Source organism: Paenibacillus sp. SRL342 (assembly GCF_984798905.1).
This window is the reverse complement of the sequence record NZ_OZ481790.1, coordinates 346030-461372: the sequence shown is the minus strand read 5'-3', so window position 1 is coordinate 461372 and position 115343 is coordinate 346030. Positions and strand designations below refer to the sequence as shown.

Sequence of the window (115343 nt, the reverse complement as noted above, 5' to 3'; positions counted from 1 at the left end):
AAATTTATTTGATTGAAGGAGAGGTTGAGAACGTATGACAGGAAAAGATCGTTACGAAAATATTGAAATCCCTGCTCAACTTACTGATGTTATTCATCATGCCCAGAAAAGAGCCGCTGCTCGCAAGAGTTCATCTCGAATGATTCGTTATGCTTCAGTCATAGCGGCATGTGCTGCTTTTCTCTTCGTAGTGAACATCCCTTCCGTAGCAAACGCCATGTCCAAAATACCTGTGGTCGGAACGATTGTTCAGGTACTTCAATTCGGCGATGGCGGCAAGATTACCGATGGAGTAACTGTGGGATCGGAAGCAACCGAAAATACGCTTAAAATCAATTTTAGCACCGACGAGCAAGATCAGACTAATGATGCACCCCATTATAATGTGGTACACAAAGAAGCACCGAATCGTATCCTCTTCACTTTTAGCGGTGCACGTTACATGGATATAGAGAAAGTCAAAGCCGACTTCATGACCCAGCCTTTAGTGAAAGATGTTTATGGTTCCATGATTTTAGACGACTCTTCCGTCGGATTCGTAGTTGTACTAAAAGAAGGGGTACAGTATGCCGTAACGGAATTCAAGAACCCTGGATACCTGGAAGTGAAACTGACTTCCGACGGCAAACCGGTCACACCTCGGAAGGTATACTCTCTCCGTACAGAATCAATGCCTTTTGGAGAATCGATGGGTATAATTAAAGAATCCTATCCGGATGAGGACATCTCTTTCCTCAAAACGCCCACTGGTGAGTTTACAGCAGTTATTGGAGAATATCTTACCGCTGAAGAAGCTGAACAGAAGCTTAAAGAACTCGCTCAGCAACCGGATTATCATGAGGAGTTTTATGTGGACAGCTGGATGAGTAACGAGAATCCCAAGTGATCAGTTATTGCCAAAAGTGATGCTTATTCAAAAGGGAATGATCTATCCCTGAACTGGGTACAGACCTTAGCATACTTAATACGCGCAATCCAAAAAAATCCCGATTCGGATGCCTATGCACCTGGATCGGGATTTCGTGATAAAAGTTATACTTAGCCTTTGGATACCAGCTTGAAATCATCAAAGTGGAAACCTGGCGCTACTACGCAAGTTACCAGTACAGGCTCATCGCCCAGCGGACGTGCTGTCTGCCATACGCCGGCAGGAACGAGCACCTGTGGTGATTGCCCCGCAGCAATATCCATCCCCAGAACAAGAACTTCCTCGTTCTCCGGGTTCTCCCCGTTGCCGCCCAGCTTCAGTTCAACCGGACTGCCGCTGTGCCACAGCCAAAGTTCATCGGACAGAACCGTATGCCACTCGGAGATTTCATGTGCATGCAGCAGGAAATATGTGGAACTTGCCGAGAATCGTGGGCCGGAGTATGTATCCGGCAGAACGGACTGTGGAATCTGATAAGATGCCTTCCATTCTTCCTTATACCAACCGCCTTCAACGTGAGGCTGCATATTGAGCGCAGCAACCAATGGCGATAATTCATGTGTCGTCATAACCTGTTTCCTTCCTTCCAAATCATATTGGAGACACTCCTTAACCAGAGTTTCGCCTCTCTCTCCCTACTCTAAAACATCATTCAAGTTTTGTCACCTTGACAGCACATAAGTGCCTTGCCGAATTCGTTCTCTCGGTATTTAACGATAGGATTAAAGAAATATTTCATTTCCAATGATAGCGTTTACAAAAAGATGGATGTTCCGTTATGATATGGATATCGTTGTTAATCCGTGAAGCAGAGGGGAGCTGTACCATGAGTCTCATAGAGGACCGGATTGGACCCAAATACCGAATCGGTGAACATTCATTTACCATTGAACATATGCGCAGACATGATGGGAATGGTATGCCACAACCTCACGCTCATCCATTCTACGAACTGTATTACTTACTTGAAGGTGAACGAGTGTATTCCATGAATGGTCAGATTCTGTCCGCCCGCAAGGGTGATTTCATTCTGATTAATCCACACGATGTACATACCACCTCCAAAGGAAGTATTCCCGGCTTCGAACGGATATTAATCGGTTTTTCGCCTGCTTTTGCAACGGGGATGGAACTTGGCATATGTGGTCTGCTGCCTTTTAATTGTTCAAGACTCCTTCGCCTGCCTGAAGCGGAACAGCCCGAGATGGAGCGTATATTGTGGCAGATGCTGCAAGAATGCAAAGAGCGACGCCCTCACTATGAGATCGCCGTAAGAAGTCTGCTTGCCCAACTTTTGATCCGTATTCATCGGGTAGAGGAGAACATCCGGCAGTCATGCCCCGGCCCCTTGCATCCGATGCAGGACAAAATCAGTGAAATCGTCACTTATGTGAATAAAAACTATACCGAACCACTTACGCTGGAGGGTGCAGCCAATCGTTTTTATATCAGCCCATCCTATCTGAGCCGGATGTTCAGCCGATTTACGGGGTTTCGATTCAGCGAATACTTGCGTGTTGTCCGCGTCCGAGAGGCACAGCGAAGACTGCTTTCCACACAAGAGCGTGTACAAATGATCGCAGAGAAGGTAGGATTTGAGCATACGGCTCATTTTAACAAAACATTCAAACAGGTTACCGGTACAACACCGCTGCGCTATCGCAAGGAACACCGGTAGATCATCCGATAACTTCATATAAAAGCCGAGTGGGTGGCCTTGCTCCAGAGATTACGCATCCCTTATATCGTGAAGCACCACGATTACTGGATCTATGGCTACGCCACTGCGGCTGAGTTTGACCAACTTGTATAAACCTTATTACATAACTTTTACCTGCGAATGATCACACCACTTCGTACCTCGGGACCAACAGAGATCTGGCGACCTTCTGTGTCGGCATCACCTTCTCGGCAGACAATGCCTGCGGATTCGTGTCCTGTCACCATCAGAAGTCGGCCATCTGCGCCTTTGCCCTGAATGCTCTCTAATTCTGCCCCTTTACACTGGTGCAAATGAACCAGCGGACCTTCGGTGATCTGCGCCTGCAATTCAGCGATATGCAGATGTTTCGCATGAGCACATTGGATACCACTGCGGGCTTGCACGCTGTAACGCTGGATGATCACCCCATCCAAAGGCAGTTCCGGCAATCCACTCACAAGCAACGCAGTGTCGGCACCAGCACAGACCACATCCGATATTCGAATATCCCGGAACACTGGCGTCTCTTCGCTAATCTCCTGAGACAGATCACTGCCCCGGGCAGAGCCCTCCTGATTCGCATAGAAAAAGGAAAACGAGATGGCTTCCATAATGATATCTTTCATATATATACGCTCAATCTGAATGTCCTCAACCACTCCGCCGCGCCCACGTGCGCTTTTGAAGCGAAGTCCAATGTCCGTTCCGATAAACGTACAATCCGATACTCGCACATGCCGCACACCACCGGACATTTCACTGCCAATGACAAACCCGCCATGACCGTGATACACCGTGCAATCCCGAATGGTGATGTACTCCGATGGCAGGCCAAGCTCACGGCCTTCGGCGTCCTTGCCTGATTTTAGACAGATCGCATCATCACCGACATCGAATATACTCTTCTCCACCACCACATGACGACAGGATTCAATGTCCAGCCCATCTCCATTCTGAGAAAACCACGGATTCCGCACACTCACGTTACGAATGGTGACATGCTCAGATGCCCAGGGGTGCAGATTCCATGCAGGTGAGTTCTGGAACGTTGGACCGTCCAGCAATACCCGTTTGCATCTCCGTAAACTGACCATGTTGGGACGCAAAAAGTCTCTAACTTCTTCATAGGCAGTGGTATCACTTACCTGCTCCTGATGCAATCGATTCGCAATGGTGCCGCCTTCAAGTGCAGCTGTGGTAGGCCACCAGATTTCTTCATCCCCACCGGATTGCTCTACAACACCACCGGAAGCGACTAATTTTTTCCATTGTGAAGTGGTCATTTTGGAGCGTTTCACCGGACGCCACGCTTCCCCGCCACCATCCCATATCCCCTCACCAGTAATCGCAATATCCTCCAGTTGATCACCATCGATCGGGGATTGGCAACGTACCACCTGCCAGCCTTCGAAGCTTGATGCAATTAATGGGTATTGATCGAAATCTCGGCTAAATGTAACCAGTGCCCCTGCTTCCACATGTAGCTCGATCCGGCTGCGCATTACAATCGGACCTGTGAGCCATACCCCGGCAGGAATAACGATTCTCCCACCTCCTGCTTCAGCACATGAAGCGATGGCAAGTCGGAACATCTCCGTATTATCTGTTACTCCGTCTCCAACAGCTCCATAGTCTGTAAGCTGAAAATCCTGAGCAGGAATGACAGGCAAATTGGCTTCATAAGCTCGAACATCGAACTGGGCACTTGCTCCTGTCGACATTGGGGAGTGATATGTATTCATCGTGCAGAATCATCCTCTCTACATGTAATGGAATTGTTATGGGATCAATGATCAATATATCGCTTTTACTTTCTTTACTTACGTTCAAACGGACACTCTCTCACTCCATCATATCAATGGCATGACGTGTAGGGTTGAGCTTTCTTGCCATGTACACGTGGAACTTGATGCTATTTGTTTTGTTAATCAGAGTCATAAATCAAACATCACTTCTAGTATACTCTATACAACTATTCCAAAGGTTGGAAAACAACTAGGAGAATAGATTCATTTTTCTGTCAGGATTCGTCACAAGGGAGTTAATAACATGACAGATATATAACATATTTTCTGGCTATAGCCCTAGGTTACCCATTACTTATGTCATGTTTTATCACAAACCAATTGCCATAAGCAGGATGACTATGTATGATTAAATAACTAGTTTCAATTTATTCCTTATTATCCCTTTTACACACAGACGTTGCAGAAAGGATGGGGTGTACTCTTGATTGAATTTAGGGGTGTCCAGAAGCATTTCGGTCATTTTCATGTCCTCAAGGATATCCATCTTCACATTGAAGAAGGAGAGGTCGTCGTCATTATCGGACCTTCCGGCTCCGGCAAAAGCACATTACTCCGCTGTATTAACCGCCTGGAGACCATTACCGAAGGTGAACTTGTCGTCAGTGGGATTCCTCTACATCAGAAAAAGGTGGACATTAACCTCTTCCGCCGTGACATCGGCATGGTATTTCAACACTTCAATCTGTATCCTCACAAAAAAGTCATCGATAACATTACCCTTGCACCCATGAAGGTGCGCAAACAACCCAAAGAACAAGCAGCCGCAACAGCAATGAAGTATCTGACCCGAGTGGGCATTGCCGACAAAGCAGACAGTTATCCCTCCCAGTTGTCCGGTGGACAGCAACAAAGGGTAGCCATCGCCAGAGGACTCGCCATGGAGCCCAAAATCATGCTTTTTGATGAACCTACCTCCGCACTCGATCCCGAGATGATCGGGGAAGTCCTCGATGTTATGCGTTCCCTTGCCCATAATGGCATGACCATGGTCGTCGTTACCCATGAGATGGGATTCGCCCGCGAAGTTGCGGACCGGGTCATCTTCATGGACGAAGGCCGAATTGTTGAAGAGGCCAACGCTGCTGAATTTTTTGACAACCCCAGAGAAGAACGAGCACAGCAATTCCTGAGCCGTCTGATTCATCATTGAGAATAATCCAATATTCCATTTTGAAAGGGGTCTTTATTCATGAAGAAATTATTGAAATGGCCATCATTTATGCTTGTCCTCATTCTCTCCCTTGTATTGTCAGGTTGTAGTACAGGTACAGATACACCTTCAGCGAGCGGTGGTGGTGACGCCGAGGCGAAAGGCACAATTGAGCGGATTAAGGAACGCGGCAAGCTCATTGCCGGTGTGAAATACGATACGAAGTTGTTTGGCTTGAAAGATCCCGCAAGTGGCAACGTTGAAGGGTTCGATATTGATATCGCCAAGGCACTCGCCAAACAGATCCTTGGAGATGAGACAAAGGTCGAACTGAAAGAGGTCACTTCCAAGACGCGTATTCCCATGCTGCAAAATGGAGACATCGACATCATCATCGCCACAATGACGATTACGGATGAGCGTAAGGAACAGGTAGATTTCAGTGATGTTTATTTTGAAGCAGGGCAGTCCCTGCTGGTGAAAAACGACAGTGCAATTACCGGCTTGGAAAGCCTCAGCGGGGTGAAAGTACTCGCGGTGAAAGGTTCCACATCTGCTCAGAATATTCGCGAGAAAGCCCCGGATGCTGAGGTGCTTGAATTCGATAACTATCAGGATGCATTCACTGCTCTCAAAGCAGGTAAAGGCGAAGCGCTGACCACAGATAACATCATCCTCATCGGCATGCAACAGACGGATAACAGCTTCCAATTGGTTGGTGGTAATTTCACAAGCGAACCTTATGGTATGGCCATTCGCAAAGGCGACACTGCCTTCGTGGAGGAAGTCAACACGCTGCTCAAAAGCATGAAAGACAGCGGGGAATATGACACATTACATGAGAAATGGCTGGGTTCCAAGCCCGAGTAACCCGAATTAAGATAGGTAAGCGGCGAATTCGTCTGCTGGATGCGAAGCATGAGCAGACGTAATCGCCGTTTCTACATCTGGAGAACGGAGGCTTCGCCTATATGGGCACATTGGATTTCAGCGTACTAATGCGACACTCGGATCGTTTTCTGGAAGGGTTCCTGAATACCATTCAAGTGAGCATTATGGCTCTCATTGGCAGCTTTATCCTTGGCGGTATCCTGGCTATCTTTCGGATATCCCCTGTGAAACCGCTGAACTGGATCGGCACGGCTTTTGTGGAATTTATCCGAAACATCCCATTGCTGCTGGTTGTGTTTTTCTTCTATCTTGGACTGCCTGCACTAGGCATCTCGCTGGATGGGTTTGTCTCCGGCACTCTGGGTCTGACCATCTACACCGCCGCTTTCATTGCCGAAGCGATCCGAGCGGGCATTCAGACGGTGCCGCGTGGACAACTGGAAGCAGCAAGGTCCTCCGGCTTGTCCTATGTACAGGCCATGAACCTGATCATTCTGCCCCAGGCCATCAAAATTGTGTTGCCGTCCATTGGCAACCAGTTCATCAATTTGGTCAAAAACTCATCCATTCTTGCCGTTGTTGCCGGTATGGATCTTATGTATTTTGCCGACCTGGTTAACTCGGATACATTCCAGCCGCTAAGTGTGTACACCATTGTTGCGCTGTTCTATCTGGTGCTGACACTACCACTCAGCTTTCTGGTGCATTATATGGAGCGCAGGTTTGGACAGAGCGATGCAGAAGCGCGCAGCACCAAAGGCAAACCGAAAAAGAACAAACCGGCAGGTCAGGTCACCATGTAGCAGATTGACTTGTACCTGCGCAGATTTTCAGGGAAATATATCGACTTGTCCATGCCCCATCTATTGATCTTCGATATTCCATTCCTGCATACAGAAGGAGGCTAATAAAATATGGACTTTAGCGGGGCCTATGCGTGGCCCAACCTTCGTTTCCTGCTTCAAGGATTCCTGATTACCCTGCAGGTAGCAGGGCTATCCATTATATTCAGCTTTGTGCTTGGCACTGTGCTGGGTACGATCCGGTATACCCGTATCCCTGTTCTGTCACAGATCGTGGCAGTGATCGTGGATACGATCCGGAATCTGCCGCTGTTGCTCATCATTTTCTTCATTCACATGGTACTTCCGCAGCTCGGGATTAAAATGTCCGTCTTCTGGTCCACGGTCGTTGGACTGAGTCTGTTTGAAGGCGCGATGATTGCCGAGATCGTCCGTAGCGGTCTGAAGTCCGTTGAGCGCGGTCAGGTGGAAGCTGCCCGCTCCTCGGGCCTCAGCTACATGCAGACCCTCGGTGGCATCATCATGCCACAGGCGCTACGCCGCATGTCCCCGCCGATGGTCAGCCAGTTCATCTCACTCCTGAAGGATACTTCACTGGCGATCATCATCTCTCTGCCGGAGTTGATGCACAACGTGCAGATCCTTGGTGGTCAAAGTTTCGATTACATTATCCCGGCCCTGCTGCTCGCAGCCGTACTGTATTTTGCCATCAACTACGCGCTGTCCATTGTCGCAAGGCGACTTGAGGCACGGATGAATTGATAATCAGAGGGAGTAACGCATGAGAACGCCCCAAAAACTCTAAATTCACCTATGCTATGCAGTGGATTTGGAGTCTTTGGGGCTACAATTATGCTCATCATTCAATTCACGAGCCTCCCACCAATTTCTAACGAACTGAGGGAAGCTTATTTAGCTATTTGTGGGATAGTTTCTAATCTAACGAATCGTAGACGCTCTATTCTTCCGATTCACCCCGCTTTTACCCCCTATTACAGGGTTTTGAGTAAAATAACTTCACTGAGATTCGTTACATTTTTCATTTCAGCTTATATTCCTGAATTAGACGTCTCAGGTTCGTTAAAACGTACGCCACCGCGAATTAAATAAACACCCACTCCCACTATTAATGATTCACCCGATCGCCCAATTCGTCCACAATCAGCTCATCCGCTAGATCGCCGCTCCGTTGTGACGTAATTCCGCCTGTAACAGCTCGATCGGCAGTTCCACCGGGTCCAGCTTCATCTTCACTGTGAGTGCAGCAGCTGTTCCTGCGGCCTCCCCGGTAGCCATACAGCTTGGAGTCAACCTTGTCGTTGCATGCGCCTCATGTGTGGTAGAGATGCAACGTCCTGCCGCCAGCAGATTGCGGATATTGCGAGAGACCAGACAGCGATACGGAATATCGTACGCCCCATCTCCTTCTATAAAGGCAGCCACAACACCTTGACCCGAAGGGTCATGAATATCAATCGGATAACCACTTCTGGCAATTACATCGTCAAATTTTCGTCCTGCAACTACATCCGTCCGGGTCAATGCGTAACGACCTATAATTCGTCTGGATTCACGGATACCAATCTGCGGCGCTACTGCCGAGATCGAAGCCCGTTCGAAGCCAGGCACATCACGCTGCAAAAACTCAGCAATCATCAGCACCTGCTTCCGACCTTCCTGTTCCGCAGAGGTCAGATCCTCGGCATCTGTCGCATCAAATCCCTGCACTCGGGTACAATTAATCAGCACTTCATCTTCTGCCGGTCCGGTAAAAAATAACACCTGGTCGCGATTAATCGGCACACCTGCTTTTTTCCACTGGGAATAGAAACCACTCACCCCGGTTAACGGAATGCTGTCCAGTTCAGCAAAGGGAGTTTTCACATAGAAATCCTCCGGGTGCTCCAGCATATATCGTTTCACTCGTCCAAGATCGACACCACGCATGCGGAATTTCATGGTCATCGGCTGTGACTGATAATCCCCGTCTCGTCCTTTTGCCACAGAAGCACCCGCAAGATAAGCCAGATCCGCATCCCCGCTTGTATCCACAAATACATTCGCATGGAACTCTTTTTGTCCAGACTTGTTGGTCACTCGAACCGCTTCCACCCGATCATCAACAACAACCACCTCGTCCACAAAGCTGTGCAACAGAAGCCGGACACCTGCCTCCTGTAACATCTCTGCCGCAACCACCTGAAAGATGGCTGGATGGTACGGCGTGACGGTATGCACAAACCCAACCGTATCGCGCAGATGCCCCGGGGAGCCACCACGTGCCTGCAAACGATCCACAATCTCCTGCGCAATACCTTTAATAACCTGCTCACCGCGCTCCGTATGGAAAGTCATCCAGGGATAGACCATAGCGGCAGTTGACATCCCGCCCACGAATCCATATCGCTCCACCAGCACTGTTCGTATCCCCTGTCGTCCAGCCGCAATGGCTGCCGCTATACCTGCAGGGCCCCCTCCCACAATAACGACATCTGCTTCTTCCTTTTTCATGCTCATCCGTTCACGCAAATGTTGTCCCTCCTTCCGTTCTATTGCACGTATTACAAGGCTTACTCTTTCAATCCCGTCATGGCAACCCCCTCAATGAAGCGCCGCTGTGCCAGGAAAAAAACAATAAGCAGTGGCAAGGTTGCCATGACGGTGGCACTCATCAGATATTGCCAGGCTGTACCCACTTCATCTGTAAACAGGGATAATCCAAGCGGCAGCGTCATTAGATCACGCGAGTTAATGAAGATTAACGGATCAAAAAACTCATTCCAGATCGTCACAAACGTGAAGATCGTCAGCGTAGCCATACCCGGCTTGGCAATGGGCAGCATAATTCGCGCATATATCCGGAATCGGTTGCAACCATCAATCATCGCCGCTTCTTCCAGTTCCGTTGGCACCGTAATGAAGAACTGCCGCATCACAAAGATGCCAAACACACCACCCGCGCCAAAGATCGGCAATAATATCAGCGGAAGATGGGTATCAATCCACCCCAGCTGCCGCATGAACAGAAACATCGGTATCGCTGTCACCTCATGGGGAATCATCATCGCACTTAGCAGAATGAGAAATACCACATTACGTCCCTTAAACGGAATTTTGGCGAATGCATAGCCGGCGAGAGAGGCAAAGAATACTGTTCCTATCACAACCAACGCAGAAATGTAGATACTGTTCCAATAAAAACGGTGAAACGGAATCAATCGAAAGACATCGATGTAGTTCTGAAATCGGAATGGTTCCGGTATCCACTGCGGTGGATAGATGAATATACTCTGAGGCTCCTTGAATGACGTCGATATCATCCAGATAAATGGCACAATCATAATGAGCGAAATCAGAGTCAGCAACAAATACGTCCCCAGAGTACTTCCTATCTTCCGCCCCGAAGGACTAGGCATCGCCTTCATTGAATACCCACCTCTTTCGGAGCTGCCATTGCAGCAGCGTCAGAATTAGCACGATAAAGAACAGTACATATGCGAGAGCAGAAGCATAGCCAAACTGAAATAATTTGAATGCTTTTTCCCAGATATAATAAACCAATACCTTGGTGCTGTTGCTCGGCCCGCCCTGTGTCATCACATAGATCTGCCCGAATACTTTGAGTGAACCAATCACGGTCATGACTACAGTCAGAAACACCGTTGGCGTGATCATGGGCAGCGTGACGTGAAAGAAGGTTCCCCTTTTGCCCGCCCCGTCTAATGTTGCTGCTTCGTACAGTGAACGCGGTACCTGCTGAATGGCTGCAATGAACAGCACCATATTCAGACCAACATTTTTCAGCACACTTGTCACGATAACCGCTGGCATTGCCAAATCTTCATTGTAAAGCCAGGCCGGACCCTTGATGCCGGCCATCAACAGAAGCTGATTAATCAATCCCGACTCTGTCGCATACATCAGCTTCCACACGATGGCCCATACGATCAACGAGGTCATGACCGGAACAAAGATGGCGGTTCGGAAAATTCCGATGCCCCGCAGATTTCTGGACAATAACAACGCGAGTAGCAAGGCGAGCACAATATTAAGCGGCACCAGCCCCGCTGTGAAATAAACCGTATTGGCAAGCACTTTCCAGAACATGGCGTCTGTCATAATATTCTGGTAATTCTCCAATCCAATAAAATGATGATCCCCCAGCAGCGGCCAATCGGTCAGGCTCATGTATAACGCGAGACCCATGGGAAATAACAGCAGCAGGGTAAACCCAAGCACCATCGGCGATACAAACAGCCAACCTGCGATCTGGGCCTCTCTGGCGAGCGGCCCCCCTCTTTTGCGCATGCGTGAATGGGTCAATTAGGCCTCCCCCTTTTAAACAAATTTCCTCCGAAGCTGAACTCTGCGACGATTCTATATAAGGTGAACTATACATTTACACAAGAACGTAGAGGGCAGAAAAAACCTGAAGAAGCGAAGTGGTCGCCTTTATCCCCGGATTTCCCCTTTATATATGGGATTCAAAAAAAATCTGGGGATAACAGCGATCGGAAGGTTGTTCTGGCATCGGAGTGGCAAGTGTAAATATTCTTTAGTTCAACTTATATAATCCGGACGGTTCAGACTGTCCACCGCATTGCGGAACCCGTTTACGGCCCTTCGCAGCTGTTCCATCGTGTTGCCAGTCACGACCGCCCCAAGCATAATTGCCTTTACCCCGGTATCGCGCAGCACCCGAACATCCTCCGGCACCAGCTTTCGCTGGGAAGGAACCAATACCGGTACCTGGGCTTGCAAGACCAGACGGCGATACTTAAGCACATCCGTGAAGCTGAGCGGTGTACCATATTCTTTTCCAGGTACAATGGATGCCTCCAGAGCGGTAAAGCCGAAGTGCGCTGCTGATGTTACGAGGGAAGCCTCATATTCTTCATTGATCGCAAACGTTGGGTCCAGCCCCAAGTCATTCAACATGAAGGAAGGCAAGTGATGTGCATAGATGGAATAGAAATCAAAACCCAGCACGGAAAGTCCCTCCACATCCTCCCTTTGTGCTCCATCAATACTGCCAGAAGGTACGACCCCAAGGGGACCACCAAACTCACTGCGGATCGCCCGAAACACCTCGGCATACATGTCCAATGGACCAAAATGATTCCCGCTGGCGCGATGACCGACATTATAATGCATCTTCAGTGCATCAGCGCCCTCTTCCATGGCTGCCCGGGCCAAAGATAGATCGTTCTCAGGCAGGCTGACCACCAGCGACAGCGGTTTCCGCTCAAGTAATTCTTTGAATTTGCCCATCGTTCTCACCTCCGGTTTCGATCGAATGATTTAGGGTTGCAGCACACTTTGGATCTCTTCCTGCATTTGTTTCAGGTTATCCTCAGCTGTCGCTGTCTTTGCAAACAGTCGGTCAAATCCCTGCAATACCGCATTGTCGATATCCTGCCAACGGATATGACCGGGAATTAAGCGCGCTTTTGGCATTTCATCAATGACCGCATGCACGATATGCTCTTTGCTTGGGTTATTCGGCTGAAGAATGAATGCATCTGAGTTCAGAACAGAGGTACGCGGAGGCACAAAGTAGGTGGCTGTCGCCTGAATCCCCTGCTCACTGGCAAAATACTTCAACAGTTTCTTCGTCTCCTCTGGATGTTTGCTGTCGTTGAACATGGCATATCCGGCCTGCCCCAGCATCGGTACACTGCCTTGAGAGCCGGAAGGCATAGGAGCGATGCTCCATTCAAAATCCGTAATCTCCCTTGCTTTGGAAACATAGCTGTAATTATCAAAGAACATGCCCACATTACCCGCATCAAAGCTGACTTGCTCACCCGCCTTCGGGTGTGATTCATCGGTGAACATCATACGTTCCAACAATTCAAAAGTCTGTACGCCATAGGCATCGTTCCAGGTGAACGTTGTCATGCCTTCGTCGAATGGACCGCTTCCATTGGACCAGGAGTAGGAGGAAAGCACCGCCCAGGTCTTCCAGTCGCGAAAAAAGTTGGCACCATAGATTCGGTTGGTCGCATCCTTGATGGTAATGGCTTTGGCGGACTCTTCGAACTGTTCCCATGTCCATTGTCCTTGGGTGGCAAGTGTGTTTGGATCAGTCAGGCCAGCTTGGTCAAACAGCGATTTATTGTAAAACATGACCACCGGAGGTGTAGAAAAAGGTAATCCCAGCAGTTGATCACCATCACGGAACAAATCCAATGTACTTGGAATATAATCATCCAGCTTAAACTGTGTATCACCCTTGAACTCGGATACATCGGCCAGAATGTGGTTGGACTTGAATTGTGGCACCATTCGCTCCGATACCCAGGCGAGATCGGGAAGAGAGCCTCCGGCGGCAAGCACCGAAATTTTTTGCTGGTATTCTGCGAAAGGTACGGATTCCATCGTTACTTTGATGCCTGGATTTTCCTTTGTGAAGTCATCGATCAACTTGTTGTATACATCCATATGCGCCTGATTGCCCCACATCATGAACTTCAGCTCGACCTCACCATTCTCCCCGCCCGTACTGTCAGGTTCACTGCTGGAATTGGAACCTGTGCACGCGATTGAAGCCATCATCATGAATATAAACACCAGTATCAGTCCTGCTTTTTTCATGGAGATCCCCCTTATGGACGTCGTGGTATACATGTGCAACCAAAGTATAACGAAAGCATCGTTCCCCCTTAAATCACGTCAACTACAGAAATGGTATGGTTTTTCAAGAGATACTGAATCGGTCTCGATATTCTCCCGCAGTCCATCCCACCTGCTGCTTGAACACCAGCATGAAGTGTTTGGGGCTCTGATGCCCGGATAACCGTGCCACATCATAGATTTTGAGACCCGTGTTGATCAGCAACCACTTGGCCCGCTCCATACGTGCCTCCGTGATGTATTCGGAATAATTGATGCCTATTTCATTCTTGAACAACTGGCTTAAATAAGTAGGGTTCAAGTTAACAAGATCTGCTATCGTCTGAAGTCGCAGATCTCCATCGGGATGTTGCTTGATGTGCTCCTTCACATCTCGGATAATCTTCCGTGTATCTCCGCCAGCGTGTTCTGTTTTCCCAGATGGCTCAGGGATAGAAAGAGTTGTTATACCGTATCTGCGATCCAGCAGCAATTGAATCTTTTGTATGGATAATGCCAGTTCATAACGATCGATTGGCTTCAACAGGTAGTTCAACACTCCAAACTCCATCGCTCTGCGTGCATATTCAAACTCACCGTAGCCGCTAATGATGAGCATTAGCAATTCAGGGTACATATCTCTTGCTTTGCTTACCAAAGTTAGTCCGTCCATTTCACGCATGCGGATATCCGTGATTAACACATCCGGCACCTCACATCTCAGAAAATCCAGCGCCTCGGTACCGTTCGACGCTTCACCCGTTACCTGAAACTGAGAAGACACTTGTACGATCAGCTCCCTCAGTCCCTGACGGATGACCGTCTCATCCTCTACAAGCAATACTTTATACATGCGCTTCAATCCCCTTTCGGTAGAAGTTGAATGGATATCGTGACCACCAGACCCTGCCCTGGACTTCCATCAATGCTTAGGCTGCCGCCTTCTCCATATATAAGGCGAAGCCTCTGGGCGATATTGTTAAGCCCCAAACTGTTACCGGCATGGCAACGTAATGCCTCATTGGAAGGCTGTTTTGATATGGACTCATTTAACTCGTCAATCTTTGCCTGAGCCATGCCCTTACCGTTGTCTCGTACACTAATCAGCAGTTCGTGGTCGAATTTCAAGGCAGATACCCAGATTACTCCTCCATTTTCCTGCCCTTCAATGCCATGGTAGACTGCATTCTCCACCAGCGGTTGCAGTACCAGCTTGGGAATCAAATACTCCGTTATTGCTTCTTCAATGTCATAGATAATCTCTAACTTGCCGTCGTAACGTACCTGCTGAATGCGTACATAGGATTGTACAAAAGCAAGTTCTTCCCCAAGTGGGACCATCCGGTCCACCTTATCAATCGTATAGCGCAGCAACTTGCCAAGCGCCGTCACCATGTCCGATACCTCAGCATGCTTCTGGCGAATGGCCATCATGTTAATGGACTCCAGCGTGTTGTATATAAAATGGGGATTCATCTGGCTTTGCAACGCTGACAACTCTGCCTCCCGCTCTTGAATGCCCAGCAGAAACACCTCATTGAACAGTCGATGAATCTCTTCCATCATTCGGTTAAAACCCCGGCTAATCTGTCCGAATTCATCACTGCTGAAGTGTGCTACACGCTGGCTAAAATCTCCCTGCTCCACCCGAATCATGTGGTGCTTCAGTCGAATCAGCGGCCGGGTGATACGATAGGATAACAGAACCGCCAGAATCGCTATACCCGCCATACATAACACTGCGAACCATATTGTAAAGGTGAGCATCTCACCCGACTCCTTTTGAATCACGGCAATAGGTGTAAGACTGATCACCGAAAGCCCAGAATAGCTGGAATGGTGTTGTACATAGAGATAGGGCTGCCCATCCAGAACAACTTTTTGGTTTCCTGCATAGCTTTGAAGCTGTCCCTGCATTAGCAACTGGTCGTACGCAGACATTCCTCCGGTCGAGGTCCGTTCGAACAGCAGACGCTGTTTGCTGTCTACAATCATCAGGCTTGCATCTTGCTCATAATTCAGATTGGATAACAGTTGACCGAAGGCCTCCAGACGGATATCAATCAGAATGTAACCCAATCGCTGGAGCGTGCCCGGATCTCGAAGCACTCTGCCCACCGATATATACGATTCTTGCTGACCACCCGTGTAATAGCCGGGTTCATGCGGAGGAAGCAGGCGCCATGTCCCTTCCGAGTCTTCAAGCTCTGCAAACCAGTCATCCTGCCTGCTGTCCCATACTGGCTTGACCGCCAGCGAATCGAGATTGGAGAACAAAATGCCGCTATTGCTGATCAGATGTATTCCCCGAATCTCGGGCCGGTCATAAGCTTGACCCGATGTGTAAAGTTTCATTTTCAGATAATCCTCAGACCTCGCCCATATACCCGACCCCATTGAAGCGTTGTATTCCCCTAGGATGCCAAGCACCATCTGATCGTAAAGCGGCAAGAGCGACAACCGCTCAAAGTCCTTCAGCAGCCGATTCAGATTGGCGTTAATCTGGCGAACCAGTTCAATGGTGAATTGCTCGGTCTTGCGATCCATCGTCTGCGAGAAATGCTTGTAGTTCATCAATCCCTGCAAACTTAGCGGCAGCAACGTCAGCGCCAGGAACAACAGGAGCAACTTGGTGCGCAGGTTTACATTTTTTCCGAAAAAAATGCGTACCTTGTCCATCATTTCCGTTCATCCCTCCCTCTCCCGATCATTGTATGAGCCCCCTTCACAGATCAATCTGGATATAACTGGGGTCATCATATCCAGTTTTAATGATCATTCGCTATCCTGCCAATCCTGGAATTGGTACGGAATTTCAAGTTATCCGCATTGGTTTCAGGTGAACGCAAAAAAAAGCCGACTGTATCGCTACAGTCGACTACGCTATTTCTATAGAACACTAATTAGACAAAAAAACCGACTGCATTATGCAATCGGTTGTCTGTTCCTGAGATGGCTTTTATATTTGAATCGATTATATTCATTAATAAGCTCGTCCAGTACCATGGACTGTCGGAGGACTTGGTTGTCCTGCATGCCATGATTCTCCGCCAAACGACTTAACTCTTGCCTGTTCCGTTCGATTTTATCTGTGATCTGTACCGGTTCACTCACAGCATGCACCCCCTCTTTGTATAACATTTTAGGATACATTGCCAAAAAATTCATATTATATTCCTTTGCAAAACGAAATGATTGTTTGCATAGCTTTTCAAAAGGTTGAACCCATCTATAAAGGTAGAAAATTTTTTAGGTTTAATTTATTTCGAAGCATTATTTTCTTAATAATTACAAATTTAATGTTTTGCAAAAAAAATTAAGATTCAACAAAGGAGGTTTTAATTACCTATTATCCTAAAAAAAGAGAAGAGGGCGTGGTCTTATTAGAAAAGTCTCACATTAAAGTGAAAAAACATAGATCTAAAACTGCAATAATAATTTATTCAATAAATATTGAAAGGGGATATTAATCAATGAAATTTAAAATATTAGCACCTTTGTTGTCTTTATCGATTATTGTAGGAGGCGCATTCTTCTCAAATACATCTACCATTCACGCAACAGAGGATCCAAAGGGAACTGCAAAACTGGTTGTTCAAGAGTTTTTCGATGCTATGTCGGAGGAAAAATTCGCAGAAGCTACAGAATTAGTATTAGACCTAAGGTATCCTAATAAAGAAAAACAGATTGCAAAATACGAGCACTATAACTCAGTAAGTGACTTTGAATCGATGAAGATTCTTGATGCTAGCTTAAAGGATGACACAACGGTTGTAGTTACGTTTGAAGGTAACGTTTCAGGAGTTGAGTCAGAAAATGAGATCTATGTTAAAGAAGTGGATGATGAGTGGAAATTGATTCTAGGTGACGATGATCCTGCTACTATCGCCGCGTTGAACGCTCCAGAAATTTCTGCCCGAGCTATGGTCGATTATTATTCCTTCACAGGATATAATTACGGTAGAGCCCATTACACCATTAATTCTTTCTCTACATCCGGTAACGCCGTTAATCTGATAGGTTGGCAATATGCAAGCACGCAATTCCATGCAGATGTGACTTATCAAGTAGCCCAAGATTCATTTATTGGATGGAAAACTTTGGGTAACTCACAATCTGTTTATGGAAATTATACTTCTTCACCAGGTGATAGATTTACGATTTCTTTAACTGGCGTTCCTGCTGGGAGCGACTATCATATTCGAATAGTGAATTGGGCAACTGTATCTGTTGATGGTGCCGGGAATGTGTATACTAATTAGTATACAATAATTTAATACATCCAAAATTAATGTGACTCAAAACCCTAAATTTTAAAGGGCTTTGGGTCATTTTTATCGCACATCTTAAACAACACACAAAGGCTTTCATCAATATTCGAAATATTCATCTTCTTTGTGCTTGATTTATTTTCAAATTTCTGTTAATTTTACTACATAGAATTACATAGTAGGAGGTGTATAAGTTGAAGAATGAAATGATCAAAGGATATATCGATGGTATTGTACTCTCTATTTTGAGCCAAAGAGATGCGTATGGTTATGAAATATCTCAATATATAAATGAAGTAACCTATGGGGAATTCCAACTTAAAGAAGGTACCCTATACCCTGCATTAAAAAGATTAGAAGCTAATAATTATATTGAAGGATATTGGGGAGAACAATTAGGTGGACCCAGACGAAGATACTACCGAATTTTAGAAGAAGGACGAAATCGACTTGAATCAATTAAAACTTCATGGATAAAAAATACACATATTATTAATACTTTTTTGGGAGGTATAACTAATGGACATTCAATCTTATTTAAAACAAGTATTTAGAAATTCACTCTTGTCCAAAAGAGAACGAACCGATTGGACAGAAGAAATGGCTGCTCATTTAAATTCTTCTAAAGAGCGTTTTATTAATGAAGGTTATTCTATTGATCAAGCAACGAAAAAAGCCTTTGAATCCTTTGGCAACCCCATTAGTATAAGAAATAAGATGACTAAAGAAACCTTCGGCTTATCGAGTAAAGTTATTCTTTGGTTAATCTTCACAACTGGATTTTTGTATATAAGCTCTTTGATCTTAGGATTAGTTGCATATCATTATGATGTTCATAATAGAGTAATTGAACTTTTCCCAGTTTTATTCATTACACTATGCGCCATAATGAGTGCTTTATTGGTCACTCGTAAAAATGTAGATAGATGGTGCTTAGTATCTGTTCCCATTTTGTTTGGACTAGGTTACTTACAGACATACTTTGGCCTTTTTAAAAATATGCTCAGTGGAATCGATTCATTTATCCTTTTCGAGAATCTTTTTTTTAGTGGTGCATATGATTTTCCAGAGCGTAGTAGTTTTATGCTTATTGGCGGTTTGATCCTGACTGTCCAAACAATAATCTTATTTGTTTTCAGCAAAAACATATATATTTCAATCATGCCCTTCTTATTTTCTATTCTATACACAGTATCTCACATGCTTATCTTCGGTTCTTATTATATGTTCTATGCAGATAACTTTAGTTCTTCGGTCACTAATGGATACAACTTATTTGTCACTGGTAATATTCAACGTCTTACAGATATCGGTTTAAAATTAGGTATGTGTATGATATTGTTTTTCATTTTGAGTTCAATCAAGAAAGTTATCCTTAGTCGAACGCCTCAGACTAGCTAGGTAAATAATTTAGTATTGCCAAAAGAATTCACTGATTACATTTTTGGATAACATATCATTTTACTTTTTCACATTAATTGCTGAGATATATCGATTATATTCATTAATCATTTCATCCAATGCTTTGGACTGCTGAAGCACTTCAACATTAGGAATCCCATGTTTCTCCACCAAACGACACAATTCTCGCCGACCTTGCTCTATTTGGTCTATTAAGATGGTCAGTTCTCTCATGGCATGCACCTCTTTAAGGACATTTCTAGAATACATTTTAATCTGAGTATAATCAGCTCTCTAAATGTAGGATATTTTTCTCGTTAGTTCCTAGGTGCTTTCAAGAACATAATATGTTTTGCATAGTTTTATAAAAAATATTCTTTAGAAAACATCATGTCTTTTTTAAATTATGAACATAAAACAGCCTACTGCTTAGGCAGTAGGCTGTTTTAAACTTAACTATAAACTCGCATCTTGACGAATACCTTCTAATATTTTTTGGTATTTGTCGTGAACTTGCTCAGTTAAATGTTCCTTAAACTGTCCATAAAGATCTACAGACTTTGATATCAACGCATCATCTTTAACAAATATAGATAACTCTAAACTTATTAATAGTGAATTAGCCCCAAACTCATACATTTTTCTATTTAAGTAATAAATGGCAAGCTCATAAAGTAGCACAACTCTTCTAGAGTGCCAACTTTGTTCAGTATAACTTCCTTTTAAATGAACATCATTAAATTGAGTATCAATCTGACTTTTAAACTTAATCAATAAGTTATCTATATCATAATGGTATCTATTCGCAGATTGAAGAACTTTGACCATTGCCGGAAGAATTTCTTCTTCACTTTTTTCAATATATTTAATGTATTTAGGTAAAAACTCTTTTCGTCCCATCATAATTTGATACAAATACTTATTAAGTTTAGCCCACTCTCTAAATTTATGAATGACTCTATACTCTTCATAACCATTTGCTCCATTATCAATGATTCTCTCATAGAAATCAGTGTACCGTAGGGCTTCTCTGTAATTTTTAGTATAATCATAATAATTTGCAATAAGCAAATTGGAGTAGGCTTTATATATAAAGAAGGGGTATTGGGCTTTAGATATGCGTTTTCTAGTTTGTTTCATAGCTAGGTCAACTCGTTTTTCAAGTTCGTGGGATAAATCTTTCACTCTATCCCACTCATATAACCCCCAGTAGGCATTCGCCAAATCCTTAATTGCATCTAATTGATAGTCCTGATCTAGTCGCTCTACAAAAGGCTCAAATTGTGAAATTGATCTTCTGTTTGCTTTTTGGTCGAGTCCAATATTAATTAGAAAAATACGATATTGACACATGGCCAGCCTTTCCGAGTGTTGGTATTTCTCACATTCTGCAACACACTCATACAAAATAAGTGCTGCTTGTTTCATCCCTTTGTTATAGAAATCCTCAGCTAATCCAAATAGTTCTTCAATATATGAGCGATCATCTGTTACTTGAGTAACAACCCTTCTAATGCACTCCAACTTGTTAAATTCTGCACAGCGGTATAGAAACGGTTCTAAACGCCTCCAATGGGGTGCCACTTCTACAAAACATTCCACACTATACATCTCATAAAAGTAACTCTTCTCCAAACCCATTGCAGAAGTGATCTGATCCAGTTGGTTCATTGAGATAAGTCTTTTACCATTAACAATGGCACTTAATGTTCCCACGTTGATTCCACTTAAATCTGAAAATTGCTGTAGTTTGTATTCTTTTTCTCTTAAGTGTTTCTCAATATATAATCCTATATTAGGTTTAGTCTTCACGTCTCTCCCTCCAAAATTTTTTACATTCCATATGTGTTCACTCCTAAACTCTCTAGTAGGATATTGTACTGCTCATTCTGAACATCATTGGCTTGTTCTCTATATTTTCCATACAGTTCAATACATTTAATCGACATCATATCATCTTGACTGGAAGAAGAAATGTTCAAACTAGTAAGCAATGCTTCAATTCCAAGTGTATAGCTTTGTTGGTGGAGTCTGTATCTTGCAATTTCATAATAAAAAACTTTATATCCGTGATTTAGCATTTGCTCATTATAGGTTCCTTTACTATGCACATCAGTATCAAAAGATTTAATATAGGAATCAAATCTTTTCAATGCAAAATCAATATCGAATAGATACTGATTAGCTGCTTGTAGAATATTCAAAAATGCCGTTAATATTTCTTCAGGATTCTCTTCAATATAGTCTAAATACGAATTTATAACTCCTTCATTACCTAGCATTAATTGAAATAAATATTGATTTCCTTGCCCCCACTTCTGGAATAAATTTATTATTATTTTATCTTCTTGTGTAGGACTTTCAATATCAATAACTTTCATATATATTTTTGTATGTTTCAAAGCTCTATCATATTTCTTGCGTGCATCAAATACACTTGACTTCAATAAATTTGCATAAGCTTTGTACGTAAAAATAGGGTAGTTTGAGAGTCTTATTTTATTTTTGCGCCTACGAGATTGAGTTTCAAGTTGAAAATCAGCTTTTCGCTCCAATTCTTCCGCCAAATCATAGACTTTATCCCAACAAGGTATTGTATTGTAGATATTGGCCAAATCCTTGATTGCATCCAACTGTATCTCTTCTTCTAGTTTATCAATATAAGGCTCAAATTTAACCGCAGCATTTATATTATCCAATTTACTCAATGTTTTATGAAGTAAAAAAATACGGTACTGGCATACTGCCAACCGTTCCGAGTGCTGATACTTTTCACTGTCTGCCACACATTCATATAGAATAAGCGCGGCTTCACTCATTCCTTTGTCACAAAGATCTTCTGCCATTTCAAACAATTCTGAAATATAGGATCGATTATCTGTTACCTGAATAACAATCTTCTCAATACAATCCAGTTTATTAAGTTCAGCACAACCATACAGAAATGGTTCCAATCGTCTCCAATGTGGTGCAGAATCAATAAAGCACTCTACACCATACCTTTCATAAAAATGGCCCTTTTCAACTCCCATTGCTGAAGTTATCTGATCTAGTTGATTCATAGACATTGTTCTGTTACCTTTGAGGATGGCACTTAATGTCCCAACGTTGATACCGGTAATATCGGAAAATTGTTGTAGTTTTAATCCCCGTTCTCTCACGTATTCCCCAATGTACGTGCTTATCATAGGTGTAATTTCCAATTCTACCCCCTCCATTAACTAAAATAACTCAATAACCCCAATAAGTTATAATATATGTAATTTTAGTCCTGTATTTTACAGTGGTCAATCAATAAATAAACAAAAATGAGCGTCCCACTTCCAAATCGGAAATAGAACGCTCACACAATAACGTATTTAAATTTTTAACACTTACTTATAAAATTTTCTAATATCCTCCTGCACCATGATTGAATACCAGATTCATAATATGGTTTATACCACCAGTAATACTAGAAAATATAATGAAAGAGCTAAACAGCGTTAATGCCAACTTTGCTTTTTTTCTCATATCGACCATAAACCTCCTTGATGATACTTTTATATTGAGACTCTATTAATTCAGAAGCCTGTGTTCTGTATTCCTCAAATAAACTCACACAATAAATTATGGTGGAGTCATCCTTGATTTTGTTAGCAGAACTTAAACAAGTAAGCAGATCCTTGAATCCTTCCTGATGCCTGGCTTTAGACAACTGGTAGAATGCCAATTCAGCCCAAAATTTAGTGTATCGATCATCTTTTATCTGAGTAGTATAACTACTCTCATAGTTAGGATCATTAACTAACAAACGGATAAACAAATCAAATCTTTTGAGAACGTGGTCAACATTCAGTTGATACTGATTAGCCGCTTCCATAACTTTCACAAGTCCAAGAAGAGTTTCATTTTCATTCTCTTCTATAAAGTCGAGATAGGAGTTAAGCGCATCATAGTCACCCGTCATCAACTTATATAAATAGGTGTTAACTTCAGCCCAACCTTTAAATCGTTTTATAAAGAGTTGATCTTCTGTAGTAGGGTCTTCAATAACAATATTTGAATAGAAAGAAGTATACTCTAGTGCCTTTTCATACTCTTTACGTTCTCCCCATACTGTTGCTATTAATAAGTAAGCATAAAATTTATAAGTAAATAACGGGTGTTTGGAGGCTCTAATAAACTCCAATCCCTTTTTTTTATTTTTGTATTGTTCCAAAAATTTGACCCGTTGTAACAGTTCATCAGCTAACTGGAATACTTTATCCCAATGACATAACCCATTGTATGTATTCGCCAGCTCCCTAATCGCATCCAACTGCCGTTCCTCATCCAGCCGATTAATATATGGCTCAAAGTGCACAGCGGCCCGCAGGTTATCATGTTGATTCTGACCAAGCGAGAGGGTGAAGATGCGATACTGGCACAGAGCCAGACGTTCCGAATGTTGGTATTTCTCGCACTCCGCCACACATTCGTACAACATCCGTGCAGCCTTCGTCTGTCCACGTTCAAGCATGCCTTCCGCCATCTCGAACAACTCCGAGATATACGAGCGATCATCCGTCACTTCCTGGATAACCTTATGAATACATTCCAGCTTGTCCAATTCAGCACAGCGTTGCAGGAATGGTTCCAGTCTCCTCCAATGAGGTGCCGATTCCACGAAACATTCAGCCCCATAAATCTCGTAGAAATACCCCTCTTCCAGCTTCATGCCTTGAGTAATCAGATCCAGTTGCGCCATAGCGATGGGCCGAGTCCCCTTAATAATTGCGCTAAGCGTTCCAGCGTTAACTCCCGATATATCGGCAAAATACTGTAGGGTGTACCCCTGTTTCCTGATGTAGTCCTCAATATATGAGCGTATCGTAGTTGTAGGTTCCATGTATCCCACCTCCACAATGAAAATCCATAATTTTGAATTTATATGATAAGCACAATTTTAATCCTAAATTTTACAGCGGTCAATAAAAATCGTGGCAATTTCCTTCACATTTATGCAAGGAGGCTTTGCTGTTCCTGCTTATAGAAAAAATCCATTAGAAGAATCCGTGAGAACGTGATACATTTAATCCAACTTACATATCCTACTATTTCAATAGGATTATACGACACAGATACTATCAATTCAGTTCGAGGAGAAGGTCAGATGAAATTTGCCTTGTTTAGTCTCATGATGAATCTGCCTAATGCCGTTACCGGGGAAGCTCTGACAACTCAGCAGAAATTCCACAATATATTAGAGCAGGCAAAGCTGGCTGAACGACTGGGTTTCGATGCCTATGGAATCGGTGAACGACACGGTGCGCCTTTTCTATCTTCCTCTCCACCTGTCGTATTAACCGCAATAGCCGCAGCAACCACACGCATTCGGTTACTAACCACCGTCACTGTTCTTAGTATACTTGATCCAGTCCGGGTTGCCGAGGATTATGCCACGTTGGATCAATTATCGGGCGGACGGCTGGAGATGATCATCGGGAAAGGCAATGACCCTCGGCACTATCCGCTGTTTGGCATAAGCGAAGAGGAACAATGGGACTCACTCGATGAACGCTACCATCTGCTAAAACGGCTGTGGTCTGAAGAAAATGTAACCTGGCAGGGAACGTATCGCCCTCCGCTTGAGGGAGTGACCACGTGGCCCAGGCCGCTTCAGCAATCCATCCCGATCTGGCATGGTAGCGCGTCCAGCACGGTCTCGACCGAACTCGCTGCCAAATATGGCGAGCCGCTCTTTACGTCGAATTCTTTTCACCCGCAAGCCAAATATAAAGCGTTAATTGATCATTATCGGGAGCGCCTCGATTATTATGGTCATGATTCGCAGCAAGCAGTGATTGGCTCTGGTGCCGGCAGCCTCTATCTTGCGGATACGGGTGAAGAAGCCATTCGCCGCTATAAGCCATATTATGAAGCGTTCCATGCCACCGCTGCCGCACAACATAACCAGTCGCCCTTTACCAATCTGGAAGATAACATTGAACGAGGTCCCGCGTTAATCGGCAGTTCGGAGCAGGTCATTGAGAAAATTCTGGACTATCATGCCGCTTACGGACATCAGGTGCTGAGTATCAGCGTAGATGGACTGACGCATAGCGAGCAGTTGGAGCAAGTAGAGCGTTTTGCCAAGGAAGTTGCCCCTGTATTACGCCGCGAACTGCCCAGTTCGGTATGGAATGAACCCCCGCTCTTGAACCAGTCTCTTCCCACTTCCACATCGCATTCTCCTGATTCATGGCCCCCAGCCATCTCACCGATCTTCCAGGTGTAGTTCTCAATTCTCCACACATTCTCCATTCATCCACAAGCCTTTTGCACCCACACCCAGGGCGATACTTGCGAATCGCCCTCTCCCTCCCCCAAGATGTCCTTCTCTATGATCAAGATTTAATACCTTCAAACAAGGAAACCAACGAACGCTGCACGAATTCAGTATCTAACGATTCGCCAGTTACCAACATGCGATAGAACATCGCTCCATAGACGAGGTCTATGCACAGTCCGATGTCACAATCCTTTTTCAACTCTCCCCGTTCTACACCTTTTTCAAAAATTCCCCACGCTTCACGCCGACGAGGTTGGATGTATCTGGTTCGGTATTCTTCTGCTAGACCTGGATCAGACTGACCCTCTCCAACAATTTGTGTGATCACTTTTCCTTCCCGGCTGATCAAAAAATCAACCAGATTGCTCGCATGAATGCGCACATCCTCAAATACCGATCCTGTATCCGGTACAGGCAATCTTGCGGTTGCCGCAGACATGTACCCATCCATAATGACAGCTCCTTTATTGGGCCACCATTTATATATCGTTGCTTTACTCACCTTAGCACGTTCAGCAATTTTTTCGATCGTAACCGCTCCGAAGCCGTGTTCCAATAATAATTCATAGGAAGCTGCAAGAATTGCATTCTGGGTTTCCACATTACGGGGACGCCCTCTTTTGGCTGTCATCATAAGCCCTCCTTGGTGTAACAAATGCATCTCTAATTCATAAAAACTGTACGTTCATTATACTAAAACACCGATACATTAAACAATTTCGTTCTTACCTTACTTCGACATACAAAAAATTCCTATCGCCTATTTACAATACTGAACGTTTAGTTTATTATATGTCTGTAATTAGTAAACGAAGCGTTTAGTAATTAGTGAATCCATAAAAGTACCGCAAAGGTTTGGACGCCTGATCGGTCATGATTTGAGTGGAACCATTAGGGCACTAAGGATCATTAACATAAAAATTGGAGGATGATAATCATGCATTTGCAAAACGATGTGAAGACAACCCCGGTTCCAAGCTGGTTGATTTTACTTTTGGCCGCGGCATGCGGGCTACTTGCGGCAAACTTGTACTATGCTCAGACGGTTATAGGACCGATCAGCATGACAACAGGGCTTTCCTCTGCTGCTGCCGGACTGATTGTGACGTTAACACAGATCGGTTACGTGATTGGCCTGCTGTTCATCGTACCGCTCAGTGACATTCTGGAGAATAAGCGGCTGATCACTTTTTTCCTCATCATTCTGGTCGTTGCATTGATTGCCGCCGCCTTCTCTCCCAATGCCATATTATTTCTGGCTGCTTCCCTCTTCATCGGTATTGGTTCCGTCGTTGCACAGATTCTGGTTCCCTACGCCACCTACCTCACTTCGGAGGAGCAACGCGGACGGGTGGTCGGTAATGTGATGAGTGGCCTGCTGCTGGGCATTATGCTGGCTCGCCCTGTCGCAAGTTTTATTACGAGTCTGCTCGGTTACGAGTCTGCTCGGTTGGCAAGCGGTCTTTGTCTTCTCCGCAATCATTATCGTATTGTTAACCTTGCTCCTGTCACGCGCACTTCCTGCACGTCAGCCCCAACCGGCGATGAAGTATGGACAATTAATCCTGTCATTGGGTTCCCTGTTAAAAACATTCCCCATGCTCCGCCGCCGAGCCCTCTATCAGGCCAGCCTGTTTGGCGCCTTCAGCTTGTTCTGGACTACAGTTCCCATGCAGCTCGCCAATGAGTATGGCATGTCCCAGCAAGGAATTGCATGGTTTGCATTGGCTGGCGTCGGAGGCGCCGTTGCAGCACCGATTGCCGGAAGATGGGCGGATAAAGGCTTTACCCGCATATTAACCGGACTCGCCATGGTTATCGCGGCTGGTTCTTTTGGGCTCGCCTATCTGTTCCAGGGTCACTCTACCGCTACCCTTGTACTTCTTGTGATCGTTGCCATCACGCTCGACATGGCGGTCTCGGGTAATCTGGTGCTGGGGCAGCGTATTATCTATTCATTAAGTGAAGCAAGAGGACGGGTAAACGGGATCTTCATGTCGATCTTTTTTATCGGAGGCGCGATTGGATCATCACTTGGCAGCTGGTCTTATGCGCATGGGGGTTGGAGTCTCACCACTCTGATTGGTCTGGTGATGCCTTTGCTGGCACTCGTATACTACTTAACCGAAAAGAAAGCTGCCGTTATCAGCAATCATCTATAAGTGCGTGTTCAAAAAGATCGGTTTTCAGTACCTTGAACAATCTCTATAACGATTCTTTCATATGTAAAGAAGGGCAGAGTGATCTCTAAGATCCGCTTCTGCCCTTTTCCCTTATTTCATGACACTGAATTTTTTGGTCGCTGCCCTAACTTGATCATCCTCGCCCCACACGATGACACCTACCACTTTGGTAGCTTCCAATTCCATCGAAGCAATCTCAACTGCATATTGTTCAAAGGCATTGTTGAGCGACTGGCCTGTCTGTGAAAAAACAACATGGCTCAGTCCCCCGCTGTCATCTGAGCAGAGTTTGGCCAGATTGATCAGTTGATTCTCCCCGGCCTTCAGAATGACAGTGCTATATCGGATGCCCGCATGCTGAACGCCGCTATGATCCAGCACAGGTTGATCAGAATATAACTCCGGCTCATTCAGGGCTGCTTGTCCCATTAACAGGGCAGCCACATTAGCGGCGGCGCCAGGTTCCAGATTTTTATCCAGTATAATAGCAATTCTTTTCATATGACTGTATTCACCCTCTGTGTATTTTGTGTAAAACATACCCATGGCATATTGATTCCCTCGCGCAATACTTTGTAGGTCACAAGCCCGTAATGATCAGCGCATAGCTGATTCGTGAGCGCAATGGACTTCTCCGTGTTGTGCATGACCTTCCTGCAAGCTTCAGGGTTGGACGATACGGTGCTGTTCTCTTTATAGGTTGTATCAAGTTCAGTTAACAAGTATGTGGTTGCTGGATGATGATAGATAATATCGATCTGATCGGGACATACCGCATGGAAGCCGGATAGAACCAGCGCAGGAATTTTCTCCACAAAGCTCTCAGACACCGCTAGTTCAGAATCCATGATGAAGCTGTTGAGCTTGGGATACGCCCCGGGGACCAGCAAGCAGGATATGATCCCTGATCTCAAGTCTTCCGCAGCCGCTTCAAATTCAGGGTATGGCTTGATACGTTCCGAGTTGCCTAATTTCTTCGCGATATGCATGCTGCAAGTCAGAAATCCTTCATCGTCTCCCAGCGTTCCCAGTATGGCATATTTCTCTTTAACAATCTCCATTTATTTCTATTTCCTCCTTTTTGTTTCTAATCCGCTAAAGATCGTATACCAAAAAATTCCTATTGTCAATTAACACTTTAACGCAACATAAATATGTATTTTGGTTCATATTTTTAACCAAAAGGTGTATTCAAAGTGGAAAATATTGAGCTATAATGTTATGAAATGAATTTTTACTATTTTTAGTATTTTGTTGAAAGGGGATATACGAGAACGTATGAAAACCATTGTATACATATCTGATTTCAGGCTTCCAACCGGATTAAACTTCGTTAAACCTTTGCAGAAATTGGCGGATCACAAAAAAATTCTGATTATTGAACGGCATAATTTGCATCATGATGAGGTCCTCAGGGAATTCTTTGATGAAATTAGATATGTCGATCATCTGGAGTCCGTAGATGCCATCCGGGAGCATATGATGCAGATCCGAGAATCCCATTCCATCTCTGCTCTGTTAACGCCGGGTGAGAATGCGATTGAGATCGGTGGTCAGTTCCGTTCCGAGTTCGGGATCCCCGGTATGCAGCGCAATCAGGCTGAGGCTGTTCGCAATAAATGGATCATGAAACAAATGCTGCATCAACGCGGAATTCGGACATCCCAAATTGCCATTGCTCTACATGAACAGGACTATATTCGTTTCACTGCTGTACACGGCTTCCCGATTATTGTGAAACCACTCAGCGGATATGGAAGTATCAATACGTTCAAATTGTCCAGCATGGATGAACTGGTGCATTATCTTCACCATACAAGACAAGCACAGCAAAAGGATTTGCTGGAGGAATTCATCCACGGTACGGAGTTTCATTGTGATTCCATTGTGTCCAAGGGCAAAGTTGTATTTGCATCTGTTTCCCAATATCTGTATAACTGCCTGGATATTGCGACGAAGCAGAAACCTCCGGCCAGTATTACGTTCCCTGAAGGCACGGAAGCTGATTTTATCCATCACATCAAAGAACTCAATGAACAGGTCATTGCTGCCTTGGGTATCAATCAATCCGTAACACATGCCGAACTTTTTCTGACTCCGGAAGGAGAAGTGGTGTTTGGAGAAATTGGTGCAAGAATCGGGGGATCACATGTTATGCCTCCTTGTATCAAGAACACCCATGGCGTTGATTTCTTCGAAGCCGTCACTGATCTGGAAGTTGGAATATATGAATTTAAGCAACAGGAGACGAGTCATAAATTCACAGGCATGATCTGCTTCCCATCACGCGCAGGGGTAATTCAACACATATCCGGGATAGAGAATTATGCGGATATCCCTGGCATCATTGAGTTCAATGTATCCTATCAAGTGGGGCAGCGCGCCGGGGACGTCAACGATACCATGACCCGATCAGGCTATGCTATCGTGGAGGGTGATTCGTTCGAGGAATTGCGTCAAACCCTGCTGGATATGTACGATCGTTTCAAGATTGAAGTGACGGTTGCTGAAACCGTATAAGTTGTACGGATCATCCTCACTGTTTTTGGTCTGGAGTGACGGTTATCTTGGGGAGGGCTGGAATTATTGTCTTTATTCAAAACCTACGCGGGTCTGAGCCGCGATATCTATTATCTCTGTTTAGCCAGAACGATTAACAGCACGGGAGATTTTGTATTCTCCCTGATTACCTTGGTGCTTACGTTACAGATGGGCATGAATGTGGTCAGTGCAGGGATCTTTGTGTCCATGGCAGCCCTGATTAGCGGACCCGGTGTACTTCTCGGCGGCTATTTAAGCGATGTTATAGGCAAAAAAACAATTATTGTCATCGGGCAACTGTTGTCTGCCATCATGATTATAAGCTGCTCTTTTTGGTCAGGCACCATTACCGTTGGTTATCTTCTGATTGCAGTCATGTTTTTCATCAGTATTACCCGACCTGCTTATAATGCACTGATTATTCAACTGTGTACGGAGGAGAAAGAGCGAAAGTCCGCCTTTTCCCTCATGTATCTGGGGGCCAATCTGGGTATAGCCATCGGACCACTGATCGCCGGTTTTTTTATCAAGGATCACGTCAACATTGTCTTTATAAGTATCGGTACCGTGTTTCTGATATCTACCTTTATCATCATCAACCAGGTTAAGATCGGCACACGCAAGGAATTGGCATCAACAAACAGCGAACATGCTGGACAACAACAAGAACAACAACGATCGAGCCAATCGCCTTCGCCGTTATTCAGACTACTGCTGAAAAATCCACTCGTTGCCTTTTTCATCGTTGTGTCATTTCTTAACTATTTTATCTATATGCAATACTCATTTAGCCTCCCACTCCAGATGAATCACTCGTTTGGCGAGAACGGGGCAGCCTATTACGGCTCTGTCATGACCATCAATGCCATTAGCGTCATTATTCTTACCACCGTGATCCTGTCCGCTACACGCAAATTAACTGCCCTAAACTCCATAGCTACAGGCGCACTCTTCTATGGAATCGGATTTGGAGCCTTGAACCTGCTCGGAACCTTCCCCCATTTTTCCATCGTCGCCTTATCCACGGTGCTGTGGACTATTGGAGAGATTCTCGTGCAGACCAATATCAATCTGTATATTGCTTCGCGTGTACCCGACACACATCAGGGGCGGTTCAATGGCTTGCTGTTATTCGTAGGTTGCCTGGGTTATACACTTAGTCCATATTTGACAGGCATTTTCATCAAAAGCATGGACATGGAAAGTGTATGGATCATTATTCTGGCTGTCAGTCTGTTCTATGCGTTGTCTATGATCATTCTCTGGTATATCGAAAAAAGCTCAACAAGAAGAAACGAAATGAAACCGCTGGATCACTCAAAAAGTATCTGAAACTCAGGGCAGGGCAGCCTATTCTGCCCTTTTTTTCACTTTATTTTCACACCAAAATAGGCAAATGTGCATTCGCATCATACTCAATCAATTGCTGACCCGTATGCAATCTCTGTACTAGATCTGGATTGGCAATAAACGGTCTGCCGAACGCAGCCAGATCTACGCTTCCCTTACCAATCGCGTGCTCCGCGGTCTGAACATCCAAATCCCCCACACCAATGATGATTCCATCCCACCGACTTCGAACCCACTCGTGAAAGGTCTGCTCCCCTTCCCATGCTTTCACATAATGGTCTGTTGAGGGATGCAAGATCGTAATTCCCGTCTCGCGGAACAAGTTCAGATATGCATCAATCATTCCAGCTTTGTCTGCCCAAGCATAGGATGCATCATCATCCTTTTTCTCGGAAAATCGTACCGATATGCGATCCACAGGGATCTCTTTTTTCACAGCCACAATAATATCCCGCAGGAACCGCAATCTACCCTCAGTATCTCCTCCATATTCATCTGTTCTGTGGTTGGTTTTTTCATTGATAAACTGGTCGATCAGATACCCATGCGCAGCATGCAGCTCAATCCCGTCAAACCCCGCCAGAACCGCATTGCGGGCAGCCGTCTGAAAATGCTGAATCGTATCCGCTATATCCTGTGTACTCATCGCTTGAGGAACCTGATACGGTTTATGCAGCTTATGCACTCTTCCCTCTGCCGCAAGGCTGGAAGGTGCAAGTGGAGCGGTTCCGATCAGATCGGAGTGCGACAACCTGCCGACATGCCACAGTTGAGCAATAATGGTGCCGCCATGTCTGTGAACAGCATTCGTTACCCTTTTCCAAGAAGTCGTCTGTTCATCTGTATATAAGCCGGGGATGCCATAAGTGCCTTTGCCTGCCAGATTCGGGTTAATGCCCTCGGTAATAATCAGTCCCACGCCATCCCGCGCACGCTGCTCATAATACGCCACCATCTCATCCGTTACCGTCCCCTCCTGATCATCAGCAAATCCCCGGGTCAACGGTGCCATCACAATTCGGTTCCTTAATTGCCACTTATGAATCGTTACCGGGCTTAATAATGTTGTTGAACGTGTAATCCTGTTATCCATGTCATATCCCTACTCTCTTCGTTATTAAGGATATTGTACGGCGGCTCCGATATATCGTAAAATGATTGAAATATATAGTTGTATCTCTCAGAGAGATACCTAACATCGCCATCTGCCGAATTAATTGAAGGTAACCCACGTTCAGGAGGATACAGCATGGAACTTTCCGATATCGATATTGTTCTCGCGGTGGCGCGTTCAGGCAAAATCTCACAGGCCGCCAAAGAACTGAATTACGCGCAATCCAATGTCACCACACGCATCAAAAAACTGGAGCAGGAATATCAAATCCAGTTGTTCAACCGATTTCCCAAAGGTGTTGTACTGACCTCCAAAGGAGAACAGTTCGTCCAGTACGCCACACAGATTCACAACCTTTTATATGATCTGAAGCAGGATATGACCGATCCCGGTGAGCCTTCCGGCACGCTGAAAATCGGCATTGTAGAAACAGCGGCATCCAGCCGCTTTATGGAGATTCTGAATGAATATCAAATAACCTACCCGAAGGTGTCCATCTCACTCGTCAACGCTACTTCACCCAAAGTACTGCGCAAGAAAATACAGGACGATGAGATTGATGGTGCCTTTATCAGCGGGGCTTGTGTGAAGGAAGGACTGAAAGTGGAATACGAGATGCAAGACACGGTGCATATCATATCCAAACAGATGGACACACCACCTGAAAGTCTGTGCCAAGTATCGTGGGTCGTTTTCCCCGAGGGCTGCCCTTATCGTGAAATGACCGAAGAATTTTTGCTGGAAGAGGGGCTGTCCGCTCGTAATATCATCGAAGTGAGTACGATGGAAAACCTGCTCAGCTGTGTGGAGTCTGGAATTGCTTTTACCATTATGCCGTGCAACGTTATTCACAAAAGACCAGAGCATTTCTCTGTATTCGACTTAGCCGAGCGATTCACACATACTACAACCACCTTTGTTCGCGGTGAGGGTCGTTATGTCAGCAGTGCGCTCGATCAATTCGTGAAGCTGCTAAACCAGAAGTGCATTACGTTTTGATATAGATAACTTAGCACCCCCTCTTCCAACTGCTGATCTTCTTGATCACTAAATGGACCAGAGCACATTGATCGAGACCCTAAAAACAAAGCAAAAGGCACTCATACAGAGTGCCTTTTGCCTTCCTTCCCTCTATAGCTATTCAATTAACCCTTACTCCACCTTGAACCGCGCAGCCGATTCGGCCAGCTTTTGTGTCAATTGATCGATCGTATCGACCATGTTCGCCAACTGCTGCACCGTTGAAGACTGCTCCATCATGGTTGCCGTTACCTCTTCAACCGAAGCAGATACCTGCTCCCCTGAAGCGGACAAACTGTGGGCTGACTCCAGTACATCATCCTTGTTCTGCAACATCTCTTGCATCTGTCCTGCCATCGTGGCAATTTGCCGATTGATAACCGTTACCTTCTCCAGAATCACATCGAACGCTTGACGAGTCTGCAAGACAAGCTCATCCTGTCTGGAGGAGATGGTATGAATCTCTGCAACACTTTGGTTGTTCTCGGCTACATCGGCCAGATTCTGCTCAATGATGCTGGAGATTTCCTTGGACTGGCGGGAACTCTGCTCTGCCAGATTGCGGATCTCCTCAGCTACAACAGCAAATCCTCTGCCATGTTCTCCAGCCCGGGATGCTTCGATGGAAGCATTCAATGCAAGCAGATTGGTCTGCTTGGCAATCTGGCTGATGGCTTCCGTGATCTGACTAATACTGCCCGAACTCGTTTGAAGTTTGACCGTAATCTCCGAGATTTTCTCGACTTCCCGTTCGTTCACCTCATTAATACGCATCAATTCATTGACGACTTCATTCCCGTTGTGGAATACCGTTTCGATCTCATCCGCTCTTGCCTTCACATCCTGGGCACTGCTGTTCATGGCAGCCACTTTATCGCCGAAGCTGTTGAATTTGCCTGCAATCTGCTCGGTATCTTCGGATTGGGCCTCCATCGCCTTCGCGATGCCCATGGACGTCGCCGATGTCTCATCAATGGATCTTGCTGTCTGTCTGGATGTTTCCTCCAGCTCCTGAGTGCTGGCTTGAAGAACATGGATCGAACTATTCATATCGGTAATCAGGTTTCGGTTCTGCTCCACCATGCCATTGAAGCTCTCTGCCAGATCCTTGAATTCACTGTTATATCTACCATTGGCCTTGACGGTCAGATTCCCTTGAGCAAGCTGTTGGAACAGCCCGATCAGACGAACAATAGGTCTCGTAATACTACGAGAGATCAATAGTCCTACGCCAATAGCCAGAGCAATTCCGATCAAGGTCACGATAACCACCTGGCGCTGCATATCCTCTAATGGACGTTTGATATCATCATAATCGTCCATAATCACCACGGAGAGATCTGCGTCAGGAATCTGATTAACACGGTAGTAGATATCATCTCGATCCATCGAAGTGATTTTCACTTCGTCCGTTGCCTTGACATTTATAAGTTCCATAGCTTCCTTGTCTTCCGCAAGTGTCTGTCCCACAACCGAAGGGTCCAGTGAGTCGAACATGATAATGCCACTTCGGCTCAGCACTTCAACTCTGCCTTGGGCATTGATTTTAATGTCTCCCAGTTGCCCCAGGAAAAAGCTGCTGTCCACCGACATGGCGAACACACCCAGTATATTACCCTGTTCATCGGTGATGGGCTGCGAGAATACAATAATGAGCTTCTTGCCAGTCTTAGAGACAACTGCGTCACTGATGAAGGATTTCCCCTGTATGGACTCCTTAAAATATTCCCGATCTCCCCGTGACTGTCCAATGACTTCCGGCATGGTTCCCGCCACCATAGTTCCTTCCTTGTCAAACACGAACAAGTCCGGCTTGGTGCCTACCGTGTCGGATATACTGTCGGTGAGAATCGTATTCGCTGTATTGAAGTAAGGATTCTCATCTGTGAAAAAGGTGTCATCTGGCATTTCATTGGTACCACGCAACTCCAAGAGTTCTTTGAACGTGTTATGTACAGATATCGCATGACTCATCTGTTGCTGAAGCTGCATCGCTGTCCAAAGCCCTTCCCCAAGGCGGTCAGCCATCACATTAATCTCATCCTTGCTTTTCCTGACCACAACATCAGATGAAATCATATAACTTGTGGTCGTTGCACCGAGCAGAACCAGAACAACCAATACACTGATCATGATCGGCAGCTTGATCTTAAGCGACATATTTTTGATCTTATACCCTATTCCTTGCTTTTCCCCCGTTTTTCCCATTCCCACTTCTCCCCGCTTCCCTGAACCATCTCCATCTGAACGATGTAAATACATTATCGGAAAAAAGCATAGTGAAATTGATCAATTAGGGAGATATTGCCACTGTTTTTCTTTGTTATGTTCTGACAGTGCACAAAAAACTGCCTGTCAGATCGACAACATCCAATTTTGGAGTAGGTTTGCCGATCCTAACAGACAGTTTTCAAATTATATGATTGGATTATGATTACTTGCGCAATCTCCGGGAACTCAGCGCGTGATGACCATTTTGCAGGAATGTGCTGCGCGTATTCTTCATCTGCTCAATCCGCCGCTCAGCCAGACGATCTGCGGCAACATAGGTAGCGATGCCCTCGGTACGTGAGCTTTCGAATATTTTCTCCAGATTGGAATAGATCTCTCCGATCTTGCCCCACGCCCGATCCGCGTTGTAACCGTTCAGCTCATCTGCGATATTAATTACGCCGCCTGCATTGATAACATAGTCAGGCGCATATACGATGCCCATATCATAGAGCTGATCCCCATGACGGGTCTCCAGCAGCTGATTATTGGCACAGCCCGCTACGACCTTCGCCTTGAGCGTTTTGAGTGTATCGTCATTAATCGTGCCACCGAGCGCACATGGTGCATAGATATCACACTCCACACCCGTGATGTCTGCAGGATCAACTGCTGTTCCGCCGAAGCGGTCCACGGCCTGTTTCACCGAGTCCTTATGGATATCCGTAACGATCAGATGTGCACCTTCCTCATACAGATATTTGCACAGATGCATCGCCACATTGCCGACACCTTGGACCGCTATCCTTTTACCCTCAAGCAGATCGGTACCAAATGCTTCTTTGGCTGCTGCCTTGATCCCCCGATATACACCCCAAGCCGTTGCAGGTGATGGATTACCGGATGAACCATAACTCGCCGAGATGCCTGTCACATAATCGGTTTCCTGATAGATCAGGTTCATATCCTCTTCCGTCGTACCTACATCTTCGGCCGTGATATAACGTCCGTTTAAGCCTTGAATGTATCGGCCAAAAGCCCGAAACATCGCTTCATTTTTGTCACGCCGCGGGTCTCCAATAATGACGGTTTTGCCACCGCCCAGATTGAGGCCGGATACTGCATTCTTATATGTCATACCACGGGCAAGGCGTAGGGCATCTTCAATGGCTGCTTCTTCTGAAGCGTAAGTCCACATCCGTGTGCCTCCCAGCGCAGGGCCGAGTGTTGTGTCGTGTATGGCGATAATTGCTTTTAACCCTGAATTTCGATCCTGGCACAGAACCAGTTCCTCATAATCGTGTTGCTCCATTGCTTCAAACCAACTCATGTGCTAACCGTCTCCTCCAACCATTTTTGCGATCCAATCGCATTGTTCTCTATTCATTGACCATCCTCTATTGTACCCATGAATACCCAGTTTGTGCAAAATCACATCGCAATGTCAGAGAAGCATTGATCGATGTTTCTCATATGGCGGGAGCAAAGCTGTCGAATTTCAGATTATAATTTTATCGTCTATCAATAGAAAAACCTCTCTCCCTTACAGGAGAAAGGTACACTTCCCTCAACTGCATTAACTCAATCGTGCCAAGTAAGCCACTTGATCGTTCACATTTAAGATAGCGTCTCAACCACATTAATGGGATGCAAATCGCCATCCACCGCAAATGAAGCCTGTCCCGTCTCTTCGGAGACAACCAACACTACGGCGTCCGTCAATTCACTGAGTCCCAGCGCAGCCCGATGACGGGTGCCTATTTTACGTTCATGCACTTCCGCTTGCGACAACGGCAGCACATTACCAGCAGATACAATCTGATTACCACGAATCAGCACAGCCCCGTCATGAAGTGGCGCACCGGGAATAAACAGCGATTCCAGCAATGCATGCGTTACTCTTGCATCCACAGTCACGCCTGAGTGAATGATCGACTCCAACGGAATCTCCCGTTCAATCACAATTAACGCCCCATATCTCCGGTCAGATAGATGCTGTACGCTCGATGTTAATTCGGCAAACTTCTCGGTAAAGGGCGACAGATAACAATCCAGATAAAACGAAGAGGCGAGCACCTCGATCTGTTTAATCTCCGCTCGAATCTCTGCAAATTGTCCCAGCAGACAGACACTGTCATTGTCAAAACGGGATAACGTCATGTTCATTCGATCCGCCACACGATGCAGATCTGCCTTGAGCTTCTGCCTCATTGAGGAACTGTCACAGTCTCCTTGTTGAGTCATCATTCACCGCCTCCTCTGGTTGGGTTGAGCTTCACGCCGCATCATTAGTACCCATACCTTCCCCTCCGGAGCAGATATTTATGCAGTGGCAGCAAGGCTCTATAGTCGTGATTGTAACTAATATAACAAGCAAAAAAAGAGCCTGTCCGCAAAACTCACGGTCAGACCCTATTCGCATAATGATTTGATGTTTGTCTACTTTACTTATTGCGCTTTGCCGTATGAACCTGTCTTAAATGTAGTCGGATCATACCATTTGTACCCTGCCGCTGGTGCAGCCCATGGCTCAAGTTGCGGCTCGGTTGATGCGGCCGGAGCTTCGATAGGAAGCAGGCTTGTTGCCGTATCCAATGTCAGTCCTGGCACTTGTGCCAGACTGGTGTAGCTCTCTTTGACCGCGAGCCATTTCACGGTATTCACAAGGAACGTTGCATCATCCACTTCTTTGAATCCATCATAGGTCTTCTTGGTAGCACCGGTCTCTTCACGCAAATATTTCGGAGTCGCATCTTCCACAGGTGAAGAGTCGCCGATAAATGCGGCTTTGCCTGCACCAACCTTTGCAATGGCAGCATAGGCTCCTTCAGCTCGTCCACCACCGTTATATACGCCCTGATCCACGGCATTGCCCCACTTGGACACACCACTTGGTACATACACCAAACCTTTGGCCTTGTTCGGGTCTATAATCGCAACGGTCGATCCCGCATGCATGGCTACAGAATTAACACCAGCCGTAATGCCGAAGGATTGTGCTGGTGCAACGATATCCGATGCATTTACATCTCCAAGGGCATTGTAGCGGAAACGGACACCAAAGTTCGTCGCGAGCCAGTCTGAACTCGTCACACTCTGCATTGCTGGTGATCCCGCTTCAGCCGAAGACATGCCTTTGGCCGGATTCAGGAAAGCACCGCGGCGATAACCGTTGAATACTTCGGAAGAATCCCAGCGGTTTTTGTTGCGGTCTGCATTATAGTGGTCGGAGATGAAGAAAATACTCCCTCCGTTCTGCACGTACTGCACCAGCGCAGCCTGTTCAGTCGCTTTGAACGGCACGTTGGCTTCGCCAATGACAAAGACGTGGTAGTCTTTCAATTTATTATAGGTGATGGCTTGCTCACCAAATGTATACGGGATGCTGCGTTCCAGCTGATCCACGGCAAAGCCTGCGTTTCGCAAACCATTGGCAAAATCCGAAAATGCCCCGTCAATAATCCAGTCGGCAGCACCTGCTGTCTGGGCGTGGGTATTATCAAATAATACTTTCTTGCCGGTACCGTCCGGTAGTGTTGTACCCGGGTTCGGTTCTGGATCAGGATTGGTTGTTCCGGAGGAAAGTGTGATGGACGTTGGGTTTTTGACTCCTGCATAGCTGTTGTAGGCACCGAGGGTTCCGGTTACGATAATCTTTTTGCCTACAAGACTGGGATTGGACGCCAATCCATATTGCGAACGGAAAGATGAGGGAATCTGTACATCCAATAATCTGGCGTTAGTTCGCTCTGACGCTGAATCTGCAATCAGAACATTAAAATCATTGGCGTACGGAGATGTAAACTTCGCGGTAAGTGACCCGGTAGCATGTCCAACAATGATTCCTTCAACCGTTGCTGTTCCTCCACCGCTCTGGGCAGCGATGGCCTGAGATACCGTAAGTGGTGCTGCAGCTTGTACCGGACTTTGCGAACCCGGCCCCAGCAGTGCGGTTGCCATCATGATAAAGACCAGGAATGCCCCGATCCAGTGCTGCCATAACGCCTTCTTCATATTCCCTTTCTCCTCCTCCAAATTACCTGATAATGGTTATCCTCCTTTTAATTTAATGGTTCATATGCTGAATTCCTCTTTCTTTTTGTAAAATTATTGAAAAAGTTTAGAAGTTGAGTCTATTGGCCCATACTGATGATCATTAGAATTACATTTTAATGAGCCTATTTTCAGAAAAAAGTTAAATTCGATGCGGACTTGGGATTGCATTTTGCCAGCGTTCATTGCATAATGAATATATAAACGTGATAATGATTATCATTCTTGAACTTGTCTCTTTGTAACTTTCTACTGCATATGATTTTACGAATTTATAGATAAGGGGAACGAACATCGAATGAATACAACTCTGCAAAAGGCTGATCTGCAGCTTGACGATTATTTGGATCTTCTGAACCTGGCAACCAACCTGGGTGATACGAGATGGCAAAAGGAAATTATCCGTAAGCTGGCGTATACTTATCCCGCAGTTCAATGTAAACAACCACAATAATATGCCTTATACTTACATAGCTCATAACCCATTCTTTACATGAATCGGTTATTGGGCTATTTTTGTTTTATTATATAATTGAACTAAACATTTACACGAGAAACGGAGAGGACAGAAATAACCTGAAGAAGCGGAGCGTTCGCCTTTATTCCCGGATTTTCTCCTTTGAAAACGGGAATCCAATAAATCTGGGATAACAGCGATCGGAAGGTTGTTCTGTCATCGGAGTGGCAAGTGTAATATTCTTTAGTTCAATTTATATAGGAGGGGAACAACGATGCAATTGGAGACCGAACGACTCATCATCAGGGATATTCTGGAAACAGACTGGAAAAGTATACATAGCTACACATCCATGACAGAAGTTACTCAGCATACGGCATGGGGACCGAATACGGAAGAAGATACGCGAGCATACGTGCAGTTTGTGTTGGACATGCAGCAGACACAACCACGAGAAGGCTTTGAACTGGCGATATGTTTGAAAAGTGATGGAACTCTCCTTGGTGGAGTAGGTATTCACGTGATGGAGAAAACCAATGCAGAGATCGGTTACGTCCTTAATCCCGCCTATCAAGGAAAAGGTTATGCCGCCGAAGCAGCCCGTGCTCTAATAGGTTTTGGTTTCAATGAACTGGGCATGCACCGGATTTACGCCAAATGCCGTCCGCACAACACAGCTTCGGAGAATGTCATGAAGAAGATCGGCATGCAGCGAGAAGGGCTATTACGCGAGCACTGGTTCTACAAAGGTTCCTTTCATGACTCGGTGCTCTATTCGATTCTCTCCAGTGAATATGGCACGGCCAATGGAGATCCAATTCTACATATGTAATTTTCCGCATACATCAAAAAAGCTGACACCGATTATACGGATGTCAGCTCTTTTTATTATTCTCCGTAACGACCCCAATCGCCAATGGAGATACACCCCCGGAACAAGCTATGTTACAACCGGCACAACTCTACGGGGCAACTTGGGAATGTCGGACATCCGCACATGCAACGCAAGGCTGCCAGATCCCGAATCATCAGTTTTCCGTCCATCATATCCAGCGTACCTTGTTCCTTCCATGCCCCCAGCATCCGCGTTACGCTCTCTCGGGTCGCTCCAATCATCTCAGCAAGATCGGTATGGTTCAGCTTCATGTCCAGCACAATACCATCCGGTGTCACCCTGCCATACGAATTGCTGGCACGGATCAGTGTCGAAGCGAGCGCACCCGCCTTGCCATAGAGCAACAAATCACGGAATCTCGACTGGGTAATCCGCTGCGACAGCGCCATCCATTGCAAGAATTTCAAGGCAAGGTCGCCATGTTTGCTGAGTATGCTTTCCAGATCGCTAAGCGAGATAATCGCCAGCTCCCCTTTTTCCGCCATCTCTGCACTGTAGCTATGATTAAATCCGCCGATGCCGCCGAATTCACCGATGAGATCGCCGCTTTGCTGAATGGATAAAATAATTTCCTTCCCATCCTCCGTCGACTTGGTCATTTTCACTCGTCCCGAACGAATGTAGTACAGATATCCGGCTTCATCGCCTTCGAGAAAGAGACTATACCCCGACTTTACCCGTTTGGGTTGCATTTTCGCTTCAATCAGGTCCCATTGCTCAGGTGTAACGAACGAAAGGATTCCGCCTGTTTCTCGTGTCATTTTGCCTGCCTCCGTTTGTTTCTGCTCTGTTCTTTGGGTTGTTCTTTCCACAAATACTGTACCCATTACCTTCGTCCCCCTCGGTGATTCCTTATGTATACATCATATCGCGAAAGTAGCTTCAGGGTTATCGGGGGATTACCTGATCATTGACAAGAAACTCCCTGAATTTGCTGTGAGAAAAGTCACATTTCACCGATATGCCTCATCCTTCGCATTTCTTCAATCCCTTGGTGTACCTGAGTCAAGAGTCCTCTACTGCCCAAGTTCAGTAGATTACGGAACGGAAATAGGGGTTTTCCCTGAATTACAACGTACGAGAATGGGTCTACAATAGAACTAACATTGTAATACCCTTACTTTAAGATGATCCTGTTCAAAGGTTAATGATAATAATTAAACGTTACGTACCTTATAATTTCGGAAAAGGAAGTGTCCTCTCATGCATGATGAACTGCCATCTGGCATTCAGGAGATGATCGACGGCCTGCGCCTGAACACATACAGCGACTTCTGTGGACTTGCCTGTCTGAACGGGACGATGCTACGCTGGAAGTATACCTCTGGGGCTAGTAATGAACGGGTGAAACGCATGGAAATGCGCCCCGGACAAGATCTGGTGGGCACAGCCCTTCGGACTGGACGCACAACCCGATCTGATGCACAATCCACCGGGGAGCATACACCCGGTCGTTGCCCGTTAATGCTCGCTGAGCGGCTGGTATGTGCCATAGCGGTACCTGTGTTCCAGGAAGGAAGCGTGCCTGGCGCCGTGCTGCTCGTTGGCAGCAGACTGCCTTGCACCTTCTCCCCCGATATGATCCGGCAGACGGAGCAAATCGCTCTACATCTTCAGCCGAAGGTGTTTGGATAATAGTTTGAACTGGAGAGTGAGAGAAGTTATTCGGAGATTAAAGCTCTGAATGGCTTCTTTTTTTGTTATGATATAGATAGAACTAAGGAAGCGGACAGGGGGAAATCATGTGATTCAACTATTAGTTGTAGACGACCATGTTGTCGTGCGTTCCGGGCTGATCGCCTTACTTGAAGGAAAGAATGATATACATATCGTTGGAGATGCCGCAGATGGCGATGAAGCCATTGCCAAGGCTCAAGAGTTGAAACCAGATGTGGTCTTGATGGATTTCAGCATGCCGCCAGGCAAAGACGGTCTGACCGCTACCGCTGAATTGAAGAAATTGATGCCGGATGTCTCCATTTTGATACTGACCATGCATGACGATGAAGAATATCTGTTCCGCGCCATCCACGCGGGAGCATCCGGATATATCCTCAAAAGTGCGCCGCATGAAGAATTACTTGCCGCGATTCGTTCCGTAGCAGAAGGTAGCGCCTATCTGTACCCAAGTGCGACCAAGCGGCTGATGAGTGAATACCTGGACAAAGCCAAACAGGAAAACGCCGGACCGTATGACACGTTATCCGAGCGGGAGAAAGAGATTTTGTCCTGGATTGCCAAGGGTTACGCCAACAAGGAAATCGCAGAACATCTGATCATCAGTGTCAAAACGGTCGAATCCCACAAAAGTAATCTGATGGAGAAACTCGGCCTGCGTACACGACCGGAACTGGTGAAGTTCGCCATGAAAAAGGGGTTGCTGAACTTTGAGTAGTGCACGCAAGAACAGATTAAGTGGACTCGCAGACCAGCCCGTACGCCTCCTGCTGAACGAAATCGATAATCACATTACGGATAATGAATTCCGCAGCAGATTGAAGGGTTCCCTGCATCAACTGAGTGATCTGAAGTTTGCTCTGGATGAGTCCTCCATCGTTGCCCTCACGGACCGCAAAGGAAAAATCCAATATGTGAATGATAAATTCTGTGAAATCTCGCAGTACGAGCGCGAAGAACTGATCGGCAAGGATCATCGAATCATTAATTCCGGATACCATGGCAAAAATTTTATGAAAAACCTGTGGGACACGATATCCTCAGGTAAGGTATGGAACGGGGAGATTCGCAATCGGGCCAGAGATGGCAGTTATTATTGGGTCAACACCACCATCGTGCCTTTCCTTGATAACGACGGGGAGCCATATCAATACCTGGCTGTACGCAGCGAGGTCACCAAGCTGAAATCCGTCGAAGGCGAATTGCAGAAGATGATGTCCCAAGTGATGAACATTCAGGAAGAGGAACGACGCCGGATCTCGCGTGAACTGCATGATGGGATTGGACAGAGTCTCTTCTCTCTGGTGATTCAGATGGACCGACTGCTGGTAGATCAGCCTCAACCCGGGGTTGAAGCACTTCGTAAGCAGGTCACGGGTATCATGGAAGATGTACGCGGTATGGCATGGGAGCTGAGACCATCCGTTCTGGATGACCTGGGTGTTGTTCCGGCGATTCGCACGTATATTGAGAATTACACCCGTCACTACGGGATCGAAGTTGATCTGGAGTGTAATTTGCGCAAACGACTGGAGATGAACCGGGAGATAGCTATCTACCGGATTATTCAGGAAGCCTTAACCAATGTCGCGAAGTATGCCGATGTTGCCGAGGCACGTGTTACTATAGAAGACGCCGAGGACATGACAATGGTTATTATTGAAGACCAAGGTGCTGGATTCAGCGAAGCAACCGCTGGCAATGGCGTTGGATTGTTCAGTATGGAAGAGCGTGCCCGTGGCGCAGGGGGAACGTTAAGAGTGTCTTCCGAGCCTGGCGAAGGGACAACCGTTACCCTTTTACTGCCCAAGACAGCACAGGGATAACCGGTCATGCTTCGTATCACACTTTGCGCTTTACTCCAGCTTATCTATTATTTAACGGCTGCTCGCTATTGGACTGTGCGAGTGGTCTTTTTATTTCCGATTGGTCGAAATGACAAAATGAAGGCTCAAAATCGGTTAAATTCAATAATCATGATAAATAGATTGACTCCAGTTACGATTCGTCATTAAACTATGAATGCCACATACACATTGTATGATTAGTAAAATTTCATTGTTCATTTCATATAGCGAAGGAAAAGGATGATCAACATGTCAGAGAAACGCTCCTCCAAAGGAGGAGAAATTCCGCAAATGTACAATCTGGACGAGATGGATCGCAAAATCATCGCCGCGCTTCACCACAACAGCCGAATATCCTATACGGATCTGGGGACACAGATCGGATTGTCACGTGTAGCAGTCCAGGCGCGCATTAATGCGTTATCCGAAAAAGGAATCATCGAACGCTTCACCGTTGTGATCAACCCTGGCAAAGTTGGGCTCCAGGTCTCGGCTTTTTTCAATGTCGATGTTGAACCGCCCTTCCTGGATGAAGTCGCGGAGAAACTGGACGAAGAACCGGCCGTCACTAGCCTCTATCATATGACAGGCCCGAGTACCCTGCACATGCACGGTATTTTTGCGGATATGGAAGAGATGGAGCAGTTCTTGCTCGAGAAGCTATATAAGATGCCAGGCATCGTCAAAGTGGAATCACAGCTGTTGTTGAAACGTTATAAAAGCCGGATGGGCATGAGACTCTAGGAGGAAATCAGCATGGGTTGGAAAGATTACAAAGGTCTCGTCATCGGAATGGTCCGAACCGGAATTCTCGGATATGGCGGTGGACCTTCGGTTATTCCATTGATCCGTTATGAAGCTGTTACGCGTTACAAATGGGTCAGTGATGAGGAGTTCGGCGAGATTTTGGCTATCGCTAATGCCCTGCCCGGTCCTATTGCGACCAAGATGGCCGCATATCTGGGATACAAAACCAAAGGTGTACTGGGCGCGATTGTGTCCGTACTCGCTCACATCTTACCGACCAGTATTGCCATTATTGCTCTGCTCGGTTCCATGTACGCACTCCGCGAGTCGAAAGTGGTAGCAGGCATGGTAGCCGCCGTGCGGCCGGTCATTTTTGTCATGCTGGGAATGATGGCTTATGAGTTTGCCATGAAAGCCTGGAAGGGACTCGGCAAAGTTTTTGCCGCCCTATTCGGCGTAATTGCCTTTGTACTGTTGCAGCTACTGGATATCCATCCGGGGATTGTGATCGCGGTTTTCCTTGGATATGGTGTCTTCCATCTGGAGCTAGTACAGCGCTTCAAATCCAAAGGCAAGTCCGATAAGGAGGTGTCCTAAGGATGCTCCAGACTTGGTGGGAATTATTTTGGGGATTTTTCGTAGCAAACATCTTGGGATATGGGGGTGGTCCGGCCTCCATTCCGCTCATGCAGGAAGAGATTGTGAACCACTACCATTGGATGACTACAGAGCAATTTGGGGATGTACTAGCGATTGGTAACGCCCTTCCTGGCCCGATTGCAACCAAAATTGCTGCATTTGTCGGGTACCACGTGGCAGGCTGGTTTGGGGCATTTATCGCAAGTTTTGCTACAATCGTCCCTTCCGCAACCGCACTTATTATATTACTTCGTCTGTTGAACAAACATCGCACGTCACCCAAAGTCAAAGGCATGACCCTACTCGTGCAACCTGTTATCGCTGTACTCATGATTCTGCTTACATGGGAATTCGGGCAGCTATCCACTGATTCCATCGGCATCTGGCAGACGTTAATCATAGCAGGCATCTCGCTCTGGGTCATGACCAAGACCAAGCTGCATCCAGCCATTCTGATCGTGATCGCTTTTGCCTATGGTGCGCTGGTACTGTCTCACACGATGTAGTTATACAAACGTACAGGGAACGATCCCTTAATAAGACGTTTCAGATTCGTTAGCGCTTGGAGACACGTTCTAGTTTATAGACCAAAAACGGTGATACCAGTTATTCGCTGGCATCACCGTTTTTATTTGCGCGTTTCAACTCACATTTGAAAAAGCAATTACTTCGCTTCAACCACTACCGTTACTTTTGTTTTCACACCTGCAAATGTCACCGTAATTGTTGCTTTACCTTTGCCGTTCGCCTGAATAATTCCATCTTTCACCGATGCTGTTGCAATACGGGAAGATTTCCAGAGAGCCGGCTTGGATACATTAGCTTCACTGCCATCGGCATACGTTGCAGTTGCAGCCACGGTTACCTTTTCACCAGGTTTCATGGTCAACGTTACTTTATCCGTCTGCAAATATTTCAGTGTATCCACATCTACAGCAATGGTTACAGACTTGCTACCGTATTTTGCTGTGATTTTGGCTTTACCTGAACCTGTAGCTTTGACTTTACCTTTGGTCACTTGAGCTACTTTGTAGCTGTTCGTTTTCCATTCAGCTTTGTCAGAAACATCACGCTCGCTACCGTCGCTCAAGAAGGCAGTTACCGTCAAATCAGCTGTATCGCCTGATTTCAGGGAAAGAACCGGCTCGGAAGCTTCAATACGTGTGATGACATCCACTTCAACTTGGATAGTCACTTTTTTGGAGCCATATTCGGCTGTGATGTTGGCTTTACCACTGCTGTTACCCGTGATCACGCCTTTTTTCACATCCGCTACACGTGCATTGCTGGATTTCCAAGTTGCTTCGGATGTTACATCCAGCGTGTTGCCGTCCTCATCAGTACCTGTTAGAAGGATCGTCTGAGTTTCTTTGGCAGACAGAACAACGAAGTTCACATCTGCTTCCAGTCCACTAGCCATACCTACTTCAACAGGCAGAGTAAGTGTTTTACCTTCAATCTTCGCTGTGATGGTTGCCTTACCTGTGGCAACACCTGTGATAACCCCTTTGCTATCTACCTCAGCGATTTTGTCGCTGCTGCTGCTCCAGGTTGCATCTTCGGATATATCCTTGGATGTTTCACCATACAAAGCCAGTACTTTGGCAGAAGTCGTTCCACCAACAGCTACTGATGCTTTTTTCTTATCCATCTCATACTTGTCTGCTACGTCTACATTCACTGTGAATTTAACCGTTTTACCGCCATAAGCTACAGTAATCGTAGCCGTACCGGATTTGTATGCAATCAGATCGCCGTTGGATACATATACAACATCTGCATTGCTTGAAGTCCATGTTGCTTTGGAAGTTACATCTTCTTTACTTGCATCAATATACTCTGCATTGGCTACCAATTTTTTAGACTTGTTATCACCCGTAACACTCATGGCGAGTTTGTCATCTACATCTTTGATATCCAAATATCTTGCCGTATCTACATCCACAGCAACTTCTACGGTTTTGCCACTATAAGTGGCTTTGATCGTTGTTGAACCTGCACTAATGGCTGTGATCTGTCCCTTGAATACCGTTGCAACCTTCTCGTTGCTGGATGTCCATGTTGCTTGATCCGTTACATTCACATCGCTGCTGTTTGGATAAGAAGCCGTTACAACGACATTAGCCGTTTTAGTTGTGTCGCTCAAACGGAAGAAAATACTTTGTTTCTCCACACTCAGCTTGCTGGTCAGATCTACATCCACGTCAACGGATACTGATTTCGTACCGTATTTGGCTGTGATCTTGGCAGAACCTGCCGAGTATCCTGTAATTTCGCCTTTGAGTACGTCTGCAACCTTCTCATTGCTGGATGTCCACTCCGCCAGATCGGTTACATCTTTGGTTGTGCCATCTGGATACGTAGCCGTCACTTTCACACTTTCACTTTTGTTCAACAACAGATTAACTTGTTGTTTATCTACATCTACACGTTTAACCACTTCAACGTTAACATCCACCGTCACGCTTTGGCTGCCAACTTTGGCTGTGATAACGGCCGTACCCGCACTTTGTCCAGTCACTTTACCATTCACAACGGTAGCAACCTTCTCATCACTGGTAGACCATTCTGCAGTACTTGCTGCTGCATTATTTGTTTCATTGTCACTATACGTTGCTGTCAAAATAATTTCTTTTGTATCTCCCGTGCGCAAATCCAGACTTTGCACGTTTTTCGAAAGGGCTTTGACCTTCTTCGTCACTTTCACTTGAACGGTCTGACTCTGACCCTGGTAAGCTGCGGTAATCGTCGCTTTACCTTCCTTTTTGGCCGTGATTGCACCATTATATACAGTTGCTATCGAAGTATCTTCGCTACTCCAGGTTGTACTAATCGTTACATTAGCCGAGGTATTATCTGAATATACCCCTGTCACCGTAACAGACCCAGAATCACCAACTTCGAGCGACATCTCATTCTTGGAAACCACAATTTTGGACAGTTCTTTGTCTGCCGCAGCGGCCAAGCCTACGTTGGAAATACTCAGCATCAACACCAGCATCATCACCATGTACTTGGTCAATCTTGGCTTTAACATCATTTCCCCCCGATTATCATCATTTTTTTCCTTATCTTTAATGTCGGCAAGTCCTTTCCAGATGTTTAGACTTTCAGGAAATTTTCAGGGAATTCTATGGAAGTTAATTTATCTTCTATTCCTGTTTCAACCGATCATACCTGCGAATATAGCGCATACCTATGTATATTGACTGTCTTGAACTTCTTTTAACAGGATTGGAGGAAACATAATGAGTCAGCCTTTTGATTACATCGGGTATTGGGAGAAAACATATCGTTCGGGTGAAACTTCTGGCAGGGGTTCATACGGGGTTTTGGCTGAATTCAAGGCCGAGGTCGTAAACGGACTGATTCAACGTGAAGGGATTCATCGTGTCATTGAGTTTGGATGTGGAGATGGCAACCAGTTGCAATACATGAATTATGAGGACTACCTGGGCGTGGATGTAGCGGCTTCTTCAGTAAAGCGTTGTGCTGCCCAATTTGCCAAGGATTCATCCAAGAGCTTCATGCTGTATACACCAGGCCTATGGATTAACCATGGTTTCCTGCAAGCCGATCTGACGGTCTGTCTGGATGTGTTATATCACATCACGGATGAAACGGATTTTCGCAACACCCTCTATGATATTCTGCACTCCTCAACAGCATGGGTGGTGCTTTACACCCGCTTGAAAGAAAACGGCAACCCGGGGATTGATACAATCCAGGACCGTAATCTGTTTGAATATCTCTTCGACTACCCTGATTTCAAAGTTCATGAGATTATTCCGCAGCGCTATCCAGATCAATCTTCTGCCGACTTTGTCATTCTGAGACGTACGCCTTCGAAGTGAAAATCGATTCTTTCAGTAAAGCATAGCTAAGTCTGCACCCCAACTGGACCTGTAAGAATGAATATTCATATGCCAGATATTCTTTTGTCTTCCTTCGATTATGTAAACCATCCGCCTGTCCGCTCACCTTGATTCGTCTATTCAAAGCTCAAACTTAGGTGTACTCCGTCTCCAATAGTAGGAATATCGTTCCTAATACTGGAGACAGCCTTATGCGGACAGGTGATGATGGTTTGCTAACAACTCGAAGACTCATAACACTACGACCTTACTAATCTGTTCTCACCTTCAGTTCTTCCAGCCCGTAGTTCTCGATTCTTCTTTTAAAATAACCCCGCATGTCCACGCAGCTTCGCCAGCGCTTCCATATAGAAATAATCGCCGTATATAATCGGCACATTCAACCCTCGCCCTTCCGGGTAATGCACCGTTCCCTGCATGATCAGACCTTCTTCCGCTGCCGAGTCGCCGGAGCTATAATGCTCATGCAACCCGCGGACAATACGCTCTCCCGCGGCAGCATAGGTTTCACCGCGTGGCGACAGCTTCGCCAGCTCAAGCAACCCGCTCGCGGCAATCGCCGCAGCGGACGAGTCCCACGCCACCTGATGCTCCGCAGGTGCGCGGAAATCCCACACCGGCACGATCTCTTCGCCAAGCATGGCGAGGAAGAAATCGGCCGCACGCTCCGCTGTCTCCAGATATCGGGCTTCGCCCGTATACCGGAAAGACAGCGCAAACCCGTGCAACGCCCAGGCGGTGCCCCGCGCCCAGGCGGAACCTGGAGCATGGCCCTGTCCGCCATGCTCTCGCAGCTTCTGCCCCGTGTGTGGATCAAACTCCACCACGTGGCAGATGGACCCGTCAGCGCGGATGAATTCGCGCGCCACGGTGTCCGCATGTGCTTCCGCCAGCCAGCGGAAGCGAGGATCGCCGCTCTGCTCGGATGCCCAATAGAGCAGCGGCAGGTTCATCATGCTGTCAATGATGGCTACGCCGCGCGTATCCATTGCTGACGAGCTGAAATTCCAGGCGCGGATGAACTCACCGCGCACGTGGAAACGGGCAGCGAGCAGGTTGGCGGCAAGCATGCCACGCCGCCGTCCATCCATGCTGCCCGTCTGGCGGTAGTTGGCTACGCCACTAAGCAGCCAGATGAACCCCAGATCGTGATCCACCGATTCGGGATCACGTAGACAACCCTCCAGTTGCCGCTCACAGCTTTCGGCAATGCGATGTAGCGAAGCCGCCGCTTCACTTTCAGGAGCATCCTCATAGACCAGCCATAACAATCCAGGCCAGAAACCTGCGGTCCACCATTCCGGATCATTCCGATCATACGTCCCCTGCGGGGCAATGTGTGGAAAAGTATCCTTGATCCGCTTTGCATTCCGAATCGTTTTGGCAGCTCCCTGTTGCCACGCTTCCTCGAGCCATTTTACCGACGTTGATGTGTTCATGAACATATCCCTCCTCGATTCAATACCGGACATCTATGCTTGATGCTCCAGCTCATCCTCAATTTATCTATAGCGTCGTATGCCATAACTGCAATAGCTATCAGTTAAATATCACTAATCATCCACGAATAACACTTTTAACTATCATTCGAGATGTTTCGAGATCTAATGATCCTCAACCTGAACACCTTCAGTTAAACTCGCCCAATCGGATCGAAAATGTCAGACTACGGGCTCCGCTCACTTCAATTCGCGCTTCCTTCAGCAACCCATTACGGGAAGCCACAGCCTGCTCTTCCAGATGAATAATGGCTCCCTGATCCAGCGCTGTAGATTCTACATAGGCCCCCCGATACTCCGTTCGCACACTATGATCCGTATGGGTAATCACCGCCTGTTCACGGCCATCATGGAACATCAACGGAATGAGTGCACCTGCCGCCGTGATCTCACCTTCAAATTCATACGTTATGGTCAGCAAGTCTGCCTGCTGCACATAATGAGTGCGCAATGTTTCCACGCCAGGCAAGGGACCAACCCATGTCACAGCAAAAGAATTCTCGGAGGTGTTTACTCTCTCTTCCGCCGCTGTTTCCGCCAGATGTCCCTCTACTTGATTCGGCGTATCCTGGCCCACTTTTTCATACACGATTGACCCACCTCCCTGAGCAGGGTCCAATCCAACGTCACGATCATATGCACCACCGGATGGAATCCCCTCTGCAAGACTGTGCCATACTCCATCTGGTGTCTTCCAGGCAGGACAGTAGCTGAGCGGACGGACCGCCCCTTCGGCAAATTCCGTGAATCCGGCCTGCACATGGCTGGCGGCGGACGGACCAATCAGACCAGGTAACCCCGTCTGATGAATTCGTACCAAACCAGGGATCGTATACGGATCATTCATCGCCGTGTGTAATACCAGTTGCTGGCCAGGTATAGAGGCAATGACGGTTTCGAACCACCCATCGGCCTGCAAAACCCTACTTCCGAGTTCGGAAGGAAGGTATACTTCGCCCACATCCTCTCCCGGATCACTGAGACAAGCGTGGGCCAGCGCTGCTGCCGTCCACAGGTTGTAACAGGTGTGGTTGGTATAGATTTCGTACCCGTGCCGATCTTCTGGCGCGTATTCATTGCGTACAATTTTCAAGCGTCCATCATCCATCTTCCAGCGCTCAACAGCAGCAAAACACCGATTGGCCGCACGTGCAAAAGCACCCGCCATCACCGGATCTCCCGCCTCCAGAGCCTGCGTTGCATGTGTAGAACATACATAAGCTGCGGCAGCTTCATTCCACTGATGCTGGGAGCTGCGACCACGTGGTGGAATCTCACCTAGCGGCGAGAGCGACAGTAACGAGCTGAAGGCACCATGGCGCAGCTGCTCACGTAACGTATCGGCAGTAGTTCCCTCGTAACCAGCTTCAAGCATCACCCCAAGGTGATACCGGGTGGCAATATCATAGGAAAATGGACAATTCGGACGGTCCAGCGGTCCATCCTGATACAACCCAAGTGCCGTAAACCGTGGCAGATGATAGGCTTCCAGATAACGATCCATCCAAGTTGTATCCTCACTTGCCAGCTGTTCACGCCACCGCAGATATTCGCCAGAGATCATGATAGCGTTCCAGTTAATCATGCGATTTGGATTGTTCATCTTGCTCATCGTAAATACATAATCCTGTTCAGGACTGATCGTTTTGAGTGCCTCAGCCCAGATCTTTGCTTGTTCCGGCAGATATGACTTCAATAACATGTAAGCTCGCATCATGAGCACTGGATAAAAATCAGGATGATTGTCAGGTACGCTACCTTTCACCACGGCATCAATGCTCTGTGACAGGGCTGCCGCTGCGGAATCAAGCAGACCTGTACGCCCCGCGTCAACCAGAACTGCTGCCGCCATCGCATAGGCTGGTGTAGCATAATATCTCTCCACACCCGAGAACGGGTCGATAATTGCACCCTGGCTGTCCTGATATGGTGTATAAGCACGAACAACACTTTCAACAAGTGCCAACTTGCGCTCCCGACTCCAGCCGTCTGCCGGAGCAGGGCCCGCTTGTTCTGCCAATGTACGGTAACGTTCGAGTTCATCTTTCCATGGATACGTGGACGCAGATGTATATTTACTCACGCATGCTCACCTCGGTTTCTCCCATTTTCGGTTCAATAATGAAGCGCACCTCACATACCGTTTCAAGCGGATTAGGGCGTTCTGTCCGAACTTCCGTCTCATCAATTGCACCTGTCCATGATAGTGACGTCCGATAGAATGTGACTGGAACATTGTCATGATCAACTGTGTCTATTGCCTCCGTAAGGACTTGCCACTGGTTCGCATCATACGTCATATGGACCGTTCCATGTACACCTTGCCAGCGAAGATTACCGCTCATCACCACCTCAGGTTGTACTCTGCTCATCCATCGCTCCACAACACTCGAACATCCTGCATCTGAATCGTCCACCGAAGAGAATCGTTCTGCCGAAGACACCATCCTGCTCTTCCAATGAAAATGGTCAATCAGATGCAATTCTGCTCCATTCCTGCTACCGCCAGAAGCCATCTTCCAATGAAATTGGCGCGTATAACGAGCCAGTGAAGCAGCTCCAGAGTAAGCGGATGTCAGATCCAATGTTGTATTCAGCTCACCGCCACCCTCTGCCAGCTTTGCCTCTAACACATGGGCTTGCGCTTGTCGGCCCGAACTTTGCTCCTGGCCTTCAATGAGCGGAACGTTATGCCCGGATGACGAGATGTGTAACAACTGCTCTCTGTCTGGTGCAAAATACGCTTGGGTATACAACCCTGCTCCTGGATCACACAGAATATTCTCACCACCGCAATGGATAATGAACTGCCCCAGATCATTATGGTTGTGAGGTTCATCGTTATGTCCACCTTTAACGGAAATAGCCACATGAAGAGGTCCGCCGTTTGTACGTTTTGTATCTGGAGAATCAAGCGAGCCTTTTGCAATCATCCAACCCAAATTTTGAAAAATAAATCCCCGTTCAGCCTGTGAAGAGGCACCTTCATCACCATACATTTTCGGGTCGCTCCACATCACGTTCCGCAATAGATGAGCCCAGCGATGACAGGGATCTTCGGTAAACAGTGGAATATGAAGTGGCAAATCCACCTGCAACCCAACCCGGGACGCGAGCAGGGAAAGCAATCCGGAAGGGATCTCTTCCTTCTCGGCACTGTCCGAATAATTCACATATGTGCCGCCCGACAGATGCACTCGCAGCGGGAAGGCTGCGATGGCTGTTATTTTGGAACCCGTCAGCAGATCTAGTTCGCCCTTACTGTACTCACGAAGCATCTCGGCATAATAGGTGAAATAACCGAAGCCATATACCCAATATCCAATGCCTTCGGCACAGCCGCCATCCTCGCCATAACCGCTCAGGAAGGCGTCCATACAACTGACTGTTTGGCAGATCGATTCCCGTAGTGTTGGCTCATCTTCCAACAGCAACAATGCAGCCATGCCACAGCAGCCACCACAGACTGCCGACCAGTTGTGATCCGCTGTCTGCCAGTGGAACTTCCGCTGATCCCGGTAAAGCGGAGTGAAGATTCGCCGCTCGGCTTCGAATCTGATACGCTCTATGACAAGGCGATCCAGGCGCTCGGCGTGAATCGTTACAACTTCGGCCAACATATGTACCGTCTCTGCGGCGAACAGATCGATGTTTCCATCTACCTGATCGACTTCTCCCGTACCCAGATGCGCTGTCAAACACCACGTATACTCACCACATATGTCCCACAACATATCTTCCAACACTTGCATTGCATTCGGCCTAGACAGGTCCAATGCGAGCATCGTCACAGCAGCCAGTCTGCCCCTTCGATCGAAATAAGCCTCTTCATAGGCTTTCCGCTCACCCGTATCGCTGAACTGTCGATATAAACGGAACGACAAGGAAGGCATGGGTTCTTTCAAGGCACGTTCACCGTAAGCCTTCAAGTCTGTGTATAAGATAGCCAATTCAGGCCGGGATAACTTCTCCAAGAGTCTATCGGCACTTAAGGAACTCCATATTCTGTTCTCAGTTCCACGTTGGTTTATATTTTCATTTTCGACTTCATGAATGGAATCTTCCACTGGATTCACCACTCTTCGTTAATGGATTGTCATACTCACATTATAATGTAATCGATTTCATTTTACCGGATATGATAGCACTTTTGAAGAATTATCCATTAAAACTCTTTCCACGACGTTACTTCCTTCTCCTTCCCAACACAAAAAAACGAAGAACCTTTGTCAGGTTCTCCGTTACATTCTGCCTGTCACCACAGGCTTTTATGGCTATCTTAATCCTGAATACCCATTCCTACTGCCCATATCGTAACTGTCCGCTGTTGTTATTACACAATCGCAAGCGAAGAATTCTGTACAACAGACAACCATTGACGTGCAATCAGCTCATGACCTGCCGCGGTTGGATGTACGCCATCCCATAACCAGTATGCTGCATCCGCCTGTTTCAGAGCATCATTAAAAGTCTGCTGCAACGGCACCCATACAGCTCCAAATTCTTCAGCAAGACCTTGAGCCAGTTTCTGATATTGACCGATATACTCTTCCCAGGCTTCCCATTTCTCCGCGGTCGCTCCGGTTCTGAGAATAAACGGCTCCATCAGAATCAGCCCCGTATCCGGCATCACTTCCCGTGTTTCTTCGAGCAAATGTCGATACGCCCGTCCGAAACGATCCGTTACCCCGCTAGGTTCACCATTCATCGTGCGCCAGGCATCATTAACCCCAATCAGGATGCTGATCAGGTCCGGTTTTAGACTAATGGTATCTTCATTCCAGCGTGCGTACAGATCGGATGCCCGATCCCCGCTGATACCTCTGTTATAGAACGTCTTATGCTTGCCCGCCAGTTCCATACCCAGTTTGCTGGAGATCAGATACGCATATCCGTGTCCGAGAAAATGATTCGGATCATCATTGCGTGATCTTCCCCCATCTGTAATCGAGTCTCCCTGAAACAATATAACGGATGGACTTGTACTCATGATTGAAATCGTTCCTTCCTCTTGGCAAAATGGAAATACTGAACACCTCAGTCTCCATTTTATCCCTTTCGGTCACAATAGAAAATAGCGTTTTCATCACTGAGGGTCGCCATCTATGAATCTTTTGGTTCTTTCTCCACATGGCCTCCGCCTTGATAGGCTGTCTCGTCGTGTTTATCGGGTACGCCCCTAAGCTTTGCCTCTTCCCACAGTTCGGCTGCATCATCCTGAGGACGGTATCCAATCTTCTGTGCCAGGTAGCCAATATCATAGTAATTGTCTGTATTCGCTGAAGTCCCGTACAGATTCAGATATTTCATATCTGAATCGGCTTCAATACAGCACTCAGCGAGCTGGACCATGTCCCTTGGTGAGATCCAGATATGAGCCGAGCGCTCCGAGTGCGGGTATGTATCACCTGAGAAGTTCCCAATCCGAATGTTGAATGAGGACAGGTCATATTTGTCAACGTAATATCGTCCCAGCAGTTCAATATAACATTTGCTAAGTCCATAGAAGCTGTCCGGCCGATACGGGTCATCCACTTCAATATCTTCCCCTGTAGGATAGAAGCCTGTCGCATGGTTGGAACTTGCAAAGATCACCCGCTGAACACCATTCAACCGTGCGGCTTCATACACATGGTAGGCTCCGGTTACGTTGATCGGCAGAACTTTGCCCAGAAAATCTTCCTCATCCTTGGCCCATGCAATGTGCAGAATGGTGTGAACCCCCTGCATTAGTTCCTTCAGGCGTTCCCCATCGGTCACATCCATGGCTACAATGCCAGCTTCCTCGTCTTCTCGCAGATCAGCCGCAATGATGTCATACGCACCCTTGGCTCTCAGCCCCTCCAGCAGACTGCGACCAATCACTCCGGCAGCTCCCGTAATTAACAGTTTTCGCTTCAGTTCACTCATGAATCCAGCTCCCTTCGCTCAGATAGGTTATCTGTCCTCTATAGAACAGTATTAACCGATCAGTCGAAGGAATTACCGGATTTTACAATACAACCTGCAACTATCCAATCCAATATCGCAGTATCATCATAGCCACAATACCAACCAATACGGTTCCAAGCAGACTGCGTGTCCAGATAGCTACTGCAATCGTAGGCAGGGATGCCCACAGAGCTGCATTGTGCGTAATCGGCACTAACTGGTTGTCTGACATGAACAGTTCCTGACCAATTAGCGCTGCCATGACCGCTACAGGTACATACTCCAGCCAGCGTAACAACCACATTGGAATCTGTATCTTGCTGAACAGCATCAGTGGCAGTACACGCGGGATAAATGTTAACAGTGCCGAACCCATAATAATCCAGAATACATCCCATCTTACTTCCATCGTTCCATGAACACTCCCATCGTTGCCGCAATGACCGCAGCCACAATGACACTCATGCTGCCAAGTGAAGCCATGCTGGCGAAGATTACACAGACAACGGCGATAATCGCCACATTAATGTGTATTTTTTTGTTTTTGCGATGCACTAACTGGAGTACAACCAGTCCAATAAACATGGCTGGCAGAGCATAATCGAGACCCAGTCGTTCCGGATTGGTGATCCAGCGTCCAAAGTACGCTCCAGCCATATTAGCCACGAACCAGTTCAGATATGCGGTAATATTCAGACCGTGCATCCAGCGTTCACTCAGCCTTTCCCTGCCAATTGCACGTGTCATCGCGACGCCAAAAGATTCATCGGTAAGCAATGAACCAATCCACATATTTTTAAGCGGGGTCAGATGCCGAAAATATGGTGATACAGCTGCACTGAGCAGCAAATGACGAAGATTCACAAAAAATATGGTGAACATGATTGCTACTGCTGACCCATTCGATGCGAGCATGCCTGCTGCAATGAACTGAGCCGATCCTGCATATAAAATCAGGCTGAGCAGAGCTGTTTCCGCCAGACTCAGACCTGCGGTCATTTCAATGACACCCGCCGCAAAGCCAATACTTAAATAACCAAGCAGGGTTGGGATACAATCTTTGACCCCCTGCATGAATGTAGCCTGATCCTGAACCTCTTCCATGTTCTCCTGTCCAGATATCTGTAGTGTACTTTGGTCCAACTGCCGTACAACCCCTCTCCAATTTCTGTCCCCATAAACCGATATATATGGATGAGTATTAATTCAGGTGCATTTTTCGTACCACATTAATTCAGAAATATACCACAAGATGTGCACTAAGGGAGAGACAGATTACTTTTTATAGAACAGACGTAATCCTAAATACCTACAAAATCGAAAAATATTATCGCATAACTCATAAATCATGTTGAATAAACGCGAAATTTGTCATACGATAGCACCAGAAACTTCTGGAAAGGATGGAATGAATATCTTTTATCAGATGGGCTTGTCCACTAGACATGGGGATGGGTTACACAGAGGGGGAATGTGTATGAAGAAAATTCGTAAACAAGGGGTCAAAAGAACAATGCAGATGAGAGAGAAACTGATTTTGTCATTTGCCATTGTATTGCTCATTCCAACCATTAGTCTTGGCATTATCTCGTTCCAAACAGCCGATGCCAAGGTTGAAGAGAAAATGTATGAGAACGCGATCAGTAGTGTTACTGTGCTCAACCAGACCATTGACCAGATCATTGGTGCAACACGCAAAAATGTTGATTTCCTGGCAAGTCAGCTGGATGCAGGCAATGTCGGACCCAATCAGGGTGACGAAACAGATACCATCCGTACCTTGCTCGACGCGTATAAGGAAACACATGATGACGTGGAACTTGCCTCCATCGGTACCGATCAGGGCGTGTATATTAACTCCCCTGTAACTGCGGTGAACAAAGAAGGATATGACCCGCGCGAACGCCCGTGGTATCAGGCTGCTACGCAGAACAAAGATGTCCCTACCGTAATCACCCCCTACTTATCAAGCAATACCGGCAATGTTGTTGCTTCGGTAGCTCAGACCTCAGCGGATGGCCATGGTGTCGTCTCTGTCAGCCTGTCGCTTGAAGCCCTCTCGAAGACGGTTAACTCCACGAAGATCGGCGAGAAGGGTTATATCTATATCATTGATAATGCCAATAAAATCATTGTACATCCTACCGAGAAACCGGGGACCGAAGGAACCATGGCACCCTATAAAGATATTTTTGCACAGAAAAACGGAAGTCTGACCTATACACTAAATGGAAACCAGGAACACGCCTTTTTCTCTACCAATGAAACGACGGGCTGGACCGTGGTTGGTGTCATCGACAGTGGGGAAGTGACAGCATCTGTCCGTCCGATCCTATACACCACACTTATTGTTGTAGCGATTGCAATTGCGGTAAGCTCCATCATTATTTTCTGGATTGTGCAATCCATCACCAAACCACTGAACCGCTTGGTGAAGGCATCTGACGAAATTAGTAATGGTAATCTGACTATCGAGGTTGCGGTATTAGGACAGGATGAATTCGGCAAGCTGAGCACCAGCTTCAATAAGATGAGCGAATCCCTGCGAACCGTTATTCAGGACGTGCGACACACGGCTGATGAATTAACCGCCTCATCCACACAATTGGCAGTCAATTCATCGGAGACAACCAAAGCAACTGAGCAAGTCGCCTTGATCACAGAAGAATCCGCAGCTGGACTTGAGAAACAAGCAAGCAGCCTGAAACATACGGCACTGCAGATGAATGAGCTTGCTGGAGGTGTGGGACAGGTAACGAACAGCACACAGCAAGTATCCGAAGCTGCCATGCAAGCAAGTGAGCTCGCGGATAAAGGGAATGCGACCATGCAGACGGCCGTATCCGAGATGAGTTCCGTCAGTCGCTTTGTGCAAGGAATGGCAGACACCGCTGGACGACTTGAACAGCATTCCACATCCATTGGTGAGATGGTATCTGTCATTACAGATATCGCTGCACAGACCAATTTGCTTGCTCTCAATGCTTCTATAGAAGCAGCACGTGCAGGTGAGCATGGACGCGGCTTCTCCGTTGTTGCCAGCGAAGTCCGCAAGCTCGCGGAACAATCCAGCCTGTCCGGACAGAAGATTGTAGAGATGGTCGGAGCGATTCAACAGGAGATTTCAATGGCCAATCACAGTGTGCAGATCGGGCAACAGGATGTAAGCAACGGCATTCGTGCCGTTCAGTTTGCAGATGAAGCTTTTGCCCAGATTAGTGAGGCTGTCGGGGTCGTTAATCATCAGCTTGAGAACATTGCAGCCGCCTCACAACAGATGTCTGCAAGTACAGCCGAAGTGGTGCAATCCATTGATCAGATCCACGCCATATCGGAAACCAATGCCGATGGAACGGAGAACATCTCTGCTGCTACGGAGGAGCAAGTGGCTTCCATGCAGGAGATATCATCCTCTGCTGACTCGCTTGCCCATCTGGCTCACAAGCTGCAGAAGCTGGTGGAACAATTCAAGCTGTAGTCGTTGAACTAAAGATTGTTTACACTAACACTACGATGACAGAATAACCTTCCAATCGCTGTTATCGTGCAAATGATTGGTTCAACTTATATAACAAGTAGTCTGTAACACCAAAAACCCCTTTGCCATCACATTGGCAAAGGGGTTTTGGGTTATAAAGGGTGTGGCAATTCAGAAAGGAAATAACTCTCCTATTCAGCAGATTGCTTTTTATCTCCGTGGTATCCTTGATCTCCGTAGGGCTCTAACTGTTCAAACCAGCGATTCAGACATTTGGCGAGTGCATCTTTGGAATCGTTATACGGGTTATCGTCTTGTTTCAATGTCTCCAGCACCTCGATTACAAACGCATTCTCTCCATATTCATTCCATTCAGCCTGCAACTTTCGATTCAGATGACTACCCATCTGTAACATGAACCGTTGTCCGTTAATGGTTTTCAGGTTAAGTGTGCTATCGATATAAACTTTGCCGTTACGTTCATTCCGAATTTGGTAGACGCCCGCTTCCGTTTTGACTTCTTTGGCCTGTTCCTGCAATTCTTTGCGACGATTCATCTTCTCCTGCTCCCTCTTTTCTTTGCGCTCCGGTTTTCCAACTTCGGCGCTCTGTTGTTCTGCGCGGCTTCCCAGCCAATACTGACTGCCGTCTGGCTCACGTTCCAGCAAGCCATAGTCGATGAGATACCTCCGTATTTCCACGTAATCGTCATGAACTTCCTTCAACAGCTCATTGACCTGTTTCTCGGAATATTTGTGCTCTGTCTCGAATCGTTTGGCAATCTCGATGAGCACGATATATTTATGCTTTTGCTGCATTTGAAACGTCGTCAGCGGACCACCGGTACCCTCTGGAAAAAATTTATTTAGCACCTTCTCCCGATCCTGTACTGTAATATCAAATGAATCACGATGGATTGTATGTCCATGTCTTGTCACCGGTGACACCCATTCGGCTGGAGCCTGGGTATCCTTACTTTTGAGAAGTTCCATTAATGCCAGGAATATTTTGGCCTGCCGTTCCTTTTCCTTTAATACAAACCGATGATTCCGAATCGTGGAGGCACTCCCGATACCAAGGGCCTTTTGTACTTCAGCATCCTTCTTTCCTTCATGAAACTGGGCCAGCAATCCACGCTGGACATCAGACAATCCGGTTACGCTTTTATCCAGCTCCAGCAAATATTCAAATACCGATCCATGAACCTTCTCAATATGCACTCGCATATAACGGGCTGCCTCATAGAGCACTCCTTCTTCAGGATAGATAATCCCGGCTTCCGTCCTGTATCCGCAGCAGACACATATATAGGCGGGACCCTCCTCCGTATAACCACGCTTGATCTCTTCCAATGAAGCTGTTTGCAACCAGGATTCCGATGATTTCATGTAAAAGCTCCTTTTTCTCATTGTTATGGTCATTCCAATCGTATATTAATTAAACATTTATTATTTTCGTTTGTTCATTTATAGATATAATATAATTTTGTTTATATTATGTCAACATAATGGAAAAGGATACTGTGTTTGAAGACACAACGGATACCCCTTTGCTCAACAGAAAAAAGACCGCAGGGTCGCAACCCTGCAGTCTCATTTCAATCCCTGTTACAACTTAAACCGTTCAATCATGCTTTGCAGATCTTCAGCCATACGTGACAATGCTGCCGAAGAAGCTGCAACCTCTTCCATTGTAGCCAACTGCTCTTGAGCCGCCGCTGATCCATCTTCCGTTCCAGAGGCAATTCTGTCCGACAGAACCATTGTATCATTTACTGCCTTGTTGACATGACTCATGCCACCATCAATTTGACGGGAAGCCGTGGATACTTCTCCAGCTTGTGCAGCCACCAACTGTACCGCAGTACGAATGTTATTGAATGCTTCGCCCGCTTCTGTAACCATCTGCGAACTCTTCACCATGCCTTCTCCCGTACGGGCAAAAGTGGATTGTACCGCATTGGTTTTCTCCTGCATCTCATGCATAAGCTCATTAATCCGCTCGGCTGAAGCGCCTGAACTGTGAGCCAGTGTCTTCACTTCGTTGGCTACAACCGCGAATCCGCGCCCTTGCTCGCCAGCTCTTGAAGCTTCAATGGATGCATTCAATGCAAGAATGTTCGTCTGCTTGGCAATGGCCGTAATCTCGGCCACAATCACAAGAATCTCTTCATTTTTCGCGCGCAGATCCTCAATGACTACAGACATGGCTTTGCTCTCATCATTCACCTGCTGAATATGGGTAACCGCTTCTTCCACAGTAACCATGCCCGCTTCCGACTTAGTGGAAGCATCCAGAGCGATACGAGCGGTTTCTTCAGCACTTGATGAGATTTCTTTCACTCCAATGGACATTTCGCCCACGAGTTGGCCTGTAGCAGCAAGACTATTGTTCTGCAAAGTCGTTCCCGCAGCTGCATCCTGCATCAGTTCGGCCACCTGTTCTGTGGCTTTGGATGTCTGCTCGGAACTTGCCATCAGTTCTTCAGAAGATGCTGCCAGCTGGCTGGACGTATCATGTACCTCTCCAAGCACATTACGAAGTGAAGTCGTCATCGTGTCGAAGCTTTCCCCGAGCTGTCCGAACTCATCCCGGCGCTGTAAACCTACCCGAACGGTGAGATCCCCGGCGCTTACTTTGGATGCTGCCTGCGTTAACTGCAGCAATGGCCGGTGAATGCTGCGGATAATGAATATAAGCAGAATCAACCCGATAACCAATGCAGATGCGACAATTGTAATTGCACGGATCAAAATAGGCATTACGGCTTCACTTGCTTCGGAAGGAACCATCTCACCAACAATTTTCCAACCTGTCACCGGATTGGTGAAATACACAGCTTCCACTTCGTGACCATCATATGTATACTTCACCGTTCCACTTTCCTTCGTATACATCTCATTAATGTAGCTTTCATCCGACTGTGTACCGGATTCAATATTGTAGTGGAACAGGAATTTACCCCCGTTATCCAGCATGTACAGTTTTCCTTCTTTACCAATACGTATCTGATCAACGGATTCTTTCAGATGATTGAGACTGACATTAGCTCCGAATACCCCTTTGCCGTCAGCCAGCTTGACTGCTGCGGTCACAACCCATTCGCCCGTCGAAGCCGACTGGAATGTATCTGAGATTACCGGTTCATCCTGGGACATGCCCATCTTATACCATGAACGTTCTCGAGGATCATAATTCTGTTCCTCGGATTCAGGGGACTTCATCCAGCTGCCATCTTCAGCACCTGCAGTAAGTACACCCAGTTCCTTATGATTCTGAGACATCCGATCCATCTGCCTTTGCAGTGCAGGGGATTTAGTAATAATATCGTTTGAAGTCATACCCGCAGCCATCTGAGCTGCGTTATCCTTCTCCATATCGAGCATTTGATTTATCTGCAGACTAAGCATTTCTGTTTTGGCCTGTGCGGAACGAATAATCTCCATTTTAACCTGGTCAGCAGCTTTTTGATAAGACAACCATCCCACGGTAATGCTCGGTACTATCAGGAACAGGAGCAATGCAGCAATCAGGCGTTTTTTTACGGTTAAAGTAAACCAATTTCGAATCCTTTTCTTCATTAAACTATCCCCCATCATAATCTTCACCCATCCTTTTATCGGACAATCGCTGTAAAAATATTATGTATAGATACTAAATTAGTACAAATTTAATTTAAATGATCTGATCAGATGTTATGGATTATATCCACTTCATCGTTTTGACCCTCTACCCGAGATCGTTTACAATGCTCATAAGCTGGCTATTCATGAAACGATTGGAAGGAGAGGATTCAAATCTTACGCAAGTCAAATGAAAGACAACGTATTTCCACGGTATATTCATCCATGTTCCGCATTCTGTTAGCGCTCATCCTGTGCGCAGGACCGATTCTGGGACAACCTGGTATTACGGCATCCGCAGCGCAGGCGACGCAAGCAGTTCACATTGAAGTGAATGGTGAGCAACAATCCTGGAAGAACGCACCACTTATCATCAAAGGTTCAACGTTAGTTCCACTGCGGGATGTGGTCACATCGGTTAAAGGCACGTTGAAATGGGATAATCGCACCAAGACGGCTACCATCACCGTTGGAAGAGACACGCTGATTCATCAGGCTGGCAGCCATTCCATTAAGGTAAACAAGGTCGATCTGGCTACAGGTGTGAATTCACGTACCGTTAACGGTACGTTGATGGTACCTGTCCGGGCCATGGCTAATGCAATCAAGGCAGATATCAAGGTCCAACGCACAGCCACGGGGCAGATGAGTGTAAATATGGTCACTGATCAAGTCAGCTTGCTGAATAGCGAGGTTGCCAGCGTGGATACATATCTGCGCGAGATCAACTATCCAGGTATGGCTCTGATCGCCCGCGATGGTGAAGTACTTCTAAAGCAAGGCTACGGACTTGCCGATGAACAGACGCTGAATCGCCCGGATCAGAAGACACGAATCGCATCACTAAGCAAATCCTTAACGGCCGCGTCCATTCTGAGTCTCGTGGAGAATGGTAAGATTAATGTGCAAGATCCAATCTCCAAGTATATCTCTGGTATACCGAAGGGAGATCAGATCACGCTTCATATGCTGTTATCCCAGACTTCAGGTCTGCCATCCGCATTTGGTCGGGGTGAAGGAACTTCTATGGAAGAGACGGTAGAAGAGATTCGTCACAAAACGCTGAAGTTTGAACCGGGGAGTGCCTATCTGTACAGCAACAGCGGTTATGTTTTGCTTGCATATGTCGTTGAACAGGTATCTGGCATGAGTTATGCCGATTACGTGCAACAGACGATACTGAAACCGCTTGGCATGAAAAATTCAGGAGAGGCTTCCCGTAAAGTGCATACCATTAGTGGTTTTGTTCAAAAAAATAACGCATGGGTAACTGCGCCTTACTATGTGTCTCAATCCGGGTCAGGAACCATCTATTCCACGGTGGACGATATGCTGAAATGGGATCGTGCGCTTTATACAGACCAGATTCTAAGCCAGGATACGATTGAGCAGATGTATGAGCCTTATTCCGATAAGAACTACGGCTACGCCTGGATTCTTAAAGAAAACGGCACGAATCGTACCGTCTTCCATAACGGGAGTGGCGGCGGGTTTGCCACAGCTTTTTCACGTAATCTGTCCGATGATATCACGATTATCCTGCTCGGCAACCACGCAGGTATGGACATGACTTCACTTTTGGATGAAGTTGAGGCAAAAACAGCCAAAGCACTGCAATTGCAATAATTTTATTGTCATAAAGAGTAATTGGAGACGGTCCTTCAACAGGATCGTCTCTTTGTTCTAGATACATCCTCAATTCCGACTTCGAATACATACATCTACTAGAAATCCCATCAATGTCCAAAAGAATACGTGCTCATCTATAAATAAATTAGATAATTTAAGATCAAAAAAGAAACATTTTTACAATTTTACCGTTTATATTGTGTAGGTATATTCTGGAATTAAGAAATAGATCTAATACTAGTCGAGGTGCATAATGAAGAAAACCGTTTTACTACTGTTTTTGAGCCTGTTCTTACTCGTTTTGCTCCCTCATCAGGGAAATGCCGCTGCAAGCACGTCGAAAATCTTTATGGATGGAGAGGAATTAGTCCTCCCAAATGATGTACAGGTGAAGATTATCAATAAAAACGTGATGATCCCGATTCGTGTCGTTGCCGAAAATTTGAAATTCAAAGTCGATTGGAACCAGCAAGCACACACTGTAAAAATCCAGCAAGATCAACAGATCATCTCTCTAACCGTGGACCAAAAACAAGCCATGGTTGCTGACAAGCAGGTCACCTTGAACACAGCACCGCAAATTTTGAATAAAACGCTGGTGGTGCCCATTCGATTTGTCAGTGAACAAATGGGGCTTACGGTAAAATGGAACAATCAAGACAAGATCGTATACTTAACAAACACCAGCAAAGAACCTGCTGTCGACCCTGGCAACAGTTCAGGGAAAGGGGACTCCTCTTCTGTCGCTCAGGTTACCGATATCCAATTTGCCAACAATCAGCTCGTCTTATCCACGGATGGGACCGTTCAGCCGGTAGTAACGACCCTCAAGTACCCTGATCGTCTGGTTGTGGACTTGCCTGGAGCCACCTTTGGTGATATCTCCCAACCACTGGATCAAGGACTCAATGGCAGGTTGGATGTGAGCGGTTATCCCAATGTGACGGAAGTGAGATATTCGCTTTTCAAACGAGATCCAGGACAAGTTCGAATTGTCGTAGAATTGAATAATGTGATGGATGTCCAGTACAGCCACAATGTGATTGCCGACAAACTGATTATTGATCTGAATGTTGCGGGTGACAATGTCACACCTGCTCCAGTCACTCCAGTAGGCGACTCAGGACGCAAGGTTGTGGTCATCGATCCAGGACATGGTGGCAGTGATCCAGGGACGATCAGCATCACGAACAAACCCGAGAAGGAATACAACCTGGAATTAGCTCACAAAGTACAAGCCCTGCTGCTCAATGAACCTAATATCGAATTGGTTATGACTCGTGAAGGTGATACCTATCCGACCCGCCCTGAGCGTGTTCAACTCGCCAATCAATTAAATGCGGATGTATTTGTATCTATCCATGGCAATAGCGTGAAGTCCGCCCCCCAAGCGACAGGTACGGAGACATATTATTATCAACGCAGTAACAGCAAGGAATTAGCTACTATCATTCATCAACGTTTGGTAAAAGCCATGGGTCTCAGAGATCGTGGTGTGAAAAATGGCAACTTGGAAGTAATCCGAGACACGACCATGCCTGCAGTGCTTTTGGAAGTTGGATTCTTGAGTAATGTGCTCGATGAAGAACTGATGTCGTCCGAAGTTGTTAAGACGAAAGCCGCTCAAGCGATAGCCGATGGAATCAAGGAGTATTTGGGCCTATAAATCATCAAATATATCAGATGAAGGAAGTGATCCTTTGAATAAGAAGCTCGGTTGTGCACTTGTATTATCATGCTTGATCCTTATCGGAGTTGGATGTGCCCAGAAGCCAGTGAACGAATCCGGTTCGAATGAACCTGCTGTTCAGGGAGGACAGGCGCAGTCACCAAACCCATCCGAACCGGAGGTGGATCTGGGCACAATGAATACACAAGTCGTCGATGTATATTTGGCAGACTCTCAGGTACTGGAGCTAGAGAAAACAGAGCAGGAAATTGAATACAAAGATGATTCCGAGAAATATGAAAAAACATTTGTAGCTATGCAAACGAATACTGATTCGGAGCTTGTTTCTCTCTGGGAGCAGGTGGAATTGATCTCTGTCCAATATGCTGAGGGTACGGTGACTTTGGATGTTCATATCCCCGCTGAAGCCAACCTCGGTACCAGTGGAGAATTGCTCGCATTAGAAGCTTTAACAACAACGATGTTTCAATTTGAGGAAGTGAACAGCCTGGATATATTGGTGGATGGTGAAGCCGTTGATAGTTTGATGGGCCATGCCGAACTGGAACACCCCATTCATCGCGAACCCTAAATTATAACAATTCAATGGAAAAAGAACGTCCCCAGGGACGTTCCAATCTGACGCATCACTTCGTTTCATGCACATTTCACACATATAGCTCGTCACCAGCAGACAGTGAATGTATAACTGTTCCCGGTGACGGGCTATTTCTGAGCAAACCTTTCTTTAATCTGTCCGTCTCTGCCCGGTCAGCATGCACAAGGACCGCATGCCTTGCTGGAACCTGATGCAGCATCCGTTCAACATCCTTCCAGCCCTGATGCACTTTATAACGTATTTTTCGCACATCACACACTCCATACTTTTCAGGAACCCGTAGCAACTTATCAGCAAATGTACCATGGGCAACATGCCCGGTGAGCAGAATCAGATTCTCCTCCCTGTCCGAGAATTGACTATAATACCAACGGGCAAGCGAGGACTGCATCATGCCGTCCGGAATAAACCATAGCGAAGCAGCATGATGTTCCAACAGTTGTTCCCGTTCTTGGGTGGTCGTAGGCAGATCCCACCCTCGTCTGGTCAGAAAGCCATCAATTTCGTCTTTCAACGAACTTCCGATGACATGCTCTCCCTTCTCCCTCAACCAATACGGAACATGCATAAGCTGCTTCATGCCGTCCACCAGTCCTTGTTCCACTACGATTGGGATAGCCGGGAATTGTTGCTGTGCCCACAGTATGATCTCCTGTCCACGCCCTACAACAGGCATGGGTAAGAGCACCTTTCCACCTTGAGCAATCGTCTGGCGAATGGCTTGTTCCAGCTGTTCCAGTTTGTCAGCCTGTGTATCTTGGTCCGTACCATAGGCCGCATCAACGATCGCCAGATCCACCAGCCCGACGGAAGATATTGGCGCAGCGTCTGCTACGTTTGCTCTGCCTGCTCTGACTGCTCCATCTGCTCCATTGGATGAGAAATTCCTCTGCTTCATGGGTATCTCCATGGATACGAGTGTTCTTGACGACGCTTCTGATGCAACAGATGTCTGATCTTGTGACGTTATGAATTCTCCAGCCCTTTGCCCCCTGTTCATAACGATTAATTCCTCCGCGCCCCACTGTTCACTGCTCGGAGCATCGGACACAGGATTCTCACGAAGTATGCTTGTCTGCCAGAACGCCTCCGCTGGACAATCCTCCTGTAAAAGCATCGACTCGGACGTGTAGTCCCCGGAATAGAAAATCCGCTTACCTTCCATTTCAACCCCAAACCACACCGATCCAGCCAGATGTCCACTACGGCCCCACATCACTTTTACTTCGGGAATGGGTTCGAACCAGATTTGGGATACGACCTCATCTTCCAGATACCGATAACGAATAGCTTGCTCATCTGCTTCATCATAAGGAAGCACTTCGCCTACACGTTCTGCAAACCTACGCCAGTTGGCAAAATACGTACGCAGCTGCTCCCTCGTCTCTCTTGTTGTCCAGACTTCACCCTGGTAGCCCATCTTATACAGCAAAGGGATGGCGACCGAATGATCCTCATGGGCATGGGACAACAGGACTGCGTCCAGTTGCGGGACAATCTCCGGTTCAATCAGCGGATACTGGCCTGTGCCTTCTTTTTTCACACCACAATCCAGCAAAAGGCGAACATTGCTCCCGCTCAGGAGATAGGCGGAACGTCCATGTTCCCCTGCACCGCCCCATATGTTCAGTTTGATCATGATGCATTCCACTTTCTCTTTGAATTCAGCAGTTCGATTCCAAGCAGCATCAGCACCGTCATACCTACAGTTACAACGGCCATCGCCATGCCAAGTGATACCTGACCTTGTTCAAACTGCGCAAAAATATACGTAGCCGACGTCTGCATCGACGGTGGAAGAATCAACAACGAACCTACCAGCTCACGGGTAGCAATCGTAAAGGTCATCATCCAGCCGGCCAACATGCCGGGCAGGATCAGTGGGATCAGGATGCGCCGCAGAATATACAGCGGCTTCCCGCCAAACACTTGCCCAGCCTGGAACAACGTTCCGTCAATCTGGGTAAAGCTCGATTTTACATACTGCACGGTGTAAGGCAAGAAGAGAACAACGTACGTGAGCACAACCATGCCGTAGGTGTTATACAACGTGACTGGCATCCAGGGTGAGTTCCAGAACAGAATCAGTCCCACCACCATCACGATGCCCGGCACTGTATTAGGCAACAGACTGAACAAGTCAATCACACGCTGCATGAATGAAGATGATTTGCCGATCGCGAGTGCAAACCCAGTACCGATAATAACAGCAACGGTTGAAGCCGCGAGGGATAATCCCAGACTGTTCCCGATCGCCTTCATACTCACCGAACCCCAAGATAACAGCTCCTTGTAATGATCCAAGGTCAGATTATCAAAAGCAATCCCCGATCCCCGTAACTTCATGGTCGAAGCGGCAATGATGGAGAAATATGGGATACCTATCGACAGGATCAACAGAATTGCAAGATACGCCCCACACAACCATCCTGCTCCGCCACGAAGGGAATATCGCTTCGAACGTTGCCCTTTGCCACCCACCAGACGATACGTGAACTTCCGGCTCATGGCAGACTGCATATACCACATCACCAGACAGACGGATAGCAGTACCGATGCCAGCGAAGTCGCCTTACCGAAGTCAATCGGCCAACTGGAGATGTACTTATGAATTTCGGAGGTCATGACATAATAGCCAATCTTTCGCCCAAAGGTTGCCGGTGTTCCGAATTCCGCAATCGTTTTGACAAAGACCAACATGATCCCCATGCCGTAAGACGACAACAACAGGGGTAAAATAATGCGTCTGAAACGGTATCCTGCTCGTGCACCGTGCACGGCTCCCGCTTCTTCCAGATTGCCACCGATGCGGATCAATGCATCTCGAAGCAGCAGATACAAGAACGGGAACAGGTGCAAGCTCATGATGAGCACCATGCCCCAGAAGCTGAAGAACAGCTCACTCCAGCCCGCAGATGAGGGCACCCATTGCTGGAGATATCCCCCTTTTTGCATAAACAGAATCCAGCCCATCGAGCCGATATACGGCGGGGTCATGAACGGAATCATCAGGATTACATCCACCCAGCGATGCTCGCCCATCCGAGTCTTCGCCATCATCCAGGCCAGCGGCAGCGCCAGCAGCGTGGTTACCGCTACAACGCAGATACCAAGCCAGACGGAGTTCAACAATACACCTGATAGATGATGACCTGTAATCGTGCGAATCGGAGCCATCCAGTCCCATTGTCCGTCCGGATACACACTTTGCCAGAAGATCAGCAAGAGCGGCACACCAATGCTTATGGTCAGCAGAAAGAGGGCCAGAATTACGCCCACTCTCCGAAAAATTCGGTTGTTGTCCATTCCAACAGGTTTCACTACGTTCACCTCACATGACTTTCCACAGACAGCAGGTATTCCTTTTGCCTAGTTGTCTCTATCCTATTATTTAAAAGTCTCGGAAAAACGCGCCGCTGTCTCTTCGCCATGTTCGCTCATCCAGTTCCAATCCACTTTAAGTTGTGGAATATCCTTCACATTGGCACGGTTAGTCGCTTCAATGTCTTCGCGGCCTGGGATCAGATAGGCATCTGCAACGAGCTTCTGTGCTTCATCGGATAACAGGTAATCAATGAACGCTTTGGCATTCTCTACATTTGGACTGGATTTCAGAATCGCTGCCGGTCTTGGGCTGATTACCGTGCCTTCCTCAGGATATACGATATCCAGCGGTTCGCCTTTTGCCTTGGAGGAATACGCCATGTAGTCTACACCTGCCGCTACGATGCTTTTGGCACCCGTAATGACTGGATCAAGTGCTTCCTGATTGGCACCTGCCATCGCTACACCATTGGCTTTATAGGCACTCAGCAGATCCCAACCTTTTTCACCGTTCGCACTCAGGTATCCTGTGATGAAGTCGAGTGCTGAACCTGATAAGGTAGGGTCGGGAATGTTCACTGCATCTTTCCAAGCAGGCGTAGCCAGCTCTGCCCAACTTGTTGGTGGTGTAGATACCAGTTTGGTATTATATACAATACCCAGTGCGGAAGCACTGCTGCTAAAATAGTTGCCCTCTGCATCCGACCAATCCTTGTTCAGCTTGTCTGCATTGGCTGCTTCGGGGTAAGGCATAGTCAGTCCATCGGCTTTCAGAGCCTGTGCGGAAGGCAAGGAAGCCAGAATCACAACGTCTGCAACCGGATTGGATTTCTCTGCTTCCATACGAGCCAGAATTTTGCCTGTTGTTCCCTGGAACATCTCAACTTCGATCCCTGTTTTGTCCGTAAATCCGCTCACGATGTTATCCGCCAGCTTCTGTGGGCCAGCACTGTACAATACCAACTTGCCGCCAGCCGGTTTCGTTGTTTCCGCCGCCGCTGCTGTGTTTCCTTCACCCGCGGGTTGTGCCGCGTTGCCTGTAGTCGAGTTCCCTGTACTACATCCGAACAAACTGATACTCATTACCGCTGTTAATAACAGCATTGCGCTCTTTTTCCGTGTTTTCATACCCAACATATTCGTCCATCTCCCCTGGTTTCTTATAAAATGTGTACTCCCTGCTTCCAACTGCGTGCTCGTTCAACAATTTAATATGCCACTGCGATCGCTTCGTTCTGCTTCACACTCGGTTGGTCATAACCGTCCATTCGGCATATCCGCTCAGGGGTTACATAGAGCTGCACCCGCTCCCCGACGCGCACCCTTTGGTTCATATAGGCTGTCCATACACCAAGCCCTTCCATCTGCACTCGTACTTCATAGCGCTCACCTACATAGCTGACACTAAGTACCGTCCCCGGATAACACAGATCGTCATGATCTGTTTTGTTCCAGGTGACATGCTCTGGACGCACCATCGATTGATTAGGCGTGAGCCAGTTGGACTTTCCGATAAACGAAGCGACATACGGATCACTTGGCGCCGAGTAGATCGTTTCCGGGCTTCCCTTTTGCAATATCCGCCCCTTCTGCATCACCACAATCTCATCCGACATCGACATCGCCTCGATCTGATCATGTGTGACGTACAGCGCAGTCAGTCCCATGTCTCGTACCAATGACATCATCTCAATCCGCATCTCTTCCCGCAGTACAGCATCCAGTGCACTCAGTGGCTCATCGAACAGGATCACACCAGGTCTGACGGCTACCGCTCTGGCAAAAGCAACCCGTTGCTGCTGTCCACCAGACAGCTGATGAGGATATCGATCTTCCATGCCTTGCAGGCGAACCATGCCAAGGGCTTCGTTCACCTTTTGTCGCAGATCAGATTTCTGTTTTCCGGCCTTTAGGCCAAACGCTACATTTTCGTATACGGTCATATGCGGCCATAATGCAAAATCCTGAAACACCATGCCCAGATTACGCTTGTGTGTTGGTATATCAATCCGCTTCGCCGCAGAGTAGATACACTGACCATCTGCCCGAATCTCCCCCGCGTCAGGCTGTTCCAGCCCGGCCAACATGCGAAGCAGTGTTGTTTTGCCACAGCCCGATGGGCCGAGCAGGGTCGTGAACTTTCCATGTTCAAGCGTTAGATCTGTCGGCAGCAGTGCGGGTGTCTGATTAAATGATTTTTGAATTCCTGTCATCTCTAATTTCATAAGCATCCCTGCCTGTCTTCTGTTACTTGATCTCTTGCACTGTTCTCAGTCTAACGTCCACTTTCGCGAGTTGTATGTCTTGTATGTAAAATTGGAATTAACTTTTTAGATGAATTCTGTTGATGTTCATAGATTAAATCTATAGTAGGTGAACTAAATAAATTTTCATGTTGTCACTTCGATTACAGCACCATCTTTCGATCGCTGTTATCCCCAGATTTCTTATATTCCCTTTATGAAGGGAGAAATCCGGGGATAAAGGCGAAGCTTATGCTTCCGAAGCAGCTTTCTTCCAGAAAGCTTTTGGCTTCGCTTCTTCAGATTGGTTCTGTACTCTCCGTCTTTATGAAAACATTAGATCATCTTATATATTGGGGCTAGTAGAAGTGAGAGGAGTGTTGGGACATTGAATCTGATCAAACTACAAATTGTTGAGCTGATCGACAAACATCATCACATGACAAGCGTGGCCGAGTTACTGGGGATCAAACAACCTACCGTTACATTTCATATGAAGTCATTGGAAGAAGAGATGGGTGTGCGATTATTTGAATCGCGTAGTGGAAAGACATTTTTAACCGAAGCCGGACAGGCTTTGCTTCACTATTCCGTCAAAATCAATGCTTTGACCCAAGAGGCAAGGCGGGTAGTGAAGGAATATGACAGTCTCTACCGGGGCACCCTGCACATTGGGGCAAGCTATGTACCGGCCACATATTTGCTGCCAACCATACTCAATACCTTTTCTCAGGAATTCCCGGGCATTCGTATCGTCCTATCCGTCAAACCATCACCTGTTATTCGCGAGATGTTAATTCGGCATCAGATTGATCTGGGCGTGATCTCTTCCGAGCCATTTGTTGGACCCGCCCTGCAAGCTGAGACGCTGTGTGAAGACGATCTGGTATTGATCTGTTCTCCACAACATGGGTTGGCCCAGAAGGATGCATTAACACCTGATCATATTGCTCAGATTCCTTTTGCCCTACATGGCGATGAATCCAGTACTAGACGGTTAACCAACCAATGGCTCACGCAACATGACATTCGTTTGCGGAGCACCGTGGAGATGGATTCCCTGGAAGCGATCAAACAGCTCGTGTTAATCGGAGGGCATGTCTCATTCATGTCTCGGATGGCGGTACAGTGGGAGGAACAGCACGGGCTCATTCAAGTTCTTCCCATTCCGGGAGAGCAGGCACCGCGCCATATATACACCGTACATAACAAGGACCGCCACCCTTCCGTTCAGGTAAACCGTTTCAAAGAAGTGCTGCGAGAGGTGAGTCATGGCTTCCCCATTTTCCATGGCTGATTGCCCTGATCCGCTATAAACTATCGTTTGCCATTCATCAAATCTATGCAGGGTTAACGCAATGTGCGCTTCCCTTTAATCGCTTTCAGATACTCGGGCGATAAAGTTGAGTCTGTACGCTAATCCAGATTAGGAGAGTGATGGGTTTTGAAAAAGTGGAAAAAGGTAACCGCCTCATTGATGCTGAGCATCGTAACATTGGGAAGTGGAATGACATTTCTGGGAGCACCCCAGGCTTCAGCTGCTGCCAATGCCGTTCCTGCTTATGAAGTGAAGTTTCTGGCCAAGCCGGAGCTTGTATTGAATACAGATGGGACTCCACGCAGTGAAGTGATTCAGACACTCGGCCTGAGTTCCACGCCAAGAAACATTAACGTAGAGTACTTCGATACCAATGCGCTCGGATTGGATCAACAAGGATGGAACGTTCGTTTTCGCAAAAAGGATGACAAGAATAACTACGAATTGACTTATAAAAAACGTTACCCTGTGATCAATGGCGACATCAATGCAGCACTGACTCTGGCTAATCAAGAGGGTTTTGATAAATCAGATGATAATTACGAGGCTGAGATTGATTGGGGATATGGCAAACAAACCTTAAGCTTCTCCAACACCAAAAAAGTCGATACCAAAGCGACAGGTGTTCAACTTCCTTCGCAGCAAGAAGCCTTGAACATGTTACTGGACAAGCTTCCAGGCAAATTGAAAAGCTGGACTTCCTCCAACTGGGGTAAACAGCAGCTTACACAATCCCGTGCATATGGCCCAATCACATTCCAACGTTATGAAGGTACATGGAATGGTCTAGAGCTTACACTCGAAGTATGGCCGATTCGTGATGCAGCAGGTACAGGTATTGAGAATATCGTAGAGGGTTCTTTCAAAACTGATGATGCTGTAGCCGTATCCGGACTTCGTACCCAACTGCTACAATTGCTGGAGAACAACAACTGGCTAATTCCTGCCGATGGCTTGAAAACACAAACCATTCTGGAAAGATATTAAATCGCTAGCTCTTGCTAAAAAACAAGTTCCTCTTCCTGCGTACATCGTAGGAGAGGAGCTTGTTTTTGCGTAGTGAATTAAATGATCTGTTATTTAAGTAATTCTAAAATTAACATCAGTTGAGATTTTACTGGTTATTCGCTCAACGGTTTGGATCAAGGTAAATATGTATTGGCTATTTTCCAACTCGGTAACCTGTTTCAATTCAATTTATAGTGGAGGGTTACGTGGATCAATGATCAGAATTTCTACAGTCTTATAAATCCATCACTTGAGTTTTGCGTGAATAGCTGACCCTCGATTTCCCATAGAAATGCTTTAGCGTGCGCAGGCTTCATAAATCTTAATACTATCGGACGTACCCTACCATTCATCTCGTAGTGTATTACGAGATAATTTCTCGAATTTGAGCTGCCTGTTCTTTTTGGATATCCTGCACTCCCGATTTTTCTTAATGAGAGTTCAAACGTTTGCTGACCATTTTGAATATATAAGTTCCCATTACCTATCAGCACATCCACCCGCCTGCCTTCTGCAACTCGTGGAAGCCCTGACTGATGAATCCCTACTGCATGTAACCTTGATCCGAACTGCTGTTTTAGTTTATTGGATCGACTCGTCGTTCGAATACCAAATATCGAAACTAAGATAATAAAACCAAGTATAAACCACATTCTATATACCCCCTTCGCTTTCTCTTCTGTATATCATTTCATATTATCATATGGACTTCTTATTTGAATGACAATATGCGATAATTGATAATTATTCTCAAACACATCCTATGTAATGTTACTATTGCAAGTTAAGGAGGGATTCTGGTGACTTTGCAAGTCTTTCCACTGATATCTAACGGTGACCATACCCGTGACCTATATGCAAGATTCAAAACATCTGAAGTTCTCAATCAAGCGTCTTTTCTTCCCCCATTCGTATTGGGCACAGGCTGAATCATGCCACACTCGGCAAAATGTATCTGATCCTGCCAGGAACAGCGATAGAATATACAACGGATGAGGTTCATCCTTTACAGGGCATCGCGATACATTTTGATCTGTTGAAGCCTCTTTCGAATATCAATAAAGCTACTTCCGGCTCTACTGTAATGGAGATTTACCAAAAAGGTTTACTTCGTTCCTCTTACGCAGATACATTACCACATGAACTTTTTCAGGAATGTACCAGAATTGCCTCGCAGCTCCATGAATGCATCTCTGTACCTCAAGAAAATCGTCCATTTCGTATTCAGACTTTGATGCATGAATTGTTGACCCATGTGTATGCTCCTCCCAAAGAGAGTGCAATAGGAGATTCCGAACACACCTCTGCTTTGGATCAAACGCTTGAACTTATTGAGCTTGGATATGCTGAACATCTTTCTCGGGAAGTTCTTGCCGGAGTGGCAGGTATGAGTGTATGGCACTATTCGAGGGTATTCAAAAACCGGACTGGCATCAGTCCCATGGAATATGTGAATAGTATCCGCATGGATAGGGCCAAAGAGATGCTGCTCGTTCCCGGCCAGACTATCAAACATATCGCCTCACAGGTTGGTTATCAGGACGAGTTTTACTTTAGTCGCAAATTCAAAAAATATGTTGGCGTGTCTCCATCCACCTATCAACGGCAGAAACGCAGTAAAATCGCTGCCCTTTCCTTTGGAACCACCGGCCATCTGCTGGCATTACAGATCATACCCCATGCGGCATTAATCGATAACCGACGGGATCAACACAGGAATCTTTTTTTCTCCAATATCCCTTATCATCTGGGACGTAGCAAACGAATGAATCCTCGTATCTGGCAAACCAACGTTGAGTTGTTGATGCAAGCGAGCCCGGACCTCATACTCTGTAATGAGTACGAAGCCCATACGTTAAAAAGAACGCTGCAGCGAATTGCTCCTACCATCGTTATCCCATGGAAAGGATTGAGCTGGCGGGAACACTTCGTACAAGTTGCCTCCATTGTGGGACAGCAACAAGAAGCTCAGCTATGGTTGGAACAGTATGATGACAAAGTAGCCCATGCCAAAGAGCAGCTTAGTCATCTTATAGGTAAGGATACGGTCTCCATCATTCATATCATGATGGGCCACCTGTTAATCTACGGGCGACGCAATGGGGGCGCTGTTCTATATAACGACCTGGGGGTGTCCCCTTCACACGATCTGCTTCCAGGGCAAGTCTATCGTGCACTGGATGAACAGGAGTTGCCTCAAATGGTTGGAGATCGCATGTTACTGATTGTGGACCCGGACTCAGAATCCCAGCAACGCTGGCATAAACTACAACAGACTCAGCTATGGCAAGATTTGATGCCCGTGAAAAACCAGTATGTATATCTGCTAGATGAAATGCCGTGGTTGGATTATTCGCCGTATGCCCACGATCAGATCATCGATGAAACAATCAAACTTTTTGGTGGAACTCAGCACATTAATCCATGACCGGATAGCACAGAAGGCTATGTCTCCCCCAACATGAGACCGCTACAATATAAAGTGTACTGAGAATCAATATCAATAGAAACACAGGGGGATTTATGATGTACAAACAGCATTATGTCAAAATAACGGGGATCCTGTTCATACTCGCCATGTTACTTGTTGCGTGTGGACAGACACCTGCAAGCACTTCGAAGCAATCTGCGGATGGCGTGAAATCAGCTGCGGGGACAGATGGAGGCTCATCCACTGAATCAGCTACTAAGACTGTGAAGAGCGCCAATGGCAGCAAAGAAATCCCGGCACACCCTGAACGGATTGTGTCCATTAATATGGAGGATATTCTCCTCTCCTTGGAGGTACCACTGGTACTTGCAACACCTATTGGCCGGCAAGATTACCTGAACGAGCAACTTGAAGCCCAAGGCGTGGCTATCGAACCCATCAATGAAAGTGTCAATTTTGAAGCTGTAGTCAGCGCCAATCCGGACCTCATTATTGCCAATGCCAGTTTGGATGCCAAAATTCTCGAACAACTCGAGAAGATCGCGCCAACGATCACTTATGATCGCCGTAATTGGCAGGAATCTATCGTGCAGGTAGCTACTGCACTGGATATTGAAGAGCGGGCTGAACAGCTTTTACAAAAAAATAAAGATCAGGTAACTGAAGCCCAGAAGCTCGCAGCGAATATCACCAAGACCCAACCTACAGCTGCATTCCTGCGCCTGGAAGAGAATGATATGCGTTTGTTCTTCTCGTCCATTCCATCCACGCCATTCCCAGCTTCCAGTTATGTAGGAGCGGGTTATGAAATTGGATTCACTCCCGACGCTCTCGTTACCAAACTTGAGGCCGAGAATCCGGATCGGATGAATGCCAGTATCTCGGTTGAGCTTTTGCCTGAAATCAAAGCAGACTATCTGTTTATCGTGTCCATTAGCTCAGATGGGTCAGCTGAAGCGTTGCAAAAAACAAAAGATGAACTCAACGAAATCCAGCAACTCCAAGTATGGAAAAGCCTACCCGCTGTCCAAAATGGTCATGTCTATGTCCTCAATGCTAAGAAATGGCTTATTGACGGCCCCATTGCCGAATCGCTCAAACGTAATGAAATGCTCGAAGTTCTTGGACTACCTGCTCCATAATAGTAAACGTACCGTCTGTTTCATCCACAACAAACAAAAGGAGATCCACCGAATTTTCGGTGAATCTCCTTTATATTTAATATTCCAAATGGTCTCATTCAGCAATTCTTCATTCCAGTAATTCTTTAATTCTTCATTCACATCAGGCTTTTAATATATTTTAAAGTTTTGGGCTGTTTCGATCCCAAGTGCACTCTGGATAAACGTATTAGCCACTTTCTCTACAGGTACAGGATTAAATCCAATAAAGAAATCCTTATATTTTTCCGCTTCATCCTTAATCAAATGACAATTGGCCCTATTTTAAATAGATCACACTTGATTCTTTTTAACGCAAAAAAAGCCCTTGCTATAAGCAAAGGCTCTTCTATATGTTACTAGGAAGCGGGTGATGGGAATCGAACCCACGCTATTAGCTTGGAAGGCTAAAGTTCTACCATTGAACTACACCCGCAAATAAAAAAAATCGGGATGACACGATTTGAACATGCGACCCCCTGGTCCCAAACCAGGTGCTCTACCAAGCTGAGCTACATCCCGATACTTATGAGAAAATGGCGCGCCCTGAGAGATTCGAACTCCCGGCCTTTTGATTCGTAGTCAAACGCTCTATCCAGCTGAGCTAAGGGCGCAAATATTGGAGCGGAAGACGGGAATCGAACCCGCGACCCTCGCCTTGGCAAGGCGATGCTCTACCGCTGAGCCACTTCCGCAAAACATATGGTGCGGTCGAGAGGACTCGAACCTCCACGGGGGTTAGCCCACACGGACCTGAACCGTGCGCGTCTGCCAATTCCGCCACGACCGCAAAATATAATGGTGAGTCATGAAGGGCTCGAACCTTCGACACCCTGATTAAAAGTCAGGTGCTCTACCAACTGAGCTAATGACTCGTAATGAAATGGCTGGGGATATAGGATTTGAACCTATGCATGACGGAGTCAAAGTCCGTTGCCTTACCGCTTGGCTAATCCCCAATAAAAAATCATGGGGCGATCGAGGGGAATTGAACCCCCGAATGCCGGATCCACAAACCGGTGCGTTAACCACTTCGCCACGACCGCCATAGAGTAAGCCATTCATCCACTAAGAGTATCTTAGTATTAACAACTGCATCTATAATATACATTCTATCACAAATTCAGATGTAAATACTAAAAATGGTGCCGGCGAGAGGACTTGAACCCCCAACCTACTGATTACAAGTCAGTTGCTCTACCAGTTGAGCTACACCGGCACGGTGTATATTTAATTAAAAATGGCGGAACCGACGGGATTCGAACCCGCGATCTCCTGCGTGACAGGCAGGCATGTTAGGCCAACTACACCACGGTTCCAGATCACTTTCTCAAGGAAAGTATAATTGCGGGGGCAGGATTTGAACCTGCGGCCTTCGGGTTATGAGCCCGACGAGCTACCGGGCTGCTCCACCCCGCGTCGTTATAAAGTTTATATGGTGGAGGCTGAGGGGATCGAACCCCCGACCCTCTGCTTGTAAGGCAGATGCTCTCCCAGCTGAGCTAAGCCTCCATAATATGACCCGTAGGGGATTCGAACCCCTGTTACCTCCGTGAAAGGGAGGTGTCTTAACCCCTTGACCAACGGGCCGTGCTAAAAAAATTATCTGGCGGAGAGAGAGGGATTCGAACCCTCGAGACGCTTGTGACGCCTACACGATTTCCAATCGTGCTCCTTCGGCCAGCTCGGACACCTCTCCATATGGCTCCCCGAACAGGGCTCGAACCTGTGACAACTCGATTAACAGTCGAGTGCTCTACCAACTGAGCTATCAGGGAATGGTGGAGCCAAGCGGGATCGAACCGCTGACCTCCTGCTTGCAAGGCAGGCGCTCTCCCAGCTGAGCTATGGCCCCATACTCTGTGTATTTCTTGTTGTGGTCTTGCTATGGGCCCTGGTGGACTCGAACCACCGGCCTCACCCTTATCAGAGGTGCGCTCTAACCAACTGAGCTAAGGGCCCTAATATATATCCCTTATTCCTTTGCAAGGGGGGCAAAAAAAATACCCCAAAGGGAAATCGCTTGGCGGCGTCCTACTCTCCCAGGACCCTGCGGTCCAAGTACCATCGGCGCTAGAGGGCTTAACGGTCGTGTTCGGGATGGGTACGTGTGGAACCCCTCCGCCATCGCCACCAAACGCGTAGCTTACATTTCAGAGTGTTGTTCTCTGAAAACTAGATTCGAAACGAAACATGCGATTTACAACTTGCTATTGGATAAGCCCTCGACCGATTAGTACTGGTCAGCTCCATGCATTGCTGCACTTCCACCCCCAGCCTATCTACCTCGTCGTCTTCAAGGGGTCTTACATACTGGGAAATCTCATCTTGAGGGGGGCTTCACGCTTAGATGCTTTCAGCGTTTATCCCGTCCGTACATAGCTACCCAGCGGTGCTCCTGGCGGAACAACTGGTACACCAGCGGTACGTCCATCCCGGTCCTCTCGTACTAAGGACAGCTCCTCTCAAATTTCCTACGCCCACGACAGATAGGGACCGAACTGTCTCACGACGTTCTGAACCCAGCTCGCGTACCGCTTTAATGGGCGAACAGCCCAACCCTTGGGACCTACTTCAGCCCCAGGATGCGATGAGCCGACATCGAGGTGCCAAACCTCCCCGTCGATGTGGACTCTTGGGGGAGATAAGCCTGTTATCCCCAGGGTAGCTTTTATCCGTTGAGCGATGGCCCTTCCATGCGGTACCACCGGATCACTAAGCCCGACTTTCGTCCCTGCTCGACTTGTAGGTCTCGCAGTCAAGCTCCCTTATGCCTTTGCACTCTTCGAATGATTTCCAACCATTCTGAGGGAACCTTTGGGCGCCTCCGTTACTCTTTAGGAGGCGACCGCCCCAGTCAAACTGCCCACCTGACACTGTCCCCGCACCGGATTACGGTACCAGGTTAGAACCTAGATACGATCAGGGTGGTATCCCAACGTTGCCTCCATGCAAGCTGGCGCTCACACTTCAAAGGCTCCCACCTATCCTGTACAGATCGTACCCAAATTCAATATCAAGCTGCAGTAAAGCTCCATGGGGTCTTTCCGTCTTGTCGCGGGTAACCTGCATCTTCACAGGTATTAAAATTTCACCGGATCTCTCGTTGAGACAGCGCCCAAGTCGTTACGCCATTCGTGCGGGTCAGAATTTACCTGACAAGGAATTTCGCTACCTTAGGACCGTTATAGTTACGGCCGCCGTTTACTGGGGCTTCGGTTCACAGCTTCGGGATTACTCCCTAACCACTCCCCTTAACCTTCCAGCACCGGGCAGGCGTCAGCCCGTATACTTCGCCTTACGGCTTCGCACAGACCTGTGTTTTTGCTAAACAGTCGCTTGGGCCTTTTCACTGCGGCCCCCTCGTGCTATTCACACTACCGGGGCACCCCTTCTCCCGAAGTTACGGGGTCATTTTGCCGAGTTCCTTAACGAGAGTTCTTCCGCGCGCCTTAGAATACTCTTCTCGCCTACCTGTGTCGGTTTGCGGTACGGGCACCATCACCTGGCTAGAGGCTTTTCTTGGCAGTGTGAGATCATGACCTTCGCTACTATAATTTTCGCTCCCCATCACAGCTCAGCCTTACAATGTGCGGATTTGCCTACACATCAGCCTCACTGCTTAGACGGACATCCATCAGTCCGCGTCACTACCCTACTGCGTCCCCCCATTGCTCATAACGGCTTACGGTGGTACAGGAATTTCGACCTGTTGTCCTTCGACTACGCCTTTCGGCCTCGCCTTAGGTCCCGACTTACCCTGAGCGGACGAGCCTTCCTCAGGAACCCTTAGGCTTTCGGCGGATCAGATTCTCACTGATCTTTTCGTTACTCATACCGGCATTCTCACTTGTATAATGTCCAGCGCTCCTTACGGTACACCTTCAACCCTTATACAACGCTCCCCTACCCCTGATGCAAAGCATCAAGCCATAGCTTCGGTGGTGTGTTTAGCCCCGTTACATTTTCGGCGCAGAGTCACTCGACCAGTGAGCTATTACGCACTCTTTAAATGATGGCTGCTTCTAAGCCAACATCCTGGTTGTCTGTGCAACTCCACATCCTTTCCCACTTAACACACACTTGGGGACCTTAGCTGATGGTCTGGGCTGTTTCCCTTTTGACAATGGATCTTAGCACTCACTGTCTGACTCCCGGAAGTAAGTCTATGGCATTCGGAGTTTGACTGAGCTTGGTAACCCTTGCGGGCCCCGCACCCAATCAGTGCTCTACCTCCACGACTCTGTTTTCCGAGGCTAGCCCTAAAGCTATTTCGGGGAGAACCAGCTATCTCCGAGTTCGATTGGAATTTCTCCGCTACCCCCACCTCATCCCCGCATTTTTCAACATGCGTGGGTTCGGGCCTCCAGTGCGTGTTACCGCACCTTCACCCTGGACAGGGGTAGATCACCCGGTTTCGGGTCTACGTCCACGTACTAAGTCGCCCTATTCAGACTCGCTTTCGCTGCGGCTCCGGCTCTTCACCTTAACCTTGCACGGGAACGTAACTCGCCGGTTCATTCTACAAAAGGCACGCCATCACCCCTAAAACGGGCTCTGACTTTTTGTAAGCACACGGTTTCAGGTTCTATTTCACTCCCCTTCCGGGGTGCTTTTCACCTTTCCCTCACGGTACTGCTTCACTATCGGTCGCTAGGAAGTATTTAGCCTTGGCAGATGGTCCTGCCGGATTCATACGGGGTTTCACGTGCCCCGCACTACTCGGGATCCGTCTCGGAGGGAACAGACTTTCAACTACAGGGCTTTTACCTTCTTTGGCGGGCCTTTCCAGACCTCTTCGCTTAACCGGTTCCTTTGTAACTCCATGTGAGACGTCCCACAACCCCAAAGAGCAAGCTCTTTGGTTTGGGCTTCTCCGCGTTCGCTCGCCGCTACTGACGGAATCACTATTGTTTTCTCTTCCTCAGGGTACTTAGATGTTTCAGTTCCCCTGGTATGCCTCACACTAACCTATGTATTCAGTTAGGTGTAACTGGAAATTACCCCAGCTGGGTTTCCCCATTCGGACACCCCCGGATCAAAGCTTGCTTACAGCTCCCCGAGGCAGTTTCGTTGTTCGCCACGTCCTTCATCGGCTCCTAGCGCCTAGGCATCCTCCGTGTGCTCTTAGTAGCTTAACCATTGCGCTCGTGTTCGAGCTGTCGCTCCGCTTGGTTTGGACTACGTCCAAATCCAAAAGTCGCTCCATTTCGATCACTCGCTCCAGCAATCTACCGTTTTTATTGAAACTTGTTTGCACAAGTTTAGCTAAAAAGGAATGTTCTAATTCGCGTTTGTTTCGTTTCGATATCTAGTTTTCAAAGAACAAGCTTCATGCAAAAGCAAGCTGTTTGAGAGTTTGAGCTCTCAAAACTGAGCAACGAGTGAGTGTTTTGCAGCTAAGCTGCGTATTTGAATGTTTCCACTCGGGAAACGATTCTCCATAGAAAGGAGGTGATCCAGCCGCACCTTCCGATACGGCTACCTTGTTACGACTTCACCCCAATCATCTATCCCACCTTCGGCGGCTGGCTCCTTGCGGTTACCCCACCGACTTCGGGTGTTATAAACTCTCGTGGTGTGACGGGCGGTGTGTACAAGACCCGGGAACGTATTCACCGCGGCATGCTGATCCGCGATTACTAGCAATTCCGACTTCATGCAGGCGAGTTGCAGCCTGCAATCCGAACTGAGACCGGCTTTGTTGGGATTGGCTCCATCTCGCGATTTCGCAGCCCGTTGTACCGGCCATTGTAGTACGTGTGTAGCCCAGGTCATAAGGGGCATGATGATTTGACGTCATCCCCACCTTCCTCCGGTTTGTCACCGGCAGTCTATCTAGAGTGCCCACCCGAAGTGCTGGCAACTAAATATAAGGGTTGCGCTCGTTGCGGGACTTAACCCAACATCTCACGACACGAGCTGACGACAACCATGCACCACCTGTCTCCTCTGTCCCGAAGGAAAGGTACATCTCTGTACCGGTCAGAGGGATGTCAAGACCTGGTAAGGTTCTTCGCGTTGCTTCGAATTAAACCACATACTCCACTGCTTGTGCGGGTCCCCGTCAATTCCTTTGAGTTTCAGTCTTGCGACCGTACTCCCCAGGCGGAGTGCTTAATGTGTTAACTTCGGCACCAAGGGTATCGAAACCCCTAACACCTAGCACTCATCGTTTACGGCGTGGACTACCAGGGTATCTAATCCTGTTTGCTCCCCACGCTTTCGCGCCTCAGCGTCAGTTACAGCCCAGAGAGTCGCCTTCGCCACTGGTGTTCCTCCACATATCTACGCATTTCACCGCTACACGTGGAATTCCACTCTCCTCTTCTGCACTCAAGTCACCCAGTTTCCAGTGCGATCCGGGGTTGAGCCCCGGGATTAAACACCAGACTTAAATGACCGCCTGCGCGCGCTTTACGCCCAATAATTCCGGACAACGCTTGCCCCCTACGTATTACCGCGGCTGCTGGCACGTAGTTAGCCGGGGCTTTCTTCTCAGGTACCGTCACCTTGAGAGCAGTTACTCTCCCAAGCGTTCTTCCCTGGCAACAGAGCTTTACGATCCGAAAACCTTCATCACTCACGCGGCATTGCTCCGTCAGGCTTTCGCCCATTGCGGAAGATTCCCTACTGCTGCCTCCCGTAGGAGTCTGGGCCGTGTCTCAGTCCCAGTGTGGCCGATCACCCTCTCAGGTCGGCTACGCATCGTCGCCTTGGTGAGCCGTTACCCCACCAACTAGCTAATGCGCCGCAGGCCCATCCCCAAGTGACAGATTGCTCCGTCTTTCCAGTTTCCTTCAGGCGAAGAAAACAATTATTCGGTATTAGCTACCGTTTCCGGTAGTTGTCCCAAACTTGAGGGCAGGTTGCCTACGTGTTACTCACCCGTCCGCCGCTAACTATCAGAGAAGCAAGCTTCTCTTCAAGTCCGCTCGACTTGCATGTATTAGGCATGCCGCCAGCGTTCGTCCTGAGCCAGGATCAAACTCTCCAATAAAGTATTGAAAAGAGCGATAAGCTCATTTTGAATCTGACGAGATTAAAAATCTCATTTGTGCTCCAGTCGATCCAAGCCAACGCTTGTCTCCAACTTTCGCTTTCATTCTGCAAGCAGAATGTTTACTCACTCGTTGTTCAGTTTTCAAAGATCAAACTTATTTCGTTACCGAATGCCGTTCTCTTCAGCAACTCTTATATAATATCATGTCCGAACCAACTTTGCAAGCTTTTTTTAAGTTTCTTTCGAAGCTTATTTCATTCGCTTGCCGCACCGTGTATCTCGTGTTTTCTTGGCCGGAATTAGAATATACCATGTACAGATTTACATTGCAAGTCTTTTTTGATTATTAATAATCGCCTACAACATCGGTACCATATGCAATTTGACGCTCCTGTACGATAGAAATAACTCTCAGCACCCTCATTACGGCGCTTCTAATATACTTATCCATTAAATATAACCAGGGAAGCCACTTCCACTGCGATTGCAGTGAACAATTGATTGTGACTAGCCCGGTTTTCAGAGATCATATTTTTCTTTCCTTCTATAATAAATAAAGTACACTCCTCAGGCACAGCTTACACACTCCGCTTCACTTCTCAGTGCTTACAATATACGCTTACCAAGTAACGAAGCAATCAGTTCCACACCAAGTCGTGCCGTGTGTCTATTGTGATCCAACAACGGATTCACCTCAACCAGTTCCATGGACGTAACTTGATTCGTGGAAGCAAGTAGTTCTAATGCGTAATGTGCCTCCCGGTAATTCAGACCACCCGGTACAGGTGTGCCCACCCCCGGAGCCTCACGCGGATCCAGACAGTCCATGTCAAAGCTAACGTGGATACCATCCGTTCCTTCTCCAGCTATAGCTATCGCTTGCTCAATAATTTGCTGTATACCCATCCTGTCAATATCATGCATCGTAAATGCTTGGATGCCCAGTCCCTTAATCTGCTCCTTCTCATACTCATCCAGATCACGCAGACCAATATAGACCAAGTTGGATGGATCTATAAATGCGCCTGCTCCAGCAATGTGAGACAGATTATATGCAGTATGACCCAAAGAAGCAGCCACACTCATCCCATGCATGTTGCCGGACAAGCTTCGTTCTTCCGTATTCAAGTCTGCGTGCGCATCAAACCAGATCACCCCCAAATTAGAATAATGCGCAGTTAATCCGGCGAAAGTACCTATCGCTACACTATGATCTCCTCCAAGGACAAGCGGAAAGGCCCCCTCCTCTACCGCAACAGATACTTCATTAAACACATTCTCGCTGACCTGCCGTACTTCGTTTAAATATTTCACCCGATTCCGCTCAGTAGGGGCTGCAGGTTCCGAAGGACAATCTACCCGCACTTCTTTGGAGAGCACTAGCCCAAGACTCGCAATCTCCCGCTTCAGTCCAGCTGTAATCAATTCATCGGGCCCCAACTCAGCTCCACCTCTCGCTCCACCGAGTCCAAAAGGAACCTTAATGATAGCAATATTACGCCGTACAGATGTTTGACTTGTATCAATAGAAGTATCTTTTATTCCACCATGGACATCATCGTCATTTTTCATGTAGGGTCAGCTCCCTCATTGTTAATCAAAACCTGCTCAATTCTCTCCATTGCCCAGTCAATCTCGGACTCTTTAATCGTCAGTGGTGGAGCAAATCGAATGGTTGTCTCATGGGTTTCTTTACACAGCAGTCCAGTAGACATCAAACGCTCACAATAAGGGCGGGCCGGTTCATGCAGTTCAACACCAATAAATAAGCCTTTCCCCCGAATATCCCGTATGGCTGAACTGCGAATATCTCGAAGTCTTTTCATAAAATAGTTCCCCAGACGTTCCGATCGCTCGGCAAGCTTCTCATCCTCAAGAACTTCCAGAGCTGCTATAGCCACGGCGCATGCGAGTGGGTTACCCCCAAACGTAGAACCATGAGATCCCGGCTCAAACAAATCAAGTATCTCCGCATCAGCAGCGATAGCTGAGATTGGCATGACTCCTCCCCCCAGCGCTTTGCCCATAATCCAGATGTCTGGTTCAACACCCTCCCAGTCGGAGGCAAAGCGGCGACCGGTTCTTCCAAATCCGGTCTGGATCTCATCAGATACAGTCAACACCTTCTGGCTCTTACACAGAGCAAAAGCTTCAGCCAAATATCCAGCAGGCGGGATAACGATTCCAGCTTCGCCCTGTATAGGCTCTACAAGAAAAGCAGCCGTATTTGGCGTAATGGCCTTTTTCAGCGCTTCAATATCTCCATAGGGAATAATCCTGAATCCAGGTGTGAACGGTCCAAAATCTTTTTTATACTCCGCCGAAGAAGAAAAGGACGTAACCGTCAGAGTTCTTCCATGAAAGTTACCAGAGCATACGATAATTTCGGCTTGATTCTCAGGTACACCTTTGCAACGATAAGCCCATCTACATACCGCCTTCACCGCAGTCTCCACCGCTTCCGCTCCTGTATTCATGGCGAGAATCTTCGATTTCCCCGTGAATTGTGAGAGTTTTTGATAAAAAAGAGAAGCTGAGCTGCTATGGAATGCCCGAGATGTCAGCGTCACTTGATCTGCCTGATCCTTGAGCGCCTGTATGATCACAGGATGTCTGTGACCATGATTCAATGCAGAGTATGCACTTAACATATCCATATAACGGCAGCCTTCAGGGTCTTCCACCCATACCCCTTCCGCCTGTTCAATAACAATAGGGAGTGGATGATAATTAGGTGCAGCATAACGCTCCGACCAATCAATTAACATTTTGGAATCTGACATACACACCCAACACCTTTCCAAAATATTGTATACAAAATACAATAACAATGTATGCGATGCCATCCCCATTTACGACTACATCTCTCTTTTTCCACTCCAGCCTACTCCAAGCCTTTCTCGGAACCAATCCTTTATCAATAGTTAGCGAGAAGTAGACAGTCTACGTTCCAACCAAGAGAGTAAATTAGCCAGTGTAAATGTGATGATAAAGTAGAGGCCGGCGGCAACAAGCAGCGGAGCAAGCGGCTGGAACGTAACACCTTGAATCGTTCTGGCCGTGTATATAATCTCGGCTATGCCGATCATGGAGACAAGTGAAGAATCTTTAATGATAATAATGAATTCATTGCCGATAGCTGGAAGCATGTTACGAAAAGCCTGCGGCAGTATAATATAGCGAAGTGTCATACCATGCGTCATACCAAGGGAGCGCGAAGCCTCGGTCTGTCCTTTATCAATCGCTTGAATCCCGGCCCTGAACACCTCCGCCATATAAGCCGAACTATTCATCGTCAGAGCCACCACCCCCGACATAAATGCCGGCAAGTTCACACCTACAACCGTCAGACCATAATGAATAATAAGAATCTGTACCAGCATCGGCGTTCCTCGAATGAGTTCAATATACGCCGATGCCACAAATTTAATTGGCCATATTCGGGATAATCGCATTAATGCCATGATCACACCAAGTAACGTACCAAACAATACACCGAAGAAGGAAAGTTCAAGCGTGACCCACGCACTTCGTGCATAATCCTGCCAATGTTCTAATAGAAAGGAAAAATCTAAATTCACGGCATGTCCCTCACTCGTCCGGTTTATTCGCCGAGCATCTCATTTGCTTCAACGACGAACCGTTCAATATCTCCGTTCGTTTTGAGCTTTTCCAATGTAGTGTTGATCTGATCCAGCAGCTTCTGATTGCCTTTCTTCACCGCGATGGCCGAACCACCCTCGTCTTCAGCCTGTTTAATCTCCACACCTGCAACAACAAGCCCCTCTTGGTTCTTCACATACTGTTCAGCCACCGGCCTCTCCAGGATGAGTGCGTCTACACGTCCTGTCTGCAACTCCAGAATCAGTTCAGGTATTTTGGCCAGAGAAGTGAGCTTTGCCCCCTCTATTTCCTGAGCAATCCCTTCCTGAATGGAACTTTTTTGTACACCAACCTGTTTGCCTGATAGATCATCCATGGACTTTAATGCCGTATCTTCCCCTTCTCTAACAAGTACAGCCTGCTCTGCATAATAGTAGATATCCGTAAAATCAACATTCTTCTTCCGTTCTTCGGTAGGGGTTAAGCCTGATATTACAAAATCAACCTTATCTGTACCGAGGGCCATAAGAAGGCCATCAAAGTCCATGTCCTCAATCTTCAGCTCGGCTCCCAGATCAGCCGCAATTGCTTTTGCAATCTCGATGTCAAAACCTACAATGGTATCTTTACCATCGATTTTCTTATGAAATTCATAGGGTGCATAGTCTGCACTGGTTCCAAGTACAATTACTTCCTTTTCTGCCGAGTTATTTCCCGAGGATGAATCTGGCTCCGATCCGGTTCCTGTCGTTTTTTCCTGCCCACATGCGGACATGATCACAACCACTAACAACAGCATCATTGGCAACAGCACTTTTTTCACACATCATACCCCTATTCTTTTTTTGAATGAGAAACATCATGATTTGTATACAATATACATAAGACAATATATGGACTTATATGTAAGTTATACTAACAAACAATCTGGTTTATCACAATGATTATTTAAACATTTATACGCTTTAATTCCATAAAATGTACTATATATGACACAGCATTTACATCGCCTGAAACATGAAGTTCGCTTGCCCAACTTCCCCCTCGGTGTTAAGATGATAAAAACTTGAAACTCCTGAACGGCGCGTACAGTACGGCCTCACACTCATCTATTTATTCACTATACATAGAAAGGAGGATTCGGTATGGAGGTACCCAAATACCGGTCCTTGAAAGATCACGTATACGATTACATTGCCCAGAAGATTCAGGACGGGACGTTACTTCCCAACCAGAAGATCAACGAGGCCGAAATATGCAAAAAGCTGGACATCAGTCGCACACCTACCCGGGAGGCGCTTTTTCAGCTGGCTTCAGACAATCTGCTGCAATACATCCCACGCAGGGGATTTATTGTCACTCCTTTTGATGCAGGCAAAAAACTGGAATTCTCCCAAGCGATCGGTGTGCTGGAGGCGCTTGCTGCCACACTTGCAGCAGACCATCTCAGACCATCTGAACTTATGGAGATGGAAACTCTGGTAGTCCGAATGGACGAAGATATCAGCCAACTTGATCTTGCTGCCTACAACAAGAACCAATATCAGTTCCATAATCTGTACATTCAGCGATGTGGTAATGCCACAGTCATTGAGATGTTAAACACATTGAAGAACAGTTTCATCCGGCAGTCGTATGTTAGTGATAATAAACCAAAGCTATCCGAGGTACTGCTCGAAGTTAATGAAGAGCACCGGCAAATTTTAAGTGCTTTTCGAGCCAAAGATAAGAACCAACTGGAAGCCCTGCTCAAACATCACTGGCGGATTATCGACAACGATATGCTGTAGTACGTACTGTCAGTACAAAACAAAGGCAACCCACACGATTAAACTGTACCCTATGTAAAGGACATTTCTAAAAAAAACTATATGGCTTCAAGAAGATGATCTCTGTATTGTACAGGGGTCATCCTTTTTAGGTTCCACTGGTATCTATAGTGATTATAGTAGGTCATATAGGCTTTAACTTCTCGTTTGACTTCGTCTAACGTGGCATAGCTCTTTAAGGAAGTTTCGTCCTTAAAATGACCAAAAAACGACTCTTGCGGTGCGTTATCCCAACAATTTCCTCGTCTGGACATGGATTGCCCAAGCCCATCCGTTTCACTTTCTTCTGAAAATCCGGATGAGTGTAGTGCGTACCTTGATCGGAATGAATGAAAGCATCATGACTCTTCTTGAATTTGCGGTTTTTCTGTAAGTGGAGCAACGTGTTTGTCGCCAGATCCATCGTCATTCGCTCCGACACATGATAAGCCAAAATTTCATTGGTGGAACTATCCTTGATGGTGGACAGATAGGCGCGTTTCCCTTGGCCGTAACTTAAGTATGTAATATCTGTTAGAAGTACTTTGCCCGGGATGCCTTGTTTGAAGTTGCGTTGTAACAGGTTAGGCATGGTTCGATGCTCATGGGTTGCCTTCATCATTCGTTTGTAGGGATTAGCTCGTCGATGAGGGCATACAATATCGTATTTTTTCATGATTCTTCGGATGCGCTTGAGATTCCACATGATCTGAAATTGTCCTTGCAGCGTCATCTTAATGGAGCGAGCGCCCTTGTTACGTTTCTTAAATTGGAAGGCTCGACGGATGTACACACCTATTTCCTCATCAACCTGTTCCTTCTTCGTGCGTCTGTGAATGGCTGAAGTGCTCCAGTATCGGTAGTATCCGCTTTTGGAGACCTCGGCGGTCTCACACAGAACACTTACCATTCGCTGAAGATGGTATTTCTCAATCACGGTTCGGATTAACCTGTATCGAAGACTAGGCGTTAGTTTTACTCGTGGTTCCACCCCCGTTCGGCCAGGCGAATCTTTTTTAAGAGTTCATTCTCTGCTTGGAGCAGGTGAATCTGTGCTTCGAGTTTCGCGTTCTTTTCTGCCAAGGTTAACTCACGTTTTAGAGACTCTCCTGAATGTTTGCCTCGTGTATCTTGTAAGCCTAGAGCTCCTTGCTCGTTGTAACTGGCTCTCCATCGGTCAGCTGCGGCTTTGACCCGAGTCATCCCAATGATTTGAACGTCAAATCCACATGTCTCAAAGATCTCTCTAGGCATCCTTCCTTGCTGATTTAATGTAATAAAGAACTGTTTGAACTCGTCCGTATAAGTGATTCCCTTGGTCGAAACAGACTTCACATAGGGATTTGTAGCAAGTTGCACTACTTCGCCGGTTGTAAATGTTTTTTTACTCATTAATCGTTCTCCGTCCTTGTCTCATTCATGGTATACAACAAAAATACCCTATAGAGAGACTTTTTTAAAGTGTCTACTCTATAGGGTACAGTTTAATTGTGTGAGTTGCCTTTTTCCTATTTTTCCTTTTCGACCTCCAACGGTGCCCTAGCCGCAAAAACAGCATATCCCAACTTTTTGCCGTACTTCGCGAGCAAACGATCATTGGTTCGACTCATTCGCTGCATACGTTCATCCTCAAACCAATTCATATCGATCTCGCGATGTGGATCATGATCAACGCCCCATTTTCCCATGGATCGTGAATGTTCTTTGACCTCTACCTTGGTGAAACCACACTGTTTGAGGCGTTTTCTCCATGCTGTGGCCGTTACCAGGGTTCGTATACCGTAAAATTGCTTTAACCTGCGACACATCAATTCGGTCTTCTGGCCTGATAGAACCATCTCCCGATCCACCAAAAGTCCACCGGGCTTCAACACCCTTCTATACTGAGCAAGTGCACTCCGCCATGGAGTGAAGATCGTGACCGACTCCACGAATACCACATCAAATTGATTTTCAGGAAAAGGTAACGATGCTACATCAGCCTGAACAAATCGAACATCCACCCGCTCTCGTCTCGCTCTCCGAATTGCCTTATCCAGCATATTGCGATGAAGATCAATCGCCGTTACCCGATATCCATTTTTAGCTAGATAACATGCAGTCCTCCCAGTGCCGCACCCTATCTCAAGAATATGACTACCCACAGGCAGAGATAAGCTATCCAGCAACTTCAGCGTTGCCAAAAATCCTCCAGGATGGGCACTTCCCTCCCCTAACCGAGCCAGCATGTCATGATAATCCACGCGACATCCCCTCCTCACTCCTCCCAGTGTATGGAGCAGATTCAAAAACGGCTCCTCCCCATTCGATTTTCCGGGTACTCGTCCATACCAATTGCTCTTCTTTTTACTATGATATACAAACCGTTGAATTCAAGCGGCAACCGCATCTAATGAGGAGGATTTGCATGTACAGAATTAATCCGGTATGTGAAGAAACGGTTTCTCCGCACGTTGGACGTTCCGTTTGTCTCGTTATGAACGACGGTAAGCATATGTATGGTACGCTTAGTCAATGTCGTGATGGCAAAGTTTATTTGAACGGATGTTTCGAGGGACCACGGCTGTGTTCAGTCAAATCCAAACAGCAACTGGTAAAAAGCAGCAAGAAAAACGCTGTTGCAAAGAAGAAAGTTAAATCTTCAGCCTACGGCCCATATGGTTACGGAGGATACGGCGGGGGTTACGGCTATGGAGCGGGAATCGATCTGGCTCTGGTAGCAACATTGTTTCTGCTGCCATTCCTGTTCATCTAAATTCCAATCTGATCATGGTAAAATTGTAGTCAGAACAAAGACCCTTTTTGCTTATAGCGAAAAGGGTCTTTATCTTTTTCATACGATTCACGTCAATTACACTATAGTTTTTGTTTAAAAATGATACAAAAAAGGCATTCGCCAAAACGAATGCCGGGAACTTCATATTTAATACCCTTACCTATGCACAGGGTGTCTATTTGATCTTAAAAAAAAACACCTCGTTAGAGGCGGGTAAGCTATGTTAAATCCGATTTCCTTTAGGCATCGTTTTCAGATTACTATTCGAATTCTCAAGCAATGGTAGCATCCTAGTCGTGCTGACCATCTCAGAAGCACATATCGGACAAGTAGGTACGTTATCAAACGCAAAATTGTCCCGCATCCATCCTTTGCACGTATCACTCGTACATTCCCAGATTGCCGCATCAGCTTGTGGAATCTCTTCCAACGGTTTTTTGCGATTATACATGACTTCTACCCCCTTTGTTATGGAAAAACATCTAACCGACGTTATTTCACAGAAGCCTACACTTAGCGGAAGTTTCAAGTCCCACCGAACTCCTGCCTCGACAACTAATGGGCCGAATTTTATATAACTGATCAAAAAAAAGAAGCTGCCTTTACCATTATAACATGTTAAAGGCAGCTATGCTTTAATTACAGTTTTACAACTTCTTCTGCTTGAGGACCACGGTTTCCTTGTACAATTTTAAATTGCACGCGTTGACCTTCGTCCAGCGTTTTGAAGCCTTCGCCTGTAATAGCGCTGAAGTGTACGAATACATCTTCTCCGCCTTCAACTTCGATGAAACCGAAGCCTTTATCAGCGTTGAACCATTTTACTGTTCCGTTTTGCATGTGAATTACACCTCCAAATAAAGATTAACATGTTCCTTTGTTCTTTGCAGCAAGCAAATAAAAATTCACACATTGAAAAAGGTACCAGTCATAAACCTATAAGTGATCGCCCTTTACAATATATGAATTAGGTTTTCCACTCTCTACAACTTGTTTTTATTATAACTCCATTTCAGTCAAAAAGCAAATCTTTGTATTTTCTTTTCAAACAGCTTTGGAAATACATGTTATTAACACGCGTGGGGCCAGGGTTTATCACGCTTATGTGCCTGGTCGCTTGTGTACGGTCTTATGAAAGGATATGCAGATCTAATCCATCTTATACATTTTTTATATAATATTGTGACATGCATATCCAACACAACCAATGAATCATCTTACTCCAGTATAACACACTATGTCCATGCCCACATAAATGCATCCCGATCCCAAGCGATCTGCCCACGATGAAGCTTTCGGAAAGCTTTCTTCACTTCTTTGGACAATGATGTATTGCCGTTCTCGTTCACAAAAACAAACTCTTCGCCAAAATGGGTCTTCACATATTCTATGGCAGCTTCCTGATGAAGTGTTCCTGTGAATTTAATCTCCTGTACCATCCATTCTGCTACATCTTGTGCTGTCTTCTCCACTATATCACCTACTGTCTAAACCTAATGTACGGATAGGCAGACCTCGTATCATGAACATATCTGTCTTCCCGCCAGACTGAAGTATACCATGATCCAACTGCTGACGGGAAACTGTATGATAACTACTTTCAAGCAATATCCGCAATACCATTAATGAACAACCGTATTCGCTTGCTCATTCCCTTTAGAAGGAATGGACGAATGTGTTCGATTGCTCCACACTAACCATGCACAGTAAGCAATCAGTACTGTAAGTATAAACAGATCGTAAGGAAGTGTCCCTGTGTCCTCCAGATCATTCCCTAGAAATTGAATCAGATTATGTATGAAATGAAACAATATAAGCGGTACGATATTTCCGTTCTTCAGCATCAATAATGCAAGTACAGCTCCCAAGAGCAGCGCATAGATCAATTGCATGATCGTATCTGCTATATCCTTACCAGACAATGCGTTCAGCAGATGTGTAATCGAAAACAAGATGCTGGAGGTCACAACTGCGGCCGCTGCACTTTTTTGAAGCAATGTTTTGAAAATAAGTCCACGATAGATCGTTTCCTCTACAAAAGCTACGAGCAAGGTAAAAAAGATGAAAAAAGCTACCCGTGACAAGCTCAGCTCCCCAAACCCTTTCAGGGCAAGTGTACCCAGTACAAGGAGTAGTGGAATATAATACTTTGCATGGTCAGCTGGGATACTTCGCAAAGATCGGAAGCCAGTCTCTCCCCACTTGCGCCTTAACGTCAGATAGATCATCAGAACCATTGCGATGGGTGTAAAGGAAATGAGTACAGGGGAAGTGTAGTCCAGTTGTTTTATCGTTGCAATGGCCCCTGCAGCAAATACGGCTAACAGGAGAAGCAGCTCAATAATCACAACGGTGAGCACAGGTTTGCGCTCGGAAAAGGAATGTTTTGGCTTGGGTTGCGGATTAATCATACATTTACCTGCCTCGTTTCATTTTTGTTTTCCGTTGTCATAAGAACTTATATGCCAATATAGTTGTATCACATCATCCGCATATTGAATATTCCTATTATGGATAAAACTATAAAAGTAACAAAAAAGAGACTTCTCCTGACTTCTTTTCCCCTAAAATCAGGTATGGCTTATACCTTTATCTGTCCATTATAGTATTACAAGAGTTCAAAGCTGCAGGGGTGTTGCGACTCTTCAACGTCATATATCTATGAAGTACCCATTAACGATAGTTTCACAATGCATAATGAAATCAGGGGGATACTATGAAAGCATTCTTTCAGCGCTGGGGGCATTTACTTGCTATTCTGTGCATACCGCTCCAAGGCTCCATTTACGTTTTTTTAGGCAGCAACACCGGAAGTGATGTGTTCTACAATTATGCTTGGATTGACACACAGATTCCTTTTCTCAAAGAATTTATTTATCCGTACATTAGCTGGATGCCCATTCTGTATCTTGGATTTCTCTATTTGGGTCTGACGAACAAGTCGCTATTCTGGCGTACGTTGATTACCTATAATGTTGGTGTCATGGCTGCCAATGTCTGTTTTGCGGTGTTCCCTACCCATGTCCCGCGCCCGGAGATCGGCGGAACTGATCTGAGCAGCGTGTTAGTACAGTTTATCTATACCAATGATGCGCCCTTCAACTGTTTCCCAAGTGTTCATGTTCTGACCAGCTATTTGCTGTTTATTGTGATCAACAGACACTTGAACTTTAAACCTTTGGCTCGGATTTCTTGGTCGGTATGGCTGTGGTTGATTATTGCTTCAACGGTGTTTGTAAAACAGCATTCCTTGCTGGACATCGCTGGAGGCATTTTGTTTGCTGAGGCCGCGTATTGGACTGTACATGTCTTTGCTCTTCGTCTTGGGCAGGCACGAAAAAAAGGCAAGCAGCCACTCACAGCTTCTAATCCAAGCAGTCATGTATAACGACATTTATATATGTAACAGGCGGATGATGATCCTGCTATACAGCAAAAGAGGGCATAGGCCCTCTTTTTTTGTACTCATTTAATTAAACCTACTTATATAGAAGAACTTTATTTGGGTTGGACTACGCGTTTCATACTATAGGTGGACGTTCATGAAGAAGGTCAGACGGTGGACTTCCGGTTATACGTTTGAATATGCGGTAAAAATAAGACAGATCCCGGTAGCCGAGAAATTCGGCAATTTCCTGGATGGAGAGTTGCGACTCGGTGAGCAGATATATCGCTCTTTTCATTCGTTGATCATGGACATACTGGCTGATGGTCTGATTCGTCATGCTTTTGAATAATGCAGCAGCATAATTGGGGGTCTTACCAATCTCATCCCCGAGTTCTTCCTTCGTCACTCTCTCCCGATAATGCCGCTCAATGTATCGCTTCATCCGTTCAGCATGATTATGTCTCTCCGGCGGGATGACTCCCCGATCAAGCTCTCTGTTCATATAAATCAACACTTCCATCAATAAGGCTTGGCTCATCATGACATAATAAGATGGACGCTCCTGCCACTGCTGATGGATAGCGCTCATACGTTGGTGAATCAGTTCATAACATCCAGGTTTATGCCGCAAAGCCTCATACCGCTCCAGTGCAGGTAAACCTTCCGTATGGTCACGTTGCAGTTGAATCACAATCTGTGTGTGCGTAACCGTAGGAATACTCTTGCCGTAATACGGGACACCACCTGGAATGAGTAGCAATTCACCCTTTTCCATGATCTGTTTATCACCGTTCACCCAATATACACATTTCCCATATGTAACCAAGCTAAGCCGCCAAGTCTCTTGAGTTTGCACAGCTTCTTCGTACCAACCAACACCATTAATGTGTCGTACTTCAAGTGGAGTAACCATAACACACCTCATTACTGGACTATACTCTAATCATTGTACTATAGTTCATACCCTGTTTCGACAGAAAACGCTACAATACACATATAAGCTTAAATATGAGGAGGAAATTAGCATGTTAAAAACAAAAATTATTTGTACCATGGGACCTGCTTGTGACTCAATCGAATTGTTGAAAGTAATGATTCAGGAAGGTATGACCGTTGCCCGTCTGAACATGGCTCATGGCGAACTGGAAGATCACGTTACACGGATTAACAATATCCGTAAAGCAGCTTCCGAACTGAACACCTATATACCGATCATGATGGACATCAAAGGGCCGGAAGTACGTATCGGTAAACTGAAAGAAGCATCCTGCCATCTGCAAGCTGGTAAAGAGCTGATCCTGACTACCGAAGAAATTCTCGGTGACGCTGAGCGTATCTCTGTAAACTATCCGGAACTTAACCTCGTTGTGAAACCCGGCGATCGTATCCTCATCGATGATGGCCTTGTGGATCTGACGGTACTGTCTGTGGAAGGATCCGATATCCATTGTAAAATCATCAGTGGCGGCATTCTGAAACCACGCAAAGGGGTTAACTTGCCAGGAATCAAAACGACATTGCCAGGTGTAACCGAGCGTGACGTTATGCACATCGGATTTGGGATCGAAAACGATATCGAAATTATCGCAGCATCCTTTGTTCGTAAAGGTGATGACATCCGTGAAATCCGCAGCATTTTGAAAGAACGCGGTGTAGACCACGTACAGATCATCTCCAAAATCGAAAACCAGGAAGGTATGACTAACCTGGACGATATTATTGAAGCATCTGACGGCATCATGGTAGCTCGTGGAGATCTTGGGGTTGAAGTACCTATCGAAGACGTACCTATGATGCAAAAAGAAATGATCGATAAATGTAACCGCGCTGGTAAACCGGTTATCGTAGCTACACACATGCTGGAGTCCATGCAAGTAAACCCACGCCCTACTCGTTCCGAAGTTAGTGACGTGGCAAACGCTGTACTTCAAGGTGCTGACGTTGTGATGTTGTCCGGTGAATCAGCTGCTGGTAAATATCCGGTACAATCCGTGCGCACGATGGCTGCTGTTGCTCGCCGTGCTGAAACAATGATCGATTACAAAGAGCAATTCGCACAAAAATCGGCTCAACAGATCGCTGATATTACTGAAGTTATCAGTCAGGGCGCTGTAAGTTCTTCCCTCGTACTGAATGCAAAAGCAATCATCACTTCGACTGAGAGTGGATTCACAGCACGCATGATCTCCAAATATCGTCCAAAAGCGCCAATCATTGCAGTTACACAACATGAAGAAGTATTGGCGAAAATCTGCCTGCTCTCCGGTGTTATTCCGGTTATGGGCGACAAAGTAACGACAACGGATGAAATGTTCGAATCGGCTACGCGTAACGCAATCAAAACAGGTTACATTGAAAAAGGTGACATCATTGTATTGTCCGCTGGTGTTCCAATCGGTCAATCCGGTAATACAAACCTGATCAAAGTTCAACAAGTTTAATTCAATAGCTGTAACTGAAGCTACACATCTTAGCTATATATAGAAAATACAAAAAATCCATCGAGAGCAGAAATGCATCCCGGTGGATTTTTTGTTGATGATGTGTGCCAATGATTCTGATGTTACAATAGACTTCGAGATTATAGATTCCGCGAGTAATCAACCAGATCCTGTGACATGGTGTTAATCTCATCCATTGAAGCATTCACCTGCTGTGTCAGGGCAGCCTGATTTTGCGTTAACGTGGACATATTACCGATATGCTCAAGAATCTGATCAATCAGTGTTTTCATCTTCTGCATGCTGTCTTCAATATTTACTGTGGCCTCCGAGCTATGATCAGCCAGCTTCCGCACTTCACCAGCAACGACGCCAAACCCCAGTCCCAGCTCTCCCGCTCGTGCAGCTTCAATTGCTGCATTCAATCCGAGCAGGTTGGTCTGACTGGCAATCTCTCGAATAAACACCGTAATATTCTTCGTATCATCTGCACTGCTCTTCACTTGAATAGCTGCATCGGCAGATAACTCCTGTGCAGTAACCAGATCCTGTGCCTGATCGGTAATCGAGTTGATTCCACGTACCATCTCGCCAATGGACTCTGACAATTGTTTTGTTTTCAGATTCATGGCTTCCACGATCTGTTCCTTATTCTTCTCATGGGTGACGTCTCGAATGGTTCCAGCTACACGGAGTGGTACTCCATCCTGATCCCTAATGGTCTCCCCACCCGCGTGATACCACCGATACTCCCCGTCTTTACGCTGCAGACGATAATCCAGATCGTACGGTGTACGACCACTGTAATCGTTCATATGTCTGGCAAATTCGTTGATCGTCCGATCATGGTCTTCCGGATGAAGTCGGCTGCTCCAGCTGCTGAACACATTCGGGAAATCCTGCTCGTCTTTAAACCCTAATTCTTTACGGAACTGGGGTGACCACCAAAATTCGTTATTTGGATTAACTACATCTCCAGCCACAACAGTCATATCCCACGGTGCCTCCACCAAGGCACGGTTAACCAGATCATATCGGGTGACGAGTGCTTCCAGCTCATCCGACTTGCTCTTCTCCTCATGAATATCAAACATGATACCCAGAAGTTTGACCGGAACTCCAGCCTGATTTCGGATGACTTGTCCAAGGCATCGGAACCAGCGAATTTCTCCACTTTTAGTAATCATACGGCTGATGGCGTTATAGGCAGTTGTTGCTCTTATGTCATTCACATGTTTCATAATCTCCTGTACCAGTTGGGGTCTGTCATCCGGATATATCGATTTCGCCCAGCTTGCAAATGAATTGGGATAATCCTTGGCATTATGGAAGCCTAACATTTGGCGGAATTCATTCGAAAATGCGACGATATTGTTGTTATCCAGTGGATCACCAGCAACAATTTCAGATTCCCATAATCCCACATGCATCGCCTGATTCAGCATTCTAAGGCGCATTTCCACGTCTTCGTTTTGAGCTTTCATCATATGTACTGCTTTTTTGATATTACTAGCTATTTCATCGGTATCCTGAAACTCAATGCCATCTTCGATCCATGCGTCATAGTCGCCCTTTTCTGCGTTTGCTACCAGTTTACGACTATACTCCAGTAAATTCTGATGCGCATCTATACGAAGGTGTTTGGTCGATTCAGTACGTTTACGAAACATGCTCATTTCTCCTCTTAGCTCATATGATATATATTTCGACATTATCAGACATTAAGTGTAGAGCAATGGTCTTAATTTTGTATAAAAACAAGAACCAGCACTGAATCAGCACTGGTTCTTATATTAAATGCCTTTATTTTTATGAAAAATAAATCTTAAATGACTGCCTCTTACCAGCTACCAGCCAAAATTCAGTGTTTTACCCGTCTCCACCCAAGTTTTGATGCTACTTAGAATCATCCACCAGCTGCTCTGTGCATTCGCAATGGAAGGATGGTTATCTGTAAACTGATCATTAATCAGCGTCAGCTTCGTACACTCACCAACCGTTTCCAACTGGAAGACCACTCTGGATTGAAGCTCGGCATGATTCGCATGGTACGACGGTCCGGGATGCTCCTGATAGCTAAGTCTGGACAGCGGTTCAAATTCCAATATATCTCCATACACATGGACCGTCTCCGCACCATCATTACCTGGCCCTACATAAGCAAACGGCTGACCTGGTTGGAAATTGGTACGAAGTTCACTGCCGAAAAAACTGTTCCGTGTGCCGTCTGGTGATATTAGAGCATTCCACACCTCTTCCAGTCCTGCATTGATATAGAATTCATATTTCAGTTCCATGGACTCACTCCCTTTATGTATTGGATACGCGATCTGTCAAGCTCGCACTCCTATCCTATCGTTATACCCCAAAGGCCGTATTGTAAAAACGCGACAACAGGTAAAATATAAGCTCTTTATGTTTTCGGGAATGTTATACCCTAATCCAAACGAATTGCGCCCATATAGTGCTTTCCCAGAAGATCAGATATACTAAACTGGAATGAAATAACAGGACTGTTCAAGGTGATGAGACAGAATCAGAAAGGAAATGAGATATGAGCCAATCAACGAATATTATGGGCATCCCTTTTCCCAATATAACGATGAATCAAACGGTTGCAATCCTTGGTGAAGTTGTAGATCAGGAAAGCAATGAACTATTCCATGTCATCACAGGCAATCCCGAGATTGTCATGTCCTGTCAAAAGAATGCCTCTCTTCGCGAGGTTGTCGATCAAGCCGGGTTGGTCACGGCTGACGGTGCCGGCATTGTGATGGTATCCCGTTTTCGGGGCGGACAATTAACTGAACGGGTAACCGGTTGTGATCTGCTGTTTCGTTTATTGGAGGAAGGTGATCGAGAACACTGGTCATTCTACATGCTGGGAGCAGAGGAAAGTGTAAGTGAACAGGCAGTAAAAGTCATAGCACAGCGTTACCCCGGAGTTATCTTAAAAGGCAGACACCATGGTTATTTCCAGGCAGATGAGGAACAACAGATTGTGGAAGAGATTTGTACTTCTCAACCAGACTTTCTTATCGTAGCTCTGGGCGCCCCCCATGCGGAACACTGGATTAACAAATATCGCCACCAGTTGAACGCTCGTGTAGCCATAGGTGTAGGAGGCAGTCTCGATATCATGGCTGGCAAAACCAAACGTGCCCCTGCGATATGGCAGAAGCTTAACCTGGAATGGCTCTATCGCCTCCTCAGTCAACCTTCGAGATGGAGCAGGCAACTCATTTTACCCCGTTTTGCTGTGCGGGCATTGTTGTTCAGAGAACCTAAATAATTTGAGATGAGCAGGAGGGGTGTCCAGATGAAACAGGTAGAACAAGGAGACAGACCAAGCATGGGCCTGTTGAATCTGAATGAAGGTGATCATAAATATCAACTGACACGCCATGCTCCTTCCGAAGCACTTCGCCCTTTTGTTAAACATTACTGGATCGTATCGTGGGATCTGACTGGATCTGAACCGTATCCCCAACATGTCGTGCCTAACCCTTGTGTCAATCTGGTTGTGGAACGGAACAATACGTTTTTCTTCGGACCATCGGGACGTAAATTCTCCTATCTTGTGAGCGGAAAAGGTCGTGTGTTTGGCGTGAAGTTCAAACCAGGAGGGTTCTATCCCTTCCTCCGGGCTCCTGTCTCATCCTTGTACGGACAGCCGATGAATGTATCCAATATTCTGGACGTCACAGCGAAATCCTTGGAAGACCGACTTCTTGGGTCGGGGGATGATGCAGATAAAACCAGTTACATCGACCAGCTATTGTGTGCACATCTTCCTGCTGAAGATGCTCAAGCAAGAATGGTTCATGATATTGTGCAACAGATCGAACAGAACCGAGAGATGCTGAGAGTGGATGATCTGTCTTCTTATTGGAATATGCATACCCGAAAGCTTCAACGCCTGTTCAATCAGTATGTGGGCATCGGACCCAAAACGGTAATCAAGTTGTATCGTCTGCAAAATGCTGCAGAATGGATGGACCGCGGTCTTCACTGTGACCTGATTAAGCTATCTCAGGATCTTGGATATCATGATCAATCCCATTTCATCCGAGATTTCAAGTCCATTATTGGCAGTACACCAGAGGAGTACTTACACTCTAGACATCTGAATGGTGAGCGCCGAGGGCTAATAAATTAACCTGTCCTGAGAATCAGGACAGGCGAATGACTTCTATGGTATCCCCCGTATGGATTATACCTTCCCTTTCAACCGAGCACACAATCCCACGTTTTTTGCGAGCCGCAGGCACGAATTTTTTGCGCAAACCGTCCTGCTCGTAGAATTGTTCAATCATTTTCCCCGGATGTACACAGGGAAGGTTCTCCCCTTCGCATATTAACCCTGTCCCGTTTGGAAATAGGAGCCGCGTTCCAGCAGGCAGTTCCGTCAATCGATCAATGCCACGAACCAGTATATTGGCACCAAGCCACTCTGGACGCACTTCAGGAATGTTCATTTTCTCAGCAATAAGAGCACATTCTTCCTCAGACACAATACTGAGCTGGCGGCGATTCGCAATCGGTGTGCCACGCTTGTAGATTTTCTGACGTGAGTCCGCCGGACGAAGCAGACCATAATGACGGTCACCCGGAATTCCTGCAAGCTCAATGTCGATAAAAGGTACAACTCGGGTCACAAATGTGGATGGATCATCAGCCAACAAGACGAATTGAACCGTTCCCATGGTAATCCTCTCCCTTTCCTGAGCAATATCACTTCTTTATTGTTCATTATTACCCAATGAATGGATTGTCGACAATCGGCGTATGCTTAGCTTTGTAACCATTTTTTAATTTCAACATCATAACTCAACTGGAAAACGATAAATAATTTAAATAATACGCAATTAAATTGTTACAAATTAAATTTACTCTTTCCGTTCTTGTTGCAAACATTTATACTAGGATGGACAAGTAAATAAATTACATATCAGAAAGCAAGGTGTTTCCTTTGATTAGTATCATTTTTGTAGCTCTTGTAGCTGTCGAACACTTCTATATCATGGTGATGGAGATGTTTATGTGGACTCGTCCACGCACTATGAAAACCTTTAATCTCACGCCGGAATTCGCCAAATCCACCAAGTCCCTCGCGGCCAATCAAGGTCTTTACAATGGATTTCTTGCGGCAGGTCTGATCTGGGGACTCGTATATCCGGATGCTGCCGTTGGACAGCATATTCAGATTTTCTTCCTGGCGTGTGTGATTATTGCGGCTCTTTATGGAGGAGCAACTTCTTCACGGTCGATCATTATTAAACAAGGTTTGCCTGCGATCATTGCGTTGTTGCTGGTCCTGTTCCTCTAATTTCCTGTCGATAGGTGCATTGCTTCGATTCATGTTTAAATCCTTTATGGTAAGGTAGTGAATAGATAGCAGTGTACAATGACCAGAATCGTTCTGGAATTGGAAGGAGAACATGTCATGGGATTGTTTGACAAGCTTCGGCGGCGCAAAAAGGAGAAGGTACCTGCAGGTGGTGCTGTGGAATCGACTAATTACAGTGAAACCATCGTGGGTTTTGTCCTGCTGGAGCGTGACGATTGTGATTTTGACCTTTTCATCAGGAACATGAAGAACGAATGGGATATCGAGATTGAAGAACGGCCGGAGGAGGGCAATCTCTTTTTTGAGGTGAATGGGATGCAGGTGGTATGTGCTCACATTGCCGCGCCTGTACCTGACCGTGAAGTTGAGGAGAATGCCAAGCTAAACATCCTTTGGCGAGAAGCGGAGCAAGTTACCTCACGGCACCAGTCTCAGATTATTGTCTCTGTTCTGAACGCAACAAATGCTATTGATGGACATGTTCTGTTCACTCAAACAGCAAGTGCCTTATTACAGTTGGATCACGCGCTGGCCATATACATGGCACCACTTGTTGTTGAAGCCAGTCAATATGTCGAAACTAGCCGTGGGATCAAACATGATGAGTTGCCCGTCTCGCTCTGGATTTTCATCGGATTATTCCAAAATGCCGAAGGCGCTTCAGCTTACACTTACGGACTACGTAACTTTGGTAAAGAAGAGATGGAGATTATGCAATCGTCTGAATCCTTAAGCGATGTATTTGAGATGATGTTCATGACAACAACGTATGTGGTTGAAAACGACGTCACACTGCATGACGGGGAAACACTTGGTTTCTCGGCAGAACAAAAGCTGAGCATTTCCCTTTCCAAAGGTGCAGCTACAGAAGGCAACAGTTTGAAGATTGGCTTCTAACTTACGCAGGAATTTCAATTTATCATGTTACAATCATAGAAGCCATCTGGAGTTCATCCTCTGGATGGCTTTTAGCTATCCAGCCATCCTCCCAATGACGATGTGATAACAATCCCTGAATTTAACTTCCCTAGGAATAAGTAGTCCATAAGAACCACTATATTATGAATTCAGTTTTCATTCTCGCTATAAAAAGGTATAATTAATAGGCTTATAGTCTCATATATTACATATTATTTTATTATCGAGGAGTTGCCTACATGTCTGTTAGACGTTTGGATTCAACTAAACCTATTATTGAAATTCTCTGGGAAGGTATTGTTTCTCCTGAACATGTTGAACAAGCGAATACAGAAATCAAGAGAATAGCGGAACAATTGGGGAATTCGTTTGATGTGCTAGTAGATATGCGGAACATGAAAGCTTTCCCTCAGGATACCAAAGAAAAAATTGTGGAGCATCAGAAATTACTGACACAGTGGGGTATGAAGCGAGCCAGTGTAGCGGTAGGTGGTGCAATCGCCAAAATGCAATTGAATCGGATTTCCAAAGAATCGGCGCACCAAACTGAATTTCAATGGGAAACGTATGATGAGGCTTTGGCATTTTTGTTGAAATAAAATATTGAAGTGATACGGACTAAGTATAATAAGAGAGATACCGATGCTGTACATGGCACACAGAAAGAGGCGTTCCCCATGAGGAAGCGCCTTTTCTTTTGCAGTTCCACTTTGCTTACTCAGTTATGCCAGTGATCCGAACGCTCATCATTTAAGATTCAAGTTACTTACACGCACCATCGTTACCGATGTACCATTTAGGGACTCCACCACGAATCCTAACCGCTTATATAAGCGAATCGCTTGGTTATCCGGGTCAACACTAAGCGAGACTGCTTCAATTCCCCGCCGTTCAACCTCATCTAATGCGGTCTGAAGCAGTAAGGTACCTACTCCTTTCCCACGTGCATCTTCCGTTACAGCCATTCCCATCTCTGGCGTAGCTGCATTCACATAACCGTATCCCGCATTCTGATCCGCATAGAATCGTAATGTTATTGAACCTAGTCTCTTGCCCTGCTGGTCTACCGCAACATACCCGAAATCCCCTTCTCTTCCCCAGTCTTCAACGTATTTGGATAGCTCAGGCGTATGTATACTTTCGAGTTGGAGAGGTTCATCACCTTCTCGTGTATGCAGGGATGCGTATAACATCTCCCACAGAAAGGGGATATCCTGTTCCTCAATCGAACGCACATGATAGTTGGTCTTGTTCATGTTTGCTCCTCCTTCAGCTTTCCAAAAAGGCGGTCCATCTCATTCAGATTAAACTCATTGGTAATCTCGTAGTCTTCAAGTTCGTCTCTCGTTTTCGCCTCATTGTAGATGGAGATAGACTTTTCATTATAAAACGTCAGTTCAAATCCATCGGTAAAGCGACCTTCTTTATTAATGGTAAGTCGCCATTCATAATAATATGGATTCCTTTCGGAAACGTCGAATTCCCGTACTCTTTTAAGTCGAATATCCTTTAATAGCTTCAGCATGTCTCTAATCTCATTGGGATCTGTAATCGTCACTTCATCATCTTCATTATACGAATCTGCACTTGAAATCTTCCTAATTGTCAGTCGATCCAATCGATCCAGCATGCTCATATGATCTGTAACCTCTGCTCGAAACGTCGTATGTTTGCTGGGGATATACTTCGTATATTGACCAGAGGTATACATACGCACTGCAATAGCTACGACAACAATAATCGTGACGATACCTATAATCATCTTGATTCTGTTTTTCACAGTCTAACCTCCCCCTAGAAATTGAGACCTTACATATTATATATCAAATAAAACTCGTTTTGTGTTCGTTATTCTTCCACATTTTAGTATTTGGTCTCGCCTAAGGATTAAATATTATTTGACGATATATATAATAAGCTTCAAACATACTAACACATTCATGACATCTAGGGGGAAAAGTATGAAGTTAAAACTCAAATTGATGTTAGCCTTCTTCGTCACTGTTCTGCTTACAGCTGGCGCGCTCGCACCACTTGGTTTGGTTCAAACGGAAAACCAAGCTTCTCAGAGTGTGAACAACAAACTAGAAGGATTAATATCTACCGCAACATTTCAGTTGGACGGCTGGTTACACGGAAACGAGAAATTAGTGGAAACACTAGGCCTTGTAATTCAGGAGGCTGTTTCATCTTCTGATCTTAATGAAGATTATCTGTCCATCATGTATAAGGGCACCAACCCTAACAACTTAGAGGACATATTTTACGGAAATAAGGAAGGACAGTTTATAAATGGTTCTGACTTCGTCCCAGATAAAGATTATGATCCCAGGGATCGTTCTTGGTATAAAGAGGCTCTACAAGCAGACAAGCTGATTTTTACTGACCCTTACATCGACAACAAATCCAAACAATTTACGGTGTCTATAGCCATGCCAGTAAAGACAGAAAACGGTGCAATACGGGGAGTGGTTGCTTCTGATATTCTACTTTCCAAGTTAACCGATACAGTCAACCAAATTAACCTGGATGGACTAGGCTACACTTTTATGCTCGACAAAAAGGGAGTTATTTTAGCTCATCCCGAGGCTGATCTTGCAAGTACTTCAGCCGCAGACAACGATCAATTGGGACCGTTGCTTGCAGAGATGCAAACGCATCCTTCAGGACAAAGATCATTCCAATATAACGGAGAAAATCTGCTCCTCTACTTCAAACAAATTCCAAGTACTGGTTGGATTATCGGATCAGTCATATCTGAGAAACTCGCCTATGCGGACTATTATGAATTGCGCAATAACTACATTCTCATTATCGCCATTACATTATTGGTTGTACTGGCAGGTGCCTATTGGATCGCAACACTCTTCATCAAGCCACTGAGAAATCTCCATGAGACCTCCCGCCAAATGTCGAGTGGTGATTTTACAGGAAGGGTGCAGATCAGAGGCAAAGATGAATTCGCTGAACTAGGTATGGCATTCAATCAGATGTCCGATCAGCTTAGCTCGCTGTTCAGGCAAGTAACGGCTTCTGCTGATCGCGTACAAAGTATCTCGGGTGAGATGCAGGAGCATACAGATAAAACCAAACGCATCGCTGAGCAGATCTCCATTGCCACTGATGAACTCGCTCAAGGTTCCAGTACACAGGCTGAATCCGTGTATGATGGCTCAAGCCGTCTGTCGGAGATGAGTGATAGTGTTGGTGGTATCAATCGCAGTGTCGAGCAGTCCGTAACGATGATGCGTGAGGCAGGAGAAGCCATGCTAGCTGGGCTACAAGCGGTAGATCATCAGGTGGAGCTTTCGGATGGTAACCGCCAATCGATTGACCGTGTGGGTGAATCAATCAATCTACTCGCAGACAAATCACAGAAGATTGAAAGCATCGTCAGCATGATTCAAGGTATTGCCTCCCAGACTAACCTGCTCGCACTGAACGCTTCGATTGAAGCCGCCAGAGCGGGTGAACATGGACGTGGATTTGCGGTGGTTGCCGAGGAAGTGCGCAAACTGGCTGAACAATCCGCCGGCTCTTCTCAGGACATCATCGTGTTGCTGAATGAAATCCAGGCGGCTAGCCACCAAAGCGTGAGCGAGGTCGATTCTGCTGAACATGGTATTGAGCAACAGGTTGCTGCCGTACATGAGATGCGCAACTCATTTATGCGAATCAAGCAATCTATTGAAGGCATTGACACTCAGCTTCAACAAGTATCGTCTGCAACAACCGAATTGGATAACAGTTCTGGCAAGATTGCTGAAGTGATCTCCAGTGTTGCGGCCATGTCCGAACAGAGCGCCGCTTCCACCGAAGAGGTTGCCTCTTCAACGCAAGAACAGTTCAATTATATTACGAGTATCTCGGAACGCTCCAATGAACTGGCTCAACAAGCTAATACGCTCGCTGAAGAAGTGAAAAAGTTCAAGATATAAATCAACAAGCCGCGTTCTCCCATAGGGTGAATGCGGCTTGTTTGTTACTTGGTTATATTGCTTTATCACCTATTTGGAATAAGGCAAAACGATAACCCTTATCCCGAGCCATGAATATGACACACGTAGGCTTGGCATCACAACTGATCAGGTTATATCAGAAACCTAATTGTTTTCAGCTCAATATATGACCTGCTGATTCTCGGATAACCAGCTCAGGCTTCAGGACAATCTTCTGCGGTTCTTTACGCTTATCCTTTAATTCTTCAATTAACAGATCTACAGCGCGATGTCCCAGTTCTTCAATTGGCTGGGCAACGGTTGTAAGCGGCGGACTCGTCACGGAAGCCAGAATCGTATTATCAAATCCGATAATGGACACATCCTCTGGCACGCGTAGCCCCAGTTCTTTGGCAGCCTGAAGAGCACCGATGGCCTGAATGTCATTACAACAGAACAAACCTGTCGGGTGATCCTTCTCACCGAGCAGCAGTAGCGCCTCTCTTTTGGCCGAGCTCAAGTCAGCTGCCGATTCTCTGATCTGATTCGGTTCCAGCGTATGACCTGCCTTATTCAATGTTTCGCGGAATCCACGTACACGTTCCTGACTGCTGCTGACTTTGGACGGTTCCGACAGAACCGCTACACGGGTGTGTCCAAGTTCAAGCAGATGCTGCGCTGCGAGCGTGCCGCCAAGCAAGTCGTCAATGGTGACTGTATGCACCGACAGGGATGGCATATGGCGAGCAATCAAAGCGACAGGGATGGACTGCTGCAAGAGGGGTGACAAAATATCGGCATTATCGATTCCGGTTCCGATCATCATGCCATCGACCCTTTTTTGCTGGAGCAGATTCAGATAACGCTCTACCCGCTCGTCCTTATTATCCGTACTGCAGATGACCACGCTGTAACCCAATTGACGGCTTCGATCCTCCACCGCTCTGGCGAGTTCTGCGAAATACGGGTTTGAGATGTCCGGTACGAGCAGTCCCAATGTATACGTCTGCTTACCTGTAAGTGCAGCTGCGATCGCACTGGGTTGATAGTGAAGGCGTTCCATGATCTCCATAATCTCGGCGCGCCGCTTCTCACTGATCTTGCCTTTGCCATTAATGACCTGCGAGACGGTTGCAATGGATACACCCGCCTCGCGTGCTATATCGTATATGGTTGCTTTCATTGTTTTTTCCCCATTTGTGCTATATATAAATTTCGTTATACATAGATAATTGTTCTCTTCTCATTATGCAGGGGGAAGTCTGCATACGCAACTTGAAGCCAGCACAATGTGCGTAGCATGAACTGTTTTACTTTTTCATCAACCACTCATGGTCAGGATCGTTATGGAATTTCCAGGTCCGGGTTGGTCCAGCCATCACGTTCAGATAGTAGACCTCATACCCCGGAGGAGCGCCTACCGGATGATATCCGTCCGGAACAAGCACCACTTCTCCGTTCTTCACTGCTAGCGTCTCATCCACAGAACGATCATCCGTGTATATGCGCTGAATGGCAAACCCCTGCTCAGGCTGCACACGGAAATAATACGTTTCTTCCAGCAAAGATTCATCCGGGAGTGCATCCCGATCATGCTTATGTGGCGGGTAACTGGACCAGTGCCCATCTGGTGTAAACACCTCAACAACGAGCAAACTGTCTGCTTCCTTCTGTTCTGGCAAAATGTTGTGAATCTGGCGTTCCAGATTGCCATACCCTCTCGCCTCTACCCCTACATCTTCGGGTGCAATGAGACGAGCTGGATACGTGCCTTTACCGGGTGCAACACATATAGCGACTTCCAGTTCGGTACGTGCTGTGATCTGCACTTGATCGGAAGTTGAGACGTAGACCGAGTACGGAGGTATTTTCTCGAAAACACTCATTCTTTTCCCGATGTTATCCCATGTGTGCTCCCGGGTACTTACATTGGCGAAACCACTGAGAAGCACCACACAGAGTTCCTGATCACCGCTCTCACGGGTTAGTGTCTCCCCCTCTGCCAGCTTCGCTACCTGAAAGCCAACATATTCCCACCCAGCCGACTCCGGTGTTACGTTTATAAGTGTACCGTCTCCCTCCGGGTTGACCACGGGTTTCACAATACGTTCTGACATCTTGCCATCCACTCCTTTCTGTAGTCGTCCATAACAACCTGATATTTATAAAAACAAAAACTTGGACTATTCATGCCCTCTATTAGAAAAAAATGACTTTAATCATCCACTATGGCATTGCCGTTTGCGATTCCAGTGACATCCCAGGAACTTCACTCAGCTTTACAGGTCTTCCCCGCTCCATGGACAGTTTTGCTGCCAGCGCAATTCGTTCTGCCTGTACTGCATCGTGGCCATCTACGATAACCGCTGTATCATGGAGGATTGCATCGATAAAGAGAGCTGTCTCCTGTACATATGCTTCATTGTAGCGTTCCAGGAAAAAGTGTAACGGTTTGTCGCGCATGAGCCCGGCCGCTGTACTGATCTCAGCCGTATTCGGATGATCATTCGCCGCTGCGGCGCTGCCCATCGAGCCAAACACTTCAACACGCTGGTCATACCCGTATACAGCCTGACGACTGTTATCAATGACACCAATCGCTCCATTGGCAAACGTCATCGTTACAATCGCTGTATCCACGTCACCATGCTCTGCAAAGACCGGATTGATCAGCACGTTGCCCTGAGCGTACACTTCTTCCACTTCACTCCCGGACAGATACCGAGCCATGTCAAAATCGTGGATCATCATGTCCATGAAGATCCCGCCAGATACCCGGATATACTCTGCAGGCGGTGGACTCGGGTCACGAGAAGTAATTTTGATAATATGCGGATCACCAATCGTACCATCCTGCACATGTGCACGTATCCGTCTGAAGTTGTGATCGAAACGGCGGTTAAATCCAATTTGCAGCTTCACGCCAGCCTTCTGAACTGCCGCTACAGCCGCTTGGGTCTGTGCCAGATCCATGCTAACCGGCTTCTCGCAGAAGATGTGTTTGCCCGCCTGAGCGGCCTGTTCGATCAGCGGCACATGTGTATCTGTTGAAGAACAGATCAGTACCGCGTCTACATTAGGCATCGAGATCAACTGGCTGCTATCCGTTGTTACAACAGGGATGCCACGGTCGGAGGCCCAAGCCTCCAATTCAGGACCTGCAAACAAGTCACTGATTCCCACAATCTCGGCATGCGGGTTGCGCAGGAGATTGTCTGCATGAATTTTGCCGATCCGTCCAGCACCGATGATGCCAATTCTTACTTTGTCCTTGCCCATTCCGTTATCCTCCCTATGTGCGTCCATATGAGCTGGGCGTTCCCCTTAGCCCGAGTGATGCTCTGGTTGTTACCAGCGCGCCGTTACCATCTTCTTGCGAGTGTAGAATTCAACACCATCCGTGCCATTGGCGTGAAGATCACCGTAGAAGGACTTCTTCCAGCCCGAAAACGGGAAGAATGCCATTGGCGCAGGTACGCCCAGGTTAATTCCCAACATGCCCGCATCAATCGTTTCACGGAATTGACGCATACTCGCCCCGCTGCGGGTGAACAGACACGCACCGTTGGCAAAGTCGGAACGGTTCGCCAGCTCAACGGCTTCCTCCAGCGTAGACACTCTTGCTACCGAGAGTACTGGAGCAAAGATCTCATCCTGCCAGATTTTCATATTGCTCTCAACTTGGTCGAATACCG

The 115343-nt window shown here is 46.5% G+C and carries 99 protein-coding genes, 17 tRNA genes, 3 rRNA genes and 2 pseudogenes (2 of these 121 only partly in view); 42 read left to right on the top strand and 79 right to left on the bottom strand.

Features of this window, described 5'->3' with window-relative positions; translation table 11 throughout:
• Window positions 1-38 carry the 3' portion of a sigma-70 family RNA polymerase sigma factor gene (locus AC4E8D_RS02220; protein WP_405131248.1) on the top strand. It extends 481 nt beyond the left edge of the window, so only the last 38 of its 519 coding nucleotides appear in the window; its start codon lies beyond the left edge, outside the window; it ends in the stop codon at window positions 36-38.
• Complete coding sequence (locus tag AC4E8D_RS02215) at window positions 35-886, top strand: hypothetical protein (RefSeq protein WP_490205806.1); 852 nt, start codon at window positions 35-37, stop codon at window positions 884-886. The genes AC4E8D_RS02220 and AC4E8D_RS02215 overlap by 4 nt, the downstream gene beginning before the upstream one ends.
• 152 nt (window positions 887-1038) lie before the next feature.
• Here the strand turns inward: AC4E8D_RS02215 and AC4E8D_RS02210 are convergent, their stop codons facing one another.
• The gene (locus AC4E8D_RS02210) at window positions 1039-1497 is read right to left on the bottom strand and encodes a cupin domain-containing protein (protein ID WP_076216501.1); all 459 of its coding nucleotides are present in this window, start codon (window positions 1495-1497) and stop codon (window positions 1039-1041) included.
• 257 nt (window positions 1498-1754) lie between these two features.
• Here AC4E8D_RS02210 and AC4E8D_RS02205 point away from each other — a divergent pair, with 257 nt between their 5' ends.
• A complete protein-coding gene (locus AC4E8D_RS02205) occupies window positions 1755-2606 on the top strand; it encodes an AraC family transcriptional regulator (RefSeq protein WP_017691033.1) in 852 nt (283 codons plus the stop codon).
• A 152-nt stretch (window positions 2607-2758) separates the two neighbouring features.
• On the opposite strand, the gene AC4E8D_RS02200 is transcribed toward AC4E8D_RS02205, so the two are convergent.
• Window positions 2759-4372, bottom strand: coding sequence for a glycoside hydrolase family 28 protein (locus tag AC4E8D_RS02200; protein WP_221823861.1), 1614 nt, complete (start codon window positions 4370-4372; stop codon window positions 2759-2761).
• 487 nt (window positions 4373-4859) lie between these two features.
• Here AC4E8D_RS02200 and AC4E8D_RS02195 point away from each other — a divergent pair, with 487 nt between their 5' ends.
• The 4 genes from AC4E8D_RS02195 to AC4E8D_RS02180 all read left to right on the top strand — a co-directional run bounded on the left by AC4E8D_RS02195 (window position 4860) and on the right by AC4E8D_RS02180 (window position 8044).
• Window positions 4860-5588 carry an amino acid ABC transporter ATP-binding protein gene (locus AC4E8D_RS02195; RefSeq protein WP_051449904.1) on the top strand — a complete coding sequence of 243 codons (729 nt, stop codon included), beginning with the start codon at window positions 4860-4862 and terminating at the stop codon, window positions 5586-5588.
• 39 nt (window positions 5589-5627) lie between these two features.
• Window positions 5628-6458 carry a transporter substrate-binding domain-containing protein gene (locus AC4E8D_RS02190; protein ID WP_017691036.1) on the top strand — a complete coding sequence of 277 codons (831 nt, stop codon included), beginning with the start codon at window positions 5628-5630 and terminating at the stop codon, window positions 6456-6458.
• Between the two features lie 101 nt (window positions 6459-6559).
• Window positions 6560-7282, top strand: a complete 723-nt coding sequence (locus AC4E8D_RS02185; RefSeq protein ID WP_490205805.1) for an amino acid ABC transporter permease — start codon at window positions 6560-6562, stop codon at window positions 7280-7282.
• 111 nt (window positions 7283-7393) lie between these two features.
• Window positions 7394-8044: an amino acid ABC transporter permease gene (locus AC4E8D_RS02180; RefSeq protein WP_221823860.1), complete on the top strand. Its 651-nt coding sequence runs from the start codon at window positions 7394-7396 to the stop codon at window positions 8042-8044.
• 411 nt (window positions 8045-8455) lie between these two features.
• On the opposite strand, the gene AC4E8D_RS02175 is transcribed toward AC4E8D_RS02180, so the two are convergent.
• From AC4E8D_RS02175 to AC4E8D_RS02140, 8 genes are all read right to left on the bottom strand, one after another.
• Entirely contained in the window at window positions 8456-9793 is a 1338-nt protein-coding gene (locus AC4E8D_RS02175; protein WP_339308587.1) for an FAD-dependent oxidoreductase, read from the bottom strand.
• 59 nt (window positions 9794-9852) lie between these two features.
• Window positions 9853-10707 (bottom strand): carbohydrate ABC transporter permease, encoded by an 855-nt coding sequence (locus AC4E8D_RS02170; protein WP_145325714.1) that lies wholly within the window; start codon window positions 10705-10707, stop codon window positions 9853-9855.
• Entirely contained in the window at window positions 10691-11590 is a 900-nt protein-coding gene (locus tag AC4E8D_RS02165; protein WP_339308585.1) for a carbohydrate ABC transporter permease, read from the bottom strand. The genes AC4E8D_RS02170 and AC4E8D_RS02165 overlap by 17 nt, the downstream gene beginning before the upstream one ends.
• Window positions 11591-11842: 252 nt before the next feature.
• The gene (locus AC4E8D_RS02160) at window positions 11843-12553 is read right to left on the bottom strand and encodes a beta/alpha barrel domain-containing protein (RefSeq protein ID WP_339306562.1); all 711 of its coding nucleotides are present in this window, start codon (window positions 12551-12553) and stop codon (window positions 11843-11845) included.
• Between the two features lie 30 nt (window positions 12554-12583).
• Window positions 12584-13879 (bottom strand): ABC transporter substrate-binding protein, encoded by a 1296-nt coding sequence (locus AC4E8D_RS02155; RefSeq protein WP_490205804.1) that lies wholly within the window; start codon window positions 13877-13879, stop codon window positions 12584-12586.
• 103 nt (window positions 13880-13982) lie between these two features.
• Window positions 13983-14750, bottom strand: coding sequence for a response regulator transcription factor (locus AC4E8D_RS02150; RefSeq protein ID WP_490205803.1), 768 nt, complete (start codon window positions 14748-14750; stop codon window positions 13983-13985).
• A 5-nt stretch (window positions 14751-14755) separates the two neighbouring features.
• Window positions 14756-16579, bottom strand: coding sequence for a sensor histidine kinase (locus tag AC4E8D_RS02145; RefSeq protein ID WP_490205802.1), 1824 nt, complete (start codon window positions 16577-16579; stop codon window positions 14756-14758).
• Window positions 16580-16822: 243 nt separating this feature from the next.
• The gene (locus tag AC4E8D_RS02140) at window positions 16823-17011 is read right to left on the bottom strand and encodes an aspartyl-phosphate phosphatase Spo0E family protein (RefSeq protein WP_223868875.1); all 189 of its coding nucleotides are present in this window, start codon (window positions 17009-17011) and stop codon (window positions 16823-16825) included.
• Between the two features lie 359 nt (window positions 17012-17370).
• On the opposite strand from AC4E8D_RS02140, the gene AC4E8D_RS02135 reads away from it, so the two are divergent.
• From AC4E8D_RS02135 to AC4E8D_RS02125, 3 genes are all read left to right on the top strand, one after another.
• The gene (locus AC4E8D_RS02135; protein WP_490205801.1) at window positions 17371-18159 is read left to right on the top strand and encodes a nuclear transport factor 2 family protein; all 789 of its coding nucleotides are present in this window, start codon (window positions 17371-17373) and stop codon (window positions 18157-18159) included.
• 203 nt (window positions 18160-18362) lie between these two features.
• Window positions 18363-18722 carry a PadR family transcriptional regulator gene (locus AC4E8D_RS02130; RefSeq protein WP_490205800.1) on the top strand — a complete coding sequence of 120 codons (360 nt, stop codon included), beginning with the start codon at window positions 18363-18365 and terminating at the stop codon, window positions 18720-18722.
• Complete coding sequence (locus AC4E8D_RS02125) at window positions 18688-19569, top strand: permease prefix domain 1-containing protein (RefSeq protein ID WP_490205799.1); 882 nt, start codon at window positions 18688-18690, stop codon at window positions 19567-19569. The genes AC4E8D_RS02130 and AC4E8D_RS02125 overlap by 35 nt, the downstream gene beginning before the upstream one ends.
• A 60-nt stretch (window positions 19570-19629) precedes the next feature.
• Here the strand turns inward: AC4E8D_RS02125 and AC4E8D_RS02120 are convergent, their stop codons facing one another.
• From AC4E8D_RS02120 to AC4E8D_RS02105, 4 genes are all read right to left on the bottom strand, one after another.
• Window positions 19630-19803 carry a Spo0E family sporulation regulatory protein-aspartic acid phosphatase gene (locus AC4E8D_RS02120; RefSeq protein ID WP_490205798.1) on the bottom strand — a complete coding sequence of 58 codons (174 nt, stop codon included), beginning with the start codon at window positions 19801-19803 and terminating at the stop codon, window positions 19630-19632.
• Between the two features lie 222 nt (window positions 19804-20025).
• Window positions 20026-21381, bottom strand: a complete 1356-nt coding sequence (locus tag AC4E8D_RS02115; RefSeq protein WP_490205797.1) for a helix-turn-helix domain-containing protein — start codon at window positions 21379-21381, stop codon at window positions 20026-20028.
• Between the two features lie 20 nt (window positions 21382-21401).
• Window positions 21402-22772, bottom strand: a complete 1371-nt coding sequence (locus AC4E8D_RS02110; RefSeq protein WP_490205796.1) for a helix-turn-helix domain-containing protein — start codon at window positions 22770-22772, stop codon at window positions 21402-21404.
• Between the two features lie 272 nt (window positions 22773-23044).
• Complete coding sequence (locus AC4E8D_RS02105) at window positions 23045-24439, bottom strand: helix-turn-helix domain-containing protein (protein ID WP_490205795.1); 1395 nt, start codon at window positions 24437-24439, stop codon at window positions 23045-23047.
• Between the two features lie 264 nt (window positions 24440-24703).
• Here AC4E8D_RS02105 and AC4E8D_RS02100 point away from each other — a divergent pair, with 264 nt between their 5' ends.
• Complete coding sequence (locus AC4E8D_RS02100; protein WP_490205794.1) at window positions 24704-25828, top strand: LLM class flavin-dependent oxidoreductase; 1125 nt, start codon at window positions 24704-24706, stop codon at window positions 25826-25828.
• 109 nt (window positions 25829-25937) lie between these two features.
• On the opposite strand, the gene AC4E8D_RS02095 is transcribed toward AC4E8D_RS02100, so the two are convergent.
• Entirely contained in the window at window positions 25938-26513 is a 576-nt protein-coding gene (locus AC4E8D_RS02095; protein WP_490206458.1) for a TetR/AcrR family transcriptional regulator, read from the bottom strand.
• Window positions 26514-26819: 306 nt separating this feature from the next.
• On the opposite strand from AC4E8D_RS02095, the pseudogene AC4E8D_RS02090 reads away from it, so the two are divergent.
• Window positions 26820-28044: pseudogene (locus AC4E8D_RS02090) on the top strand (MFS transporter).
• A 111-nt stretch (window positions 28045-28155) separates the two neighbouring features.
• On the opposite strand, the gene AC4E8D_RS02085 reads toward AC4E8D_RS02090, so the two are convergent.
• A complete protein-coding gene (locus tag AC4E8D_RS02085; protein WP_127548030.1) occupies window positions 28156-28566 on the bottom strand; it encodes a DUF2000 family protein in 411 nt (136 codons plus the stop codon).
• Window positions 28563-29126 carry a type 2 periplasmic-binding domain-containing protein gene (locus AC4E8D_RS02080; RefSeq protein WP_221823819.1) on the bottom strand — a complete coding sequence of 188 codons (564 nt, stop codon included), beginning with the start codon at window positions 29124-29126 and terminating at the stop codon, window positions 28563-28565. The genes AC4E8D_RS02085 and AC4E8D_RS02080 overlap by 4 nt, the downstream gene beginning before the upstream one ends.
• Before the next feature lie 217 nt (window positions 29127-29343).
• On the opposite strand from AC4E8D_RS02080, the gene AC4E8D_RS02075 reads away from it, so the two are divergent.
• Together AC4E8D_RS02075 and AC4E8D_RS02070 are read left to right on the top strand one after the other, a co-directional pair.
• Entirely contained in the window at window positions 29344-30585 is a 1242-nt protein-coding gene (locus AC4E8D_RS02075; protein ID WP_221823817.1) for an ATP-grasp domain-containing protein, read from the top strand.
• Window positions 30586-30651: 66 nt separating this feature from the next.
• Window positions 30652-31938: an MFS transporter gene (locus tag AC4E8D_RS02070; RefSeq protein WP_221823815.1), complete on the top strand. Its 1287-nt coding sequence runs from the start codon at window positions 30652-30654 to the stop codon at window positions 31936-31938.
• A 46-nt stretch (window positions 31939-31984) separates the two neighbouring features.
• Here AC4E8D_RS02070 and AC4E8D_RS02065 read toward each other — a convergent pair whose 3' ends face one another.
• On the bottom strand, window positions 31985-33049 hold the full coding sequence (locus AC4E8D_RS02065) for an alkene reductase (protein WP_221823813.1): 1065 nt from the start codon (window positions 33047-33049) through the stop codon (window positions 31985-31987).
• Between the two features lie 156 nt (window positions 33050-33205).
• On the opposite strand from AC4E8D_RS02065, the gene AC4E8D_RS02060 reads away from it, so the two are divergent.
• A complete protein-coding gene (locus AC4E8D_RS02060; protein ID WP_490205793.1) occupies window positions 33206-34069 on the top strand; it encodes a LysR family transcriptional regulator in 864 nt (287 codons plus the stop codon).
• Between the two features lie 153 nt (window positions 34070-34222).
• On the opposite strand, the gene AC4E8D_RS02055 is transcribed toward AC4E8D_RS02060, so the two are convergent.
• From AC4E8D_RS02055 to AC4E8D_RS02040, 4 genes are all read right to left on the bottom strand, one after another.
• The gene (locus AC4E8D_RS02055) at window positions 34223-36298 is read right to left on the bottom strand and encodes a methyl-accepting chemotaxis protein (RefSeq protein ID WP_221823809.1); all 2076 of its coding nucleotides are present in this window, start codon (window positions 36296-36298) and stop codon (window positions 34223-34225) included.
• A gap of 226 nt (window positions 36299-36524) precedes the next feature.
• Window positions 36525-37631, bottom strand: coding sequence for a Glu/Leu/Phe/Val family dehydrogenase (locus AC4E8D_RS02050; RefSeq protein ID WP_221823807.1), 1107 nt, complete (start codon window positions 37629-37631; stop codon window positions 36525-36527).
• A gap of 287 nt (window positions 37632-37918) precedes the next feature.
• Window positions 37919-38548 carry a sporulation-specific diadenylate cyclase CdaS gene (gene cdaS / locus AC4E8D_RS02045; protein WP_221823805.1) on the bottom strand — a complete coding sequence of 210 codons (630 nt, stop codon included), beginning with the start codon at window positions 38546-38548 and terminating at the stop codon, window positions 37919-37921.
• A 201-nt stretch (window positions 38549-38749) separates the two neighbouring features.
• Window positions 38750-40264: a DUF6359 domain-containing protein gene (locus AC4E8D_RS02040; RefSeq protein WP_260632945.1), complete on the bottom strand. Its 1515-nt coding sequence runs from the start codon at window positions 40262-40264 to the stop codon at window positions 38750-38752.
• Between the two features lie 388 nt (window positions 40265-40652).
• Between AC4E8D_RS02040 and AC4E8D_RS02035 the strand changes: the two genes are divergently transcribed.
• Both AC4E8D_RS02035 and AC4E8D_RS02030 read left to right on the top strand, forming a co-directional pair.
• Complete coding sequence (locus AC4E8D_RS02035) at window positions 40653-40808, top strand: hypothetical protein (RefSeq protein WP_017691064.1); 156 nt, start codon at window positions 40653-40655, stop codon at window positions 40806-40808.
• A 277-nt stretch (window positions 40809-41085) separates the two neighbouring features.
• Window positions 41086-41643: a GNAT family N-acetyltransferase gene (locus AC4E8D_RS02030; protein WP_221823801.1), complete on the top strand. Its 558-nt coding sequence runs from the start codon at window positions 41086-41088 to the stop codon at window positions 41641-41643.
• A gap of 113 nt (window positions 41644-41756) precedes the next feature.
• Here the strand turns inward: AC4E8D_RS02030 and AC4E8D_RS02025 are convergent, their stop codons facing one another.
• Window positions 41757-42533, bottom strand: a complete 777-nt coding sequence (locus tag AC4E8D_RS02025; RefSeq protein WP_260632941.1) for a Crp/Fnr family transcriptional regulator — start codon at window positions 42531-42533, stop codon at window positions 41757-41759.
• A 376-nt stretch (window positions 42534-42909) separates the two neighbouring features.
• Here AC4E8D_RS02025 and AC4E8D_RS02020 point away from each other — a divergent pair, with 376 nt between their 5' ends.
• The 6 genes from AC4E8D_RS02020 to chrA all read left to right on the top strand — a co-directional run bounded on the left by AC4E8D_RS02020 (window position 42910) and on the right by chrA (window position 47122).
• Window positions 42910-43341: a GAF domain-containing protein gene (locus tag AC4E8D_RS02020; protein ID WP_221823799.1), complete on the top strand. Its 432-nt coding sequence runs from the start codon at window positions 42910-42912 to the stop codon at window positions 43339-43341.
• Window positions 43342-43450: 109 nt separating this feature from the next.
• Window positions 43451-44101: a response regulator gene (locus tag AC4E8D_RS02015; protein ID WP_017691068.1), complete on the top strand. Its 651-nt coding sequence runs from the start codon at window positions 43451-43453 to the stop codon at window positions 44099-44101.
• Complete coding sequence (locus AC4E8D_RS02010) at window positions 44094-45209, top strand: PAS domain-containing sensor histidine kinase (RefSeq protein ID WP_490205792.1); 1116 nt, start codon at window positions 44094-44096, stop codon at window positions 45207-45209. The genes AC4E8D_RS02015 and AC4E8D_RS02010 overlap by 8 nt, the downstream gene beginning before the upstream one ends.
• Before the next feature lie 270 nt (window positions 45210-45479).
• A complete protein-coding gene (gene chrS / locus AC4E8D_RS02005) occupies window positions 45480-45974 on the top strand; it encodes a chromate efflux transcriptional regulator ChrS (protein ID WP_036616550.1) in 495 nt (164 codons plus the stop codon).
• 12 nt (window positions 45975-45986) lie between these two features.
• On the top strand, window positions 45987-46574 hold the full coding sequence (chrB, locus tag AC4E8D_RS02000; protein ID WP_221823793.1) for a chromate efflux transporter ChrB: 588 nt from the start codon (window positions 45987-45989) through the stop codon (window positions 46572-46574).
• Window positions 46575-46576: 2 nt separating this feature from the next.
• Entirely contained in the window at window positions 46577-47122 is a 546-nt protein-coding gene (chrA, locus tag AC4E8D_RS01995) for a chromate efflux transporter ChrA (protein WP_221823791.1), read from the top strand.
• Window positions 47123-47280: 158 nt separating this feature from the next.
• Here chrA and AC4E8D_RS01990 read toward each other — a convergent pair whose 3' ends face one another.
• Complete coding sequence (locus tag AC4E8D_RS01990; protein WP_490205791.1) at window positions 47281-49656, bottom strand: Ig-like domain-containing protein; 2376 nt, start codon at window positions 49654-49656, stop codon at window positions 47281-47283.
• Window positions 49657-49864: 208 nt separating this feature from the next.
• On the opposite strand from AC4E8D_RS01990, the gene AC4E8D_RS01985 reads away from it, so the two are divergent.
• Window positions 49865-50470 carry a methyltransferase gene (locus tag AC4E8D_RS01985; RefSeq protein ID WP_221823787.1) on the top strand — a complete coding sequence of 202 codons (606 nt, stop codon included), beginning with the start codon at window positions 49865-49867 and terminating at the stop codon, window positions 50468-50470.
• A 323-nt stretch (window positions 50471-50793) separates the two neighbouring features.
• On the opposite strand, the gene AC4E8D_RS01980 is transcribed toward AC4E8D_RS01985, so the two are convergent.
• The 7 genes from AC4E8D_RS01980 to AC4E8D_RS01950 form a co-directional block, all read right to left on the bottom strand.
• Window positions 50794-51930, bottom strand: a complete 1137-nt coding sequence (locus tag AC4E8D_RS01980) for a glycoside hydrolase family 88 protein (protein ID WP_036616538.1) — start codon at window positions 51928-51930, stop codon at window positions 50794-50796.
• A gap of 190 nt (window positions 51931-52120) precedes the next feature.
• Complete coding sequence (locus AC4E8D_RS01975; protein ID WP_221823785.1) at window positions 52121-54073, bottom strand: glycosyl hydrolase; 1953 nt, start codon at window positions 54071-54073, stop codon at window positions 52121-52123.
• Window positions 54066-56066, bottom strand: a complete 2001-nt coding sequence (locus AC4E8D_RS01970; RefSeq protein WP_490205790.1) for a heparinase II/III domain-containing protein — start codon at window positions 56064-56066, stop codon at window positions 54066-54068. Before AC4E8D_RS01970 ends, AC4E8D_RS01975 begins: the two co-directional genes overlap by 8 nt.
• A gap of 257 nt (window positions 56067-56323) precedes the next feature.
• Window positions 56324-56980, bottom strand: coding sequence for an SGNH/GDSL hydrolase family protein (locus tag AC4E8D_RS01965; protein WP_150365255.1), 657 nt, complete (start codon window positions 56978-56980; stop codon window positions 56324-56326).
• Window positions 56981-57093: 113 nt separating this feature from the next.
• Entirely contained in the window at window positions 57094-57891 is a 798-nt protein-coding gene (locus AC4E8D_RS01960; RefSeq protein WP_221823953.1) for an NAD-dependent epimerase/dehydratase family protein, read from the bottom strand.
• Window positions 57892-58000: 109 nt separating this feature from the next.
• Window positions 58001-58330, bottom strand: coding sequence for an AzlD domain-containing protein (locus AC4E8D_RS01955; protein WP_062837141.1), 330 nt, complete (start codon window positions 58328-58330; stop codon window positions 58001-58003).
• Window positions 58321-59025 carry an AzlC family ABC transporter permease gene (locus AC4E8D_RS01950; RefSeq protein WP_036616527.1) on the bottom strand — a complete coding sequence of 235 codons (705 nt, stop codon included), beginning with the start codon at window positions 59023-59025 and terminating at the stop codon, window positions 58321-58323. Before AC4E8D_RS01950 ends, AC4E8D_RS01955 begins: the two co-directional genes overlap by 10 nt.
• Window positions 59026-59398: 373 nt before the next feature.
• On the opposite strand from AC4E8D_RS01950, the gene AC4E8D_RS01945 reads away from it, so the two are divergent.
• On the top strand, window positions 59399-61399 hold the full coding sequence (locus AC4E8D_RS01945) for a methyl-accepting chemotaxis protein (protein WP_221823781.1): 2001 nt from the start codon (window positions 59399-59401) through the stop codon (window positions 61397-61399).
• 191 nt (window positions 61400-61590) lie between these two features.
• Here AC4E8D_RS01945 and AC4E8D_RS01940 read toward each other — a convergent pair whose 3' ends face one another.
• Window positions 61591-62787, bottom strand: a complete 1197-nt coding sequence (locus tag AC4E8D_RS01940; RefSeq protein WP_339306529.1) for a DUF2087 domain-containing protein — start codon at window positions 62785-62787, stop codon at window positions 61591-61593.
• A 219-nt stretch (window positions 62788-63006) separates the two neighbouring features.
• The gene (locus tag AC4E8D_RS01935) at window positions 63007-64980 is read right to left on the bottom strand and encodes a methyl-accepting chemotaxis protein (RefSeq protein WP_490205789.1); all 1974 of its coding nucleotides are present in this window, start codon (window positions 64978-64980) and stop codon (window positions 63007-63009) included.
• A 267-nt stretch (window positions 64981-65247) separates the two neighbouring features.
• On the opposite strand from AC4E8D_RS01935, the gene AC4E8D_RS01930 reads away from it, so the two are divergent.
• From AC4E8D_RS01930 to AC4E8D_RS01920, 3 genes are all read left to right on the top strand, one after another.
• A complete protein-coding gene (locus AC4E8D_RS01930) occupies window positions 65248-66648 on the top strand; it encodes a serine hydrolase domain-containing protein (protein WP_490205788.1) in 1401 nt (466 codons plus the stop codon).
• Window positions 66649-66931: 283 nt separating this feature from the next.
• The gene (locus AC4E8D_RS01925; RefSeq protein ID WP_490205787.1) at window positions 66932-68317 is read left to right on the top strand and encodes an N-acetylmuramoyl-L-alanine amidase family protein; all 1386 of its coding nucleotides are present in this window, start codon (window positions 66932-66934) and stop codon (window positions 68315-68317) included.
• A gap of 34 nt (window positions 68318-68351) precedes the next feature.
• Window positions 68352-68912: a GerMN domain-containing protein gene (locus AC4E8D_RS01920; protein WP_221823771.1), complete on the top strand. Its 561-nt coding sequence runs from the start codon at window positions 68352-68354 to the stop codon at window positions 68910-68912.
• 76 nt (window positions 68913-68988) lie between these two features.
• Here AC4E8D_RS01920 and AC4E8D_RS01915 read toward each other — a convergent pair whose 3' ends face one another.
• The 4 genes from AC4E8D_RS01915 to AC4E8D_RS01900 all read right to left on the bottom strand — a co-directional run bounded on the left by AC4E8D_RS01915 (window position 68989) and on the right by AC4E8D_RS01900 (window position 74488).
• Window positions 68989-70578, bottom strand: coding sequence for an MBL fold metallo-hydrolase (locus AC4E8D_RS01915; protein ID WP_490205786.1), 1590 nt, complete (start codon window positions 70576-70578; stop codon window positions 68989-68991).
• Window positions 70575-72245, bottom strand: coding sequence for an ABC transporter permease (locus tag AC4E8D_RS01910; protein WP_221823952.1), 1671 nt, complete (start codon window positions 72243-72245; stop codon window positions 70575-70577). Before AC4E8D_RS01910 ends, AC4E8D_RS01915 begins: the two co-directional genes overlap by 4 nt.
• 81 nt (window positions 72246-72326) lie before the next feature.
• A complete protein-coding gene (locus AC4E8D_RS01905) occupies window positions 72327-73400 on the bottom strand; it encodes an ABC transporter substrate-binding protein (RefSeq protein WP_036673000.1) in 1074 nt (357 codons plus the stop codon).
• 71 nt (window positions 73401-73471) lie between these two features.
• Window positions 73472-74488, bottom strand: a complete 1017-nt coding sequence (locus tag AC4E8D_RS01900; RefSeq protein WP_490205785.1) for an ABC transporter ATP-binding protein — start codon at window positions 74486-74488, stop codon at window positions 73472-73474.
• Window positions 74489-74894: 406 nt separating this feature from the next.
• Here AC4E8D_RS01900 and AC4E8D_RS01895 point away from each other — a divergent pair, with 406 nt between their 5' ends.
• On the top strand, window positions 74895-75803 hold the full coding sequence (locus AC4E8D_RS01895; RefSeq protein WP_076216600.1) for a LysR family transcriptional regulator: 909 nt from the start codon (window positions 74895-74897) through the stop codon (window positions 75801-75803).
• Window positions 75804-75950: 147 nt separating this feature from the next.
• Window positions 75951-76811: a hypothetical protein gene (locus tag AC4E8D_RS01890; protein WP_490205784.1), complete on the top strand. Its 861-nt coding sequence runs from the start codon at window positions 75951-75953 to the stop codon at window positions 76809-76811.
• A gap of 248 nt (window positions 76812-77059) precedes the next feature.
• Here the strand turns inward: AC4E8D_RS01890 and AC4E8D_RS01885 are convergent, their stop codons facing one another.
• Complete coding sequence (locus AC4E8D_RS01885; RefSeq protein WP_490205783.1) at window positions 77060-77485, bottom strand: hypothetical protein; 426 nt, start codon at window positions 77483-77485, stop codon at window positions 77060-77062.
• Between the two features lie 296 nt (window positions 77486-77781).
• On the opposite strand from AC4E8D_RS01885, the gene AC4E8D_RS01880 reads away from it, so the two are divergent.
• Both AC4E8D_RS01880 and AC4E8D_RS01875 read left to right on the top strand, forming a co-directional pair.
• Window positions 77782-79260, top strand: a complete 1479-nt coding sequence (locus AC4E8D_RS01880) for a helix-turn-helix domain-containing protein (RefSeq protein WP_490205782.1) — start codon at window positions 77782-77784, stop codon at window positions 79258-79260.
• A gap of 95 nt (window positions 79261-79355) precedes the next feature.
• A complete protein-coding gene (locus AC4E8D_RS01875) occupies window positions 79356-80405 on the top strand; it encodes an ABC transporter substrate-binding protein (protein ID WP_339306512.1) in 1050 nt (349 codons plus the stop codon).
• 150 nt (window positions 80406-80555) lie between these two features.
• On the opposite strand, the gene AC4E8D_RS01870 is transcribed toward AC4E8D_RS01875, so the two are convergent.
• From AC4E8D_RS01870 to AC4E8D_RS01750, 25 genes are all read right to left on the bottom strand, one after another.
• Window positions 80556-80690: a hypothetical protein gene (locus AC4E8D_RS01870; RefSeq protein ID WP_490205781.1), complete on the bottom strand. Its 135-nt coding sequence runs from the start codon at window positions 80688-80690 to the stop codon at window positions 80556-80558.
• A 98-nt stretch (window positions 80691-80788) separates the two neighbouring features.
• A tRNA-Gly gene (locus AC4E8D_RS01865) sits at window positions 80789-80859 on the bottom strand.
• A gap of 12 nt (window positions 80860-80871) precedes the next feature.
• Window positions 80872-80945: transfer RNA gene (locus AC4E8D_RS01860), tRNA-Pro, on the bottom strand.
• 15 nt (window positions 80946-80960) lie between these two features.
• Window positions 80961-81037, bottom strand: a tRNA-Arg gene (locus AC4E8D_RS01855).
• 6 nt (window positions 81038-81043) lie between these two features.
• Window positions 81044-81118: transfer RNA gene (locus AC4E8D_RS01850), tRNA-Gly, on the bottom strand.
• An 8-nt stretch (window positions 81119-81126) separates the two neighbouring features.
• Window positions 81127-81213 (bottom strand) — tRNA-Leu (locus AC4E8D_RS01845).
• 9 nt (window positions 81214-81222) lie between these two features.
• Window positions 81223-81298: transfer RNA gene (locus AC4E8D_RS01840), tRNA-Lys, on the bottom strand.
• Window positions 81299-81307: 9 nt separating this feature from the next.
• Window positions 81308-81382 (bottom strand) — tRNA-Gln (locus tag AC4E8D_RS01835).
• A gap of 11 nt (window positions 81383-81393) precedes the next feature.
• Window positions 81394-81469 (bottom strand) — tRNA-His (locus AC4E8D_RS01830).
• Window positions 81470-81566: 97 nt separating this feature from the next.
• Window positions 81567-81642, bottom strand: a tRNA-Thr gene (locus AC4E8D_RS01825).
• Between the two features lie 22 nt (window positions 81643-81664).
• A tRNA-Asp gene (locus tag AC4E8D_RS01820) sits at window positions 81665-81742 on the bottom strand.
• A gap of 26 nt (window positions 81743-81768) precedes the next feature.
• Window positions 81769-81842, bottom strand: a tRNA-Met gene (locus tag AC4E8D_RS01815).
• Between the two features lie 17 nt (window positions 81843-81859).
• Window positions 81860-81935 (bottom strand) — tRNA-Val (locus tag AC4E8D_RS01810).
• 6 nt (window positions 81936-81941) lie between these two features.
• Window positions 81942-82013: transfer RNA gene (locus AC4E8D_RS01805), tRNA-Glu, on the bottom strand.
• A 17-nt stretch (window positions 82014-82030) separates the two neighbouring features.
• A tRNA-Ser gene (locus tag AC4E8D_RS01800) sits at window positions 82031-82122 on the bottom strand.
• A gap of 3 nt (window positions 82123-82125) precedes the next feature.
• Window positions 82126-82201, bottom strand: a tRNA-Asn gene (locus tag AC4E8D_RS01795).
• A gap of 1 nt (window position 82202) precedes the next feature.
• Window positions 82203-82278: transfer RNA gene (locus tag AC4E8D_RS01790), tRNA-Ala, on the bottom strand.
• A gap of 33 nt (window positions 82279-82311) precedes the next feature.
• Window positions 82312-82385 (bottom strand) — tRNA-Ile (locus AC4E8D_RS01785).
• 59 nt (window positions 82386-82444) lie between these two features.
• Window positions 82445-82561, bottom strand: a 5S ribosomal RNA gene (gene rrf, locus AC4E8D_RS01780).
• A gap of 75 nt (window positions 82562-82636) precedes the next feature.
• Window positions 82637-85564 (bottom strand): 23S ribosomal RNA (locus AC4E8D_RS01775).
• Between the two features lie 306 nt (window positions 85565-85870).
• Window positions 85871-87423 (bottom strand): 16S ribosomal RNA (locus AC4E8D_RS01770).
• Together the 16S, 23S and 5S rRNA genes with 17 tRNA genes alongside form the textbook arrangement of a ribosomal RNA operon.
• A gap of 609 nt (window positions 87424-88032) precedes the next feature.
• The gene (gene rocF, locus AC4E8D_RS01765) at window positions 88033-88998 is read right to left on the bottom strand and encodes an arginase (RefSeq protein ID WP_339306510.1); all 966 of its coding nucleotides are present in this window, start codon (window positions 88996-88998) and stop codon (window positions 88033-88035) included.
• Entirely contained in the window at window positions 88995-90209 is a 1215-nt protein-coding gene (locus AC4E8D_RS01760) for an ornithine--oxo-acid transaminase (RefSeq protein ID WP_490205780.1), read from the bottom strand. Before AC4E8D_RS01760 ends, rocF begins: the two co-directional genes overlap by 4 nt.
• Window positions 90210-90350: 141 nt before the next feature.
• Window positions 90351-91007: an amino acid ABC transporter permease gene (locus AC4E8D_RS01755; protein ID WP_076217210.1), complete on the bottom strand. Its 657-nt coding sequence runs from the start codon at window positions 91005-91007 to the stop codon at window positions 90351-90353.
• A gap of 23 nt (window positions 91008-91030) precedes the next feature.
• Window positions 91031-91852 (bottom strand): transporter substrate-binding domain-containing protein, encoded by an 822-nt coding sequence (locus AC4E8D_RS01750; RefSeq protein ID WP_339306505.1) that lies wholly within the window; start codon window positions 91850-91852, stop codon window positions 91031-91033.
• A gap of 322 nt (window positions 91853-92174) precedes the next feature.
• On the opposite strand from AC4E8D_RS01750, the gene AC4E8D_RS01745 reads away from it, so the two are divergent.
• Window positions 92175-92819 carry a GntR family transcriptional regulator gene (locus AC4E8D_RS01745; protein WP_221825677.1) on the top strand — a complete coding sequence of 215 codons (645 nt, stop codon included), beginning with the start codon at window positions 92175-92177 and terminating at the stop codon, window positions 92817-92819.
• Window positions 92820-92896: 77 nt separating this feature from the next.
• On the opposite strand, the pseudogene AC4E8D_RS01740 reads toward AC4E8D_RS01745, so the two are convergent.
• A pseudogene (locus tag AC4E8D_RS01740) lies at window positions 92897-94229 on the bottom strand (IS3 family transposase).
• A gap of 116 nt (window positions 94230-94345) precedes the next feature.
• Window positions 94346-95080, bottom strand: a complete 735-nt coding sequence (locus tag AC4E8D_RS01735; protein ID WP_490205779.1) for a class I SAM-dependent methyltransferase — start codon at window positions 95078-95080, stop codon at window positions 94346-94348.
• Between the two features lie 164 nt (window positions 95081-95244).
• On the opposite strand from AC4E8D_RS01735, the gene AC4E8D_RS01730 reads away from it, so the two are divergent.
• Entirely contained in the window at window positions 95245-95592 is a 348-nt protein-coding gene (locus AC4E8D_RS01730) for a hypothetical protein (RefSeq protein ID WP_221824299.1), read from the top strand.
• Window positions 95593-95836: 244 nt separating this feature from the next.
• Here the strand turns inward: AC4E8D_RS01730 and AC4E8D_RS01725 are convergent, their stop codons facing one another.
• The 4 genes from AC4E8D_RS01725 to AC4E8D_RS01710 form a co-directional block, all read right to left on the bottom strand.
• Window positions 95837-96064 carry a cold-shock protein gene (locus tag AC4E8D_RS01725; RefSeq protein ID WP_017691121.1) on the bottom strand — a complete coding sequence of 76 codons (228 nt, stop codon included), beginning with the start codon at window positions 96062-96064 and terminating at the stop codon, window positions 95837-95839.
• Between the two features lie 188 nt (window positions 96065-96252).
• Window positions 96253-96453, bottom strand: coding sequence for a cold-shock protein (locus AC4E8D_RS01720; RefSeq protein WP_024633772.1), 201 nt, complete (start codon window positions 96451-96453; stop codon window positions 96253-96255).
• A gap of 395 nt (window positions 96454-96848) precedes the next feature.
• A complete protein-coding gene (locus tag AC4E8D_RS01715) occupies window positions 96849-97085 on the bottom strand; it encodes a DUF6953 family protein (protein WP_405131220.1) in 237 nt (78 codons plus the stop codon).
• Window positions 97086-97235: 150 nt separating this feature from the next.
• The gene (locus AC4E8D_RS01710) at window positions 97236-98024 is read right to left on the bottom strand and encodes a CPBP family intramembrane glutamic endopeptidase (RefSeq protein WP_339181311.1); all 789 of its coding nucleotides are present in this window, start codon (window positions 98022-98024) and stop codon (window positions 97236-97238) included.
• Window positions 98025-98329: 305 nt separating this feature from the next.
• Here AC4E8D_RS01710 and AC4E8D_RS01705 point away from each other — a divergent pair, with 305 nt between their 5' ends.
• Window positions 98330-99001 (top strand): phosphatase PAP2 family protein, encoded by a 672-nt coding sequence (locus tag AC4E8D_RS01705; protein WP_076329982.1) that lies wholly within the window; start codon window positions 98330-98332, stop codon window positions 98999-99001.
• A gap of 133 nt (window positions 99002-99134) precedes the next feature.
• Here AC4E8D_RS01705 and AC4E8D_RS01700 read toward each other — a convergent pair whose 3' ends face one another.
• Window positions 99135-99914 carry a helix-turn-helix transcriptional regulator gene (locus AC4E8D_RS01700; protein WP_221824303.1) on the bottom strand — a complete coding sequence of 260 codons (780 nt, stop codon included), beginning with the start codon at window positions 99912-99914 and terminating at the stop codon, window positions 99135-99137.
• A 112-nt stretch (window positions 99915-100026) separates the two neighbouring features.
• On the opposite strand from AC4E8D_RS01700, the gene pyk reads away from it, so the two are divergent.
• The gene (gene pyk, locus AC4E8D_RS01695; RefSeq protein ID WP_036607968.1) at window positions 100027-101442 is read left to right on the top strand and encodes a pyruvate kinase; all 1416 of its coding nucleotides are present in this window, start codon (window positions 100027-100029) and stop codon (window positions 101440-101442) included.
• 140 nt (window positions 101443-101582) lie between these two features.
• Here the strand turns inward: pyk and AC4E8D_RS01690 are convergent, their stop codons facing one another.
• Both AC4E8D_RS01690 and AC4E8D_RS01685 read right to left on the bottom strand, forming a co-directional pair.
• Window positions 101583-103112 (bottom strand): methyl-accepting chemotaxis protein, encoded by a 1530-nt coding sequence (locus AC4E8D_RS01690; RefSeq protein ID WP_490205778.1) that lies wholly within the window; start codon window positions 103110-103112, stop codon window positions 101583-101585.
• A 177-nt stretch (window positions 103113-103289) separates the two neighbouring features.
• Window positions 103290-103739, bottom strand: a complete 450-nt coding sequence (locus AC4E8D_RS01685; protein ID WP_017691129.1) for an SRPBCC family protein — start codon at window positions 103737-103739, stop codon at window positions 103290-103292.
• Between the two features lie 257 nt (window positions 103740-103996).
• Here AC4E8D_RS01685 and AC4E8D_RS01680 point away from each other — a divergent pair, with 257 nt between their 5' ends.
• Window positions 103997-104734: a WecB/TagA/CpsF family glycosyltransferase gene (locus AC4E8D_RS01680; RefSeq protein ID WP_490205777.1), complete on the top strand. Its 738-nt coding sequence runs from the start codon at window positions 103997-103999 to the stop codon at window positions 104732-104734.
• A gap of 27 nt (window positions 104735-104761) precedes the next feature.
• Window positions 104762-105601, top strand: coding sequence for a DUF6597 domain-containing transcriptional factor (locus AC4E8D_RS01675; RefSeq protein ID WP_490205776.1), 840 nt, complete (start codon window positions 104762-104764; stop codon window positions 105599-105601).
• Between the two features lie 13 nt (window positions 105602-105614).
• On the opposite strand, the gene AC4E8D_RS01670 is transcribed toward AC4E8D_RS01675, so the two are convergent.
• Window positions 105615-106148, bottom strand: coding sequence for an MOSC domain-containing protein (locus AC4E8D_RS01670; RefSeq protein WP_490205775.1), 534 nt, complete (start codon window positions 106146-106148; stop codon window positions 105615-105617).
• A gap of 266 nt (window positions 106149-106414) precedes the next feature.
• On the opposite strand from AC4E8D_RS01670, the gene AC4E8D_RS01665 reads away from it, so the two are divergent.
• The 3 genes from AC4E8D_RS01665 (at window position 106415) to AC4E8D_RS01655 (ending at window position 108309) form a co-directional block, all read left to right on the top strand.
• The gene (locus AC4E8D_RS01665) at window positions 106415-106771 is read left to right on the top strand and encodes a DUF1304 domain-containing protein (protein WP_036608019.1); all 357 of its coding nucleotides are present in this window, start codon (window positions 106415-106417) and stop codon (window positions 106769-106771) included.
• 78 nt (window positions 106772-106849) lie between these two features.
• Window positions 106850-107689, top strand: a complete 840-nt coding sequence (locus tag AC4E8D_RS01660; RefSeq protein WP_221824313.1) for a DUF4261 domain-containing protein — start codon at window positions 106850-106852, stop codon at window positions 107687-107689.
• Between the two features lie 260 nt (window positions 107690-107949).
• Complete coding sequence (locus AC4E8D_RS01655; RefSeq protein ID WP_221824314.1) at window positions 107950-108309, top strand: hypothetical protein; 360 nt, start codon at window positions 107950-107952, stop codon at window positions 108307-108309.
• Window positions 108310-108456: 147 nt separating this feature from the next.
• Here the strand turns inward: AC4E8D_RS01655 and AC4E8D_RS01650 are convergent, their stop codons facing one another.
• Window positions 108457-108966: a GNAT family N-acetyltransferase gene (locus tag AC4E8D_RS01650; protein WP_221824317.1), complete on the bottom strand. Its 510-nt coding sequence runs from the start codon at window positions 108964-108966 to the stop codon at window positions 108457-108459.
• Window positions 108963-109490 carry a hypothetical protein gene (locus AC4E8D_RS01645; RefSeq protein WP_221824319.1) on the bottom strand — a complete coding sequence of 176 codons (528 nt, stop codon included), beginning with the start codon at window positions 109488-109490 and terminating at the stop codon, window positions 108963-108965. The genes AC4E8D_RS01650 and AC4E8D_RS01645 overlap by 4 nt, the downstream gene beginning before the upstream one ends.
• Before the next feature lie 181 nt (window positions 109491-109671).
• Between AC4E8D_RS01645 and AC4E8D_RS01640 the strand changes: the two genes are divergently transcribed.
• Window positions 109672-111648 carry a methyl-accepting chemotaxis protein gene (locus AC4E8D_RS01640; RefSeq protein ID WP_221824321.1) on the top strand — a complete coding sequence of 659 codons (1977 nt, stop codon included), beginning with the start codon at window positions 109672-109674 and terminating at the stop codon, window positions 111646-111648.
• Window positions 111649-111823: 175 nt separating this feature from the next.
• Here AC4E8D_RS01640 and AC4E8D_RS01635 read toward each other — a convergent pair whose 3' ends face one another.
• From AC4E8D_RS01635 to AC4E8D_RS01620, 4 genes are all read right to left on the bottom strand, one after another.
• On the bottom strand, window positions 111824-112831 hold the full coding sequence (locus AC4E8D_RS01635) for a LacI family DNA-binding transcriptional regulator (RefSeq protein WP_221824323.1): 1008 nt from the start codon (window positions 112829-112831) through the stop codon (window positions 111824-111826).
• Window positions 112832-112958: 127 nt separating this feature from the next.
• Window positions 112959-113765 (bottom strand): 5-deoxy-glucuronate isomerase, encoded by an 807-nt coding sequence (gene iolB, locus AC4E8D_RS01630; protein ID WP_221824325.1) that lies wholly within the window; start codon window positions 113763-113765, stop codon window positions 112959-112961.
• Between the two features lie 109 nt (window positions 113766-113874).
• A complete protein-coding gene (iolG, locus tag AC4E8D_RS01625) occupies window positions 113875-114927 on the bottom strand; it encodes an inositol 2-dehydrogenase (protein WP_307540588.1) in 1053 nt (350 codons plus the stop codon).
• A gap of 69 nt (window positions 114928-114996) precedes the next feature.
• On the bottom strand, window positions 114997-115343 hold the final stretch of the coding sequence (locus AC4E8D_RS01620; RefSeq protein WP_313771506.1) for a CoA-acylating methylmalonate-semialdehyde dehydrogenase. Its footprint extends 1129 nt past the window's final position; only the last 347 of its 1476 coding nucleotides appear in the window; the start codon falls outside the window, past its right edge; the stop codon is at window positions 114997-114999.

Coding starts and splice junctions, on each gene's coding strand:
- AC4E8D_RS01685 (WP_017691129.1), bottom strand. CDS start 103,739: ATGGAACTGAAATATGAATTCTATATCAATGCAGGACTGGAAGAGGTG.
- AC4E8D_RS01680 (WP_490205777.1), top strand. CDS start 103,997: ATGAGCCAATCAACGAATATTATGGGCATCCCTTTTCCCAATATAACG.
- pyk (WP_036607968.1), top strand. CDS start 100,027: ATGTTAAAAACAAAAATTATTTGTACCATGGGACCTGCTTGTGACTCA.
- AC4E8D_RS01880 (WP_490205782.1), top strand. CDS start 77,782: ATGTATCTGATCCTGCCAGGAACAGCGATAGAATATACAACGGATGAG.
- AC4E8D_RS01935 (WP_490205789.1), bottom strand. CDS start 64,980: ATGAAGAAAAGGATTCGAAATTGGTTTACTTTAACCGTAAAAAAACGC.
- AC4E8D_RS01875 (WP_339306512.1), top strand. CDS start 79,356: ATGATGTACAAACAGCATTATGTCAAAATAACGGGGATCCTGTTCATA.
- AC4E8D_RS02065 (WP_221823813.1), bottom strand. CDS start 33,049: ATGGATAACAGGATTACACGTTCAACAACATTATTAAGCCCGGTAACG.
- AC4E8D_RS02105 (WP_490205795.1), bottom strand. CDS start 24,439: ATGGAACCTACAACTACGATACGCTCATATATTGAGGACTACATCAGG.
- AC4E8D_RS01990 (WP_490205791.1), bottom strand. CDS start 49,656: ATGATGTTAAAGCCAAGATTGACCAAGTACATGGTGATGATGCTGGTG.
- iolG (WP_307540588.1), bottom strand. CDS start 114,927: ATGGGCAAGGACAAAGTAAGAATTGGCATCATCGGTGCTGGACGGATC.
- AC4E8D_RS01915 (WP_490205786.1), bottom strand. CDS start 70,578: ATGATCAAACTGAACATATGGGGCGGTGCAGGGGAACATGGACGTTCC.
- AC4E8D_RS02215 (WP_490205806.1), top strand. CDS start 35: ATGACAGGAAAAGATCGTTACGAAAATATTGAAATCCCTGCTCAACTT.
- AC4E8D_RS01705 (WP_076329982.1), top strand. CDS start 98,330: ATGAAAGCATTCTTTCAGCGCTGGGGGCATTTACTTGCTATTCTGTGC.
- AC4E8D_RS02100 (WP_490205794.1), top strand. CDS start 24,704: ATGAAATTTGCCTTGTTTAGTCTCATGATGAATCTGCCTAATGCCGTT.
- iolB (WP_221824325.1), bottom strand. CDS start 113,765: ATGTCAGAACGTATTGTGAAACCCGTGGTCAACCCGGAGGGAGACGGT.
- AC4E8D_RS01660 (WP_221824313.1), top strand. CDS start 106,850: ATGACCAGAATCGTTCTGGAATTGGAAGGAGAACATGTCATGGGATTG.
- chrB (WP_221823793.1), top strand. CDS start 45,987: ATGGGTTGGAAAGATTACAAAGGTCTCGTCATCGGAATGGTCCGAACC.
- AC4E8D_RS01950 (WP_036616527.1), bottom strand. CDS start 59,025: ATGGAAGAGGTTCAGGATCAGGCTACATTCATGCAGGGGGTCAAAGAT.
- chrS (WP_036616550.1), top strand. CDS start 45,480: ATGTCAGAGAAACGCTCCTCCAAAGGAGGAGAAATTCCGCAAATGTAC.
- AC4E8D_RS02035 (WP_017691064.1), top strand. CDS start 40,653: ATGAATACAACTCTGCAAAAGGCTGATCTGCAGCTTGACGATTATTTG.
- AC4E8D_RS01710 (WP_339181311.1), bottom strand. CDS start 98,024: ATGATTAATCCGCAACCCAAGCCAAAACATTCCTTTTCCGAGCGCAAA.
- AC4E8D_RS02030 (WP_221823801.1), top strand. CDS start 41,086: ATGCAATTGGAGACCGAACGACTCATCATCAGGGATATTCTGGAAACA.
- AC4E8D_RS01985 (WP_221823787.1), top strand. CDS start 49,865: ATGAGTCAGCCTTTTGATTACATCGGGTATTGGGAGAAAACATATCGT.
- rocF (WP_339306510.1), bottom strand. CDS start 88,998: ATGAAAAATGACGATGATGTCCATGGTGGAATAAAAGATACTTCTATT.
- AC4E8D_RS01655 (WP_221824314.1), top strand. CDS start 107,950: ATGTCTGTTAGACGTTTGGATTCAACTAAACCTATTATTGAAATTCTC.
- AC4E8D_RS02125 (WP_490205799.1), top strand. CDS start 18,688: ATGGACATTCAATCTTATTTAAAACAAGTATTTAGAAATTCACTCTTG.
- AC4E8D_RS01670 (WP_490205775.1), bottom strand. CDS start 106,148: ATGGGAACGGTTCAATTCGTCTTGTTGGCTGATGATCCATCCACATTT.
- AC4E8D_RS02025 (WP_260632941.1), bottom strand. CDS start 42,533: ATGGGTACAGTATTTGTGGAAAGAACAACCCAAAGAACAGAGCAGAAA.
- AC4E8D_RS02075 (WP_221823817.1), top strand. CDS start 29,344: ATGAAAACCATTGTATACATATCTGATTTCAGGCTTCCAACCGGATTA.
- AC4E8D_RS02175 (WP_339308587.1), bottom strand. CDS start 9,793: ATGAAAAAGGAAGAAGCAGATGTCGTTATTGTGGGAGGGGGCCCTGCA.
- AC4E8D_RS01690 (WP_490205778.1), bottom strand. CDS start 103,112: ATGTTTCGTAAACGTACTGAATCGACCAAACACCTTCGTATAGATGCG.
- AC4E8D_RS01640 (WP_221824321.1), top strand. CDS start 109,672: ATGAAGTTAAAACTCAAATTGATGTTAGCCTTCTTCGTCACTGTTCTG.
- AC4E8D_RS01700 (WP_221824303.1), bottom strand. CDS start 99,914: ATGGTTACTCCACTTGAAGTACGACACATTAATGGTGTTGGTTGGTAC.
- AC4E8D_RS01980 (WP_036616538.1), bottom strand. CDS start 51,930: ATGAACACATCAACGTCGGTAAAATGGCTCGAGGAAGCGTGGCAACAG.
- cdaS (WP_221823805.1), bottom strand. CDS start 38,548: ATGATGACTCAACAAGGAGACTGTGACAGTTCCTCAATGAGGCAGAAG.
- AC4E8D_RS01675 (WP_490205776.1), top strand. CDS start 104,762: ATGAAACAGGTAGAACAAGGAGACAGACCAAGCATGGGCCTGTTGAAT.
- AC4E8D_RS02095 (WP_490206458.1), bottom strand. CDS start 26,513: ATGACAGCCAAAAGAGGGCGTCCCCGTAATGTGGAAACCCAGAATGCA.
- AC4E8D_RS02040 (WP_260632945.1), bottom strand. CDS start 40,264: ATGATGGCAACCGCACTGCTGGGGCCGGGTTCGCAAAGTCCGGTACAA.
- AC4E8D_RS01885 (WP_490205783.1), bottom strand. CDS start 77,485: ATGTGGTTTATACTTGGTTTTATTATCTTAGTTTCGATATTTGGTATT.
- AC4E8D_RS02135 (WP_490205801.1), top strand. CDS start 17,371: ATGAAATTTAAAATATTAGCACCTTTGTTGTCTTTATCGATTATTGTA.
- AC4E8D_RS01725 (WP_017691121.1), bottom strand. CDS start 96,064: ATGTATAATCGCAAAAAACCGTTGGAAGAGATTCCACAAGCTGATGCG.
- AC4E8D_RS02150 (WP_490205803.1), bottom strand. CDS start 14,750: ATGTATAAAGTATTGCTTGTAGAGGATGAGACGGTCATCCGTCAGGGA.
- AC4E8D_RS02180 (WP_221823860.1), top strand. CDS start 7,394: ATGGACTTTAGCGGGGCCTATGCGTGGCCCAACCTTCGTTTCCTGCTT.
- AC4E8D_RS02205 (WP_017691033.1), top strand. CDS start 1,755: ATGAGTCTCATAGAGGACCGGATTGGACCCAAATACCGAATCGGTGAA.
- AC4E8D_RS02055 (WP_221823809.1), bottom strand. CDS start 36,298: ATGGGAAAAACGGGGGAAAAGCAAGGAATAGGGTATAAGATCAAAAAT.
- AC4E8D_RS02085 (WP_127548030.1), bottom strand. CDS start 28,566: ATGAAAAGAATTGCTATTATACTGGATAAAAATCTGGAACCTGGCGCC.
- AC4E8D_RS02165 (WP_339308585.1), bottom strand. CDS start 11,590: ATGCGCAAAAGAGGGGGGCCGCTCGCCAGAGAGGCCCAGATCGCAGGT.
- AC4E8D_RS01760 (WP_490205780.1), bottom strand. CDS start 90,209: ATGTCAGATTCCAAAATGTTAATTGATTGGTCGGAGCGTTATGCTGCA.
- AC4E8D_RS01905 (WP_036673000.1), bottom strand. CDS start 73,400: ATGTTGGGTATGAAAACACGGAAAAAGAGCGCAATGCTGTTATTAACA.
- AC4E8D_RS01945 (WP_221823781.1), top strand. CDS start 59,399: ATGAAGAAAATTCGTAAACAAGGGGTCAAAAGAACAATGCAGATGAGA.
- AC4E8D_RS02120 (WP_490205798.1), bottom strand. CDS start 19,803: ATGAGAGAACTGACCATCTTAATAGACCAAATAGAGCAAGGTCGGCGA.
- AC4E8D_RS01955 (WP_062837141.1), bottom strand. CDS start 58,330: ATGGAAGTAAGATGGGATGTATTCTGGATTATTATGGGTTCGGCACTG.
- AC4E8D_RS01635 (WP_221824323.1), bottom strand. CDS start 112,831: ATGAAAGCAACCATATACGATATAGCACGCGAGGCGGGTGTATCCATT.
- AC4E8D_RS01910 (WP_221823952.1), bottom strand. CDS start 72,245: ATGGACAACAACCGAATTTTTCGGAGAGTGGGCGTAATTCTGGCCCTC.
- AC4E8D_RS02185 (WP_490205805.1), top strand. CDS start 6,560: ATGGGCACATTGGATTTCAGCGTACTAATGCGACACTCGGATCGTTTT.
- chrA (WP_221823791.1), top strand. CDS start 46,577: ATGCTCCAGACTTGGTGGGAATTATTTTGGGGATTTTTCGTAGCAAAC.
- AC4E8D_RS02210 (WP_076216501.1), bottom strand. CDS start 1,497: ATGACGACACATGAATTATCGCCATTGGTTGCTGCGCTCAATATGCAG.
- AC4E8D_RS02050 (WP_221823807.1), bottom strand. CDS start 37,631: ATGAGTTGGTTTGAAGCAATGGAGCAACACGATTATGAGGAACTGGTT.
- AC4E8D_RS01720 (WP_024633772.1), bottom strand. CDS start 96,453: ATGCAAAACGGAACAGTAAAATGGTTCAACGCTGATAAAGGCTTCGGT.
- AC4E8D_RS02080 (WP_221823819.1), bottom strand. CDS start 29,126: ATGGAGATTGTTAAAGAGAAATATGCCATACTGGGAACGCTGGGAGAC.
- AC4E8D_RS02155 (WP_490205804.1), bottom strand. CDS start 13,879: ATGAAAAAAGCAGGACTGATACTGGTGTTTATATTCATGATGATGGCT.
- AC4E8D_RS01965 (WP_150365255.1), bottom strand. CDS start 56,980: ATGAGTACAAGTCCATCCGTTATATTGTTTCAGGGAGACTCGATTACA.
- AC4E8D_RS01930 (WP_490205788.1), top strand. CDS start 65,248: ATGTTCCGCATTCTGTTAGCGCTCATCCTGTGCGCAGGACCGATTCTG.
- AC4E8D_RS01940 (WP_339306529.1), bottom strand. CDS start 62,787: ATGAAATCATCGGAATCCTGGTTGCAAACAGCTTCATTGGAAGAGATC.
- AC4E8D_RS02020 (WP_221823799.1), top strand. CDS start 42,910: ATGCATGATGAACTGCCATCTGGCATTCAGGAGATGATCGACGGCCTG.
- AC4E8D_RS02190 (WP_017691036.1), top strand. CDS start 5,628: ATGAAGAAATTATTGAAATGGCCATCATTTATGCTTGTCCTCATTCTC.
- AC4E8D_RS02170 (WP_145325714.1), bottom strand. CDS start 10,707: ATGAAGGCGATGCCTAGTCCTTCGGGGCGGAAGATAGGAAGTACTCTG.
- AC4E8D_RS02060 (WP_490205793.1), top strand. CDS start 33,206: ATGGAACTTTCCGATATCGATATTGTTCTCGCGGTGGCGCGTTCAGGC.
- AC4E8D_RS02160 (WP_339306562.1), bottom strand. CDS start 12,553: ATGGGCAAATTCAAAGAATTACTTGAGCGGAAACCGCTGTCGCTGGTG.
- AC4E8D_RS02200 (WP_221823861.1), bottom strand. CDS start 4,372: ATGAATACATATCACTCCCCAATGTCGACAGGAGCAAGTGCCCAGTTC.
- AC4E8D_RS01745 (WP_221825677.1), top strand. CDS start 92,175: ATGGAGGTACCCAAATACCGGTCCTTGAAAGATCACGTATACGATTAC.
- AC4E8D_RS01650 (WP_221824317.1), bottom strand. CDS start 108,966: ATGAACAAGACCAACTATCATGTGCGTTCGATTGAGGAACAGGATATC.
- AC4E8D_RS01900 (WP_490205785.1), bottom strand. CDS start 74,488: ATGAAATTAGAGATGACAGGAATTCAAAAATCATTTAATCAGACACCC.
- AC4E8D_RS02145 (WP_490205802.1), bottom strand. CDS start 16,579: ATGATGGACAAGGTACGCATTTTTTTCGGAAAAAATGTAAACCTGCGC.
- AC4E8D_RS01730 (WP_221824299.1), top strand. CDS start 95,245: ATGTACAGAATTAATCCGGTATGTGAAGAAACGGTTTCTCCGCACGTT.